The 98,690-nt window shown below is 49.4% G+C and carries 75 protein-coding genes (1 of these 75 cut by a window edge); 22 read left to right on the top strand and 53 right to left on the bottom strand.

Annotated elements, in window-relative coordinates:
* Window positions 1-446: 446 nt before the first annotated feature.
* Entirely contained in the window at window positions 447-1,394 is a 948-nt protein-coding gene (locus ADU23_RS12695) for a helix-turn-helix transcriptional regulator (RefSeq protein WP_053374076.1), read from the bottom strand.
* A 119-nt stretch (window positions 1,395-1,513) separates the two neighbouring features.
* Here ADU23_RS12695 and ADU23_RS12690 point away from each other — a divergent pair, with 119 nt between their 5' ends.
* Window positions 1,514-1,999 carry a DinB family protein gene (locus ADU23_RS12690; RefSeq protein WP_053374075.1) on the top strand — a complete coding sequence of 162 codons (486 nt, stop codon included), beginning with the start codon at window positions 1,514-1,516 and terminating at the stop codon, window positions 1,997-1,999.
* Window positions 2,000-2,055: 56 nt separating this feature from the next.
* On the opposite strand, the gene ADU23_RS12685 is transcribed toward ADU23_RS12690, so the two are convergent.
* The 4 genes from ADU23_RS12685 to ADU23_RS12670 are packed head-to-tail and all read right to left on the bottom strand — an operon-like array spanning window position 2,056 to window position 4,625.
* On the bottom strand, window positions 2,056-2,820 hold the full coding sequence (locus ADU23_RS12685) for a spermidine synthase (protein WP_082311076.1): 765 nt from the start codon (window positions 2,818-2,820) through the stop codon (window positions 2,056-2,058).
* A 12-nt stretch (window positions 2,821-2,832) separates the two neighbouring features.
* Window positions 2,833-3,294 (bottom strand): GNAT family N-acetyltransferase, encoded by a 462-nt coding sequence (locus tag ADU23_RS12680; RefSeq protein ID WP_053374073.1) that lies wholly within the window; start codon window positions 3,292-3,294, stop codon window positions 2,833-2,835.
* A gap of 21 nt (window positions 3,295-3,315) precedes the next feature.
* Entirely contained in the window at window positions 3,316-3,699 is a 384-nt protein-coding gene (locus ADU23_RS12675) for a VOC family protein (protein WP_053374072.1), read from the bottom strand.
* A 35-nt stretch (window positions 3,700-3,734) separates the two neighbouring features.
* A complete protein-coding gene (locus ADU23_RS12670) occupies window positions 3,735-4,625 on the bottom strand; it encodes a copper amine oxidase N-terminal domain-containing protein (protein WP_053374071.1) in 891 nt (296 codons plus the stop codon).
* 239 nt (window positions 4,626-4,864) lie between these two features.
* Here ADU23_RS12670 and ADU23_RS12665 point away from each other — a divergent pair, with 239 nt between their 5' ends.
* Together ADU23_RS12665 and ADU23_RS12660 are read left to right on the top strand one after the other, a co-directional pair.
* The gene (locus ADU23_RS12665) at window positions 4,865-5,404 is read left to right on the top strand and encodes an MFS transporter (protein WP_053374070.1); all 540 of its coding nucleotides are present in this window, start codon (window positions 4,865-4,867) and stop codon (window positions 5,402-5,404) included.
* A 95-nt stretch (window positions 5,405-5,499) separates the two neighbouring features.
* Window positions 5,500-6,168, top strand: coding sequence for an AlkZ-related protein (locus ADU23_RS12660; protein WP_053374069.1), 669 nt, complete (start codon window positions 5,500-5,502; stop codon window positions 6,166-6,168).
* Between the two features lie 128 nt (window positions 6,169-6,296).
* Here the strand turns inward: ADU23_RS12660 and ADU23_RS12655 are convergent, their stop codons facing one another.
* The 3 genes from ADU23_RS12655 to ADU23_RS12645 all read right to left on the bottom strand — a co-directional run bounded on the left by ADU23_RS12655 (window position 6,297) and on the right by ADU23_RS12645 (window position 9,758).
* Entirely contained in the window at window positions 6,297-8,054 is a 1,758-nt protein-coding gene (locus ADU23_RS12655) for a methyl-accepting chemotaxis protein (RefSeq protein ID WP_053374068.1), read from the bottom strand.
* Window positions 8,055-8,254: 200 nt separating this feature from the next.
* Window positions 8,255-9,061, bottom strand: a complete 807-nt coding sequence (locus ADU23_RS12650; protein ID WP_053377607.1) for an aminoglycoside N(3)-acetyltransferase — start codon at window positions 9,059-9,061, stop codon at window positions 8,255-8,257.
* Window positions 9,042-9,758 (bottom strand): hypothetical protein, encoded by a 717-nt coding sequence (locus ADU23_RS12645; RefSeq protein WP_053374067.1) that lies wholly within the window; start codon window positions 9,756-9,758, stop codon window positions 9,042-9,044. Before ADU23_RS12645 ends, ADU23_RS12650 begins: the two co-directional genes overlap by 20 nt.
* A 261-nt stretch (window positions 9,759-10,019) precedes the next feature.
* Between ADU23_RS12645 and ADU23_RS12640 the strand changes: the two genes are divergently transcribed.
* Window positions 10,020-11,084, top strand: coding sequence for a ParB/RepB/Spo0J family partition protein (locus ADU23_RS12640; RefSeq protein WP_053374066.1), 1,065 nt, complete (start codon window positions 10,020-10,022; stop codon window positions 11,082-11,084).
* Window positions 11,085-11,144: 60 nt separating this feature from the next.
* Here the strand turns inward: ADU23_RS12640 and ADU23_RS12635 are convergent, their stop codons facing one another.
* From ADU23_RS12635 to ADU23_RS12595, 9 genes are all read right to left on the bottom strand, one after another.
* On the bottom strand, window positions 11,145-13,289 hold the full coding sequence (locus ADU23_RS12635; RefSeq protein ID WP_053374065.1) for an MMPL family transporter: 2,145 nt from the start codon (window positions 13,287-13,289) through the stop codon (window positions 11,145-11,147).
* Between the two features lie 32 nt (window positions 13,290-13,321).
* A complete protein-coding gene (locus ADU23_RS12630) occupies window positions 13,322-14,467 on the bottom strand; it encodes an NAD(P)/FAD-dependent oxidoreductase (protein ID WP_053374064.1) in 1,146 nt (381 codons plus the stop codon).
* Window positions 14,464-15,204, bottom strand: a complete 741-nt coding sequence (locus ADU23_RS12625; protein ID WP_053374063.1) for a methyltransferase domain-containing protein — start codon at window positions 15,202-15,204, stop codon at window positions 14,464-14,466. The genes ADU23_RS12630 and ADU23_RS12625 overlap by 4 nt, the downstream gene beginning before the upstream one ends.
* Window positions 15,197-16,354, bottom strand: coding sequence for a type III polyketide synthase (locus tag ADU23_RS12620; protein WP_053377606.1), 1,158 nt, complete (start codon window positions 16,352-16,354; stop codon window positions 15,197-15,199). The genes ADU23_RS12625 and ADU23_RS12620 overlap by 8 nt, the downstream gene beginning before the upstream one ends.
* Window positions 16,355-16,697: 343 nt before the next feature.
* Window positions 16,698-24,851, bottom strand: a complete 8,154-nt coding sequence (locus ADU23_RS12615; protein ID WP_157265755.1) for a chitobiase/beta-hexosaminidase C-terminal domain-containing protein — start codon at window positions 24,849-24,851, stop codon at window positions 16,698-16,700.
* Between the two features lie 263 nt (window positions 24,852-25,114).
* A complete protein-coding gene (locus ADU23_RS12610) occupies window positions 25,115-25,975 on the bottom strand; it encodes a metallophosphoesterase (protein WP_053374061.1) in 861 nt (286 codons plus the stop codon).
* Window positions 25,976-25,989: 14 nt separating this feature from the next.
* Complete coding sequence (locus ADU23_RS12605) at window positions 25,990-26,652, bottom strand: alpha/beta hydrolase (RefSeq protein ID WP_053374060.1); 663 nt, start codon at window positions 26,650-26,652, stop codon at window positions 25,990-25,992.
* Window positions 26,618-26,959 (bottom strand): hypothetical protein, encoded by a 342-nt coding sequence (locus ADU23_RS33555; protein ID WP_053374059.1) that lies wholly within the window; start codon window positions 26,957-26,959, stop codon window positions 26,618-26,620. The genes ADU23_RS12605 and ADU23_RS33555 overlap by 35 nt, the downstream gene beginning before the upstream one ends.
* Window positions 26,960-26,980: 21 nt before the next feature.
* Window positions 26,981-28,513: a DUF4153 domain-containing protein gene (locus ADU23_RS12595; RefSeq protein WP_053374058.1), complete on the bottom strand. Its 1,533-nt coding sequence runs from the start codon at window positions 28,511-28,513 to the stop codon at window positions 26,981-26,983.
* 97 nt (window positions 28,514-28,610) lie between these two features.
* On the opposite strand from ADU23_RS12595, the gene ADU23_RS12590 reads away from it, so the two are divergent.
* The 3 genes from ADU23_RS12590 to ADU23_RS12580 all read left to right on the top strand — a co-directional run bounded on the left by ADU23_RS12590 (window position 28,611) and on the right by ADU23_RS12580 (window position 31,755).
* Window positions 28,611-30,395, top strand: a complete 1,785-nt coding sequence (locus ADU23_RS12590) for an ABC transporter substrate-binding protein (protein WP_053374057.1) — start codon at window positions 28,611-28,613, stop codon at window positions 30,393-30,395.
* A gap of 25 nt (window positions 30,396-30,420) precedes the next feature.
* The gene (gene thpR / locus ADU23_RS12585; RefSeq protein WP_053374056.1) at window positions 30,421-30,984 is read left to right on the top strand and encodes an RNA 2',3'-cyclic phosphodiesterase; all 564 of its coding nucleotides are present in this window, start codon (window positions 30,421-30,423) and stop codon (window positions 30,982-30,984) included.
* Between the two features lie 246 nt (window positions 30,985-31,230).
* Window positions 31,231-31,755: a C40 family peptidase gene (locus ADU23_RS12580; protein WP_053374055.1), complete on the top strand. Its 525-nt coding sequence runs from the start codon at window positions 31,231-31,233 to the stop codon at window positions 31,753-31,755.
* A gap of 138 nt (window positions 31,756-31,893) precedes the next feature.
* On the opposite strand, the gene ADU23_RS12575 is transcribed toward ADU23_RS12580, so the two are convergent.
* From ADU23_RS12575 to ADU23_RS12565, 3 genes are all read right to left on the bottom strand, one after another.
* Window positions 31,894-32,982: a CapA family protein gene (locus tag ADU23_RS12575; RefSeq protein WP_053374054.1), complete on the bottom strand. Its 1,089-nt coding sequence runs from the start codon at window positions 32,980-32,982 to the stop codon at window positions 31,894-31,896.
* A gap of 223 nt (window positions 32,983-33,205) precedes the next feature.
* Complete coding sequence (locus tag ADU23_RS12570) at window positions 33,206-34,255, bottom strand: NlpC/P60 family protein (protein WP_063845992.1); 1,050 nt, start codon at window positions 34,253-34,255, stop codon at window positions 33,206-33,208.
* Window positions 34,256-34,412: 157 nt separating this feature from the next.
* A complete protein-coding gene (locus ADU23_RS12565) occupies window positions 34,413-35,576 on the bottom strand; it encodes a YheC/YheD family endospore coat-associated protein (RefSeq protein WP_053374053.1) in 1,164 nt (387 codons plus the stop codon).
* Between the two features lie 101 nt (window positions 35,577-35,677).
* Between ADU23_RS12565 and ADU23_RS12560 the strand changes: the two genes are divergently transcribed.
* Entirely contained in the window at window positions 35,678-36,430 is a 753-nt protein-coding gene (locus ADU23_RS12560; protein ID WP_053374052.1) for a YheC/YheD family protein, read from the top strand.
* A gap of 114 nt (window positions 36,431-36,544) precedes the next feature.
* Complete coding sequence (locus ADU23_RS12555; RefSeq protein ID WP_053374051.1) at window positions 36,545-37,918, top strand: YheC/YheD family endospore coat-associated protein; 1,374 nt, start codon at window positions 36,545-36,547, stop codon at window positions 37,916-37,918.
* A gap of 112 nt (window positions 37,919-38,030) precedes the next feature.
* Here ADU23_RS12555 and ADU23_RS12550 read toward each other — a convergent pair whose 3' ends face one another.
* Window positions 38,031-39,005, bottom strand: coding sequence for an aldo/keto reductase (locus ADU23_RS12550; RefSeq protein ID WP_053374050.1), 975 nt, complete (start codon window positions 39,003-39,005; stop codon window positions 38,031-38,033).
* 169 nt (window positions 39,006-39,174) lie between these two features.
* On the opposite strand from ADU23_RS12550, the gene ADU23_RS12545 reads away from it, so the two are divergent.
* Entirely contained in the window at window positions 39,175-42,510 is a 3,336-nt protein-coding gene (locus tag ADU23_RS12545) for a DEAD/DEAH box helicase (protein WP_053374049.1), read from the top strand.
* Between the two features lie 66 nt (window positions 42,511-42,576).
* Here ADU23_RS12545 and ADU23_RS12540 read toward each other — a convergent pair whose 3' ends face one another.
* Complete coding sequence (locus ADU23_RS12540) at window positions 42,577-42,969, bottom strand: winged helix-turn-helix transcriptional regulator (RefSeq protein ID WP_053374048.1); 393 nt, start codon at window positions 42,967-42,969, stop codon at window positions 42,577-42,579.
* Between the two features lie 114 nt (window positions 42,970-43,083).
* Between ADU23_RS12540 and ADU23_RS12535 the strand changes: the two genes are divergently transcribed.
* Window positions 43,084-44,097, top strand: a complete 1,014-nt coding sequence (locus ADU23_RS12535; RefSeq protein WP_053374047.1) for a zinc-dependent alcohol dehydrogenase family protein — start codon at window positions 43,084-43,086, stop codon at window positions 44,095-44,097.
* 151 nt (window positions 44,098-44,248) lie between these two features.
* Here the strand turns inward: ADU23_RS12535 and ADU23_RS12530 are convergent, their stop codons facing one another.
* Window positions 44,249-44,806 carry an NUDIX hydrolase gene (locus ADU23_RS12530; RefSeq protein WP_053377605.1) on the bottom strand — a complete coding sequence of 186 codons (558 nt, stop codon included), beginning with the start codon at window positions 44,804-44,806 and terminating at the stop codon, window positions 44,249-44,251.
* Window positions 44,807-45,064: 258 nt separating this feature from the next.
* Between ADU23_RS12530 and ADU23_RS12525 the strand changes: the two genes are divergently transcribed.
* The 3 genes from ADU23_RS12525 to ADU23_RS12515 all read left to right on the top strand — a co-directional run bounded on the left by ADU23_RS12525 (window position 45,065) and on the right by ADU23_RS12515 (window position 47,568).
* Window positions 45,065-46,042 carry a M23 family metallopeptidase gene (locus ADU23_RS12525; RefSeq protein WP_053374046.1) on the top strand — a complete coding sequence of 326 codons (978 nt, stop codon included), beginning with the start codon at window positions 45,065-45,067 and terminating at the stop codon, window positions 46,040-46,042.
* 1 nt (window position 46,043) lies between these two features.
* Window positions 46,044-46,448, top strand: a complete 405-nt coding sequence (locus ADU23_RS12520) for a bactofilin family protein (RefSeq protein ID WP_053374045.1) — start codon at window positions 46,044-46,046, stop codon at window positions 46,446-46,448.
* Between the two features lie 127 nt (window positions 46,449-46,575).
* Window positions 46,576-47,568 (top strand): lipoate--protein ligase, encoded by a 993-nt coding sequence (locus tag ADU23_RS12515; protein ID WP_053374044.1) that lies wholly within the window; start codon window positions 46,576-46,578, stop codon window positions 47,566-47,568.
* 52 nt (window positions 47,569-47,620) lie between these two features.
* Here ADU23_RS12515 and ADU23_RS12510 read toward each other — a convergent pair whose 3' ends face one another.
* The 6 genes from ADU23_RS12510 to ADU23_RS12490 all read right to left on the bottom strand — a co-directional run bounded on the left by ADU23_RS12510 (window position 47,621) and on the right by ADU23_RS12490 (window position 56,834).
* Complete coding sequence (locus ADU23_RS12510) at window positions 47,621-47,803, bottom strand: hypothetical protein (RefSeq protein ID WP_053374043.1); 183 nt, start codon at window positions 47,801-47,803, stop codon at window positions 47,621-47,623.
* 59 nt (window positions 47,804-47,862) lie between these two features.
* Window positions 47,863-48,012, bottom strand: a complete 150-nt coding sequence (locus tag ADU23_RS32755; RefSeq protein ID WP_157265752.1) for a hypothetical protein — start codon at window positions 48,010-48,012, stop codon at window positions 47,863-47,865.
* Between the two features lie 596 nt (window positions 48,013-48,608).
* The gene (locus tag ADU23_RS31790) at window positions 48,609-53,255 is read right to left on the bottom strand and encodes an endo-beta-N-acetylglucosaminidase (protein ID WP_063845989.1); all 4,647 of its coding nucleotides are present in this window, start codon (window positions 53,253-53,255) and stop codon (window positions 48,609-48,611) included.
* Between the two features lie 57 nt (window positions 53,256-53,312).
* A complete protein-coding gene (locus ADU23_RS12500) occupies window positions 53,313-54,818 on the bottom strand; it encodes an ABC transporter substrate-binding protein (RefSeq protein ID WP_053374042.1) in 1,506 nt (501 codons plus the stop codon).
* A 100-nt stretch (window positions 54,819-54,918) separates the two neighbouring features.
* The gene (locus tag ADU23_RS12495; protein WP_442950606.1) at window positions 54,919-55,875 is read right to left on the bottom strand and encodes a carbohydrate ABC transporter permease; all 957 of its coding nucleotides are present in this window, start codon (window positions 55,873-55,875) and stop codon (window positions 54,919-54,921) included.
* A 20-nt stretch (window positions 55,876-55,895) separates the two neighbouring features.
* Window positions 55,896-56,834: an ABC transporter permease gene (locus ADU23_RS12490; protein WP_053374041.1), complete on the bottom strand. Its 939-nt coding sequence runs from the start codon at window positions 56,832-56,834 to the stop codon at window positions 55,896-55,898.
* A 230-nt stretch (window positions 56,835-57,064) separates the two neighbouring features.
* Between ADU23_RS12490 and ADU23_RS12485 the strand changes: the two genes are divergently transcribed.
* Window positions 57,065-58,843 (top strand): sensor histidine kinase, encoded by a 1,779-nt coding sequence (locus ADU23_RS12485; protein ID WP_053374040.1) that lies wholly within the window; start codon window positions 57,065-57,067, stop codon window positions 58,841-58,843.
* Window position 58,844: 1 nt separating this feature from the next.
* On the top strand, window positions 58,845-60,422 hold the full coding sequence (locus ADU23_RS12480) for a response regulator transcription factor (RefSeq protein ID WP_231637596.1): 1,578 nt from the start codon (window positions 58,845-58,847) through the stop codon (window positions 60,420-60,422).
* A gap of 29 nt (window positions 60,423-60,451) precedes the next feature.
* Here the strand turns inward: ADU23_RS12480 and ADU23_RS12475 are convergent, their stop codons facing one another.
* Together ADU23_RS12475 and ADU23_RS12470 are read right to left on the bottom strand one after the other, a co-directional pair.
* A complete protein-coding gene (locus tag ADU23_RS12475; RefSeq protein WP_053374038.1) occupies window positions 60,452-62,827 on the bottom strand; it encodes a sensor domain-containing protein in 2,376 nt (791 codons plus the stop codon).
* A gap of 258 nt (window positions 62,828-63,085) precedes the next feature.
* The gene (locus ADU23_RS12470) at window positions 63,086-63,844 is read right to left on the bottom strand and encodes an SDR family oxidoreductase (RefSeq protein WP_053374037.1); all 759 of its coding nucleotides are present in this window, start codon (window positions 63,842-63,844) and stop codon (window positions 63,086-63,088) included.
* Between the two features lie 196 nt (window positions 63,845-64,040).
* Between ADU23_RS12470 and ADU23_RS12465 the strand changes: the two genes are divergently transcribed.
* On the top strand, window positions 64,041-64,661 hold the full coding sequence (locus ADU23_RS12465) for a TetR/AcrR family transcriptional regulator (RefSeq protein WP_053374036.1): 621 nt from the start codon (window positions 64,041-64,043) through the stop codon (window positions 64,659-64,661).
* Window positions 64,662-64,711: 50 nt separating this feature from the next.
* Here the strand turns inward: ADU23_RS12465 and ADU23_RS34215 are convergent, their stop codons facing one another.
* The 4 genes from ADU23_RS34215 to ADU23_RS12445 all read right to left on the bottom strand — a co-directional run bounded on the left by ADU23_RS34215 (window position 64,712) and on the right by ADU23_RS12445 (window position 67,425).
* Window positions 64,712-64,969: a DUF3934 family protein gene (locus ADU23_RS34215; protein WP_053374035.1), complete on the bottom strand. Its 258-nt coding sequence runs from the start codon at window positions 64,967-64,969 to the stop codon at window positions 64,712-64,714.
* Between the two features lie 166 nt (window positions 64,970-65,135).
* The gene (gene cysC, locus ADU23_RS12455) at window positions 65,136-65,750 is read right to left on the bottom strand and encodes an adenylyl-sulfate kinase (protein WP_053374034.1); all 615 of its coding nucleotides are present in this window, start codon (window positions 65,748-65,750) and stop codon (window positions 65,136-65,138) included.
* Between the two features lie 146 nt (window positions 65,751-65,896).
* On the bottom strand, window positions 65,897-66,949 hold the full coding sequence (locus ADU23_RS12450) for an LLM class flavin-dependent oxidoreductase (RefSeq protein WP_053374033.1): 1,053 nt from the start codon (window positions 66,947-66,949) through the stop codon (window positions 65,897-65,899).
* Between the two features lie 281 nt (window positions 66,950-67,230).
* Window positions 67,231-67,425, bottom strand: coding sequence for a hypothetical protein (locus tag ADU23_RS12445; RefSeq protein ID WP_053374032.1), 195 nt, complete (start codon window positions 67,423-67,425; stop codon window positions 67,231-67,233).
* A gap of 431 nt (window positions 67,426-67,856) precedes the next feature.
* Between ADU23_RS12445 and ADU23_RS12440 the strand changes: the two genes are divergently transcribed.
* Window positions 67,857-68,483, top strand: coding sequence for an SGNH/GDSL hydrolase family protein (locus tag ADU23_RS12440; RefSeq protein ID WP_053374031.1), 627 nt, complete (start codon window positions 67,857-67,859; stop codon window positions 68,481-68,483).
* 52 nt (window positions 68,484-68,535) lie between these two features.
* Here the strand turns inward: ADU23_RS12440 and ADU23_RS12435 are convergent, their stop codons facing one another.
* The 10 genes from ADU23_RS12435 to ADU23_RS12390 all read right to left on the bottom strand — a co-directional run bounded on the left by ADU23_RS12435 (window position 68,536) and on the right by ADU23_RS12390 (window position 80,690).
* Window positions 68,536-69,525 (bottom strand): Gfo/Idh/MocA family protein, encoded by a 990-nt coding sequence (locus ADU23_RS12435; protein ID WP_053374030.1) that lies wholly within the window; start codon window positions 69,523-69,525, stop codon window positions 68,536-68,538.
* A gap of 20 nt (window positions 69,526-69,545) precedes the next feature.
* Window positions 69,546-70,205, bottom strand: a complete 660-nt coding sequence (locus tag ADU23_RS12430) for a ThuA domain-containing protein (RefSeq protein ID WP_053374029.1) — start codon at window positions 70,203-70,205, stop codon at window positions 69,546-69,548.
* 113 nt (window positions 70,206-70,318) lie between these two features.
* Window positions 70,319-71,407 carry a low temperature requirement protein A gene (locus ADU23_RS12425; RefSeq protein WP_053374028.1) on the bottom strand — a complete coding sequence of 363 codons (1,089 nt, stop codon included), beginning with the start codon at window positions 71,405-71,407 and terminating at the stop codon, window positions 70,319-70,321.
* A gap of 160 nt (window positions 71,408-71,567) precedes the next feature.
* Window positions 71,568-72,329, bottom strand: a complete 762-nt coding sequence (locus tag ADU23_RS12420) for a sugar phosphate isomerase/epimerase family protein (protein WP_053374027.1) — start codon at window positions 72,327-72,329, stop codon at window positions 71,568-71,570.
* A gap of 211 nt (window positions 72,330-72,540) precedes the next feature.
* Window positions 72,541-74,145, bottom strand: a complete 1,605-nt coding sequence (locus ADU23_RS12415) for a DUF3502 domain-containing protein (RefSeq protein ID WP_053374026.1) — start codon at window positions 74,143-74,145, stop codon at window positions 72,541-72,543.
* A gap of 77 nt (window positions 74,146-74,222) precedes the next feature.
* Window positions 74,223-75,134: a carbohydrate ABC transporter permease gene (locus tag ADU23_RS12410; protein ID WP_053374025.1), complete on the bottom strand. Its 912-nt coding sequence runs from the start codon at window positions 75,132-75,134 to the stop codon at window positions 74,223-74,225.
* Between the two features lie 12 nt (window positions 75,135-75,146).
* Window positions 75,147-76,091: an ABC transporter permease gene (locus ADU23_RS12405; protein ID WP_053377603.1), complete on the bottom strand. Its 945-nt coding sequence runs from the start codon at window positions 76,089-76,091 to the stop codon at window positions 75,147-75,149.
* Window positions 76,092-76,146: 55 nt separating this feature from the next.
* The gene (locus ADU23_RS12400) at window positions 76,147-78,957 is read right to left on the bottom strand and encodes a beta-galactosidase (RefSeq protein WP_053374024.1); all 2,811 of its coding nucleotides are present in this window, start codon (window positions 78,955-78,957) and stop codon (window positions 76,147-76,149) included.
* 285 nt (window positions 78,958-79,242) lie between these two features.
* Window positions 79,243-80,304: a LacI family DNA-binding transcriptional regulator gene (locus tag ADU23_RS12395; RefSeq protein ID WP_053374023.1), complete on the bottom strand. Its 1,062-nt coding sequence runs from the start codon at window positions 80,302-80,304 to the stop codon at window positions 79,243-79,245.
* Between the two features lie 200 nt (window positions 80,305-80,504).
* Entirely contained in the window at window positions 80,505-80,690 is a 186-nt protein-coding gene (locus ADU23_RS12390; protein ID WP_053374022.1) for a twin-arginine translocase TatA/TatE family subunit, read from the bottom strand.
* A gap of 318 nt (window positions 80,691-81,008) precedes the next feature.
* On the opposite strand from ADU23_RS12390, the gene ADU23_RS12385 reads away from it, so the two are divergent.
* The 4 genes from ADU23_RS12385 to ADU23_RS12370 all read left to right on the top strand — a co-directional run bounded on the left by ADU23_RS12385 (window position 81,009) and on the right by ADU23_RS12370 (window position 84,366).
* Window positions 81,009-81,266, top strand: coding sequence for a MerR family transcriptional regulator (locus tag ADU23_RS12385; protein WP_053374021.1), 258 nt, complete (start codon window positions 81,009-81,011; stop codon window positions 81,264-81,266).
* A 12-nt stretch (window positions 81,267-81,278) separates the two neighbouring features.
* A complete protein-coding gene (gene tatC, locus ADU23_RS12380) occupies window positions 81,279-81,995 on the top strand; it encodes a twin-arginine translocase subunit TatC (RefSeq protein WP_053374020.1) in 717 nt (238 codons plus the stop codon).
* A gap of 200 nt (window positions 81,996-82,195) precedes the next feature.
* A complete protein-coding gene (locus ADU23_RS12375) occupies window positions 82,196-83,425 on the top strand; it encodes an amidohydrolase family protein (RefSeq protein ID WP_231637595.1) in 1,230 nt (409 codons plus the stop codon).
* A 173-nt stretch (window positions 83,426-83,598) separates the two neighbouring features.
* Entirely contained in the window at window positions 83,599-84,366 is a 768-nt protein-coding gene (locus tag ADU23_RS12370) for a hypothetical protein (RefSeq protein ID WP_053374018.1), read from the top strand.
* 57 nt (window positions 84,367-84,423) lie between these two features.
* Here ADU23_RS12370 and ADU23_RS12365 read toward each other — a convergent pair whose 3' ends face one another.
* The 8 genes from ADU23_RS12365 to ADU23_RS12330 form a co-directional block, all read right to left on the bottom strand.
* Window positions 84,424-85,644 (bottom strand): MFS transporter, encoded by a 1,221-nt coding sequence (locus ADU23_RS12365; protein WP_053374017.1) that lies wholly within the window; start codon window positions 85,642-85,644, stop codon window positions 84,424-84,426.
* Window positions 85,645-85,903: 259 nt separating this feature from the next.
* Complete coding sequence (locus ADU23_RS12360) at window positions 85,904-87,040, bottom strand: SGNH/GDSL hydrolase family protein (RefSeq protein WP_053374016.1); 1,137 nt, start codon at window positions 87,038-87,040, stop codon at window positions 85,904-85,906.
* 52 nt (window positions 87,041-87,092) lie between these two features.
* Window positions 87,093-91,955: a X2-like carbohydrate binding domain-containing protein gene (locus ADU23_RS12355; protein ID WP_053374015.1), complete on the bottom strand. Its 4,863-nt coding sequence runs from the start codon at window positions 91,953-91,955 to the stop codon at window positions 87,093-87,095.
* Between the two features lie 74 nt (window positions 91,956-92,029).
* On the bottom strand, window positions 92,030-93,700 hold the full coding sequence (locus tag ADU23_RS12350) for an extracellular solute-binding protein (RefSeq protein WP_053374014.1): 1,671 nt from the start codon (window positions 93,698-93,700) through the stop codon (window positions 92,030-92,032).
* Window positions 93,701-93,816: 116 nt separating this feature from the next.
* Entirely contained in the window at window positions 93,817-94,737 is a 921-nt protein-coding gene (locus ADU23_RS12345; RefSeq protein ID WP_053374013.1) for a carbohydrate ABC transporter permease, read from the bottom strand.
* Between the two features lie 15 nt (window positions 94,738-94,752).
* A complete protein-coding gene (locus ADU23_RS12340) occupies window positions 94,753-95,706 on the bottom strand; it encodes an ABC transporter permease (protein WP_082311072.1) in 954 nt (317 codons plus the stop codon).
* A gap of 241 nt (window positions 95,707-95,947) precedes the next feature.
* Window positions 95,948-97,603: an extracellular solute-binding protein gene (locus ADU23_RS12335; RefSeq protein WP_053374012.1), complete on the bottom strand. Its 1,656-nt coding sequence runs from the start codon at window positions 97,601-97,603 to the stop codon at window positions 95,948-95,950.
* Between the two features lie 38 nt (window positions 97,604-97,641).
* Window positions 97,642-98,690 carry the 3' portion of a helix-turn-helix domain-containing protein gene (locus tag ADU23_RS12330; protein WP_053377601.1) on the bottom strand. The gene runs 1,252 nt beyond the window's last position, so the window shows 1,049 of its 2,301 coding nt (coding positions 1,253-2,301); its start codon lies beyond the right edge, outside the window — the gene reads right to left on this strand; its stop codon occupies window positions 97,642-97,644.

Here is a 98,690-nt window from a genome sequence, read left to right as displayed (position 1 = left end):
GTCCGCCGCTAATCTTATCCCGAAGGACAAGATCCGCTCGACTTGCATGTATTAGGCACGCCGCCAGCGTTCGTCCTGAGCCAGGATCAAACTCTCCAAATTGGTGTTTGAAATGCTCATTACTTTTTTATCGCTTTTTYYKMYSATYCSKWAGRATYWKMRRGGCAGTTATTACTCGTTGTTCAGTTTTCAAAGAGCAATCTTTTTTCTTTCGTTCCGGTGTATTTCTTGGCCGGAATAAGAATATACCATGTACTTGCCCACTATTGCAAGTGTTTTTCAAAATTAATTTCATTTTCTTTTCTTGGCCTCGCCTCAATCAATGAATCCGCTACCCTGCCACACAAAGCCTTTATTTAGAAGAAACACATTCGCGGACGCAAATAACGCAGTAGAATGACCTGGATAACTACGATTATTCCCATCCGCCAAACCAGCAAAAAACCTTATTCATATTTCGCCATGATCTCCGAAAGAATCCCTTTCATACGCTCCACGAGCTCTGCCGGTTCTTTTACCGTCGCCTCGTTCCCTAAACCAATAAAGAAATTCGCAAAAAACGATAGATCAACCTTTCGAATGCTGCCATCTAACCTGCCGCTGCCATCCTCATTTTTATAAAGCTTTGGAGAAGGCCATAATTCAGACTCGCAGCGCCGAACCCCTTCCTTGCTTAGTTCAACATAAACAGGGATATACGCTTGCTCATTCTGAAAGAACGCATCTTGGTTGCCCAGGTGAACATGGCGAAAATCCATTGGCTGCAATCCCGAAGTGTCAAACACAGCTGTATGAATTCTGTCGCATCGGAACAACCGGGATTCCTCGCGAAGAAAACAATAGGCAGAACAGTACCACAGACCGATGCTTGCATACACGCCAATCGGCTGTATTTGCCGGCTCGAGCGCCCTTCCCGCGATTCATATTCGATGAGAACTATTTTTTGCTGAATAGCTCCTTCAAGCAAAATCGACAAACAGGGAGACTTCACTTGCCTTGCAGGCGTAAAAAAATCAAAGCGGTTTTTTAATTGATCGATACGATCCCGCACGTCGCCAGGCATATAAAAGTAAAATTTGTTCAATGCCGATAAAGCCTCTGACTCAAAGGGAAGGTAGGAATAGTGGCGCAAAGCATGGCTTGCAAAAAAGATAGCAACCGCCTCTTCCTCCGTAAACGCGATGGGAGGCAAAATTCTTTCATTGAGCACCTGATAGCCGCCATGAGGCCCCACCTCTGAATAAAGGGGCACGCCCAGCTCGCTCAGTTCCTGCAAGTCTCTTAAAATAGTCCGGGTTGACACTTCAAATTCATCGGCTAGCTCTTTCACCGTAAACTTGCGCTTCCGGTTAACGGTCATCATCAATTCGATCAGTCGTTTCGATTTGGACATTATCGTACTCCGTTATTTTTATATTTATGACAATCCCTGTCACTATTATAAGCTACAATAAAAAACGAGCCTAGTCGAATTACTTCGTTATGCCCATTTCAAATGAGGAGTGAAAGCACATGCAAGCCGTTAACGAAATCAAAGCACTATTGCTCGAGGAATTGGACCATATCGTAAAAACGTCCGCTCATTTAATCCGCAAAATCTCGCCTGATCACTGGGATTACAGACCGCAGCCATCTATGAGATCACTGCTGGAATTGGTGGAGCATCTCGTATCTGTCCCTTCATCCGACCTACTGATTCTTCAGGAGAGCAGTGAACCGGCCATTCGCAAGCTGGAAGCGGATATTGCTGAAGATAATGACAAGGAAGCATTGATTGCTTGGATGGTTTCTGGCATGGATCAGGTCAGAAAATATATGGAAGAGCTTCCCGAAGAGGAATTCCTCCATAAAAAAACAAAGCCGTTTTATTTGGAGCATGGCTCGGTTCAAGCCAAATGGTTGATCGAGATTACAACCCACGCACAGCATCACCGCGCACAGATGTTCACCTATATGAAAACATTGGGCTACGAAATCAACATGTTTGATTTGTACTAAGCAAAACCCCTCACACCATAAAGGCTCTGCTCGCAGTCTATGCGGCAGAGCTTTTGTCATCCTATCGTTCCCTGCTTATCCACCATCACATGTCCTCTTCCCAGCTCGGTTTCAACAAAACCTGCCATTGCTTGCTGCTGATAATCGATGGCTTTATTACTCCCGATCACAATGATATTTCGCATAGCTGACGTATCCTTGCCGGGCAGCGAAAAAGCTTTGGCATAAGGATAAGTTTCTACTAAGGTAGAATAAATGGCATTCATTAATCTATCATTCTTGATTTTCCCCATTAGATTCAAAATAATAGATCCTCTGGCATCGAGCTTTTTTTGCGTCATACCGAAAAATTCCGCCGTTGTTAAATGAAAGGGAGTGCCTTCCTTGGTGAAGGCGTCCACAATAATATAATCGAGCGAATCCGGCTCTTCCCCGCTAAGAATCTGGCGGCCATCCCCGATTACGACATTGTCGCGGCGATAATCAAAATACGCTCTGCTTAGCTCCACTACTTTTTCATCGATTTCCGCTACTTTAACTTGTTTGTCAGCGTAATGTCCGGCGATCGTCCCGATGCCATGCCCAATCATAAACAAGCTTTTGAACGACGGATGATTGCACTCCATCAAATGGATAATCGCTCGCGGATATTCAAGCACGATTCGCTTCGGATCCTTCAGATCGATTGCCCCTTGCACCGCATCGTCCGAAAATTGCAAAAAACGAAATTTGCCTGTCTCCCCATACAGAGAGTTAGCGTCATAAACCGAAATCTCTTGCGTTAATGTCTTTTCCGTTGCTAAGCGATACAATCGATCGATCTCCTTCTGTTATTATTCACGCCGTATCTTTTTCTGGAAGCTAGTGAGCGACAAACGTTCTTCTACTTCTATTACACCGGTCTCGAAAAAGCCGTTTGACGTGTATAAATGGATGGCTGGCGCGTTTTTGGAACCTGTTGAAACGATGAGGGTATGATAATCCCCTTCGAGATTTTCGACGTAACGAAGCAGCTTCTGGGCAATTCCCTTCCTAAAATGATCGGGATGCACGAGCAATCGATGAATATCGATCTCGCTGCCCTCAGCCTTTATAGCAATTGCCCCGCACAATTCATCTTCTATGTAATAGCCATAAAAGGTTTCTCCGCATGCGAGCAAAGTATCCACTGTGTCCTTTAAGGGCGGTATTTCATCAAAATCAATTAACGCCGCCTCTACCTTATAGGCTGGGATTTGAATGTTTAACATTTTCTCTGCAAGAGCTCGGTTTGTAATATCGATTTCTTTAATCAAGGCTGATCCTCCCATTTTCGATTATTCCACATCGTTGGACACTTCCAGTAAATTCATATCCGGATCGCGAAAATAAACGGACTCGATCTTGCCGATCGCTCCCGTCCTAAAAACCGGGCCTTCCTCCACTGCTACGCCGCATTCGGCTAAATGCCGAATCACTTCAGGCAGCGGCAGCGCTGTAATAAAGCATAGGTCCGCTGATCCCGCAGCCGGCGTTGCTGCTTTCGGTTCAAATTCTTCTCCCAATTGATGCAGGTTGATTTTTTGATTTCCGAATTGCAGCGCCTTTCTTCCTTCCCCAAAAGTAATCACCTTCATGCCCATCACCTTGCTGTAAAAATCACAAGACGCCGCAACACTCTGAACCGTGAGAACAAGATGATCCAATCGATCCATAATCATAAAAAATCCTCCTCGCTAGCGCGCCGCTATTCCCATCACTTTGCATCCGTACGTACTTCTCCGTCAATCGGCATAATGACCACATTCGCATATTGTTTATCCGTATAACGATTAATGACTCCTAGCTCCGTATATTTACCCGTGCTATCCACTGAACCATAGGTCAGCATATCAGCCATAAAGTTATCCGTGAACGTGACCGACTCGCCAAACGGCTTCGGTTCCTCTCCGGCTTGGCCGTTTTTGCCTAACGTATCCTTCTGCCACTTTATTTCAGCAATACCTTTAGCGTTGATTTCCACATACGTTTCTAAACCTTTATACGAAATAAAATAGCGGAGCGCTTCCCCCTTAGGGAATGTGTAGGTCGTTGAAAATCCTTCGCCATAAGGCTCGATCTCTTTGCCATTATTTATCCGAGTCAATTTAATGGCAAGCGCCCGCGCTTTCGCAAGGTCGCCGCTTTTCAAAGTATTAAACTGCTCATCGCCGGTTGGGGTCCGGACAATGATATATTTTGCGCTGCTGTCGTAATCAACTTTACCGCCGAGCGTCTCGGTTACGAAACGAACGGGAATGTAAGTACGCCCTGCCTTCACGGTGACAGGTGCATCCAGCTTCACATCTTTGCCGTTTACTTCCGCTGTTTTCAAACCATTTTTTAGAAGCACCGTCATTTTCTTGACCGGATTGTTGATGATAATGGTCTTTGTTGCTGTCTCATAGGAATAAATAAATGATTTAGGGTCGTTAAAAGCCCGAAGCTGAACCATCGTTCTGTCGTTTACAATCAACATGTCTTCTTGGTAAACGCCGTTAATGAACATTTTTGACGGCTTCGCTGGCGCTGCCATGCCGGTGGCGCCCGCTGACAAAACGCCTGCTACCGTTAATGCGGCAGCTGCCGTTTTCAGAAACTTTTTCACTATAATCGCCTCCTCATTTGCAGATATAACATAGACGCTTGTTACTAACACAAAGTTACTCTTCCGCCATAATTAAGAATTAGCTTTCTGTTTCTCGCAGATATTGACCATTCAGTGTCCTTGATGAATAAGATGGACGAAGAGCAAGCTTTCTTTTTTTGTATTTTCCGGACTAATCAGTCCGATATTTTTTTTGACTTTTCCAGACCAGTTAGTCTAGAATAGACAACCCTTTTTATATGCAGCAGGCGCTTCATTATACGGCAGTTCAGTCCGGTCTTGGATTTTTGCCGCTCACTTTAAGCGCACTCTTAGGAGCAAAGCTAGTCAATCGTGTGCTAAGCGCATTTGGAATAGCGGGAACGCTTGGCAGCGGCATGGCGCTCGGGGCAGCTGGTTTTATGCTCCTTACCCAGCTTTCGCATCATGGAACGTTCTTTGGATTTCTCCCCGGCATATTAATTGCTGGACTTGGCCAGGCAATCGTATTCACAACAATGTTTATTGCAGCCGGAACAGGCATTGAGCCAAAGGATCAAGGGGTATCCTCTGCTATCGTTTCAACAGGCCAGCAAATAGGCAGCGCGGTTGGGCTTGCCATCATCATGGCTATCGTTACGGCGGCAGCAACAGCAGATTCCGCACTGGAAGCTCAAACGCCAGAGATGCTGACCCATTCTATTCAGCTCGCCTTTTACACGAGTGCGGCGTTTGCTTTAATTGGCGTGATCGTCGCATTCATTATGCTTCGGAACAAAAAAACGTCAGCAAAGCAATAAATGTCTAGTGAAACGAAAAGAGAATGGAGGTTGTGAGAGGATATTTATGGATACTACTAGAATAGATTCAGTAGACCATATCTAGGAGTGAACCTATGAGTATCTCTACTTATCCGGAGTTCGTAAAGCTTGTTGGCGAATATAAGATTTTCCCTTTTTCCGATCTGATTCCTGACCATCCCTCCCTATCCGCACTCGTTCCGAGCGACAGCTGGCATACCGAAACGGAGTTTGACCCATGGCCATGGCGCGTCAAAATCGTAAAGGATGAGCATGCGGCATACGGCAAGTTTTTTGGCAGCAAAGCATCCTTTATTCATATTGACCTGTTTCCATACATCCAGCCGCTGCTGACGCTTGGAAAAAGCGTGGATGAGCGATATAACAACGGTCTTATGTCGCAGCACGCCAAAAACATCTATCATATCGTCAAGGAAGCCGGCAATATCGATTCGCGTCTACTGCGCAAAGAGAGCCAGCTTACGGCCAAGGAGCAGAAAAAAGATTACGACCGGGCGCTGGTCGAGCTTCAGAACTTCGCGGATATTGTCATTACCGGTGCGCAGGAAAGTGATTTTGAAGGCGGCTGGAGCAGCATGTGCTTTGAAAGCTCCGGCCACTGGCTGCAAGCCACACTCGGCAAAGAGCTGCCCGCGACCGACGATTTATCAGAGGTCAGAGGGATCGTCAAAGCGGAGCTGAGCGAGGTTTGTTCAGAGAAAGCGTTAAAATATTTGGATAAAAAGCTGCGTCTAAGCGTATAGCGAAAAACAAAGGGAGGTGCTTGCCATTAGCAAAAACTAATGAGCCGAGCATTTCCCTTTGTTTGATTCAGCCTAATCTTTTTCGATAGCCGGCCGTAACCTTTCTTGAGCCGTTTGTAAAACTCGATTCAAACATTTACCTGTGCGATAGCTTGTCTCATATCCTCCGTGTTGGCGCTGAGCACGGCAGACGCTTCATGCACCTGCTTCATCATACCGAGCTGCCTGGCGGTCAGATCTTGAATGCGCTCAGTCATTTCGGATACTCCGCTAGCGATGTAAGCAATGTTGCTTACGGTAGCGGCGACCTCCTCGGACCCGGCGGTTAATTGCTCGGTTGTTGCGGAGACCTCCATAATTTGCTCGCTTACGAGGCGGAACGACTCCACGGTATGCTCGAACGATTCCGCGGTTTCGCCCGATAAGGAGACACCTTCGCCAATATCCTTCGAGACTTTCTCCATCTCATCGCTAATTTTACTTGAAAAAGCTTCAATATGGCTTAGCAGCTCGGTTATCTGCTCGACGGAGGAAGCGGATGCGTCCGCCAGCTTGCGCACCTCATTGGCTACAACCATAAAACCCGAACCATGCTCTCCCGCCCTTGCGGCTTCGATGGATGCATTTAAAGCAAGGAGCTTCGTCTGATCGGCAAACTCGCGAACCGAACCGATGACAAGTCCAATCTCCCCTGTATAGCCATTTAGCTTTCTTGCAATATCAAGCGTCTGATCGGTAGACTCGGAGATGCTTCTAATCTGATTATTGAGCTGCTTCATAGCAAATTCGCCTGACTGCGCGATTTCCAGTGACTGAACCGCAGCGCTGGAGACGGTTGAAGAAGATTCGGCAATTCTTACGATGCCCTGTGCGATTTCCTCCATCGCTTGCGCGCTGTCATCCGCACTCGTCTTCTGGATATGTGCGCCTTCATAGATTTGCTGAACCGATCCATTCATCGTCTCGCCCATGGTCAACATCTGATCGGCACTGCTGGCAAAAGATTGCGAGGACGTCACAAGCTGCTCCGATGTTTTCTCGACGTTGACGACCACTCCGCGCACTCTTTCCGTTAAATGCTCGGACATCATGAGCATGGCCTTGTACACGGTTCCGATTTCATCGATGGACTTTACAGGCTTTGCCCGCAAAATCGCATTCGCCTCCGCCAAATCTCCGACAGCCATCTTCTCCGCGCTAGCCTTGACGGTTTGCAGGGGCAGCAGCGAGCGTCGAACAAACCATACGATCGCTCCGATCAAAACGATGGTGACAACGAGCATCATCATATAGAGAGGCATGCTCTCCCATATCACATTTGTCGCAAGCTGCTCAAATACAGCCGCATCCGTGTCGATGCCTATTGCGCCTACAACGGCGCCGCTTGCATCTTTTAGCGGTACGTAAGCCGATAGATAAGAGCCGTATACCGGGTTTTTAATAAGCGGCGAGCTTGCGTTTTTGCCGGCAAAAACGAGCTCGGCAGCCGCAGCAGGCATATCCGTCACCTCATCAATGGGCGATGCGGAATCATCATCTTTAGGAAGTCCGTCGATCATAATTCTCGGCTCCCGATTTTCATCCAGACGGACAAAATATACATACCGGGCGCCTATCTTCGTACGGAACTGAGCAAGCTCTTGGCGCAGCGACCAATATAGCTCCGTCTCCTGCGGCTGCTTAAGGAATTCGGCAAACCGATCCGCTTGCAGCGTAACGGCATAGCTCTCCGCGATCCGTATATTATAGCTGTTAATCGCCTCTTCAACAGCAGACTTCGTTTGTGTAACTTGAGTGCCAATATAGCCTCCCGCAATCAAAACCATGACTACGATCATCGCACATAAAATACGTACAATCAGATGCTTTCTCAATATTGTTACCATACGCTGGCTTCTCCTCTGCGCCCTTCCCATGCGGGCTGATGATATTTTGCTATAATTTTCATCATACCACCATTTTTCGACATAAGGGAGAAATATACCAAACTTTATACGCTATCAAAATAGTTCTTTAGCATCGTGAAATAGTCCATTGGAATGAGTTTCTCTCATCATTAAACGAAGAGGCCGCCAGCCTCTTACGGCTAACGGCCTCTATTTTCTTCCATCCATTTTACGCCAAAATCGACTAGTTCCTTCATCGGCATGAGCAGAGCGTCGGCGTTGCCCACCTTTCCTCTCCGAACATAACCCGTTTCCCGCTCAAAAGCTTCGCCAATCTGATCGAAATCATCCGAATCAAAATCGATATCTTGAAAATCAACCCACTGCTTCTCTCCATCTGCCAAAACCGGCGCTTTACTGATGATCTCCGTTTTGCCCTTGTAATTCGCACGATACTCAGCCAAATGCAAGGAGGTATTCCGATTATGGGTTACGCCTAGCAGCAGCACCCAGCCATTCGCCTCATAAAGCCTTGCTAAAGGGGATTGTTCGCTCAGGCTGTATGCCAAGCTATGATTGGCTGTCATGCTGTCTTTCTTAGAGCCCCATGCGGCAAAGGAGACTTGGGGATGGTTGCTCCGCATGACGCCGTTTTGTTTGCGGAAGCATTCGTTTATCGCCCCCATGCCTCTGCAAGGGGTTAGATCCGCCTCAAAAGCGGGCATCGATTGCTTGATCGGCTCCCACCATGATTCTCTAACGGGAGGGTATCGCCAGTTCGTAGGGTCAGATAGGTCACCCGTATGCGTAGGCATGACAAGTGTGCCACTGCTGCCCAGTAATTCCTCGATCGCCAAAATAACGGCAACCGGCCCGCCATTTACATATCCGCCTAACGCCTTCATGGAGGAGTGCATCATAAGCGACATCTCCGATGTGACGCCCAGCTTGGCAAAATCCGATTTTAATGTCTCTACCGTTAATAAATCACCTTGAATTTCTTCCATATGGATCACGACCAATCTTCTTCTTCGCTGCGTTCATAAACGTTACGACTTCATCCAACTGGTCCGTCTGCAGAGCCAGCTTCTCTGTATCAAATACTAGAAAAACGGGAAACGCCTTGATCCCGAATGCCCTTTTCACATCCAGCACGTGGTTCGGGTCGTACTCCTTAGCGCTGTACCCGCCTTGAAGAACGATGCCCGCTTCCTTCTCGATCTGCTCCACTTCAAACGGTTCAGCTTGACCGCTCTCGTAGACCAGAGTCGTTCGGTAGCTTCCCTTTTTGCTGGCAAGAAAGCCTGCTCGCTTCAATAGCTCTTCATTTGGCATCGTCAAAATAATGAGCTCATCCGGCGTATCCGTCACCTTCTCTGTTGAAGGCGGATTAATTTGCACCTTCTGCCCCTGCTTCAAATCGCTCCATCCTAGCTGCTCGCCCGCTTCATTGGTAATGCGGGTGCCTGGAACAACATGCGCTTCATAGCTTGCCCCCCAATCTTCTATTGCCGGCCCTGGCTCATCGCGCTTCATCCACTCCGAGATATCAAATTCGATGGTCTTGCCCTGCTCATCTACGCCGCTTACAAAACCTATCATTTGGCCGTCCTTGTATTCGCCATACGGCTTGGAGCTGCAGCCGGTTAATGCTATGCAGATGATCAAATAGACAATGACACCAGCTCTCTTTAATCGCCTCACGATTTGCCCACCCCCTTAACAACTGTTGACGTTCACCGCTAGCGATTTGTTTCAACATTTTCCATTTAGACGATTGCGCTAAACATGCCTATCGTTTCCTCATTTCCGTCCTTGATATATAATAGACTAGATTAAGATCAGACCTCGGACTTTCAAAAATATTTAAAACATATACGAAGACTAAGCTAATGCTTGCTCACCAAACTAAGCGTATGCTTTCGAAGTAAGATTTGCTTCACAAAACTTTTAAGGAGACCACCCATGGATATCATTGAAATTGTTACCGATTTAATTGACGAGGATACCGATCAGCCCAGGTATCAGTTCGACGAGGAAGCGCTGCAGGAATTGATGAAAAGCATCGATGAGATCGGCCTGCTCTCGCCGATTAAAGTGCGAACGACCGGCAATGGGCGTTATAAAATCATCTACGGCAACCGCCGTTACAAAGCTAGCAAAATGCTCGGACGGCCTACGATTCCGTGTATCGTATCTACCGTTACAGACGAGATGGAAATTTATTTGGAGCAAATCGCGGAAAATTTGACGCGTGAAGGCTTCTCTCCGATCGAGGAGGCAGAGGCGTTCAACAAGCTGCTGAACGATCCGAAGTTCAGAAGCTCGACCAAGTTTTTGTCCGGCAAGCTCGGCAAACCCGAGTCCTACATCAAAAACAAATGCGAGCTGCTAAAGTTCGGCAATGCCGTGAAGAAGCTGATCGTCGGCGGAACTGAGATCAAGAAGGACAAGCTGACCGAGGATCAGCTGCTCCCGCTTAAGGATTTGCCTATCGAGCATCGTGATCCTCTTGCCCTTATAGTCGCTAGGGACGAGCTTCCGGTGAGCGATGTGAAAAAAATCGCGAAGCTGTTCAAAGATAAAACGATTTCGGACAGCACGAAGGATAAGCTGCTGTTCAAAACCGGCAGCGGCCTGATCGAAACTTGGTCGACCCATGAGCAGAACAAGGCAGAGCGCGCGAAACCAGCGCAGGCCCCAGCGCCTAAAGCGAGCGCACCTAAAGCAGAGAAGCAGGCTGCGCAAGAGCCGCTTGAGCAGGCAGAAGCAAACAAGGGAGCTCTTCAAGCTGCCCCCGCCGCTTCCATCGAGCTTGTCCTTCAACAGCTGGCAGCCGCTCTTTCCGCTCCGAGCGCTTTGTCCGCGGACATGGTCCAGTCCATTGAAGCGATCCAAGCAAGCGGACAAGCCCCGTTCATCCAAGGCGTTGACGCGCTGATCGGCCATTTGGAGCAGCATTTGGCGGAATGGAAAACGGTCCGCGAGCTCGCGAACTCAAAATGGCAGGCTGCTGCCTCAGCAGAATAATACGTTCACAAAGGCTGCTTTCCACGTCATGCGACGGGGTGGGCAGCCTTTTTTTTGACGCTATTTCAGCCAGCGCGGCGCCCACCAGTTCCATTTTCCGAGCAGGCTCATTAAGGAGGGAACCAGCAGCATTCGAATAATCGTTGCGTCTATGAAAATAGCTGCCGCGATGCCGATGCCAAGCTGCTTCACTCCCGCTACCTCGCCAAACGCGAACGGAGCCGTGACCGCAATCATGATGGCTGCTGCCGAGGTAATGATTTTGCTGACCGAGGTTAAGCCCGTTATAACTGACTGCTCATTATCGCCTGTCCTGCGATATTCCTCGTAGATGCGCGATACGAGAAACACGCCGTAATCCATGCTTATTCCGAACACAAGGCCGCAAATGAAGACGGGTATCATGACCGCGATGCTGCTCGGCTCCATCCCTAGTCGGCCTTCCTCGAAGATCCATGCCAAAATGCCAAAGGCGGCTCCAATGCTCAACAGGTTCAATAGAATCGTCTTAATCGCAATGAGAACGGAGCGGAAGGCGACAAAAAGGACGATGAAATTCGAGGCAAATAAAAAGAGCAAAACATAGCACAAGCTGCCAAAAATAAGATCAAACACTTCCTGCTCATATTTGGCTTCTCCCCCGAGCGAGAAGGCAAGCGTCGATATTTCCCCGCGCTTCTCCCAATTCCTTAACCAGCTCATCGCTTCGTTCGAAGAAGGCTCGCCTGTTATCGTCACCTGCAGCAGCATACGGTTATCTTTGAGAAACGGCTTCAGCACCGACTCGTATTTCTTTTTTTGCAGCGGCTTACCGGCTATTGCCAGCAATTGCTCGGGTGACAGCCGCAGCTCTGAAAATACCGAGTCAACCCGTATGACACTTGGATCACGCTCCAGTGACTTCGCAAGCGCGTAAGCACTTGTCCAATCCTTTTGCTTCCGAAAGCCCGTTTGTCCCTCTGCGATCACCCAAACCTTGGATGTGGACGGCAGCTCAAAATGTGTGCGGTACGTCTCGGCGGCCATGCGGGAATCGTAGCTTTGCGGCAGCGATGACGCATCTGGAATGGCGACCTTCATGCTGCTAAGCGGCAGCAAGCAAACGATCAACACTCCCCCTGCAAGCAAGCCTATGGCTGCCGGGCGCCGCATTACGAAGTGAACAACGCCGTTCCAAACGGCTGTGCGGCTGTCCGCTTTCGCTTTATTGCTCCACAATGCAGGCAAGCAAAGCGCAAGAAGAGCGGGCAGCAGCGTGAACGAAAGCAGCAAGGAGACCGCAACTACCGTCATCGCGCCAAGCGCAATGGAGGAGAACATGGGCAGCGGAATCCAGACGAAGCTTAGCAAGCCTAAGAAGACGCTGGCAGCAGATACAAAAACAGCCCTGCCCGCTGTCCTCATCGTCTGGGCAAGCGCCGCGGCAGGCGGCGTGCCTTCGCTAAGCTCCTCCCGAAACCGGCTGATCACCATAAGCGCAAAATCAATGCTAAGAGCAAGTCCCACCATCGGAACGACATTCAAAACAAAATTGGATAACTCGAGCTGCGTACCTAACCTGTACATGATGCCCATCGCAGTCGTCACCCCTGCGACTCCGATCACAATGGGGATGAGCGCGGCAGCGATGCTGCGAAATACGAGCCATAGAATAAGAAAGGCAAGCGGTATCCCGATAAGCTCCGCTCTTGCTAAATCATAATGGCTCGCCTGGTTTACATCCGCTTGCACGGCAGATTTGCCAGTGACCTTAACAGAAATGCCGTTATACGTTGGCAGCTTCTGGTCAAGCTGCTCAAGCGTTGTCAGCATCCGATAAGGCGGATAGCTGAACGATAGCAGCGCATAGGCGTTGTTGCCCTTCATCATCCCTTGCTGCTCAAGCGGAGAGAAGATACCGGTTAGTCCCTCAAGCCCTTTTGCCTGAACGAGCGCCTGCTCGATAAACGAGCGAAAGCGAGCTTTGGAAATGCCGTCCGCTTTCTCGAAAACCAGCATTACCGGCGAGTCCGGCACCGCAAAATCGGAAGCCAGCATTTGCTGCACCTTCGCATATTGCCCATCCTTGGGATACAAGCCATGATCTTGAAGGACCGAATCCAGCTTGAACGCCTGCGAGCCTATAACAAGCAGCACAATTGCCCATAAGAGGATCATTCCTCGCGGAAATCGGAAGGATTGCTGCGCGAGCCAAAGTCTACTCATGAGCGTTCTCCTCCAGACTCCAAATGGGCTTGTTAGCTGCTGAATGGCTTTAATCTTGTCGCATGTACGAGCTCTTGCGCTAGGCTTGGCGCCAGTCTGGCAGCATTCGGCAGCCAATTGGATAGCATGGGCGAACCGAACAGCCATTGCAGGAGGCTTCCCCATTGCAGCGGCCGCTTAAACTCCCTATTAATCGACCCCGTAAAGGATTGCTGCCAGCCAGCCAGCGATAGTTCCTCTCGCAAAAAACGGTCTGCGAGCGGCGCACATAGCGCTGCCGAGCGCAAAGCCATTGACATGCCGTCTCCGCAAAGCGGCGGAATCATCGTTGCCGCGTCGCCAAGAAGCGGCAGCCCATCCCAAGCCAGCGGCTTGCGGTTTAGAAATACAGGCGCAACTGCGGCCTGCGTGCCGAGGACGGGCTCGGCAAACCGCAGCCTCTCGTGCAGCCTCGCATTTCGCTTCGCAACCCCGCTTATGATAGCGAGTATCGTTTTCCCCGCATCTACCGCAGCCTCCCGCGCAAGCAGTGCCGACGCGTTTACAAGACCGCCCTCAATGGGGCACAAACCCAAATAGCCGCCGCGAAAAAAATAAAGCTCAATGACCGGCTCCATAGCGATGCCGCGGAAATGTGATTTGACCCCTATGTATGAGCTCTTAATGGACGCTGGCCTTCGATAGCCCGGCAACCCGGAGCGCTGGCTCGCGCCCCATGCCGCAATAACGGTTCTCGCTTCCATAACGCTAATATCGCTGCCTCGCTTCGTATGAATGAGATAGCCGCGATTCGCCTTCTGAACATCTGTCACGGTTACTCCCGTTTGCAGCTTTGCCCCTGCATCCACCGCGGCTAGATGAAGAGCGGAATCAAGCGTATATCGGCTGAGTCCCCAAGCATGGCCGGGAAGCGGCAGCTCCATCTCGGACCCTTTTTCAAAAATGATCCGTACCCGCTCCACTTCACAGTGACCAAGCCCTGCAATGGAATCGGCAATGCCCAGCGCATGCAGCGTGCTCTGCGACTCCGGCGAGAGAAACTCCCCGCATACCTTATGCCTTGGAAAGGATTGGCGATCGAGCAGCAGCGTATCCCATCCCTTATCCGCAAGCGCTTTGGCAATACTGCTCCCGGCAATACCCGCGCCTAACACTGCCGCATCGAGAATACGAGTCATACGAGCCCTCTTTCGTCGGATGAATTTATTTGCGCCTTATCAATGACAACCGCGTATCGGAATAAAGGCCTCCACTTATAATAAATGGCGGGAAGCCCCAGCATTTGCCCAAGCTTCCTCCAATCGCCGGCGCGGAATCCCTTAGCTACAGACAGCGGCCCATCGTTCAAAATATACCGATTGGTCGAAATCATTCTAGTCGTCAGCCATACAGCCGCCCAAGCGATCCAGTGGCGATGGATATCGTTAATGACGACCCCAAGCCTGGACACGCTCAGCATGCTGCCGACTGTATGGGGCAGCTCTTCTTCATCAAAATGATGCAGAAACTGAGTCCCCGTCACGATATCCGCGCTTCCTTCTGGAAGTGCAAATAAATCGCCTTGCTTCACCTGAACCCTAGACTCATTTTGGAAAAAGAGCCTCGCCTCCTCGCAAGCCTCCTCCGTCAAATCCACCAGCCGAATCGTAAGCTCGATCCCCTGTATGTCCGCCCATCTCAGCAGCTGTCGGTTCACATCGCCCGAACCCGCTCCAACATCCAAAATAGACAAGCTTCTTGGCTTGTTCGCTTTCTCCCAAAGACGCTTCACCCCATACAGCGTAGGGGCTGATGCGACAAATATCCGGTTCAGGAGGCGAAGCTGCCTTAGCGCTTCCCGCAGCTCGGAGCCTCCGATGGAGAAATCGTCCATCAATTCCGCCGCCTCGGCGCGCATGCGAAGTCCCTTAGACATATGCCCCGTCCGCCTGCTGCTGCCCACGCTCTCTTGCGATGGTTGCAGGAACATATGCAATCTTGATCATTTCGGCTGTAAGGCCGGGTCCGAATGCAAGCGCAATGCCGCTGACCGCGTCTGACCCGCTCTCCTGCAAATGCATTCGCATGGCATCCAGCACAAAAAGAATCGTAGCGGAGGATACGTTGCCGTAATCGCGCAAGACGCCTAGGCTATGTGCGGTTTGCTCATCGGTTAGCTCGAACTTATTTTGCAAAATATCGATAATCCCCTTACCGCCCGGATGAATCGCCCATAGCGCAAGCTCTTCCTCGCCGCACAGCCGCTCTACCTCTGCCGGGATAAATTCGCCGATCAGCTTCGGAATATGCGGGGATAAGTACAGGTCAAAGCCGTGGTTGCCTACCTCCCATACCATTTCCTCGGCGCAATCAGGCAGCAGGACGGAGCGCTCCTTGCCAAGCTCGAATAGAGGTTGGTAAGGAGGCTTCGCCGCCCCAATGACGCAGGCCGACGCCCCATCCCCGAAGAACGATGCGGCAAATAGAGATTCCCTGTCGCCAGATGGCTGAATATGCAGCGTGCAAAGCTCAACGCACACGACTAATACATGCGCGTTATTATCGCTTGCTACGATTTGACGCGACAATCCAATTGCCTTGAGGCCGGCCGCGCATCCTAAAAAATTAAGCGGGATGCGGGTTATCGTAGGAGCCAGCCCCAATTGCTGCACGATAGCCGCATCCATGCCCGGCAGGAATTGTCCGGTACAGCTGACGGTGATCAGATGCGTAATGGCAGCAGGCTCAACATCACCATCGGCTAGTGCTTGTCTTGCCGCATGAAGCCCGAGCGGAACCGATTCCCGCTTGTAAATGCCCATCCGCTCCGAAGTCGATGGCGCTAGCTCTGGAGTCGCACTTGGCAAGTAACGGCATTCAGCCGCTTCCGCAAGTAAATTCGGCTCGCAGGTATAACGGCTTTCCACTCCGCATTGCTTGAAGATTCTTCTCCCCCAGCGGGCGGAATCCGGCTTGTCGCTCAGCGCATCCACTAGTCTTCTTGCCGTATCGGCTTGATCAATTAAATAGGGCGGCACGGCTGTTCCAATGCCCAATATGGCAATATTCGAATTGGCCTTCGTCATATCAATAAATCCCATCCTCTCTGGATAAACCTAAACGGACAAGTTTTCTGCTTAAAACAAGTCTATTCCGCTCATCTCCCTAATATGTACATAGAAATTACAGTCTTTCCCATTCATTTGTAATAAACTTGAAATCTAATCTTCATCTCGTTTTAATGAAAACAACCTATACTATAAACAACCCCCTTTTGTAATATATATATTTAAGACCCACAGCACCGAATGCTGTGGGTCTCTTTTTGCGTACATATGAGGGCATGCTTTCAGAAAAATCCCCTCATACGGAACATACAGCTTAAGCTGCATGCTTCCACATAGGGGGATTTTCTTTTATTTCTTGGTATTAGTTCACCAGCAAATACAACCGGTGAATAATAGTTGCTGCTTGCGCACGGGTAGAATTAGACAATGGAGCGTATTTGTTGTCCTCCATTCCTTTAATCAAGCCCTCGTGCTGCATGGCGGATACCGCATCCAAAGCATACGCAGCGATTTCATTCCGGTCGCTGAAGCCTCCCGATGCCGGATCGGATGTTAACGGCTTGCCTATAAGGCTGGCTGCTCTATACACCATGACCGCCATTTCCTGGCGGGTGATTCGGTCGTTAATACCGAAGCTTTCATCCGCTTTGCCCTTCACGATGCCAAGCATCTGTGCGGAAGCTACTGCGTCATAATACCAAGCTCCTGCAACAACATCCTTCAGGCTGGTGGCCGGATTGTCAGACTGTAGATCGAATGTCCGAACCAGCATAGCGATAAATTCTGCACGAGTCACTTGACCATTCGGATTAAACTTGCCTTCGCCAATACCGTTAATCGCTTGTCTTGCAGCAAGCGCTTCGATCGCATCTTTTGCCCAAGCGACGCTGCCGATATCAGTGAATGTTAATTTGACCGTGGCAATTGCATATTTGCTAAAGTGCTTGGCAGTAAACTCAACATTGCCCGTTGCCGGACTAAATCTGCCGTTTTTAACGATTTCAAGCTCGCCATTGTCATTAATGTAGTAAACGACAATTTGATTGGCATTTTCTCCGTCTTTTAGTTTGTACGGCATGGCAACATCAATGCGATGGGTTCCAAAATGACTTTGTTTCTTGCCATCGATAGTCAGATTGAAATCAAATACTTCATTATTTCCAAAAATGCTTTGCACAGAAGCTGGAAGCGTTGCTTTGTCAACCAGCGATACGGAAAGTTCTAGTGCCGCTGCCGCCTTTCCATCTTCATGCACCAGCAATTCAGGCGCAATGGAGACACTCGCAAAGCCCGTATCGATCGCTAAAGTCGTTCCCGACTGAAGCTTCGCAACCGGAACAGAGATCGCGATATCCTTGGTGCCCGCTTCCGTTTTAACCTCAATACTAATTGTTCGGTTTACGGAATGGTTTCCTGCGGCTAAAATATCTTTTTCATTCAGCACGACATTCGCTTTGCCATTTGCATCTGTCTTAGGCTCCAGCTTAATGCTGCCTTTCGGGTCAACAACAGATGGTTCTACAGGCTTCACAGGCTCGTTAGGTCCGCTTGGACCAGGTCCCGATGTACTTGGCGCGGTTACCGTAACGGTCGTCGTTGCTGTATAGCCGCCATCCTTCGTTGTCACTGTAATTGTCGCTGTACCTGCTGATACAGCAGTAACCTCGCCTGTGCTGCTTACTGTTGCAACAGCCGCGTTGCTTGTGCTCCACTCTACATCCTTATTTGTTGCATCCACAGGTGCAAGCGTCGCTGTCAGCGTCGATTTCGCTCCAGTTGTTAGATCAAGTGTGTTCTCGCTTACGGTCACGCCCGTTACCGCAACTTGCTGCGCCGTTACCGTAACGGTCGTCGTTGCTGTAAAACCACCATCCTTCGTAGTAACTGTAATTGTCGCTGTACCTGCTGATACTGCAGTTACCTCGCCTGTGCTGCTTACTGTTGCAACAGCCGCGTTGCTCGTGCTCCACTCTACATCCTTATTTGTTGCATCCACAGGTGCAATCGTCGCTGTCAGCGTCGATTTCGCCCCAGTTGTTAGATTAAGTGTGTTCTCGCTTACGGTCATGCCCGTTACCGCAACTTGCTGCGCCGCTACCGTAACGGTCGTCGTTGCTGTATAGCCGCCGTCCTTTGTTGTCACCGTAATCGTCGCTGTACCTGCTGATACTGCAGTTACCTCGCCTGTGCTGCTTACTGTTGCAACAGCCGCGTTGCTCGTGCTCCACTCTACAGCAGGATTCGTCGCATTCGCAGGCAGAATTGTCGCTGCCAGCGTTGACTTCACTCCAGTCGCTAAGCCAAGTGACGGTTCACTTACTGTTACGCCTGTCACCGCTATTTCTTTTACAACATCAACACGCGGGATGAGCAGCGCGTCAGCCCAGTCAGCATGGTCGCTGTTCGTTGGATTAGACACAGGCGAGCCTGCATCGCTCACATAAAGCGTAAGCTCGTATACTCCCGTTACGTCCACTTCAATCGGAATGCCTTGTGCTGGAACTCCGTTTACGGCTTGCAAAGTCGGGCTCTTATAAAGGGATACGCCATCCCCTAGAACCTCAAACCATATGCTGCTTGGTGAGGTCGACGTATTTTTCACATCGTCTATCCCAATGACAGCTTTAAATTTACCGTATCCTCCGCCAATGTTATAGATTATGGTTGAAATCGCATGCGTTCCGATACCTTTAGCATACGTCTTGCCATTGATCTTAATCGGTGTGGAAGCGCTGTTGATGGCACGATCCTTGAGCGGCGGATGCCCTGCCCAACCACTAATTGCGCTTTCCCAATCGAGGTCAGAAAGATAGACTTCTTTGCTTGCCGGTTCTGGAAGCGTGCCATTGAAGTGATAAACAAACGATGTAATATCACTATCGTAATACTCATCCTTAATAGCAATCGTCTTCAGTATTGTCGATTTGGCGATGTCGATTGCACCTGTATAAAGCGTGCTGTCCTTCGTTGGCTTATCGCCGTTTGTTGTGTAGTAGATGGCTGCGCCTGCTGTTGCTGTTTCAAGTGTAATTTGGAACGGATCATCGTAGCGCCCTCCTGGCTTGCTGGCTGTTGGATTAGCGGCCTTAGGCAGCACAATCTCATAAGCAAAGGTCGCTAATTCACTATCCGTCCATTGCTCCTTAAACGCAATGGCTTTTACTGTCGTTGTTTTCGTAATCTTGATCGGATTGACGTACTTTGTGCTGTTCTTTGTTGGGGTTTTGCCGTCAATCGTGTAATAAATATCTGCACCTGCCGAAGCCGTGCTTAATTCGATTGATAAAAACTTATCGTGCAATCCCGCCTCTACATTCGCAGTAGGGATCGCTACAATCGGCGCGTTAATCGTGTAATCGTAAGAAGCGATATCGCTGTCCAAAAGCGTCTCACTGGCTGCAATCGCCTTTAACGTTGCCGTTTTTTGAATGATGAATGGACCCGTATAAAGCTTGGAGTCTCTTGTCGGCGTCGTGCCATCCAACGTGTAATATACTTTTGTATCTGCCGTTGGCGACGTTAACGCGACAGAAATCGTTGTAACATAGGTGTCAGACGCTTTATCGCTGGATGGGGCTGCTGCTTTATTCGCTGTCCCCGTTGCGACTGCCTCTGCTTCAACACTAGAGCCTACCGCAACCAATGTCGTAATATAGCTTACTTTCACGCCATTTACGGTTTTATAAAGTGCCGGCGTATCTGTACCGTTAAGCTTGATCGTTGGGAAGTTTCCGTAAAAACGCGCTTCCCATGTAATCGGCTCTGTGCCGGTTTTATTTTCAAACACGGTTTTGGTGTTGCTTGTATGGGCAACGCTTGTTTCATTTTCGCCGATTCTCAAGTAATTAACTTTAACGTCCGGAACTTCGCTTGAAAGCCTTGGCGCTGTTGCAACCGCATGCTTAGGTGCATTCGGCTCAATGCCCATCAGCCCTTCAACCACGTTGCCGATGATGGTGTACGAAATTTCCGGATATTCGCCGTTTGTCAATGTACCGGAGTTAAACTGCTCATGTTTGTTCGGTCTCGTTTCCATGATGAATTTAAGCCATTTCCAGCCCTCATTCACACGGTTATACGGATAGAACGTATCTGGCAAATACGTATAGGCCTCAACGTTTGCTGGAGAATTCGGTTTATCCAGCTTTGCTTTTGCAGTTGGGCTGTCATAGAGCAAACCATTGCCGATTTGGCCCGAAATATAGTCCAGGTACTTGCTGTTTCTTTGTCCTGGCTCGGTAATAAGCTTCATCGGCATAAACCAACTGTTCTCTTTACCGAAATTCGTATATTTCGTAACTCCGTTCTTATTCAAAGCTCTAGCATAATTGCCCTCTGTATCACCCTCGTAGACGCTCCACTCATTGTTGAAATAATCTTTCAGTTGTTTTGCTTTAGCGAAGTACTTAGCTGCTTCAACGCTATTGCCTTTCGCCTCCAGCATATTCGCATAAGCAAGGAATGCTTGATACTGCGAGCCAATCGCGTCGCCGGCTTCGATAATAACCTCGTCGCTTCTCTCATTGTAGCTTACTGCGCCTGAGAAAATACCGGCACCCGTGCCCTCTGCAACACCATTGCTGTTCGTATCATGCAAAGTAATGAAATCGGTAACGACCTTCGTATAGAAATCCCATAAGAACGGATCATTTAGGTAGTCTTCGTTGCCTGTCCATAGATATTGCTTATACGCCTTCTCGACTAGCTCAAACTGTGCAGGCACCTCACGGACAAAGTTGGTGTCGCTCTTCCAGTCGATCGTATAGTTGGAAGCGTCAAAGTTATACGCCCATAAAGTGTACCATTTTCTTGCTTCCGTCATCCCTTTGGCAAAGGTTTGGAACATGCTGAAGTTCTCGTTGTTAAGTCTGAGTATGCTCGCTCCTGGTGCCTGATGGACAAAGTCTCTGCTATAAAAAGCAGTGCGATGCTTATAACCCGCCCAATAAGATGGGATATATTCAAATGGACCTGGCTGGCCGCCGCCTTTGTTCCAGTTAACCGGTCCAGATTTACCCGTTTGTACAAACGAGAGCGCCTGACCGATTGCCCATTCGAAATTATCTTTAAGCAGCGTGTTTGAAGATTGAAGACTAACTTGCGGTACCTTTACCGTGACAGTCGTCGTGGCTTTCAATCCGCCATCTTTCGTTGTCGCCGTAATCGTCGCTGTACCAAGCGCTACCGCGGTTACCTCGCCAGTGCTGCTTACTGTCGCAATCGCCGAATCGCTCGTGCTCCACTCTACGCCCTTATTCGTCGCATCCGCAGGCGCAATTGTCGCTGTCAGCTTTGATTTCTCACCCTTAGCAAGACTCAATGATGATTCGCTCAATGTCACTCCCGTTACCGGCTGCGTAACCGTAACAGTCGAAGTTGCCGTAGAACCGCCATCTTGTGTGGTTACTGTTATAGTCGCCGTACCTAGCGCTACTGCCGTAACTTTTCCTTCCGCATCTACTGACGCAACTGATGGATTGCTTGAAGTCCATGTTACCGCTTTATTAGTCGCATCTGATGGAGAAACGGCAGAAGTAAGCTGCTCTGTACCGTAGACAGACAATCCTACTGTCGATTTGTTAAGTGCAACGCTTGCAACCGCACCTCGCGGGAAAATTTTTGCGTCAGCCCAGTCACCATGATCGCTGTTTGAAGGATTGTTTGCTGGCGTGCCAGCATCATTCAATACAAGCGTAAGCTCATTTACACCTACGATATCCAATTCGATTGGAATGCCAGCTGCTGGACCGGTCACTGTGTTCATTGTCGGGCTCTTATAAAGAGAGAAACCATCCCCCAGCACCTCGAACCAAATGGTAGTAGCCGTGCCCTTCTTGTTTTGAACGTCGTCTATGCCGATTACGGCTTTAAGTGTGCCGTATCCGCCGCCAATATTATATTTAATAATAGAAGTGGCGTTAGCTCCGATCCCTTTCGCATAAGTCTTGCCGTTAATTTTAATCGGCGTATTCGCATTATTAATGGCACGATCCTTTAGCGGCGGATGCCCCGCCCAACCTGTAGTTGCGCTAACCCAGTTCATGTCGGATAAATATACGGTTGCACTTGCAGGATCAGCAAGCGGACCTTTGACGATTCGATAGGAATAGGATGAAACATTACTGTTCGTGTAAAAGTCTTTCATAGCAATTGCCCTTACCGTAGTTGATTGGGTAATGTCAATTGCACCTGTATAGAGTGTACTGTTAATCGTTGGTGTATCTCCGTTTGTTGTGTAGTAGACGGAAGCGCCTGCCGTTTCTGTTCCAAGCGTTAATTGGAACGGCTCAGTGTAACGACCTGTCGCCTTATTCGCTGTTGGTGTGCTTGCAACAGGCAAGACGATTGCATAGTCAAACACGACTACGTCACTATCTACAAGCTCATTTTTATAGGCAATTGCTTTTACTGTTGTTGTTTTATCAATTGCGATTGGATTGACGTACTTTGTGCTATTTCTAGTCGGCGTTTTGCCATCTGTGGTGTAATAAATATCTGCTCCTGCTGTGCCTGTGCTTAGTGTAATCGAGAAAGGAGCACTGTACGTTGCTGCCTCTTTCGATGAAGCTGGTTTTTCTACAATCGGAGCGTTAATCGTATAACTATAAGAAACAACATCGCTGTCGAGTAGTGTTTCGCTTGCTGTAAACAGCTTTAACGTAGCCGATTTTTGAATGATGAATGGGCTCGTATAAAGGTTTGAGTCTCTTGTTGGCGTTGAGCCGTCCAATGTGTAATAGATTTTTGCATTGGCTGTTGGTGTCGTTAATGCCGTAGCAATCGTCGTTTCATAAGTGCCAGTTGCCCGATCACTGGAAGGGACGTCTGCCTTATCCGCGACTCCAACTGTACTTGCCTCTGCTTGCGCGGTGTCGCCTACAGCAACCGATGTCGTAATGTAGCTTACCTTCACGCCATTCACTGTTTTATGAAGGGCAGGCAGATCGGTTCCGTTTAAATTAATCGTCGGAAATTCACCGTAAAAACGAGCTTCCCACGTCAGCGGCTCCGTGCCTTTTTTGTTTCCAAGCTCTGTTTTGGTGTTGCCTGTATGAGCAACGCTAAGCTCATTGGCTCCGATCTTCAGGAAATCAACCTTCACGTCGGGAACCTCGCTTGCAAGCCTTGGCGCAGTTACAACTGCATGCTTAGGTGCGTTAGGCTCAATCCCCATAAGCCCTTCAATAACGTTGCCGATAATCGTGTAAGAAATTTCCGGATATTCGCCGTTGGTCAGTGTGCCCGAGGCAAATTGCTCATGTCTGTTAGGTCTCGTCTCCATGAGGAATTTAAGCCATTTCCAGCCTTCATTCACCCGGTTATACGGATAAAACGTGTCGGGCAAATAAGTATACGCCTCCACATTGGTCGGAGAATTCGGTTTGTCTATTTGGTATTTCGAGGTCGGCGTTGCATATAGCAAGCCATTGCCAATTTGGCCCGAAATGTAGTCCAGATAGTTGCTGTTTCTTTGACCAGGCTCGGTGATGAGCTTCATTGGCATAAACCAGCTGTTCTCTTTGCCGAAGCCGGAATATTTCGTATGGCCGTCAATTCCGAGCGCTCTGGCATAAATGCCTGCTTTGTCGTCGTCCTTGATGCTCCACTCGTTGTTGAAATAATCTTTCAACTGCTGTGCTTTGGCAAAGTAATTTGCTGCTTCAGCGCTGTTGCCTTTCGCTTCCAGCATATTGGCATACGCAAGAAATGCTTGATACTGCGATCCAATCGCATCGCCGGCTTCAATGATCTTCTCGTCGCTTCTTTCATTGTAGCTTACTGCGCCGGAGAAAATGCCGCCGCCCGTTCCTTCGGCAACTCCATTGCCGTTCGTGTCATGCAAGGTGATGAAATCGGTTACCGTCTTGGTGTAAAAATTCCATAGGTCAGGGTCGTTAATATAGTCGTCATTTCCTGACCAAAGATATTGCTTATACGCCTTCTCGACAAGCTCAAATTGCGCGGGCACCTCACGTACGAAGTTAGTATCGCTCTTATAGTCGACAGTATAATTGGAAGCGTCAAAGTTATACGCCCAGAGGGTGTACCATTTTCTTGCCACCGTCATCCCCTTGGCAAAAGTTTGGAACATGCTGAAATTTTCATTGTTCAAGCCAAGTATGCTCGCACCTGATGATTGATGGACGAAGTCTCTGCTGTAAAAAGCAGTACGATGCTTATATCCCGCCCAATAAGATGGGATATATGTATACGGCCCGGGTTGGCCTCCTCCCTTGTTTCCATTAATGACTCCTGACTTGCCCGTCTGGACAAACTCAAGCGCCTGGCCGGTTGCCCATTTAAAGTTATCCTCTAACAGCGTATTAGATGATTCCAATGTGACTAGCCCATCATAAACGGACTCATAAACGGAAGTGGTAACGGTTTCAGAACCTGGCTCGTCAGATTGGGCATGAACGGTTGCTGCTGGCCAAACGGCTGCTGGAAAAAGCGTTGTCGTCAACATGAAAAACAACAAACCCATACTTACAATCCTTTTTCTCGATCTTGACAAATTGAACCCTCCTTTTGTTTTTTTCAGAGTACGGACGTATCTCTATAAAAATCATACTTGCTTTGAAAGCGTTTCGAAACGCTACTAAACTACGATGTAAGCGCTCTTTTCTACGCTGGAAAAACACTTCCGCCATGATTCTCCTAATAACTAGGAGAGTCATGGCGGAGGACTGATAGGCATCATGTATGATCCGTCTCTATGCCAAAAAAACCCAGACCTCCTTCGGTCTGGGTTTTGACACAAGCGTATATTCAACTGCTCTATTCATTTGCTCTCTTCAATTCAACCAACACAACCTCCGGCCGATTAAACAGCCGCTGCGGAATAATGCTGTTGCCGAGCCCGCGGCTAACGATCATCGTGGAGCCGCCCTCCGTATATTTGCCTCCGTCGTATTTTGGCAAGAAGCCTTGCCCTGGAGCAACCAGCCCTCCGAGGAATGGCAGCCGAACCTGTCCGCCATGCGCATGGCCGGAGAACGTTACATCGATTTGGTTTTGCGCATAGACAGAGAATAACTCCGGCCGATGCGACAGTAGAATCGTATAAACGTCCTTTGATCGGTCGACGCCTTTAAAGGCGGCGCCAAGATGCGCGTTCATCTTGTCGACGTCGCCATCCGCCTCGTGATTAAAGGTCGGATCATCTACGCCGGCAATCCGAATCTCGCCTTTGCCGAGCTTAACGAGCTCGCTTTCATTGCGCATGACATGAACGCCCAGCTCCCTAAGCCCCTTCGCTAAGGAAGGAAATCTCGATCCCCATTCATGATTGCCCGTTACGTAATAGACGGGAGCAATCTCGGTCATTTTGCGCATCAGCATCAGGCTGATTGCCTCATTGTACCGTCTGCTGTCAACTAGGTCGCCTGTCATTACAATAAGATCGGGCTTCAGCTTTTTTACCTTGCGGGTAATCGTGCTCTGATCCTTGCCAAACGATGTGCTATGCAGATCCGTCAGGTGGACGATGCGATAGGACTCAAAGCCTTCAGGCAGCTTAGCCGAGCTGAGCTGGTACTTCGTGATACCGATGGCATTGTTCTCAAAGTAAAGAAATACGATGATAGCTATAATGGCCAAAGGAATGATCGTGAACAACCGTTTTTTCGTCATTCGCATAACAGCAAATCTCCTTACCCTTCATTAAGATAATAAGGCTTTTCTAATTCATCCAATAAACGAATAGCGGCGTTAATGACTGCCTCCGGCTTATGGATTGGAATGGAATGCCAGCTATCCTCGACTATAACCTGCTTCGTATATCGGGTCAAATGAACAAGCTTTCCCTGATCCCGCAGCCATTCCTCATTCTGTTTGCCCGCGCTTAATACGATAACCGGCAAGTCCTGCCGCAGCGGCTTGGCAGCCTTTAACTCAAGGCTGCTTTCCGCCGTGCTGAGCAGCTCGGCATACGCCGCCCTATAGGCGCCTGCCCGATAGCCTAATGCACGAACCGGCGCCAGCCACTGCTCCGGCAGCCTTTTGCTCCCGATATGCTGCTTCATTAGCCTTGGAATGCCAAGCGGGGCAAGCAGATAACCTAACTTATACCGTTTGCGGCTGCTTTGCAGCTCTTTTTGCCGCTGAACTGATGTCTGATTAGGCACGAACCTGCTCTCATGAGTGGCATCAACCAGCACGAGTCCGCATACCTCATCCGGAAAACGTGAGGCAAACAGCCTCATGATCATGCCTCCATAGGAATGGCCAATAAGCAAATACGGCGGCGCGGCGCCAAGCGTCCTAAGCAAGGATCTCAGATCATCGACATAAGCGTTGCAGGTTGGAGCATCCACCACCCATGCTCCAGCCAAAGCCTGCCCGGTCGTATGCGATGACGCTCGATCTTTTGGCAAGCTCAGGCATAACAAGCGCCCAGTCCAAGGAGCACCCGCCCATTCCCGCTTCCAAAATAATCGTTGGAGAACCATGTCCCTCAACGGTTACGTGCAGCTTCCGCGTGCCGATGTCAGCCAGCCAGCCTGCCGGACTATGCTTCTTCATCTGATACGCAGCAACCAGACAATGGACAAGCGAAAGCGGGAAGCCGATTAGCGAAAGAATCAAACGAATACTGCGCTCCAATCGTGATATTTGCGGCATAAGGCTATCCTCTCCCTGCTCTTATTCCTTCGCCCTCTGCTGCGATAAGTTCCAGGACTGCCATTTGCTGCGGTGATGGGCCTGAAGCTCCAGCCTATCAACGACTTCATTGATCCCAATCAGCGTTGGATGCTTCTTTTGCAGCTTTCGCAGCTCTGGCGCGGCATCCGTTGATAACGTACCTAGATAAGCGACATCGATATTTCCGGTACGCTCGAAGCGATCAATATTATTTGAAGCGATACGCGCATCCAAATTGGCATAGTTCATAACGACAAAAGCGATGATCGATACGCAAATATAAGCTTTGCCCATCGAGAAACGCTCCCCCCAAATGCGAAGCAAGGCTATCACAAGCAGCACCCCCAAATACAGCATAAAGCCATGCACCAGCAATCTCGTTTGCGTGAAGCCGTATGCTTCCTCATATAACGACAAGCGGCTATAAGCAGATACAAGCATGACGATCGTACAGCCGATTAGCACCGTAAGCGCCAGCTTGCGAATCCACTCCGCCGCCGCACTCGTCCGCCGAATCAAATGAAGCCCGCACATGAGCAGCAATACGTTGATCAACGCGACCATAATTAATTCCGTGAAGCCTCTGCGCGCATACTCGGCATAAGCCGAGCCCTCGGGCAGCAAACCGTTCGCAGCACCGAATAAATAAGAAAACTGAATGACGACAAACAGCACATAAACGATGTTGATGCTGATAAGAAGCGTGCCTGCCGTAATCGGATCAAACTCAATCCGCCCGTTCTGCTTAAGGGCAGCTGCCTGCGGATCTGCAGCCATTCCGCTCGTTGTATCCTTTAATTTATTGAAAAGCAAACCCCACAAGTAACAAAAAACATAAAAAGCAAAAAATGCGGCAACAATGATCCGCCAAATGCCGTCTCCTATAGAGAAGCGGCCGAATACGTCTGGAATTTCAATCAGCCACGACAAAAATATTTCATCAGCCGATGCCAGCAAAGAGACAACCACGATAAGAATTGGTGCAGCGAGGAGCAGGCCAAACGATATTTTGCCGAACTTGCTCTTCGTAAACGATATGTTCTCTTTCCCTCTTAAGCGCTCGTTGATCAAGCTGAACGGTACGCCGATGAATGCAAATGGCTTCACAAGCGCCAAAAACAAAAGTTCCGTATAAAAGATTCCTCGATACCAAGGTTTCGTGCTGCTGCTCGTCATGAGCACGGTCTGTGACACGATAAGCGCAAATAACGCAAACAGATTCAGCTGCCGAAATAAATGATTGGCATAAAGGGCATAGGTTATCGTAAGCAAAAAAATCGGAATGAACAGCAGCCAGCCTGATCTGGCCTGGCCCTGCCATTTCTCGAATCCGCCCATTCTTCCCTTAATGGAATAGAAGAACAGCCCATAGAATCCAATAACGAACACTACGGCTGATAGGCCGGCAGGCGCTCCTACGAACAAATATTGACTGCCGAGACCAAACAAAATGGAAAGAACAAACATTCTTTCATACCTTTTTTGCCATGGTGCCGGATCTCTCATGTCACTCACTCCATCTCCATGCTCCATTTGTTAATTTCCTCCTTTTATTGTAACCTAGAAAACAAGAACAAAAAGTGTAAGTTATAACTGGAAAATTTCATATTTTAAACAAGGAGTATTTTGCATGAAAATACGTCGGCATTACTTAGCGCTAAGGCGCTCATATCCTAGTATTCAAGAGAATATCTCCTTTGAAGTGACTACACAGGAGCTTGCAAATTTGCTGGATTGCACACATCGAAATATGGTTCTTTTATTGAAGCGAATGCAGCAGGAGGAATGGCTCACTTGGGAGCCTAAGCGAGGGCGCGGCAACCGTTCGGCGCTTTCCTTTCTTGTCAGCAAGGAGCAAGTCGCCCTGCAGGAAGCGCAGGAAATGATGCAAAAGCAAGACCTGCATGCAGCGCTTCAGCTTCTGCAGCAAGTCGAGGAGTCACCTGCGCTGCGCGATCAATTCCAAGAGTGGCTGTCCGGGCAATTCGGCTTTCATTCCGAGGTACAAGGCAAGCGGCGTACCGATATATTGCGCTTTCCTCTGCCGCAAACGATCTATTCGCTCGATCCGGCGGCCATCCATTATACGGGCGAGTCCCATCTCGTCAACCAAATTTTCGACGGCCTCGTTCGCATCGATCCGAAGGGCGAGCATATTTTGCCGCAGCTTGCGCATGCTTGGGATGTGGATGATACACGTACAAGGTGGACGTTTTATTTGCGCAAAGGGGTTCTGTTCCACCATGGTCGCGAGCTGGATTCCTCCGATGTCAAGTATTCGCTGGAGCGGCTCAAACGGCTTGCCCCGCTCGGGCTCTACAGCTGGGTCTACTCCGGCATCGTCTCGATGGACACGCCGGATGACACTACGATTCGCATTCAATTATCCGAGCGCAACGAAGCTTTTCTTGCTTTTCTCACGACCAATCGCGCATCGATCGTCCCTCAGGACGCTTGTATAGCCGCAGGTGAGCAATTCGGCGAGAAACCAATCGGCACCGGTCCCTTTAGATTTGTTGGCAATGAGCAGGGCGTTTGGATTTTGGAGGCTTTTGCCCCTTATTTTCAAGGAAGGGCATTTCTTGATCGGGTCGAGGTGTGGACCATTGCCGAGGAGGAAGCACGCGAGAAACATGCCGAGCTGCAATCATTCCAGGTGATGCACAATGCGAGACTATCCGGCCATGCAGCAGAACGGTGGCAGCAGGTCAGGCAATCCGGGATGACTTGCAAGTTCATTACCGTAAATGAACAGAAGGACGGCTTATTGGCTAGCCCTGCCATTCGTGCGGCAATTGACCTCGCTACCCAGCGTACCGAGCTATTGAAGCTGCTTTCGGGAGATGTTATTGAAGGCGTTAACAGCTTTTGGCCCGATAAAACAAAACATTTGCCGGAAGATGCCGACTGTGACTGGGATATGATTAAGCAGGAGCTTGCACGCTCAGGCTATAACGGAGAAACGCTTGAGCTGGCGACCATTCCGCAATATGCGGCAGATGCGGAAATCATTCGGCAGGTATGTGCGAAGTCAGGCATTCCGCTTCATATAAATCTCATTCCTGCGGAACAATTTAAAGGTACGGCGCGTATGTCCGCGGATCTGCTGCTCTTCGCCATCATGCTGGACGAGCACCGCGAACTCAGGCTTATTGATTTGTACAAAAGCATGCAGCAGCATGCGCTGCCGGAGATTCACGATATGCTGGAGCGCAGCATCCGCTTGCTGCTGAGCGAGCAAGACCGGACGCGGCGGGAGGCGATTTTTCTAAACATCGAAGCCCAGCTTAAAGAGAGGCACAGCCTGCTGTTTCTTTACTGCAAGCATTTAAAAACCGCGTTCCACCCGTCCGTTCGCGGCATTTCACTCGAATCGCTGGGTTGGGTGCGGTTCCGGGATATATGGTTTACATAAAAACAAACATGAAGGAGTTTTCAAAATGGGACAAGGGAACGTGAACGGCCAAAAGCAGCGCTTATTTATTGCCATACCGGTGCCGGAGCCAATCGCTAAATTGCTCGCTGACTGGACGCTTGTCCATAAAGAGAAGCTTCCTTTTCGAAAATGGACCCATCCGCGCGATTATCATATTACGCTTCAATTTCTTGGCGATACGACGGCTGCCCAGCATGAAATGCTGCTCTATTCCCTTCGCGAAGTAAAGGGAAATCCGCTTACGCTAGCATTGAACGGAGCAGGCACCTTCGGCAAACCGGAATCACCGCGCGTGCTTTGGGCAGCAGTTGGCGGAGACGTGGAGCCGTTAACCGCACTTCAAGCGGAGGTGGTCAAGGCTACCCGTACCGCTAACTTCGAACCGGAGGAACGTACCTTTCGGCCTCATCTAACGCTTGCCAAAGGATTTGCGGGAGGTTTGCTTCTATCCAATGAGACTCTATCCTCCATACCTTCTTTTGAATGGGAAGCAGACCGTTTTGTGCTAATGCGAACCCATATGAACGCTTCGCCGATGTATGAGGTTATCTCTGATTTTCCGCTCTAAATCACGAAAAAACAGCTATTTCCCCGAAATGGCTGAACATTGTAACATACCGATTACTGCACAACAAGAAAAAAATTATTCATACGTTTCGCTCAGCTCCGCAAAATAGGAATAAAAACCGCTTTGCAGCTAGCTTTTACCAGCCTTTTAGATTTCTAATAATCTTTTTGTTCCAATTTTTTCAGGTTTTTTCCCCTCTCTAGTAATCTTATAATACGGATGAGACTAACACAGAGGAGAGATCACATGAAAAAAGGAATCAAAAGAAAAATCGCAATCTTGATGTTAGCCATCAGCTTGCCTGCAACATCATTATTACAAGTACATGATGTCGATGCTGCATCCGCATCCGTAGTTGCTAAGAGAAACAAGGTCGTACAAACTGCAATTGGTTTAACCAATAAGGTAGATTATGTACACTGGACAAAGAGACAAGAAACAAAAGCACCTTATAAAACGGACTGCTCGGGATTCACATACCTTGCTTATAGACTTGCAAACGTCGGAGTCAAGCTTGTCAACAAAGATGATGACGCGCAAGCAAAAGTTGGACAAAAAGTAGCCTGGGGAAAATTTGAAAAAGGCGATCTGATATTCACTTGGAACAGCGGTTCGAAGAACAAAAGCGATGTCGGCCACGTAGGGATCTATATTGGCAATGGCAAAATGATTCATAACGCAGGCGCCAAAAACGATGTTATCGTATCCAACATCTATAAGGGCAGCTATTACAAGGATAGATTTATTGTAGCTAGACGTGTAATCAAGTAGCTGAACGTTAGCGTTCGTAAGCGCTATCAAAAAAACACACACTTCGACTTAACCAAAGTCTATCGTTAAATGATCACCCTACTAACCCCGCATGGCGGGACGAAGGGTGATCTTTTTCTTTTTGCCTTTCATTTTGGATCACAACACTTTTAGTTCGGGCGCATCGGAGCTGCGTTTAATATGCTGCTTCACATGCTCATACATCTTCTTCATCCTTACAAGCTCGCTGTTATTTCCGTTTGCCTGTTTTTTCAATTCGTCTTTCAAATTCAGCACTCGAAATACGCTCCTGCCTCCTGCTTTGGTGATCCTCACCCAAGTAGGAATGAACTCCGCATTCATGATTTCCGTAGTGCCATCATCATGTTTCCTTATTTTGAGCCTTGTAATGAGGCCCGTTAGTGTGTGATCATTCCTATATAAACGTGTAGAAATAAAATTGCCTAAGGAATAGATTGCAAATCTTTGCTTGTTCTCGCCGGTATGATCTTTTGTCTTATAAAATAAAGCGGGCTGAATAACATGTGAATGCGCCCCAAGAATAATATCTGCCCCATTTTTGAATAATAACGGAACGAGGGTTTTTTGCTGGTCATTCGGGAACATGCCATATTCCCTTCCGAAATGCATACATACAATAACAAGATCGACCGCTCGCGCCTTCAGCTTCTTGATATCCGCAATAATCTTACTTGGTGAAATCAGATTAACTGCCCAAGAATGGTCTGAGGGTACCGGAATTTGGTTCGTTGTTTTCGTATAGGCCAAGACGCCGATCTTAATTCCTTTCACATCTTTAATTAAATATTGCTGCGAATCGCTCTGTGATCGGAACGTTCCTGTATGAGCAAGGTCATGAGAATCCAGCACCTTTAATGTTCGTTTGAGACCGTTAATGCCGCAATCCATACAATGGTTGTTTGCAGTGGAAAGCACGTCAAAGCCAAGATTTTTTAGCGTGCCTGCGAATTGATCGGGACAATTGAACATTGGCCAATTCGTTTTCGGATGCCTTTTCACTACGGAATATACGTTATCGCTCGTTTTTCCGCCAAAATTCGTTTCAAGATTGCCAATCGTAAAATCTGCGCTGCGCAGATGAGGGGCAACTGCTTCAAATAGCTTATCAAAATCGTAGCCCTTCTCACCGGAAACTTTAACGGAGTTAATAATCCTAGTCTTAATTAGGAAGTCTCCGACCGCGGCGATCGTAATGTCGGTACTCATGATTCATCTCCGTTCTCTAAATCATTAATGAACTCTCGATTAGCGCGGAGCCACACCATATCATATGATCCGGGCACTAGTCCCGCATTGGATATTCGCCTATATTCCAGATTCAATTGTAAAAATAGAAAAAAGGCATGAACGCCCGTTACAAGCCAGACTGTTGTAACTGCACAGCCTGCCTCTAACATGACGCCCATACCTATAGGATTAAATCGGTCGACTATTTAGTAACTACTTTGGTGTAAGTACTGTTTGTCGTTATGTATGCGGTCTTGCCATTTACTTTCACTTGATACCAATAACTATTAACTTCCTTAACGAGTTCCGCTTGCTCTCCAAGCTCCAGCCTTCCAACCGTGCTCGAGCTCTGTTTGGCCGACGCTTTGAGAGAGACCCAGCCTTTTTTCGTAACCACATACTTTTTCTGTGATTGCTGATCATCCGGCTTTGGCGTAACCGGCGGTTTTGGCGTCGGCTGCGGCGTTGGTTGCGGTGTCGGTTGTGGTGTCGGCTGCCCTGAGCTGCCATTTCTCCAATCAGCTAGCTTCTTCTGCGGCGGAAGCACATAGGATTGCGGGATGACTGGCGCCTTTTCCGTTTTCCCTGCCATTCCGCTTAAAGCTGAATCCGGCAATACCCGTCTCGCGGAATGGAATTTCTCGCCCCACCAATAGGACCAGCTATCTACCGTTCCGAGTGCAGTAGGATTGCCGTCTCCTCTTGTTCCGATGACGACAGGCTGGCCTTCTCGGTTCGTCCCCATATAAATGGCAACATGTGAGATGTGATCAGTCTCCTGCCAAGTCAGGATATCTCCGATCCGCAGGTTTTGAATGCCTGTAAGCTGCCATTTCCCATTTACCTGCTTCTTGCCCACGCCTGCAACCTTAGTTCCTACGGTATCATAGCTTTTTGAAGTTTCAGTAATGTTGTAGCCAAAGTCACCATAAACAAGGCTGGTAAAGCCTGAACAATCCTCGTAGCCATACTTCCCGTAGGCTTTGGAGCCATGTCCGTAAATAAAGTATCCGTTCTCCATATACCATATCGCACGCTCTACGACCTGATAGGCCAGCGTTCCTTTGAGACTAGCGTAATTGCTGCGGAAATCCGCTACATTATACAATTCGTCTTTTACGTAGCTGTCCGCATTTATATATTTATTATACTTCGCCACCGCTTCGGATGTAGAAAAATCAGCAGCAGCGAAAGCCATTCCCGTCGTGCTTAAAGACAAAGCCAAGGTCAAGCCAATAATCTTTTTCTTCATAGATCTACCAACTCCTTATATGTGATTATTCCTATAATAGCAAGTTTTACTAGTCTATTTCGCTGGTATTTATATCCAAGCATGGTTCCGCTTCAATCTTTTTCCATATGTAAAACACCCTTCAACCTGCATAAATGCAGGTGAAGGGTGCTTGGTTTTACTTCTTCGCAAGCAAATTCCGCGCATAATGAAATGGAATATGAAGGCATTGCTCCCAGGCCTTTTTCCCGTATAATCGCTTAATAATCATCTTCCCCGGCTTAATGTTGATCTCGATGAGCCAGAGATTTCCGCTCCTGTCTACAGCGAGATCAATGCCAAGCTCGGACAAACGGGATTTGTATGATTTTTCCACAAACTCCGGTATATATTCAGCTACCTCAACGATCGATTTCGTGAGCGCTGCTCCATTTTCACTGCCTTGCTCTTTCTCCAGATAATCCTCTACTTTAAAGGCGTCGCCGCCGCTCTTAATGTTTGAGGTAATTTTATCCTTCATGCCTTCGCGGACGGCCATTCCCGTCATGACCCAATCGCCGTCATCTTTCTTTTGCATAAGCGCGCGAATGTCGAACACTTTCCCGTTTTTGTTTCGTATGTCAATCCACTTTTGCATCAAATGTCTGCCGCTCTTCAACACGCCCCGAATGTAGGAGTCTAATCTAGAGCTTGGCAGGCTCAGCTTAGCCTTCCCGTCCCTTTGGACCACAAAATGTTCATTCTCGAGCGTAACCCGTATAATCCCACGCCCGCCCCACCCATTGATCGGCTTCAGCATGATGCTTTTATGCTTTCTCAGAAATTGAATGAACTGCTGAGCACTGTTTACCTTCTCTGTTGGCAATAAGTACGGCTGGAGAACCGAGGAGCCTATCAAATGACTTTGAATTTTGCATTTGTTGCCTAAGCCGTAACCGGTAAAACGAAGCTGCTTGCTCTTCTTCACACGGCTGGCTCTTCCCTCCAGCGCCGGAGGATAAAAACCGATATCCATATTGATTTTGGGATAAGGGACCTTTTTCCAAGCCCAGCTTCCGCTTTTATACACGCAGCCGCGGATCTCCCGCTTCTCCAGGTTCACATCCTTCGGCGTGTAAATAATGACGCCTTCGAATTTCTCGGCCAGCGCGGACCGAGCATGCCTAGTAAAGCTTTCCGGGCGCGTAATTCGGTGTGTCATAATGCCTAAAATATTATCCATAATCGCTTCTCCGATCTTTTTCGTCTGCAAGGCTCTCGCAAGCGTGGAACCGTTTGATATCTTATGCAGAAAGGCATTTGTCCCGCCTTGGATATTCGCCCAAATCATGAATAATGACATGGTTAGGTACTCTTTGTAAGAGGCTGGAATAACATGAATAACGTCGATCGCAGCTTATTTCATGACGTGAATTGCTGTTAACAAGCGGAGGAGATTCCAAAGTGAAAGCTAGATTGATTAAATATCCCGGAAGGAAATGGTTGAAGCATGAATCGCTCTGGAGCGAGCCGGAACTCCGTAAGTATTTGCCCGAAACAGAGCTGTTCACCACACAGGCCTTTATTCAATTGATTGAGCGTCATGCTGTCCTCTTCGTTAAACCCGATGTAGGCATGCAGGGACAAGGCATTATGAAGATTACGCGCGACGGAGACAAATATGTCATTCGGACGGCTTCTCAACGGTTTGTTTATCGTGATGTCAATAAAGCCGCTCTAAAGCTGAAGCAAATCATCGGATCTGAGCGGTATCTCGTGCAGCAGGGGATCGATTTAATTAAAATCGACGGCAATCCGATTGATTTTCGTGCCCTTCTGCATCTTAAACCAAACGGAAAGTGGAAGTTTTTTGGCATTATGGGGAAGATTGCGGCTCCTAACCGCTTTGTAACCAATCACAGCAGCGGGGGTCGGGCGATACGGCTGTACCAAGCCCTTCGAGTGACGAAAGAGGACGGAGCAGAATGGGATGAGCGGATCAAAAAATTGTCCGGCCTGATCGCTCACGCGATGAAGCGGCATTTTCCAAAAATTACAGAGCTCGGCTTAGATATCGCTATCGATACCAATCACCAAATTTGGCTGCTTGAGGCGAACACGAGACCTCAATTTCAATTGTTCAGATATCACTCAGACCCGCGTTTGTTTGCCAGAATCGCCTCTTCTGTTCGCATGATTAGAAAACATTCTGTTTAGGATAAGGGGCGGCATGCAGAGGCGGCTTTTATCAGACTGGGCAGCGGTTTGCAGGATATTGCATTTATAGGTCCAAACCGTTTTACGACAAGTCAGTGCTGGGAAGGAGTTCGCATGAATCTAACAAAGGTAACGCTGCAGATACAGAGCTCCAGCAACGTTTCAAATGAATCGATCCTCTTGCTTAGCGAAGCAATCGGTAAAAAATGGGCGATTCCCTATGATCGGCATTTGAATCTAAGCTTCGGATCTGGCAGCCATCAAGTAGTAGTCGAGCCCTCGTCACAGGAAAGCATATTGCTCGTCAGCTCAGTGCTTGCTTCCAAATGGGGACTCGCTCATGGCGACGAGCTGCGCATTCAGTACCATGCGAGTTCGGAAACGATTCAGATCGGTCCGCTCATCGGCGTATTGGTTAGTCGTATCAATCGGCATACCCCTAATAAGCCATTCGGCGTCAATACGTCATTTTGCCGGGAGCTGAGCGATGCATGCAAGCTTGAAAATTCTGTAATCTTTTTTTTCACACAAGAGGATGTTCAGAAAAAGTCCGATAGCATCAAAGGCTGGATTTATACGACCAAGTGGGTACCCCGGCGCTTTCCCATTCCCAAGGTCATCTATAACCGTATCACTTCCCGCAAGCTAGAGGGCAAGGCAAGCTTCCAGCAGTTTATAAAATACGCTAAGAGCCGCCATCATGTAGTATTTTTCAACGAAAAATACTTAAACAAAATAGAAGTTTTCCGAGCTCTAAGAAAAGAGCCTGAGCTGCATGTCTATCTTCCGGAATCCCATTTGCTCCGCAATGTTCGGGTTTTGAAATCGATGTGCAAAAAGTACGATGTCGTCTTTCTGAAACCGACCAACGGCAGCTTGGGCAATGGCATTATCCGTATACACCGAAATGCGAATCAAACGTACACCTGCCATTTTAATCATATGAACGGCATCCGGACGCAGACGTACATGAGCATAGAGAAGCTGTTTAGCGCGCTCTCAAGCAAGGTGCGAAAAAGCCGCTATCAAATTCAGAGGGGACTTAGGCTTCTGACTGTAGGAGGCAGGCCAGTGGACTTCCGGGCAGTCGTCCAGCGCGGTGAAACCGGGCAGTGGAGCATTACCTCTATCGTCGCTAGAATCGCCGGAAATGAGCAATTCGTATCCAATGTCGCCCGCGGAGGAATGATAACGACCGTTAAAGCCGCTCTCGCAAGGACCGGAGCCAGCGCAGCGGCCGGCGGATTGTCGAGGCTGAGGCGCGCCGCGCTGCAAATAGCCAAAGGCATCGAAAGCCGAATGACGGGACACTTTGCAGAGCTGGGCATTGATTTGGCTATCGATTCTAGAGGCCAGGTGTGGCTGATCGAGGTAAACTCCAAACCGTCGAAGGACGATAATGCGCCGCTGTCGACAGAAAACAAAATCCGGCCATCCGTGAAAAAGTTTGTGCAATATGCTTATTTTGCCTCCAGCCTCAAAGACTAGCTTCCACGCACAAAAAAGCCCTATTGCTCCACCAAGATGGACGCCCATACCATTATGGCGCCTATCTTGGCAGAGCAGAGCTATTCGGCGGACTTTGAGCAGCCGCTGCCGGTTAAGGCAAACGGTATAACGCAAAAGGATCACCATAGCGGAACGGCTTGCTAAGCGTGTCCAGCCTCGCCAGCGTTGCCGCATCCAGCTGAAGAGCGACGCTCTTGCTATTTTCCACAAGCTGCTCGGCTCGCGCAGCCCCAACGATTACCGTCGAAATGACAGGCTGATGCATCAGCCAAGCAAGTGACAATACGCTAGGCGTACAGCCCAGCTCCTCGCTAAGCTTGTTTACCTCTTCGCCGAGCGTTAACGTCTTGTCGTTCAGAAACCGGCCGAAGCTCGGGTCGGTCTGTGCCCTCGAGCCTTCCGGCGCTTGGTTGGATGAGCTGTACTTGCCGGACAAAATACCGCCTGCGAGCGGAAAATAAGGAATGATGCCGACTCCTTGGTCCAGGCACATCGGGACAAGCTCCGCCTCGGGCGTCCGATCAGCGAGCGAGTAGCTCACTTGTGTCGATACGAATCGGTTCAGCCCAAGCCGTTCGCTAATGCCGATAGCCTTCATCAGCTCCCAAGCGAAATAGTTGGATGCGCCGATATAGCGCACCTTCCCTGAACGAACCATATCCTCGAGCGTTCGCAGCGTTTCCTCAAGAGGCGTTGCCGGATCAAAGGTGTGGATCTGATAAAGATCAACATAATCAGTTTTTAGGCGCTTTAGGCTGCCTTCCAGCTCCGCCATCAAATGATGCCTGGACGAGCCCCGTTCATTCACGCCCGCTCCGCGGACTAACCCCGCTTTGGTTGCCAGCACGACATTGTGGCGGCTTCCCTCTAGCACCTGCCCAATAATTTTCTCGGACTCGGTACCTGCGTATATATTAGCGGTGTCTATGAAATTGATTCCTTGATCCAATGCATGATGGATGATCTGCTTCGAAGTCTCATAATCAGCCCGTTTGCCAAAGGCGTTTGTTCCAAGGCCCAGAATGGACACGTGAAGGCCGCTTTGGCCCAGACGTCTGTATTGCATGGCGGTCAGCTCCTTTTTTTTTCATATATAAACGCTCTAATCTCTCCATTATAACCTAGTTGGATAGCATTTCAGTATGGGGTTATGACCTGGCCCCTAAATTCTGATATGATAAGAGCTAGCTTATAAATCGGAACAAACGTTTCCGTTTACGGAAAGGAACGAGGCGATGAGCGTTCTACTCACCCAGCGTATCATTAAATTGCTTTGCGGCGACACGTTCTATGAGCGCGGCGAAGCTTACTATAAAGATGGAAATGTAACCATTACGAGCTCTGATCCGGAGGCGTCCAGCTACGAAGCTACCGTAAGTGGCGAAGGGCGCTACGAGATTACGGTCGATATCGACGGCGATGGGGACGTCGATGCGACCTGCACCTGTCTCGCATTCAGCACCTACGACAAATATTGCAAGCATGTGGCTGCTGCGCTCCTTCAGATTCTGGACCTCCAAAAGCAAGACAACAAACCCGCACGTACCTACCCCTCCCTTCTGCATCCCGAGAACCGTCCTTATGACGATGAAGAGGAAGAGGAAGAAGCGTATCTTCAGCCCCGGTATGCTAGGCATGCGGGATTGGAATTGGCGGACACCAAGCTTGCCATCGGCATGCTGGGCTTGTTCGGCGGACGGCCCCTGCGGGCAAGCCGCAGCCAGGCGCTCTTGGATACGAGGACGCAGCTCGATGTCGAGATCACCTGCAAGCTCTACCCCTATGGATACCGAAAAAATAAGTTCGGCATCGAGCTGAAGGTTGGCCCGAAGCGGCTTTATATCGTTCAGCGCATACGAGAATTTCTTGAAAAGATAGAGCATCGGGAGGCATTCGTATTCTCGAAGCATTTTACGTATGACCCAGCCATCCACAGCATCCAGCCGGAGAACGATGCGGTACTCAGGCAGCTCTATCAAATCTTTCGAAATGAAACCTTCATCCGTGAAACGTCATCTCGTTCGTTCATTAAAGAGGCTCCAGCCGGCGGTGATCGGATGCTGCTCGTGCCTCCCTTCTCTTGGGGCGCGCTGCTTCCGCTGCTCATAGCCGCTCCAAACGTGCAGCTAGCCTACGGAAGTCGAACGGTCGCTGGCATTTCGCTAAGCGACGAGGCGCTTCCGCTTCACTTTGCATTCGATCAAGCGTCGAGCGACGGTTATCAGCTAGATATTCAAGGCTTGGACCAAATTGTTTTAATGGAAGAGTATGGGCTGGCTATTGCCGATGGCAAGCTGCTCAAGCTGCAGCCGGATTCCTGCAAGCGTCTGGCGGAGCTTAAGCATCTGCTCGACAGCTCCCGCAAGCCAAAAATCCATATTGCTCCCGAGCAGATGGAGCCTTTTATGGAGAGGGTCGTTCCCGGCTTGATGAAGCTTGGCAGCGTCAAAATCGCGGAGACCATCTCCGACCGTATCCTGCAAACGCAGCTTAAAGCGAAGCTGTATTTAGACAGGGTTAGAGATCGGTTAGTCGCTGGGCTTGAGTTCCAATACGGCGACATCGTTATTAATCCGCTGGAGGGCAGCGATAAAAGTCGCGGCACCGACCGTATTCTCATGCGGGACGGCGAGCAGGAGCGCAGCATTCTGGAGCTCATGGAGGTTGTCCCCTTCGCCAAAACCGAAGGCGGTTATTTCATGGAGGACGAGGATGCGGAATTCGGATTTCTGCACAACGTCATCCCGCAGCTGGAGAAGCTGCTTGCTGTGTATGCGACCTCCGCCGTGAAGGTGCGCATCGTAACCAAGCATGCGCCGCCAAAAGTGACCGTTAACGTGGACGAGCGCACCGACTGGCTTGAATTTAAGTTTAATATGGACGGCATTCCTGATTCAGAAATACGCAGCCTGCTGAAATCGCTTGAAGTGAAACGCAAATATCACCGCCTGCCGGACGGCTCGTTATTGCCGCTTGATGGCGCCGAGTTCCAAGAAATTATTCGCTTCTTGAACGAAGTCGGTCTCCGCAAAGGGGATATACAAGGGTCTGAATTCCGCATTCCTGCGGCGCGCGGTCTGCATCTCATCGACTCGCTTGAGAAAGGGAAAGCCGTGAAGCTCGGCAAATCGTTCCGCCGGCTGCTCGAGAATATGCGAAATCCTGACAATCTGGATTTCCCTGTTCCTGATAGCCTAGCGCCCGTGCTTCGTGATTATCAGAAGTATGGCTACCAATGGATGAAGACGCTGGCTCACTATCATTTTGGCGGCATTCTTGCCGATGATATGGGCCTAGGCAAAACGGTACAAGCAATCGCCTTTATCGTCTCCATCCTGCCAGACATTCACGAGCGGGAGCAGCCTGTCTTAATCGTCTCCCCGGCTTCGCTCGTATACAACTGGCTTAATGAGCTGGGAAAATTCGCCCCCGAGATTCGGGCGGTCATTGCCGACGGCAGCAAAGCGGAACGCAGCGGCGTACTGAAGGACCATGCAGAGGCGGATGTGATCATCACCTCGTATCCCCTGCTTCGCAGAGACATCGTTCAGTATGCGAAGCAAAGCTTCCATACGCTCATTTTGGATGAGGCACAATATTTCAAAAACCATACGACCCAAACCGCGCAGGCGGTTAAAGCCATTGAAGCCAGCTTCCGCTTCGCATTGACCGGGACGCCGGTGGAAAACACGCTGGAGGAGCTATGGTCGATCTTCGGTGCTGTGTTCCCTGAGCTTTTCCCAAGCAGGCAAGCCTTTAATGAGCTATCCCGCGAGGCGGTTGCGAAGCGGGTTCGCCCTTTCCTGCTGCGCAGGCTGAAGACCGATGTGCTTCAGGAGCTGCCTGAGAAAATCGAATCGATTCAGGCATCCGAGCTGCTGCCGGAGCAGAAGCAGCTGTACGTAGCCTTCCTCGCCAAGCTTCAGCAGGAAACGGTGAAGCATTTGAACGAGGAAGGTTTCCAAAAAAATCGGATTCGGATTTTGGCGGGCATAACGAGGCTGCGCCAGCTCTGCTGCCACCCTGCGCTGTTCGTCGAGGATTACAAGGGCAGCTCCGCCAAATTCGAGCAGCTTCTCGAAATTATCCAGGAATGCCAAAGCGCCGGCAAACGGCTTCTCATCTTCTCGCAGTTCACCGAGATGCTTGGCCTAATCGGGAGGGAGCTTGGTTACCAAGGCGTGCCTTATTTCTACTTGGACGGGCAAACGCCTGCCTCTGAGCGCGTTGCACTTTGCAACCGATTCAATGACGGCGAGCGCGATGTCTTCCTGCTGTCGCTCAAAGCCGGCGGTACCGGACTGAACCTCACAGGAGCAGATACCGTTATTTTGTACGATCTATGGTGGAATCCTGCTGTCGAGCAGCAGGCAGCCGACCGCGCGCACCGCATCGGGCAGAAAAACGTCGTCCAAGTGATCCGCCTCGTCACGCAAGGAACGGTTGAGGACAAGATGTACGATCTGCAGCAGAAGAAAAAAAATCTGATCGACGAGGTCATCCAGCCAGGGCAGGAGTCATTGTCCTCCTTATCGGAGCAGGAGATTCGTGAGATTCTGATGATTGAATAACGCAAGAATAACATGTAAATAAAAGACGGAGGAATCGAATCGATTCCTCCGTTTTTATTTGCGCGCTTATCGCGCATCCTCGCCGTTAATCCGGTCGTATTGCTCTCTTGCCTGCTGGACAAGCGGATAATATTCAGCCGTCCACAGCTTTAAATGCGTCATCGTATTTATTAAAGTGTCGCCAAGCGGGGTCAATGAATAGTCGACAATCGGCGGCACAGACGGCGTTACATCACGTCCAATTAGGCCGTCTCTCTCCAGCTGCCGCAGCGTTTGGGTCAGCATCTTTTGCGAGATGCCCTCGATTCGCCTTCTTACTTCTCCGTAACGCAAGGTACCGTCCGCCAAAGCATAAAGAACCAGCGCCGACCACTTATTCGAAATGATTTCGAGCACCCTGCTGTAGCTGCATGCCGTAATCGATAGATCAGGCTGTTTGACTTGAGCCGTATTTGCCATAACTCTCCTCCTTGCGCACCTGAAGGTTCGCAGCGAACGTTAAAGTGCCTACTTACTAAATATTAGTATATGTATTAATGTATGTCTACACCTACAAAAAAGGAGAGATCATCCATGAACGTATTTGAAATACAAGATGGCTTCGGGCTTGATCATGTGAGGAAAGCAGAGCGCAGCATTCCTGTTCCCGGCACTGGCGAGGTGCTTATCAAAATGCGCGCGGCTTCGCTCAATTACCGTGATCTTGGGGTCATCAGCGGCTTCTATAATCCGAACCTGCGGCTGCCCCTTATCCCCGTCTCGGACGGAGTTGGCGAGGTGGTCGGCCTTGGGGAACAGGCAGGCCGCTTCAAGCTGGGCGATCGGGTTAGCGGCATTTTCACGCAGAGCTGGCTGTCCGGCGAACCGACGCAGGAGGGCCTGGCCAGCACGCTGGGCAATCCGCTGGACGGGCTGCTTGCCGAATATGCTGTGTTGAACGAGCAGGGCCTTGTTCGCGTGCCGGCTCATTTAACCGACGAGGAAGCCGCTTCGCTTGCTTGCGCGGGAGTGACCGCATGGCATGCCATAGTAGAGGAAGGCAAGGTTAAATCCGGCGACACGGTGCTCATTCAGGGTACGGGCGGCGTTTCCTTGTTCGCGCTCCAATTCGCGAAGCTTCACGGCGCAACCGTCATCGTGACTTCGAGCAGCGACGATAAGCTCGGGCGTGCCAAATCGCTAGGAGCGGACCATGGCATCAACTACAGAAGCACGCCGGAATGGGCTCCAGCGGTGCTTGAGCTGACGCATGGCAGAGGCGCTGATCTTGTTGTTGATGTTGGCGGCGCCGCTACGCTGAATCAATCGCTCGGCGCCCTGCGCCTGGGCGGGCAAATTAGTTTGGTCGGCATTTTATCGGGGGCAAGCGTGGAGGGATTTAATATTATCGCCGCGATACAAAAGAAGGCTCGCCTGCAAGCCATTAATGTCGGCAGCAGGGCTATGTTCGAGTCGATGAACCGTGCCATCGAGCAAAATAAGCTCCGTCCCGTCATTGACCGTATATTTCCGTTTGAACAATCCGTTGATGCGTTCCTCCATCTTGCTAAGGGCACGCACTTTGGGAAAGTATGCATCACTTTCTAATCCTTCCCCCTTTAAATAAAACAGACAAGCGGGCTGCCCAAACAGCTCGCTTGTCTCTTGTTCCGGTATTCCGGTACGCTATGCCAATCAAGTAACGCTGCCTTTTGTCCCGCTCAATAACCTCCTGGGAAGCAGCAGGAGAAGTAGCTAATTAAGCCCGGAACAGCCCATAACCGCTAAGCGGAACGACAGGCTCCGAATCTACTCTTAAACCCTCCGAACGCGCATGAAACGCAACATCAACAAGCCACTGCGTAAAGCCTGCAACGTCCATCGACTCCAGCTCCTGCAGGGTGAAGAAGCCCGCAGCGTCAACCTCCACAAAGTCGGGGGTAGGCTCGCCGCTCACATATTCCATATCGAACGCGACGTAGAGATTATGTATGCTCCTCGGCTGGTCGCGCAGCGCCAGGACGTTTTTAACGCTGGCTTTCACGCCGCACTCCTCTAGCACTTCTCGCTCGATCGTATCTTGAATCGCTTCCAGCTGCTCAATGTATCCGCCCGGATTCGTCCACTTCCCTTTACCCGGCTCCTGCGCCCTGCGAACGAGCAATATTTTATTATCCTTAACGACAAGCGCACCTACGCCAATGCTATAGTTGCCCCAATGCACAAAGCTGCAGCTCGTACATGCCCTTCTCATCGTCCCGTCAACATCGCGTGTTTCAAGCTCATGCCCGCATGCCATACAAAATTTAGCTTCCACTAGTCTCACCTCTGTTTTAAGCTTTGATCTCATCAGATTATACGAATTATTGGCGCCTCTGCATAGCCCGCCTTCCCAGCCACCAGCCCGCTGTTTTTTTCCTATTGGCTCTTTCTGCGAGTTTTTCGACATCTTTCTACATTATCGCAGGACGAACTATTAATATTTTCCAAATTTTCGCTCAAAAATAGAGGACTTTAGTAGGAGGGTGTCGAATGACTCATGTTGGTAAGCTATGGGAAATATAGGAGGAACGTCATGAATTGGCTGTCAAAAAGATTTACGTTTGTCATCATTCCGGATGCGAATCAAACGGTTCAGCGGTTCCGGTTATCCGGTCTCGTTATCATTTTATTACCGATTGTTGTCTTATTGCTTACGCTTTGCGCCATTTTATTCTTTCTATTATTATCGCGGCACGCCTCGGTAACCGACACGCTAAAAAACCAGCTCGCGGCATCGGCTCTCCAATATGAGCAGCAGCTGTCCGACAATGAAAATCATATATCCGAGCTTCAGACCAATCTCGTCCGGCTTTCGGAGCAAGCCCAAGCAATGGAAAACAAAATGGTGGAAATCAACGCACTCGGGTCCCAGCTGAAGCAGCTAGCCGGCATCGATACCAAATCGCCTGTCTCCATCTCCAGCCTCCATACTGTGGAAGGCGGACAAGGCGGCGAGGAGCTGCCGCTGCAGGAAGAGGCCGGGGACGATCTCTATATGCAGACAAGCAAGCATTACGCGGAAGTATTGCAGCAAATGGACGCGATGATTCCGCAGCTGCAGGACACCAAAAAAGCGGTTGTTGCCTATCAGAAAATTTTGCAAATCACGCCTACGATCTGGCCGACCGATTCACGCAAGGTGACGTCCTTGTTCGGCATACGCAAAGATCCCTTTACGGGACGAGCGACCTATCATTCCGGCTTCGATATCGGCGGAAATACCGGAGATCCTATTTATGCGGCAGCAGATGGCATTGTGACGATATCAGAAAGAGACCGGGTCCATGGCATAAATGTCATGATTGATCACGGCAGAGGCGTCAGCACTCGTTATCTCCACTTGCATAAAAACATCGCGGAGGTTGGCGACAAGGTGCAGAAAGGCGAGGTCATCGGCGAACTAGGCAGCACGGGCCGAAGCACCGGACCGCATCTGCATTACGAGGTATCCATCAACGGCAAAAACGTAGATCCCGTTCCTTACATTAAAGCAGACAGGAAGGAGCCCTAATATGTTTAAAAATAAAAACGTGAAGCTAAATCCGGACACGACCGATACGCTTGTCGGAGAAGGCTCAACCTTCGAAGGTAAAATCAAATCCGAAGCCAGCATCCGCGTCGACGGCCATGTCATTGGCGATATTGAATCGGCAGGCCATGTCACGATCGGTGAGAACGGCAGCGCCCGCTCAACGATTGTCGCCCGCGACCTCATCCTCGCAGGCAAAGTATACGGCAACGTGGAGGTAAAAGGAACGCTAACAATACGCGCGACCGGCTCCCTCATCGGCAATCTATCCGCGGAAAATCTCCTCATTGAAGCCGGCGGCGTTTTCCAAGGAACAAGCAAGATGGCTGTTAAGGAAACTAGCGCTGACGCAGCCTCAGTAAAAGCCGCAAAAACGAACTCAGCATAATCTACAAAGCGATGAAGCATTCCATGGGACTCCCTCCTGTGGAATGCTTTTTTGGACTGGTTTGATAACTGGCTCTTTATGCAGGTATAATTGCCCTTAAGAGCTACTACATAGGAGGAGAATAACGATGCGCTTTGTAAGCAACAACGGCATTACCGACCCCACGCTAAATTTGGCGTTAGAGGAATATATATTGCGTTCATTGCCAGACAATGACGATTATCTGCTTTTCTACATGAATGAGCCTTCGATCATCATCGGCAAAAACCAGAATACGGTCGAAGAAATCAACGCGGAGTATGTAGAGACAAACGGCATTCATGTGGTCCGCAGACTGTCTGGAGGCGGCGCTGTCTACCATGATCTCGGCAATTTAAATTTCAGCTTCATCATGAAGGATGACGGCCAATCCTTCCATAACTTCAAGAAGTTCACAGAGCCCGTCGTTCGCGCGCTCCAACGCCTCGGCGTAGATGCGGAAATGACCGGACGAAATGATCTTCAAGTCGGCGAGCGTAAAATATCCGGCAATGCTCAGTTCTCTACAAAGGGAAAAATGTTCAGCCACGGAACGCTTTTATTTGATTCCGAAATCGAAAATGTCGTATCGGCGCTCAAGATCAATGCGGAGAAGTACGTGTCAAAATCAACCAAATCGATTCGCAGCCGCGTTGCTAATATTTCAGAATTTTTGAAGGAGCCGCTGACGGTCGAGCAGTTCCGGCAAAGCTTGCTGCAATCGATTTTCGAAGGCTTCGAGGAAATTCCGTTCTACGAGCTAACGGAGCAGGACTGGGAGAGCGTTCACAAGCTTGCTGACGAGCGCTATCGCAGCTGGGAATGGAACTACGGCCGCTCTCCTGCCTTCAACGTGCAGCAGAAGAAACGGATAGAGGGTGCCGGGACGTTTGACGTACGCCTTCAGGTAGAAGAAGGCGTAATCGTAGGCGCTGCCATTTACGGCGATTTCTTCGGTCGCGGCGACAGAAATGAAGTGGCTGAGAAGCTGATCGGCACTCGGTATGAAGCTTCTGCGCTCAAGCAGCTCATCGATGGCATCGATTTGCCGTTCTATTTTGGACCGGTAACGAATGAACAATGGCTGGAGCTTCTCTTATAAAATCACGATCAAATAGCCTCCAAGCTTGAAGCTCGGGGGCTGTTTGCTGCTTCTAACGGGAAAATCTTCTAACCATCCTATTGATTGCCGCCGTCATCCGCTCGTTATCCTTGCTCTTCTCTTCCTCTTCTTTCGCTCTTTCCAGCGCTAATAACCCTAAGCTATAACCAACAATTGAAAGGGACACTGAAATTTTAGCCAAATCATCAGCTGTAATTTCTTTTTTGGAAGTCATCTTATGCTCCTTTATTTGAAAATAGATTTAGCATGCTTATGATAATTAGAAAGAAATTATTATTTATTTGAGGACTCCGTTCTTTCTTTTATGATTGCGAACAATCCAAATAAATCGCCAATTATTAAAATAACTGCACCCCACAGGGCAAGATCGTCAGCTGATAGTTCGTTGACATCCGCTTCCGCTATAATAGCTCTTTTTGACATTTGGATTAAGCTCCTTGGTTTCATATGATGATAACAGCCTATGCCAAAGCGCAGCATGGGGTTTGGGCGTATGCCGCAGTGTCTAGAAATAATGTTGGACGAATGGCTATGCCAAAAGAAAAAGAGCCTTTAGAATCGCTTCTAAGGCTCGTTTGTCGTGTCGGGGGTACTACTTCAATCGCCAGCACCCCAGCTGCGTGCAACTAACAGGAATAACTCCATCTAATCTTTGGATTCAGAGGGCGTATGGAACGTTTAGCTGGAAAATCTCCCGTTAATCGGAGCACGTCCAGCCCATTTGGGCTAAAAAGAACAAATTAGCGGGAGGAAATCCAACTAATCATAAATTTCGCTCGATATCGGCTGATATAACGGGCGTTTTTCCCGTTAATCCTGATTCCGGCGGCTGAAGCCTCTTGCCTCAGCTTCAACTTCAGCGGCGCGCGGGGCAAAATGAGGGCTAGGACAACTTTTTCACGCAGGGAGATAAAAACGGAAAAGCAGCAGCGCCAAACCGTTCCTCCTCGGCATACGAAAGGGCACTGGAAAATACAGCTTTTCCAGTGCCTCTACTCGAGTATTGCTCGCTGACTGGCTTACTTCTTAAGAAGCTCCAGCATTTTCAGCAGAACGGTTACCGACTCCGCTCTCGTCGCTGAATCGTTAGGCGCAAAGCGCTTGCCCCCGCGTCCTTGGATAATGCCCTGCTGCACGGCGGTCATGACATAACCTTTCGCCCACGCGGCAATTGCTGCGTCGTCAGCAAAAGTGGTGCTGTCGATCTCGCTTACCGGCAAAGCGGCAGCCTTGACAATCATCGCCACCATTTGGGCGCGAGTAATGATTGCATCGGCGCGGAAAGTGCCATCCTCATAACCGCTGATAATGCCAGCCTCTGCAGCTAAAGAAATAGCATCCTTCGCCCAATCACGCACCATCTCGCTATCCTTGAAGGCGAGCGGCTTAGCTTCCCCTTTCAGCTGGAGAGCGTTAACCAGCATAACTGTAAACTCCGCGCGTGTAACCTGCGCATTCGGTTTAAAGCTGCCGTCTAAATAACCGCCAACTATACCTTTCGAAGCAGCATCCTTAATGTTAGTCTCTGCCCAGTGTCCAGCAATATCGTTGAACGATACGGGAGGTTTCGTCTCCGCTAATTCCTTCACATCAATGCTAAAGACAGCGAATTTGGTAAAATGATCAACCTCTGCCGTAATGATGTCCCCTGCTGCTTTTCCCCCGACTTTAATCCATTTCTTGCCAGCTTCATCGTAGTAGAAAATGACCGGCACACGGTTTGTTCCAACTTTCGATGAATCGAATTTAATCGACAGGCTCACTGGTTTCCCAAAGCTTCCGGTCATATTCTTTAATAGTTCAAAAACGGGACTAAGCAGAATGTCCGTATTGCTTATCAGTGGGGCCGCATTCGCTAGTTTCTCAATGCTGACGCGCAGCTCCTGTACCGATGCGCCGGCAGGAACGACCAACGTCAATTCATCGTTTAGCTTAACCGTTCCTGTGCCATTTGCCGCTATGGTCAGGTCTGCTTTAGTTGCGGGCGCAGGTGGCGTAACCGGTGGCGTGTAGCCGCCGTCAACAGGCGGGTTCCCACCGTTCCCCTCGCCATCGCCCGGCGACTCGCCGCCCTCATAGGTTAAGGCTTTCCGCAGCAACATAACGGCTTCTGCCAGCGTAACCTCGTTTTGCGGCGAGAGTGTCTGGCCTTCTGCAAACAGCGGCGCAAGTCCGTTTGCAAACAAAGCGTTAATATAAGCCTTAAATGGCTGATTCACGGATTCCACGTCCGCAAACTTGCTTAGCGCATCGGTGTCAACAGCCGTATTGAGCGCTAACGTTTTGGATATAATCGCCAATAGCTCCTCACGGCTTACAAGCAGCTCCGCATCCATGCTGTAATCTGCCGCAATTTGCGCCATAACGCCCTCGAACGTAAGCTCCTTATTCAGCGCTTTATTCATCAGGCTTACCAGCTCGGACCGTTTCATGGAGTGATTTGGATCAATATTTGCGGTATCATCCGCTTTAAGGATGCCTTTCTTGATCCAGTCCTTGAGCTCGCTTTCCGCCCAGTGCCCTCTTATGCCGCCAAACACCCGTGCTTCAAATGCTGCTCGTATGCTTTCTTGGTCCGCATAACCTTCAGCCGGACGGCTCGCTAACAGCTCCGAAGCGATATAAGACTTTTGTTTATCATCAAGCAGGCTGTACAGCTCCATCGACAAGCCAAGCCCGGACGCTTCCAACGCTGTCTTCATAGCAGCCGCATCCTGCGCGCCGTTAACCGCCGCAACGGCTGTCCTAATCATTTCTTCGACATACGCTTGAACAACCGCGTCGACGGCCGCTTGCAGCGATGTTTTGTCCATGAACCCGCCAACTGGTTTGTTCTCCCACACTTCATAGGAAACGACTCGTTTCGTATAGTCATCCAGCTTATTGTACAAGCTCAAATTCAGATTAAGCCCCGGCGACTCCAACGCAGCCTGCATATCCGCGGCGCTTTGAACGCTGTTCATCATTTCGACAAACCGGCTTTTGAAGCCGTACACTTCAAATTCATAGATCCGCGCAGTGTTATCCGTAGCCGTCGCTTTATCCAGCTGCAGCCTTACATACCTCACTTCCGTCAACGGTATGTTATGCTCGGTTACGCTATACGTATTTCCTACTACTGTCGTTACATCGCTCCAGGCCGCGTTATCGCTGCTGATCTGGATTTTATAGCTATCCGTATTCATGGCATCAGCTTCACCGCCATACGCGGCATGGCCGATTTTAAATTCGCTGATCAATGCTTTCTGCCCCAAATCAACCTTTACCCAGTGAGGATTAGTGGCTGAGTTGGCGCACCATTTGGTTTTGGCGTTGCCGTCAAAAGCGAACTTGGCTGCCTCGCCAGCCGCGCATTGCGAGTCGGCCGTATAAGCGCTGTCTGGCTTGCCCAACGCCATATTCAGCTTCCCGCCGATAATGTCGCTCGTTACGGTAACCTGCGCCGTTGCCGTATCCTCTCCAGCGCTATTGATAGCGGTTAGCTTCACCGTGTAGATGCCTTCCTGCGCATAGGTCACCTTCGGATTTCCCGAGCTGTAATCAACCGTACCGCCCGGAAATTCCCATACGACCTTCTCCTTCGTTTCAAACGACTGATCATAGAAGGTGACGGTATCGCCAGGCGCAGCGTACCAAGCATCAGCTGTAAACTTCGCTTCCGGCTTCGGATACTCCGGCCATTCCATAATCGCTTGCGTCCCCGCGCCTTGTCTGTAGTACGGATCAACAGGAACAACCTCGATGACGCTTGTCAGTTCCTTGCCGATGCGCTTAATGGCAGGTACGTAATAAGCCGTATTTGGCGTAGCGCCTTGGAACTCCCTGCTGCCGTCCGGCTTAATCAGATAAATCTCGTAATAAGCGGCATTTGAGCCCGACCCGTCCCATTTAATCCGGGCATCGGCGGTGATGTCCGTGATGAAGTCGTTTTCGACTGATAGATCACGAACGGCTTCCGCTTCATTCCCTTGTGCCGAAGAAGCAGTCACAGACAACCGACCAATATTGATCGAATAGTCAAGAACGGCTTTCTGGCTGGTGAAGTTTAAGGAAATGGCTGCGATCGTCTTGCCTTGGTACGCCGCTAGCGGAAGATTTTTCGTGCGCCAAGCGCCAGGTGTCGCTTCCCCTGCATCAAGAAATACAAATTGATCGGGTGCATCGGCAAACGCTAGCCCTACCTGCATATTGGAGTCCGTCATGCCCGGCGTATTCGTTTTGAACGTTAACGCAAGGCTCGTGTCAGCAGCTACCGGCAGCTCTGTTTTGTAGAGCTTAACCTGGGTAGCGTTTTTCGCATTCAAAAGATTTCCCGCCACCTTCAGCGAGCTGCCGCCATAGTAAGCGGAAGAGAAATCGATGCTAGGCTTCAACGCGGTTCCTTGGCTGAGCGTTATCCAGCGCCATGTCGGCATGACATCCTGCAAGCTGCGGTTGTTCCAAGGCTTCGTGCGCAGCACCTCGCCATCCACCGCGAAGAAATCGCCGTTGCCGGTATTAAAGTTAGTAATGAAAGGAAGCTTCGTTACCGGCGTTTTTTCCACGAAATAATTCGCTATGCCCTTCCAGCTTGCCGTCGTTGTCGTACGGCTAGGATCGCCGTTTTGGCCGACCCAGAACAGGTTTTCCTTGGCATATAAATCTTCTCTGCTCTTATGCACCTTGAACGCCCAATCCGGGCGGTAAATGCCGAGCGAGAGCGTTGCCGGCTGATTATTCGGGAAGATGGCTCCCCAATTCGGATTCGATCCCGTCCCGTTCGCCTCAACATCAATGCCGGCGTAGATGTCGTACGGGCTTCTGCCCAGACTCTCCGCTTTGGCTCTGGAATTGTTCAGTCCCGTCTGATTCCATGAGAAGTCAATAAACATGCTATCGGACACTCTGCCATTATCCTCGACAAACATGGCATTGTTATTGTTCAGCTGGCGCTGCCAGCCGACCGCGCCCGTGCTGTTCATCGCATCGTACCACTGCATTTGCATGCCGGGCTTTTTGTGCGCCTGCAAATACTTTAGAAACTCCTGCATCAAGCTTGCAGTAGCCGCATTTCCTCCGGCTGTCTCCTGATTGATAAACCAACCGTCGAAGCCGTAGTAATCGGCTGCTTCGATCAATTTATCGGCAAACGGAAAGGAGCCGTCGGCATTTTTTTGCAGCGAGGCCGTGACCCAGGAGAACTTTCCTCCATATGCCGTCGGCGGATAAAAAATATTGCCTAAAATCGGCACGCCGTTTTTGTGAGCCGCGTCGATCGCATCAGCGCTCGGCGGCACGATAATGCCCTCGCTGGAGGAGCCTGCCCAGTGCACCAGCAAATCAACGTACTGCCAGTATTGAAAAGCATATACGTCAAATTGCTCCGAGCCTTGGGAAGGCACCTTGCTGGTTGATTGATACATTGCGGAAAGAGCAGCCAGTTTAGGAGCTGTTGATGCATTCGGATTGACTTGATAACCTCCATTAGTCCGGCTAGCAAGCGGGATTGAAGCTCGATTGAATGCGGCATCCGGGTCTGTCTCCGGCGACCATTGCAGCAGATCATCAACGAACCAAGCGGATGCGGTCGGCTGCTTTGCGCTGGCCGTGCCGCTCCATGCCATACAGATCGAACAAGCTAAAAACAAACCCGCTATAAGCTTATACCCGTTTAACTTCGTGATCATTTCAATTCCCCATTTCTGTTTCCCTGCTCCCCTATCTGTATCCGATTCTGTATTTTTCTATTTACTTGCGCGCCATTCGTCAAGCTGCTTCTGTACTTCAGCCATAATCTTGTCAATTCCTTGCGCTTTCAGCTTCTCAACCGCTTTCGGCTGAATTTCATCCGGGTTAACCGAGCCTGTTTTGAGCGCATTGCCATACTCGTCAACAGCGTTTTTCACGTTGGCAATTTCCGACATTACGCTTGTAGGATCGAATTGGAATCCGAGCAGCGGCGCGTTCGTAGCGGAGCTGTTAAACGCTTTGTACTGCTCCCATTTATCAGCCGGATCATTGGCAAGCTTATCAAGAAGGAACATATTTCCGAGCGTAAATGCCGGCATCGAGTAGCCCGAATCTGGAATCGGCTCGAACGTGTCCTCCGTAAGCTTCTTGTAATGGACGCCTTCAATACCGTTGTTCAACAGGTTGCGAAGGTGTGCATCGGTATTAAGCAGATTTAGAAATTCCATCGCTTTTTCCGGATATTTAGTCTGTGCCGAGATCGCTTGAAGCGAGCCGGTAACCGACCAGTTAAATACCATTGGCTCATGGATTGGCGTGGACGCAATCGGATATTGCATGCTGTCCGTCCAGAGAATATCTGCAAAAGGTACCGTATGCTGCTTGTCTACAAGCCATTTGCCTGTTTTCTCATGTTCATTTCCTTGCTTAACTGCAACGTCTGGAGGCAAATAGCCTGCTTTATAATACTTGTGCATCGTGCCGAACATTTGCTTCGCTTCTGGCGTATCCCATACATTTACCACTTTAAAATCGGTCGTATTCAGCGGCACGCCAATTGGCAGCCCTTCAAGCGCATAGTCGAACGGCAGGAATGGATCGATGTTGCTTGGGATCGGATAAACATCCGGCTCGCCTGCTTTAACCGCTTTCAGCATCGGCTCCAGGCTCTCCAGCGTTGTCGCCTTCGTAATATCCAGGTTGTATTTATCGGCTAAATTTTTGTTGAAGCGCCATACCGCTTGTGCGGGCAGCTCCTTGTTCGTCGGGATCGCATAATTATGGCCGCTTACTTTGGAGCCCTCTAGGAAAGCTGGATCAAGCACTTCCTTGATGCCCTTGCCATACTCGTCTAGCAGCGCATCCAGCTCGTAGAAATAACCTTTTCTTGCGCTTTCTACGTAGTTGAACGCCCAAGAAGAAGTAAATGCGATGTCGAACGGCTCGCCTGACGCTGCAATAACTTGCATTTTTTGCGTGTAATCGCCCCAGTCGAGCACTTTCATTTCAATCGTTGCGTTTATTTTCTCTGTCAGGTACTTATTCACTTCAGCGATTACTTTATCTTGATCAGCCTGCACGCCGCCAATCGTGTACCAGATCAAGTTAACTGGCTTTTCTTTTTTCTCTGCTGCCGGCTTCTCTCCCGCATTGTTCGTTGGCTCCGGCTTTTCGCCGCTGCCGCTATTCTCTTTTCCGCTGGAACAGCCCGCGAGCGCTGCGACAGCAATCATAATGAAAACAAGTACAGTAAGCATACTTTTTCTGCTTTTGGCTACCATTCTTTGTTCCTCCCTTTATTGGTGAAAATATATATTAACACGTCGATGCCGGTTGCCGGCTCGTGCGCCTTAATAACGCCTTTTAATTATGCTTGTCGTGCTATTCTTTGACAGCCCCGATCGTCAGGCCTTGTACAAAATACTTTTGGAAAAAAGGATAAGCGAACACGATCGGCACCGTTGCCAGTACAACCATTGCCATTCTCGTCGTCTCCATCGGCAGCGTTCTGATAAGCTCCGAGCGTTCTGTGCCGGCAACGCTGGTTGAGTTTTGTACAATAAACTGGATGTTGTTCTCGATCTTCATCAGCAGCGACTGCAAAGGCACGAGACTCGCATTGTCTATGTAGAGCAGCGCATTAAACCAATCATTCCAGTAGCCTAAAGCGCTGAACAAGCCGATCGTAGCGAGGCCCGGAAGAGAAATAGGCAGCACTAAATAAAAGAACACGCGAAACTCGCTGGCGCCGTCGATTTTTCCCGACTCAATAATGGCGTCAGGAACCATCGTTTTAAAAAAGGTGCGCATAATGAGAATCGAGAACGCGCTAACGCACATCGGAAGAACCAAAGCCCACACCGTGTCTTTCAAATGCAAAACCTGCGTCATTACGATGTAGGAGGGAACTAGTCCCCCGCCGAACAGCATCGTGAAAAAGGCGATAAAGGAAAATATGCCGCGATACCTGAAATAGTTGCGCGAGATTGCGTAGGAATAAAGCGAGACGATCGCGATCGTCAGAAGCGTCCCCACAATGGTGACAAACAGCGTTACCCCATAGGAGCGCAGCAGCTGGTCGCCCGTCTTGAACATGTATACGTAAGCGGACGCGGACCATTTTTCCGGAAAAATACTGTAGCCATTGACCGCGAGCGATTGCTCATCCGTAAAGGAAATAACGATAATGAACAGGAACGGATATACGCACATGAATGAGAATAAGCCCATAGCCAGATGCGCCAGCCCGTTCCAAAACGGAGGCAGCTTATGAATATCCCTCGTCTTCTTTGTTCTAACCGGTTTGCTCTGCTGTTTGACGATTATGTTTTCAGCCAAGTTGAACGTCCCCCTTTCCTTTAAAACAAAGCTTGCTCTTTGTTTATTTTTCTAACGATCATATTCGTTACGATAACAAGCACGAAGCCTACTACAGCTTGATACAAGCCTGCTGCGGTACTCATTCCGATGTTCCCCGTTACCTTCAGCCCCCGGTAGACAAACGTATCAATCACGTTCGTTACAGGATATAACGCGCCGGTATCCCGAGGCACCTGGTAAAACAAGCCGAAATCCGCTCTGAATATGCCGCCGATTGCGAGAATAAATAGAATAACGATAATTGGCGTAATCATAGGTATCGTTATTTTCCTAATCTGCTGCCACTTGCTCGCCCCGTCGATCATCGCCGCTTCGAAATAGGATTTGTCGATGCCAACAATCGCCGCCAGGTAGATGACGCTTCCAAAACCAACGCCCTTCCACAAATTCACGAACACCAGAATATAAGGCCAGTACGCCTTCTCCGAATACCAATAAATCGGCTTCATTCCTAGGAAATCAAGCATTTGGTTCAGTGCGCCTCTGTCAACGCTTAGAAAGCTGTAGACAAAATAGCTCACGATTACCCAAGATAGAAAATGCGGCAAAAACATGCCGGTCTGATAAATTTTCGCCATCTTCTTATTCGTAATCTCGTGAATGACGATTGCCACAAATACGGACAAGGCCGTTCCGAGCACGATAAATACGGCGTTATAGAGAATGGTATTGCGAAAAATGATAAAGGCATCCTGCGTCGTGAACAGAAACTCGAAGTTTTTAAAGCCTGACCATTCGCTGTTGAGAAGGCTTGCAAGAAAGCCGTCCCTGCTAAATTTATAATTTTTGAAAGCGATGATAGCCCCCGGCATCGGAAGATAGCAAAAAAGAAAAAACCAGATGGCACCAGGAAGCACCATCAGCAATAAAGCTTTATTTCGGCCTATCATTCGAAGCTCGCGCATTAGACTCGTCATGTTGTCCCTCCCAAATCCTTGTCTTTGTTGACCTAAATTTAGCATAATGAAAGCGTTTGCCAAAGTGAACAAATCAATAAAAAAGTGGATAAAACAAAGAAACAAATTCGGAGGCTCCCCTATTTTTAGGAAATTGTGATACTCTAGTTTTTAGAGAAAAGCCGTGCAATTTCAAATTGAAAGCGTATACTTAATAACGTTAATGACACCGGCAGGGGGTGCTCTATTTCATGAAGAGAGTCATTGATTTCTATAGAAAGCATTACAAGCAAAAGCTGTTCAACAAAATATTAACGATGTATGCCATCATAACGATCGTATCGCTAGCGACGCTCTCTGCCTTTGTCTATACCTATTTAAATAATTCGCAGGTGCAAAAGGAATTGGATTTGAACAAGCAAATATTGGCGGGCGTAGGCAGCCATTTGGATATCAAGCATGCGACCTCGCAGCAAATTATTCAACAAATCTATCGGGATGGACCTTCGGCTTCCTCGGCCTTGCTGAGCGATGTCCTCTCTTTCTTGCAAAACAATTTCTCTGATTATTTGAACAAACGGCTGCTGCAATACAGCGCAACGGGCGTCCGGACGCCCGACATCAACTCTTTCCTGCGCCTGCTGCTCGCCAATAACCCGGATATACGTACGGTCGCGCTGTACAGCAAGGACAAAAAATTTCTTTTCACGCTGACGAAGGATACGCAAAACTATTATTACGTGGATGGCGATCTGCAAGCCGTGATTGGCAAATACATCGCTACCGGCAAAAGCTATACGACCGTTAGCAACATTAATAATATGACGACGCAAGAGAGCATCGGCAACTTGATCATCGATTACGACTCCACGGCGATTTACAGAACCTTTCAAAACAAAACCGATGAAATGAAAGGGTATATCGTCGTGCTGACGCCGGCCGGGGACGTTATTTATGATTCGTCTAACCGCTATTACGGAAAGCCGTATCCTTATACCTCCTTACTGAATAACCCCTCTTCGATTCAGCGGTTTGAAGAGGAATCATACATTAACATGCAAACGACGAATAAGTTTGGTTATTGGATCGTAGGCGTAATCCCCAAATCAGCGATTAACGGCAACATGAAGGGACTCAAAAACACGCTTATTTTAGTGACGGTAATTTGTATTGTAGCGGCCATTACCCTCACCTATTTCACGATCGTCAATTTCTCCCGCAGGACAAAGGTCATCGTGCAAGCGATGAAAAAAGTACAGGACGGCGACTTGAGCGTCCGAATTCCGCGGGAGAAGGAGGACGAATTATTTCAAATATCAAGCCGCTTCAATCAAATGTGCGAGGATTTGACGCAATATATCGATCGGGTATACAAATCGGAGATTCGCGAGAAGCACGCTGAGCTCGTCGCCTTTCAAGCGCAAATCAAGCCTCATTTTCTATACAACACGCTTGAGGCGATCCGGATGCGGGCATTGTCCAAAAAAGCGGATGACGTCGGCGAGATGATCTATATTTTGGCAACCTTGTTCAGGTACTCCGTCAAGAGCGAGACGATCGTCAAACTATCGGATGAAATCGAATATTGCCGCTTGTATCTCGATTTGTTCCGCATTCGGCTATTGCAGAAATTCACCTATGAAATTAATATCGAGCCCGAATGGATGAGCATTCCGATTCTAAAGCTCTCGATTCAGCCGATCATCGAAAACTACATCATACATGGGTTGAATATGTCGCAAAGCGACAATCACCTAACCATTTCCGCCGAATGGGATGGCCGCGATTTGCAACTGGTCATCAGTGACAACGGCAACGGCATTGAGCCTTTGCGGCTGATGCAGCTGCGGAGCAGCCTAGAGCAGCATCCGCCGCAAGCTTCCAATTCCATCGGACTTATTAACGTAAATGAACGGTTAAAGATATGCTTTGGCAGCAGCTACGGGCTGCAAATGAACAGCGAGGCTGTGAAAGGCACCGACATCACCGTAAAAATACCGGCAGGTCAAGGGGGACAACAATTTGCGTAAGGTGTTTATAGTAGACGATGAACCATTTATTTTGGAAGGATTAGCTTCCATTATCGATTGGGAGGAATATGGCCTTACGTTAGCCGGCCAAGCCTCGAACGGTCTGGAGGCGCTGGAGGCGCTTCAAAAATCGGCTGCCGATATTCTCGTCACCGATATTATGATGCCTCATATGAACGGCCTTGAATTAATCAAACAGCTCAAGCCCATTCATCCGAATATGAAGTTTATCGTGCTTAGCGGCTACCATGAGTTTGATTATATTAGGGAAGGCATGCGGCTTGGCATCGAAAATTATTTGCTGAAGCCCATCAATATCTGCGAGTTAAGGGAGACGATCGAGAACACGGTAGCCAAAATACATGTGGCTGCGGGATCCGCGTTAACGAGCTCCTATCAGCTTGATATTTTGCGCGACAATGTCGTTAACCGCTGGGTGAGCGGGAAGATCGATCAAACGGAGCTTAAAAATAGGCTGCAGCTGCTCGGCATCCCGACGGAAAACTGCTGCTATGCGGCAGCGTCCATTAAGACGGTGCAGGACTTGCCTAATTATTCAGGCGGGGACTTCTGGCTGCCAGGACACTGGGATAACGAGGTTTACAGCATAAGCAGGAAACAATCGGACTGGGCGGGCAATGCGATTTGCTTCAGCGACCGGGACGGCGATATCGTTATTATTTGTACAGGAGTCAGCTCCGAGCAGGTTCAAGAGACGGCGCTTTCCTTGCTTTTGGCCATTCGGAAAGAGCTGAAGCAGCGGCTTGGGATACAGGTGCTTATCACGCTTGGCAGCGTGGAGTGTGATTATTCGGGCGTGTCCCAAAGCTATGACCATTCGAAGCGGCTTCAAGAGTATTTTCTGACCAATTCGGAGGATGAAATTATTCGTTATGAAAAATTGGCTGCGGCAAACCGCCTTTCGACTAAATCGGTCGACGTGAACACGCTTGAATATGAGCGGCTTCTGCTTGGTCAGAACAAGGCGGCGCTGAATGCTTTTATCGACGAGCAATTTACGATGCTGCAAGCGCAGGAGTCGCTCTCGCCTGCCCATATACATAACTGCGCCATTGAACTCATACTGCTTACGAAACAGACCGTAAAGGAAAACAAGCTCAATCATGAGCTCGCGACGAGTGACTATAAACAGCTGTTTGCCGCTTTATTTAAAGCGCAGACCATCTCGCAGCTGACTGAGCACGTCAAGTTTATAGCCGGCTCCGCGATGGATTATTTATCGGTCGAGGTCGACGACTTCAGCCCAGTCGTCAAGCAGGTCATACACCAGATCCAGACACGTTATTCGGAGGAGCTGTCGCTCAAGACGCTCAGTCAGACGCTAAACATTCATCCGTTTTATCTGGGGCAGCTGTTCCAGAAAGAAACAGGCGAGAGCTTCTCCGACTACGTGAATACGTACCGGATCAGCAGAGCGCAGAAGCTGCTTAAAACAACCGCCATGAAAACAAGCGATATTTCCAAAAATATCGGCTATTTGGAGCCTGGCTATTTTTATAAACAATTCAAAAAGTACACCGGCGTTTCACCCAAGGAGTATCGGGGCAGCCAGCTTTGAGCTGACGGCCTCTTCCTTATTCCTGTGCGTTAAGCAAAGCATTTGTCTGCCAGCAGCTTATTAAATTCAACGAGCGGAAGCGGCTTGTGGTAGTAGTAGCCTTGCGCCTTGTCGCAGCCAAGCTGCTTTAACTGCTTTAATTGGTCTAACGTCTCTACGCCCTCGGCTACGACCTGCTTTTGCAGGTCATGCCCCATGGACACGATGGTTTTCACAATGGATAGTCCGCCTTGATAGGCGTCCATATCGGTAATAAAGGAGCGGTCAATTTTTATAATTGCGATAGGCAGCTGCCTCAGTACGCTTAAAGAGGAATAACCTGTACCGAAGTCGTCAATCGCGATATGAATGCCAAGCGCGACAAGCTCATCGAGCATTTTCCGAGCCACATTCAAATTGTTGACCACCATGCTCTCCGTTATTTCCAAGCACAGCCGGGCCGGCTCCAAGCTGCTGGAACGCAAAATCTCCTGCACCTTGTTCACGAAATCCGGCTGCATGAATTGTCTCGATGAGACATTGACCGACAGCATAAAATCGACCCAGCCCTGCTCCTGCCAAAGCCTGCCCTGCTGGCATGCCTCGGCGATGACCCACTGTCCGATTTCATTGATTAAGCCGGTCTGCTCCGCAAGCGTAATAAATTCCCCCGGATGAACCATCCCAAGCTCCCTCGATTGCCAGCGAATAAGCGCCTCTGCCCCGATTAACCGCCCGCTCATCAAATCAACCTGCGGCTGATAATGAAGCACAAATTCGTTGCGCGCAAGCGCTTTGCGAAGATGCTTCTCCAGCCTGACATCACGCTGGACGAGCACAATCATATCACTCGTATACAGCCGGTACTGATTGCCGCCGCTGTGCTTCGCATTGTACATCGCAATATCAGCCCGCTTGATCAATCCATCCGAGCTGTTATCATCAAACGGATGGACACTGATGCCAATGCTGCCGCCTAAGTAAAAATCCTGTCCTTGCAGCGTAATCGGAAGCTGAAACGCTTGATGGATATTTTCGGCAAACGATACGATTTCGTCATACTCCTTAGCATCCCTAATCAAAATAATAAACTCATCGCCGCCAAGCCGGGCAAGCAGATGCTGATCACTCACATTGTTCAGCAGCCGCCTGGCAATTTCGTTGAGCGCTTCGTCCCCGTATCGATGCCCAAGCGTGTCGTTAATGAGCTTGAAGCGGTCCAGATCGATAAGCATAACGCCTAGCAGCGCCTTTGACGATTTTACTGATTCAAGAGAGGCTTCGAGCTCTCTATTGAAATGGTAGCGGTTGGGCAGCTTAGTGAGCGCATCATGATGTGCCAAAAAATGAACAAGACGCGCCTCCTCCTTCTGCTGCGTGATGTCGCGAATAACGGCGAGGATAAATCCGTCCTCATATTCAGACATCCACTCGGTGTCTACGAGAATGGACCTCTTCTGTCCCAGCCGATCCACGATGGTGAGCTCGCGATTTCGCCAAGCCTCACATGGGGTAGGCGCCGCATGCGCTTCCTCCACGCCCGTCCATTCAGGCTCTACAATAAATCTCGATAGGGACAGGCCCTTGAGCTCATTCTCGTTAGTGAAGCCCAGCAGTCGAAGCGCCCCGGGATTCGCCTCCTTCATCGTCATTTTATGGTCCAGCATAACGATAGCCGTTGGAGATAAATGATAGAGCAGCTCGTACTTTTTTTCGGCTGAAGGCACAAAATCATATTTCATAAATACGCGAAGCGAGATGCTCCAGGTGATCATGGATAAAAAAAGGATCGTATCCGGTATAAAGAGGTACGGAGAGAGCCCAAAAAAGAGCAGCGTTGCGATAATCGCCGCCACCAGGTAAAACAGGTTCGCCTTAATAAGCACCCTGTATCGTTTGCGCTCGGCACTATTGATTGCTTTAGCTTTGGCTTTTAGGCTGACCGCCAAATTAAATAATGAAAATAAAAAGATCATGCCCAAAATGATATGCATAGCTGGAGCAAACAGCGCCTGCTTCCAAAATGCTTCCGTTCGGATTCCCGTAAATAAGAAAGGTTCCCCTTTTATTAATAGCATTAGATAATAAAGGATAAGCGGGGCAAATGCGACGCCTGTGCTGCTTAAGCGTGGAAAACGAAGATATTTATTCGCCGCTCGAATATGAAATAATACGCTTGTGCTAGAAGAAGCGATGCCGACCGGATAGACCAAATATACAGCTATCGCCAGCGTCCTATCGGCGGGTAACAGCTGCTGAATATATTGAAAGAAAATGAGGAGCGCGAGCAAGCTTGTCGTGATGGCAGCGAGTCGATTTTCGATATGGCGGGGGGTTCGTCTTATAATGACCAATGACGTATCAATCATGAAAATGACAGGCAGCATGAATAATAGCAAAAGCAGAACGGATTGGTACTCATTCATAACATGATGTCTCCTCGCTTAGTATAAATAGAATGGGATATGCGATGCTTCATCAGGTAATGCTATTTTCCCTGCTACGCTCTAGCGCCCTATCATCTTTTCACATATTTATCCAACCTTCTACTCCTATTATAGAACTTAACGCTCGACAGGACAATCAATATTCCGACAATCGCAGCGGTTTATAAAAAGCAAAAAGAAGCCGCAATCATGCGGCTTCTAAAGAATATTACATATGCCGTTGCCCTGCGGCAAAGATTAATAGGCTGTCCAACCTGCGTCCGCGGTAATAACCGTACCGTTTACAAAGCTGGAGTCATCCGAAGCCAAGAATAGAGCTACTTTTGCGATGTCTGACGGCTCACCCGTGCGCGGATTTAAACCTATGCCTGCCATCGCCCGCGACATGCCGAATTCATTCGGCGTGCTGATCGAGGTGCCGATATTTGTAGCTACTCCGCCTGGCGCAATCGCGTTGCAGCGAATGCCCAGATTGGCATATTGGAACCCTACGTTTTTCGTGAAGCCTACAACCGCATGCTTGGAAGCCGTATAAGCCGCTCCTGCTCGGGAGCCGTATAAACCTCCTGCGGAGGCAATGTTTACGATAACGCCGCTCTTCTTCTCCGTGAAAATAGGAAGTGCTTTCCGTGTAGTTCGCATTGGGCCAGTCGTATTAATCGCAAATACGCGATCCCAAAGCTCATCAGTCAAATCTCCCGCAGGCACAAAGTTATCCATAATGCCCGCATTGTTTACCAGTATATCCAAAGTTCCGTAAGTCGCTACGGCTGTACCAATAAGTTGAACCACGTCTTCTTCTTTCGCAACGTTAGCCACGACAGCTATTGCAGAGCCGCCCTTTGACTCGATCTCGGCAACTACCGCATTTGCAGCATCTGCGTTAATATCGGATACGACAACCTTGGCGCCTTCAGCCGCGTATAGCTCAGCAATGGCCTTGCCCATCCCCGATGCCCCGCCTGTAACTATTGCTACTTTTCCAGAGAGTTTCATATTCATTCCTCCTGTAGTGTTGGTTCGTATATTACCCATAGAAATTATATTTACTGAACACTCGTATGTTACACAACGTGTGCGATTTAAAGTATAATGATTTATTGCAACCCGAACAATCAGTAAAAACCTCGCGTTTGTACGATAACGTACAGTTTCAAGCCTATTGTTGAATATAAACAGAGGAATGATTACGATGCCAATAGATAATCCCAAAACAGATCGGCGAATCATACGCAGCAAGGAAGCATTAAAGCAAGCTTTACTGGCGCTTATGTCCCAAAAGCCCTTCTCGTCGATATCCATTACCGAAATCGTTGAGCATGCCAATTATAATCGAGGAACTTTTTATTCCCATTACGAAAATAAAGAAGGTCTGCTCGACGATATTTTAAATCAGTTGATATCGGAGCTTATAAAATCGTTTCGCGCTCCTTATGAGAACACCGAGTTATTTCGGATTGATGAGCTGTCGGCTAACGCTGTCATGATATTTGAGCATATTTTTCAAAACGCTTCTATATATACTGTACTTTTAAGCTCGGAAGTATTACCGGATATAAGGGAAAAAATGTTTCTAGCCTTGAAGCAGATACTGATCGAGGACCTGGACAATGCTGACACGACGCTCAACCGCGAATTTCACGTCATCTATTCGATCCATGCCTTGCTCGGCCTCGTATTCCACTGGATCGAAGGCGGGTTTAAATATTCGCCGGAGTATATGCAGGAACAGCTCGTGCGCATTATCCACTGGCACCCGTCAACCGTCATCAACAAGCATAACGCTGCCAAGCGAAACTTGAATCATCAATAAAAAAAGGAAGCGCAGCTCTAATCGAGAGCTGCACTTCCTTTTTCATTATCCTATTTAACCGTATTTTTGCCTCTAGCCGCAGCGCTTCCGCCTTTAAAAGCGGTGCTGCCCTTAGGCATATTAGCGCTTTTCGCATTGGCTGTGCCGCTTGCGCCTGTTGCATCTTTCTCGCCCTCGGCACCTTTAGCGCCTTTGTTTCTGCCGAACACCTTTTTGGCTAGTTTCTTTTTTTCCCCTGCCTGCCAGCGATTCCAGCCCTTCTTGTCCGTGCCTCTGCCGGTTCCGCCCTTGCCCTTTGCGCTACTCATAACATCACTCCATCATATCTTCTATGCCGAGTTAAATTTCATAAAATGCAGCCACAGCATCTATCCGAACCTTGATCCTCGTTATCTTCTTATTCATTATACCATTAATTTCGCTTATAAAATCTTAATGATCATATCCAATCCAGCCCACAGCGCATATGGGTGTCTACTCTTCCCATGAGAAATGATGATGCTCATCCAAATAAGCAATGATTTGCCTCGCTGATTCAATAATCGATTGTTTGTCGGAGATTACCCTGATCTCAGGGTTTTCCGGATGCTCATACGGCGAGGTAATACCGGTGAATTCAGGTATTTTGCCTTCTCTCACTTTTTTATATAAGCCCTTCGGATCTCTTTCCTCACATATCTTCAAGGGACAATCGACGAACACCTCCACGAACTCATCTTGTTCGAAAATAGCCCTTGCCTTCTCGCGGTCGCTCCTTAGCGGCGAAACTAACGAAACAATGGCGATCAAACCGGCATCAACTAGCAGCTTTGCGGCTTGGGAGGTGCGCCTGACGTTCTCGCTTCGATCCTCCATGCTGAAGCCTAGATCATTATTTAAACCATAGCGCAAATTGTCGCCGTCCAGAATGGCCGTACGAATATGGCGGGCGTACAGCTGCTTCTCCACTTCATTCGCGATTGAAGACTTCCCCGAGGCGGATAAGCCTGTAACCCATAATACGAAGCTTCGATGCTTATTCCGTTCCATGCGATGCCGCTTCGTTATTTCAAATTGTTGGAAGCTTATGTTTTTTGCTTTTCCCTCCATCATTAGGTACTCCTTAGCGATATATTTAAGCGGGCAGATTCCACCTTACCATTTTATACGGTTGGGCAGAACAAAAAAACCGAAATCGCACGGGCCATTTCCCGCTGCTCTTTCGGTTTCATTTTATAATAGATTTATGACAGCAATCACACGGTAACCGTACCGCGATCCCATACCGCATTTGGAATTTCCCGGCGCAGCACAGGCGCTACTTCCTCGGCAAACCGCTCAACCTGCTCGCGCTGCTCCGCCTCGGTCAAGCCGTCGACGCTAATGCTCAGCACTTGGTTGCCGAAGGCCTGATGGTAATTCAATATTTTTTCGATGACTTGATCAACGCTGCCGACGAGCGAGGGACCATTCTTAATGGTATCTTCAAGGTCCTTAAAAGGCGATTTGTTATGCTGCGCTGCGCTTGTAGCTTGAAACGCGTCATAATAAGGGCGATAGCGCTTAATCGCTTCTTCCGACGTATTCGCTAAATATAAGCTGCCTGCTCCCGAGCCAACAACAGCTTGCTTCGGATCATGCCCGTAATAGGCAAGCCGCTCACGGTAATGATCGATGAGCTCCTTGTACTTCGCCTGCGGGTGGAAGCTGTTGGAGGAGAAGATCGGTTCGCCGTACTTCGCAGCCAGCTCTGTCGAAAGCGTGCTTGATGCGCTCCCATGCCAGATCGGAATCGAAGCTTGGAACGGTCTAGGCTGCGTGGTCACGCTATCCAGCGCCGGGCGGTACCTTCCTTCCCACGTCACGTCCTCCTCGTTCCACAGCCTTTTTAGCAGCGCATACCGCTCAGCTAACGACTCCCACTGCTCCTCCTCGGTTATGCCGAAGAGCGGATAGTGGCGCGGGTCGTTTCCTTTGCCGATAATTAGCTCCAGCCGACCTTCGGACAAATGGTCCAGCGTTGCATAGTCCTCTGCCACCCGAACGGGATCAAGCACGCTCAGAACCGTTACGGTTGTCAGCAGCCGAATGCGCGTCGTTCGGGCTGCGATAGCCGTCAATAGCACCGGCGGCGACGAGGACAGAAACGGAGCGCCATGCCTCTCCCCAATTCCATAAGCCTCAAAGCCAAGCTCCTCCGCCAAAATCGCCTGCTTCAATATATTTTGAAATTTTTGCTGAGGCGTTAACACTTCCCCAGTCACTGCATTCGGAATATTCATCACTAGACTAAACAAAGCGAACTTCATCGTGCGTCTCCTCCTTCGATCGCTCCATTAGCCAAGTTCGACATAGCGGGCTCAATATTTCAGCTATTTAATGAAGCTATAGTAGCATAGCGCGAATCCGCCCGACAACCTTTTTCATACTATTCCGATTATCATACTATTCTATATGTATATAAAAAAATTCAATGCGTATTACGAGCAACAAAAAAAGGATTCTAAACGGCATTAAAACTAAACCAGCATTAGTTTTATTGCCCTTAGAATCCTATTTCATCCGTTGCTCGTATCGACTGACTCACCCCTTAATAAGCATGGACCTTCTTGCTCATGATTTTCCAAACGATGCTTTTATGGCGCTCGGCTCTTGCAACCATTGCCTTCAAAGCGTTTAACGCTTCATCGGCCTGAGCCTTATAGTACTCGTCACCAAATAACACGAACAATCTCATATAATCATTATATTCATCCAGCCATTCATTGAAGTAAGAAGAGGTCATGTCCATCACTCCCTTATTTCGATTATAGATCAAGAACATTAAGCTTTTATTAGAATAATCTAAAGACAAGCTAAATTATTCTAGCAATCCCTTGTTTCTATTATAGTCTATTATTTTAATTTTCAGAATATTCCTGATATATTTATACAGATTTAACATTGCCAACTCTCCTTCCGAACATTCCTCTATCTTCTATTAAATAGGAAAAAGCATCAGAATAAAATAGAAACTTCTTGAGCTAATGTTTCCTATTTTATTGGATTCCGGCATAAACCCGATAAACTCCCATTCTTTCATATTGACCGCGGCATTATTTGGTAGGTATTATGAATTTGCTGACGAAGTGATGGCTCTCGCAGACATCACGCTTCAGGATATTTATGAACCTTATCTTATGAAGACCATCATTAGAAATTATTGGAGGTTTAAAGATGACATTAATCGAACAAAACGCAGTTGTGTTATTTCAAGGCGACAGTATTACCGATGCGGGCCGCCACCGGCCGGATGGCGCTAACCTTGGTTCTGGCTATGCAAACCTTGCAACAGCTTTGTTTACGAGTAAATATCCTGAGAAGCAAGCAACGTTCCTGAACAGAGGGATTTCGGGCGACCGTGTCGTTGATTTGGAGCGGAGATGGGAAGAGGATTGCCTTGATTTGAAGCCGACTTGGCTATCGGTCTATGTTGGCATTAATGATACATGGCGCCGTTATGACAGCAACAATCCGCTAAGTACAGAGGAGTATTATACCACTTACCGCAGATTGCTTAGCCGGGCAAAAGAGCAGCTTAACGCTAACCTTATTCTAATTGAACCGTTTGTGCTGCCTGTGAACGAGAGCCAGAAGCAGTGGCGCGAGGATCTTGATCCGAAAATCCAAGCCGTTCGCGAGCTGGCAGGCGAATTCAAAACGCTGTACGTTCCGCTAGACGGCTTATTCGCTCAAGCCGCTGCTCAGACAGGCCCTGCTTATTGGGCGCCTGATGGCGTTCACCCGTCGCATGCCGGTGCCGCGCTTATCGCAAACGCATGGCTGCAAGCGGTTAAAGCATAAATATAACGAAAGAGGAGCGGGACGCCTAGGCATCCCGCTCCTCATCTTTATCTTATACGTCAGCCGGATACCGTAGGCCCCATTGTTTCCTAATCGTATCTAAAGTGGTCATAATCGCCAGCGTCTCTTCGAGCGGAATGACAGAGCTCTCCAGCCTGCCCTCGCGAAGCGCGTTCATCGCTTCCTCCGCTTCGAACTTGTAGCCCTCGGCAATACGGTCATCCACAAAAGATTCAGGCTCCGCATTTTTCGCATGAAGGGTAGCCGACTCGCCAAATAAAAAGTTTGGCACATGAATGTAGCCTTTCGTGCCATAAATATAAGCATCGTTAACCATGCCGAGCTGAACCGCTCCGTTTAGCGCTGCGGCGCCCCCGCCCTCATATTCGAACAACAGCGAAAACTGCTCGTCTACGCCTGTCTCGCCGATTCTTGCGGTGCTCATAATTTTGGTAGGCTCTGACCCATAAATCAAGGAAGCAAACGAAACCGGATAAATGCCGGCATCCAGAAGAGCTCCCCCGCCAAGCGCAGGATCAAGCAGGCGGCTCTCCGGCGCCCAGCCGATATCAAAGCCAAAGTCGGCTTTCAGAAGACGCACCTCGCCGATTTTACCGTCAGCAAGCCATTCCATTACTTTACGGATTGGCGGCAAGAAACGTGTCCACATCGCTTCCATGAGAAATACGCCTTTTTCCCTTGCCAGCTCGATCATTTCCTTCGCTTCCGCCGCATTCATTGTAAAGGGCTTCTCGCATATTACCGCTTTGCCCCCGCGCAAGAGCGCAAGCACATTCTCCTTATGTACCGGATGCAAGGTTCCTACATAAACGATGTCCACATCGGGGTCATGAGCAAGCTCATCCACGCTGCCATACGCCCGGGGAATGTTATATTCCTTCGCGAAGCTCTGCGCCTTCTCTTTATTTCTTCCGCCCACCGCGACGAGCTCTGCGCCTTCCGCATAAGCCAAGTCTTTGACAAACTTAGAAGAAATCCATCCTGGACCAAAAATCCCCCATTTAATCGGTTGAATCGACATGCATTCATTCACTCCTCGAATTAGAATGATTGTATCCGGTCCTGCTGCCCGCCTCCGGCACACCACTGCAAAGCTTGCCCGATCATCTTCTGATATTCAGGCTGCTCGAACACCTGCAAAAAATGTCCCGGCGTAAGCACGCATACGCGCCCTGTGCCTTGCTCCCTTAACCAGCCGGCAGGCTGCGTGCCATGCTCCGACTTCGAAGTCATAAAGATTTGGATGCGCCCCTCCATGACCTCCATATGATAATGCTCGTCATGAACCGCAAATACGTCAGTATCCGGGCTGCCCCATAACACCTTGTCTGTATAAGCAAAAGAAACGGGACCCGACTCGGGATGATGCTGGAACACGCCGCCAACAAGCCCGTAGAAAACAGGCTCATTGCGGTAGCCCACCGTACCTGCGTGAAGAACTAGAAGCCCTTTCCCCTCTTCAACGTAGCTCTGGAACCGCTGCTGGATCTCCTCCGTAAGCCATGGCGTCTTATCGGATGACGAGATTTGATTTGCTTTTGCAAGAATGACAGCATCCTGCTGATCCATCCACTTGGAGGACCACTCCGATGCATGCTGAATATAATCGAACTCGATGCCTTGTTTGCTTAGCGGCTCCAAGCCTTCCATTATCGTTTTGCCTGGGTGCCAGCAATCATCGCAAATAACGCCAACCTTCATCTTCACATCTCCTTTGACTCTATTAAGTGCCTTAATAGAATTATAAACCTTTCCGCAGCGCATGGCTTACTAAAAATAGCGATGAATAAAGGCCCTTAGCTGGGACCTCAAGCTTAAGCTGTTGTTTTGGCGAAAAGAATAAAGAAGATCATGATTTCACCCAAAATAATATGAGGGGATGCGACCATAAATAAATTCAAGACGAACATAACGCCGAGCAAGCCCGTTAACAGAAGCATCGCTTTAAACGTTGGTTTTAGATGCTTGAATCGATACCGATACAAGACAAACATGACTGACCAGAAATATAGCAGCACCGAGCCAAAAGTAAAGCCTAACATAAACAAGTAGTTTAACTGGTCAAGGAAGAGCAGCTGAATCGAAGCCGCAATCATGCTAAGCGAAAAATAGATGAACAAATGCCCGTAAATAATGGTTTGCCCCGCTGTCCGCCTCGTTTTATCGACTCGCTTCTCCACATTCTCAAAGTACTGCCACCATATCCCGATGACCAATACAAACGCTAATGCGGCAAAAAGGATGGAAGAGCCCGTTAATTCATCCGCTTGCAGCACAGAAAGCATGCTTACAACGGATTCTCCTAGCAGAATCAACGTAAAAAGAGCAAATCGCTCCAACAGATGCGCGGTGTGTATAGGCGTTTTGACTAATTGCTTGCGCCCAATTAGCGGCACGAGGATATCAAGGGCAATACCTGCATACAAGATGGCATAACGTACCCATGAGTCAAAAAAGACAGAGAAACAAGATACGATGATGCCGAGCCAGAAGTAGGTTCCGAAAAAACGAGCCGTTCCCCGCTTGTCAGCAACCTCCGACTTTTGCGTGATTACATATTGAATGGCAGTCAATATTCTTGAGCCGATATAACCTACGAAAAAAGGCACATAATAAGCGTCAAAATCCACGTTTAGACTAGCCGTCATAATTAAAACAAAAAACAGCTGCAAAATCATAAAAATCCGATGCGTCGTAATGTCGCGCCCAAACCGATTGTTGTATACCGTCTGGCCGACCCAAGCCCACCAGATCGGAATGAAAATAAGCACGAATTTAGAGAGATGCTCAAACGAAATGATCCCGTGCTCGACATGCAATAAAACATGGGTAGCTTTTGAGATCGCCGCCACAAACAATAAATCATAAAACAGCTCCAGCCACGTAACCTTTTTTTCATGCATCGGTAGGAAGGCCCCTCTCCAAAATTAAATCTCAAATTGTATTATCTTAAATTAAAGATATATTTTTTTGTTAGAGCTGTCAATGGGTTTTTATAAAAAAAAGCCAGATGCTTGACCGCATCTGGCTCGCTGTTTCACGGAAGGAGTGCTTCCGACTCTATTATATATATTGCTTTAAATTTTGAAAGCTGATAGCCAAGCTCTCGAACGGATCACGTCTGCAAACATCCTGCTCCACAACGAACCATTCGACTCCCGTTTCCCGGCATGCATCAATAATCGCTTTGAAATTCAAGTTGCCTTGCCCGATTTCCGCAAACACCTGCTTATGGTCAATAATCTCCAAGTCCTTCAAATGAACGACGCCCATGCGGCCCTTCACCTGATGGATCGCCTCTACCGGATTGACTCCGCCTACATGCACCCAATACGTATCCAGCTCGAAACCGAACGCGGAAGGATCGCTCTCTTCGCGCAAAATATCCATTCCCGTTCTGCCGTCATACTTTTGGTACTCAAATTGGTGATTATGATAGATGAACTGCAAATCATGCTCCTTCAGCTTTTTCCCGATTTCAGAAGCCTTCTTGGCAAAGGCGGCATACCCCTCCGCGCTAGTCCGATACTCTTCCGGGATCGAGCCTAGTCCAACATATTTGCAGTTCCATAGCTTATGCTTCTGAACCGTGTTATCGAAGTCGTCCGCCAAGGCATCAAAGCCAACATGCGTAGCACAAATGCGCAAGCCCGCAGCATCTGCAAGCTCCTTTACCTTCTCCGGCGCAATCGGGCCGATGCCGGATACCTGAACGGCTTCATACCCAATTTCCTTCACCTTGCGCAGCGTCTGCTCCAAATCAGCTTCCGTTTTGCAATAGTCCCGTAACGTATAGAGCTGCGCTGCAATCGTAGATAAATTCATATATTCGCCGCCTTCTTATTTTAATGGGTTTGGTTTACCGCTGTCTTAGCTTAATTGTAGCATCTTATATGAAAGCGCTACTTTACTGAGGTTAACGAACCATAGGCCGCCATTTGATTATGATTGATCAATTTGAAGCAAAAACAGCGCAAGAGGAGTCACGCGCTTATGTGCGTGTTGACTCTCCTCTTGCGCTGCATCCTCTAGCTCGTTAGCCTTCGATCAGCTTCTTATATGCATCCATTTGGCGCTGAAGCTCAGCCAGCACCTTGTCGTAACCAGCCGTTTTCAGCTTGCTCCGGAATTGCTCGACAGCCTGCGCCGGGTCTCCTGCTTTGCCGTACGTAATGGCAGGCCCCATCTCGCCCGTAACCTGCGTGATCGCCGTTAGCTCCGCTTCAACCGGCGTCTTGTCGAATACGAATTGGCCGTAAGGATACGGCTTTTTGATTTTGTCGTATTCCGCGTAGAGCGTTTCCTCCAGCTGATCCCATGTCGTTACGCTTGGAATTTCGAATTTATCGACGCGGCCGCCCCAGAAATCAGCGTAGAACGCATCTTTTGCTTCGTCGTAGCCCTCAGGCTGCGTGCGCTTGCCGTCTTTGACTTCATATTGAACGCCTTCCAATCCGTAGTTGATCAGGTGATAGATTTGCTCGTCATTGCGAATCAAATCGTATGCCATAAGCGCCCGCTCAGGGTTTTTGCTGTGCGCGCCAAGCGATGTTCCGCCGTGCGTAATCGACAGCTCCGTCAAGTTATTGCCGCCCGTGCGGGCAAAAGGGAACATTTGCAGCTCAGAGCCCGGCTGATCTTTGTCCATCGTCACGCGAAGGCCGCCAAAGGTTTGCGTATGATGCTGGTCAAGCCCGGACAATCCAGCCCGCAAAGCAGAGCGGTTGTCGTTTTTGTTGTTCAATACATCCTCGCGCCAGTAGCCTTTATCTGCCCAATCCTTCATCATCGTAGCGAATTTGAGGAATGTGTCCTCGAATACGGGACTTACTACCGTAAATTTCTCATCAAACGACTTGGTCGTAAATACAGGCAAATAACCAGTCGAGATCGGCAGCTCTAAATTATCGGTATAGGACTGATCATAGCCGCCCCATATGCTGGTTGAAGCCACTGCATCCCAAGGAACGACGCCCTCTTTGTTATCTTTGATGTATTGCAAATATTGGCCGATGCCTTCCCAGTCCTTGATCGGTTCCGTAATGCCTGCTTCCTTCGCCCAATCTCCGCGGTAGAAGAAGCCGTGGTTTACCCATTGCGTATAATCATTTTCTGGAATCAGCACGATATCGCCGTTGTATTTGCTCTCTGCCCAGTCCTCTTCTGGAATGGAGCCCCAAGTTTGCGGCGCATATTCCGGCAGCAAGTCATCCAGCTTCATAAAGGCGCCGCGCTGCGCGTTGCCCCAAGTATCGAGCCAATCCGTACCGATCGTAATCAAATCGATCGCTTCGCCGGATGCAAGCAGCAGGTTGTATTTCGTTTGCCAATCTGCCCACTCGACCCATTTCCACTCCAGCTCGGCATTGATTTTTTCCTTCATCAGCTTATTTACTTCCGCCAGCACCTTCTCGAACTGGCCGTTCTTCGGCTTGTCGCCGAGGACAACATAGCTGATTTTAACGAATTTGGACGTATCGCTCGCCTTATTGCCGTCCGCCGTATTCGTGGCTGCCTTATTGCCGTTGCCCTCGCTTTTGTTAACTTCACTTTTATTTCCGTTGCTGCCGGAACAAGCTGCCAGGCTAATGATCATGATCATGGCGATCAGCAAAGCAGATACCTTCTTGAAGTTTGACATAAGCACTTCTCCCCTTTGTTTTCATGAATCGGGCATTGCCCGTTATGTGAAGAGGCCGTTTGAAGGCCCGCGGCACATCAGCCTTTTACAGCGCCAACTGTAATCCCCTTGATGAAATACCGTTGCACAAATGGGTAGAACAAAATAACAGGGCCGGTAGCAACCACCGCCGTAGCCATCTTCATCGATTCCAGCGGCATATCCCGAAGCTGCACGTTAGATGCCGCGGACGAGTTGCGGATAAAGTCCGCGCTGGTGACGACGTTGTACAAGAACAGCTGGAGCGGACGGTATTTCATATCCGGCGAGAGGAACAGCATCGAGTTGTACCACTCATTCCAGTAGCCTAGCGCGATGAACAGGCCAATCGTCGCTAAAGCGGGCGTCGTCATCGGCAAGATCAGCTTCAAAAATATTTTGAAGTCGCCGGCTCCATCAATCTTGGCAGATTCGGTAATCGCATGCGGGATGGAGCGAACGAAGCTTTTCATCATGATGATGAGAAAAGGACTAAGCAGCCCCGGCAGCAGAACAGCCAAGTAATTGTCCTTTAGAGACAAATACTGCGTCATTAAGAGATAGAACGGAACAAGCCCGCCGGAGAACAAAGTCGTAAAGTAAATGAAAAACGAGATGCCGTTGCGGTAGCCGAAGTCGGGACGCTGCAGCGCATAGCCGGTCATCGCGACGAGGAAGAGGCCGCATACCGTCCCTGCAATCGTGATCCCCATCGTAACGAGATAAGAGCCGATAATGAGATCCGGATTTTCAAATACGATTTTGTAGGCAAAGGTGCTGAAGTCGCGCGGCCAAAAGTTGAACCCATACTTTTTGATCGTGCCCTCCGCCGTCAGCGAGGTACCGAGGACGAGTAAAAAGGGCAATAGACAGCATAGCGCAAAAAACGAGATGAAAAGATATCCGAACGCTTTAACGACGATTCCGCTGACGTCCGTCCGAATGCTGCGTGATTCTTCCGAGTTTTCCATAGTCGACACCTCCTAAAATAACGAGTTTTCGGGTGAAGCCTTCTTCACGAGCCAGTTCGCGGTCAAGACGACGACAAAGCCGAATACCGACTGATAGAGACTTACGGCACTGCCGATCGAGAAGTTGAAGTTCGTCATAAGCGAGCGGAACACATACGTCTCGATAATATCCGTCGTCGGATACAAGGCCGTATTGTTAGCGCCCACTAGGTTGAAGAACAGCCCGAAGTTCCCTTTGAGAATGCCGCCGAGCGAGAACAGCATCAGGATGATGAAGGTAGGCTTCAGCCAAGGAAGCACGATATAAATAATGCGTTGGAAGGCATTGGCCCCGTCGATTTCCGAGGCTTCAATAATTTCATTGTCAAGTCCCATAATGGCGGCAAAATAGATGATGGAGCCGTATCCGGTCGACTGCCACAGGAATGTGAGCACGATGATGAACGGCCATATTTTCGGATCGGAATAGGTTTTCACCGGCTCCATGCCAAGCGATTCCAATAAGCTGTTCAATATGCCGTAATCGTAGCTGAGCACGTTGTAGGCGATCAGCCCGATAAGCACGGCGGATATGAAGTGAGGCAGGAACATTAACGTTTGCGTTACTTTTTTGAACCATTTTCGGCGAATTTCGTTCAGCAGGATCGCTACGAAAATTTGCAGCACGTTCCCCAGTACGATAAATACCAGGTTGTAGGCAACCGTGTTGAACGAAAGCCGCCATAGGTCGCCGTTAATGACGAGAAAACGAAAGTTATCGAATGCGACAAACGGGCTTTTGAAGATGCCGTCGGAGTAGTTGTAGTTGATAAAAGCCAGATACAAGCCGGGCATCGGCAAATAAGCAAAAATAATAAAAAAGGCAATGGCAGGCAAGCACATGAGCAGAAGCGTTTTGTTGTTCCAAAATCGTCTTAGCTTGCCGCCGCTCATTCGCTGCAGCTTTCTCTGGGGCATCCTCTCGGTTGTAGTCGCGGTCGTGTCCATCCTAATTCCCCCTCGTAGTCCTGTGCTAGACGGATATGAATTGAATCGATTCCAAGCGTCCCTGCTTCCCCCGGTCAACCGCCTCTAACAAAATCGCCACTTTTCCCTTACCCGCCTCATACCAAGCACCCGGCAAATAAAAGGAATCGGGGCTCCCGCCCGAGAAAACCGGCCGGTTCTCGCCGCTTGGCAGCCAAAGCCGCCCAACGATCCGTCCCTCCAGCAAGACGGTCAGCTTAACGCCCGACCCGGCAACCTTCGCCCGCCAGCCTGCTCCCGCCTCCGAATTGACTGTAGAAGCATATAGCCATGCGGTTTCGCCGGGCTCTAGGTAGATAGGAAACGTCTGGCTTGCCTCGCGTACCCTTGCACTCTCTGCATGCTCATGCAGCTCCGCCTCCTCAGCCGCGCTGACCGACCATCCGGCAGCCTCAACGCCCTCGTACAAATGCACCTGTCCAGACGGCAAGCCAAGCACTCTCTCGACATAGACCGTAATCGTCACCGTTTCTCCAGCCGTTACATGCTCAGAGATATCGACGAATGGATCAAACGGATGGACCGCGCCAACCTCCTTGCCGTCCACGAACAGCCGCGCCAGCGACTGAATGCCCTTGAACTGCAGCGTCCATGAGTTCGCTCCTTCGGAGGCAACGAACGCTTTGCGGTAATATTCGAATGCCGGGTGATCCGGCGACAGCCAGCCGCCAAAATTGACGATGGGCCACAGACTGCTATCAGAATTATCAATCAGCTCCGTACGCAAGGTCCGATCCGCTGCCCGATAGACGCTCCAATTGCGGCTAAGATCACGCGTCTCCGTTATCGCCGCCAGTCCTTTGATTCCTTTCATCGCGTGCAGCCGAAGACCGGGAAGCCTCGCATCGTCAAAGTTTGAATGCCCCCAAATCTCCACTCTGGCAAGCAGCCTGCCGTCTTGCCTATTGCTGCTCAGAGGGAGATAGGCGCTGCCCCCGCCCGGCGTAACGGTTCCGGCATACTCCCCTCCTGCGTATAGCGATATGACATCGCTGCCCTGCCGGATCAGCACTCCCTTCGGCGCCTTGCCTTGCGTCGACTGAACAGCCGCCTCGTACCAAGCATATCCGCGGTAAATGCCGTGCTGCTCTAAGTAATCCGCCTTCGCTGTGGTCAGCTGCGCACCCTCATCCGCTGCGGATAATGGCGCTGCTGCATCGAAGACGCTCAGGCGCCAATCGGTCGCAGCCTCCTCAGGGCTATCTGAGTAACGCTCCAGCTCTCCAAACTGAGTGACGCCATTACCGTCTACCCCCTCGAAATAAAGCGCTTTCTTTCTATCGGTTATAAAAAGCTTCAGCTCTCGTCCATCATTCGTGGTGATCAAGCAGAAGCTATCTTCTTTTCCATCAAAAGTTATCGCAAGCCGGTCCTCCGATGATTCGGCTGACGCATTCTCCGGCACGACCTCAAGCGGTGCTTGAAGCTTAAGGCTGATTTCGCCGCTACCTTCGGTATGGAAGGCTAGACTTACTCCGCTGCTCGTCGTTTCCGCCATATATAGCTCCGCGGTGGAGCTTTCAAGCACGCCTTCCAACCCCCAAAGCGTAAGCGGAATGCCGAAGGGAAGCGCCAGCGACCGTCCTGCGTTAATGGTGAAGCTGCTTCCCGCAGTCGCCGATGCGTCGGTCTCGCCGGCTTTCTCGATTGTTATCTCTTTATCCCGGTCATCCAAGTTCGTAACGAATAGAAGGCTTCCGCCGCCAGCCAGCTGCAGGGCGTAAGGACCGACAACCCGCTCGTTGTCTCCGGCAATCGTCCAAGTGTCAGATGACGCTTCTCCCAGCGGAGCTGCTTGTGCTAGCGGTGCGCCATAAGCGGCAATTAACCTGCTCAGCAGCCTGCCTTCATAGGCTTCTTCACGGATATGCCCTTCGGGTGAGATCATCCCGCCAAAATCATAATCCGAGGTCATGAATGCGAGCGGCTTGCCCCAGTTGTTCGTCGCATTCGTAAAGCCAAAATCGGTACCCGATACTTGCAGATAAGGACCAAGCAGCTTAGCGCCGCAAGAGAGCAATCTGCGCAGCAGATAATGCGCCCGATTCGTCTCGGTTACGAGCAGCGGGTACGCTAGCTCTGCCAAAGCGTCGCTATAGTGAAGCACCTTCTGCTCAAATTCGGCCTCGCGGTTGTCCGGATAGAAATTGCAGGTTGGAACGACCTTTTCCACTAGCCCAGACGCTTGCTGCAAGCCGCCTTGGCCTGCGCAGGCAAAGAGCGGAACCGTAATGCCGTGTTGAAGCGCCATATCGCGAAGCGCCGTTATATATCCTTTTGGATCATGGCAATCATAGAAATCAAGCTCATTATCCAGCTGGACGCCGATTACCGTCCCGCCCTCTCCCGCTTGATACGCCTTCAGCAAAGGCAAAATCCGGTCAAACCATTTTGATACATAACGCAAGAAGCCAGCGTCATTGTCTCGGAGCTTCAGCCCTTTGGTCAGCAGATACGCTGGCAGCGCGCCTCCATCCCATTCCGAGCAAATGTACGGGCCTGGTCTTGCGACGACGTATAAGCCTACCTCCGCCGCCGTTTCCAGAAATGCACCCGCATCACGTTCTCCGCTAAAATCCCATTCCCCTTCGGCCATTTCATGATAGTTCCAAGGAAAATAAACATCGATGCTGTTGTAGCCGAATGCCTGGAGCTGCTCCATCCGCTCCTTCCATAGCGCTCTTGGAATTCGGAAATAAAACAACGAGGCGCATAACAAAATTTGCGGGGTTTCATGAATCCTTACGGCATCCGCATCAAACCGCACAGCCGACCTAGCTCCAATTTCCATGACCATGTCATAACCTCCAACAAAATAGTTGATAAGCACAAATAATGTAACCCGTTTCATGAAACCCGTTACATTTTTAGAAAAAAATAAATACACTCCATGACCGATATAAAACAGAACTGAATTCCTGCACGGTACGCTGATGTGTATTGTGGTATGACTCGTTTGTATATTGGTGCTCAATGGTTATGTAACGGGTTACATTTATAGCGGTGACACGCCGTTATCGTTTGACATCTTGATTTTATTCACAAATGTAAGCGTTGTCAATCATTATTTTTAAACGAACTTTTAGTGTTCGTTCATCTTGCGCGGCGCGGCCGTAGACTCTCTTACAATCAGCTCAGGCCTTAGCTTCGTGCTCTTGTTTACCTTGTTTTTCGTGATCATCTGGTGGAGCAGCTCGGCTGCATTCCGTCCAACGTCATAACATTTTAAAGAAATCGTAGTCAGCTCCGGTATGCTGTTGGAGGCGTATGGAATATCGTCAAAACCTACTAGCGACAGATCCTGCGGCACACTTAACCCCGCTTTGTGGGCTGCCTTCATCACACCAATCGCAACTAGGTCGTTGGCGCAAAAAATAGCGCTCGGCCGCTCGGCCAGCTCCATCAGCTGGTTCATGAACGCTTTGCCGCTGTCGACAGAAAAACCGCCGTTGCGTATCCATTCCTTGCGTGTGGGCAGGCCGTTTTTCTCCATCGTCTTCACAAACCCATTTACGCGCTGCATCGTATTGGACATATGCTTATACCCGCCGACAAAAGCGATATCGCGATGGCCTAAATCAATCAAATGCTGTGTTGCCAGCTCCGCGCCCTCTCGCTCATCCGCATAAACACGAGTCAACCCCTCGCCCGGAATATTGCCGTTTATGAGCAGCAGCGGCACGCGCTTGCTCGCTTCGACAACCTCGCTAACCAACTCCTTGCTTGGCTTTGCCAGGTTAATGCGGCCGCCGATCATGACGATGCCATCTACCTGCTTTTCCATCAAAATGCTTAAATATTGCGACTCGCGCACATACTGCTCTTCCGAATCGCCATTTGTCGAAACGGTATCGCACAGAAAAAACGTATACCCTTTGCTGCGCGCCTCCTGGTCAAGCCCGGCCAGCACCTCAGGGAAAAACGGATTGGTAATGTCAGGCAAGATGACGCCAATCATGCCCGTTTCCTTCTTGAACAGGCTCCTGGCAAGCGCGTTCGGTTGAAATTGGTGTTTCGTAATCAGCTCCATTACGCGATCTCTCGTCGACTTTTTTACCGGAGCCGTGTTGTTGATTACGCGCGACACAGTGGCTACTGAGACGTTGGCTTCCCTCGCAATATCATATACAGTAACCGGCTTAATAACGGCTCACTCCTTAGTCCAAAATTCGATTCCTCAGTAGAATAACAGACTTTTGGACAAATAGAAATGAGTGTATTCCAATATTTTCAATTGTGCGCTTGACCGTATTTTTTACTAAACAAAAGGCCAGCCCATATGGTCATGCCAGACCATACAAGCCAGCCCAAATCAAACACACGGCTGCCGCCGCTTCTGCTCGCTTATGCGCTACCCTTTGTTTCCTGCTCATCCTTACTCTCGGCTACCAGCTCGCGGGCGGAGCTCTTAAACTCATGAAGCGTCCGTCCGACCGCTCTTCCGAGCTCGGGCAGCTTGGATGGTCCAAATACGATTAAAATGACGACTAAAATCATGATCAATCCCGGTAATCCAATACTTTGCAGCATGAATCATCACCTCATTCTCAATTGTGTAAATCGGCTAGCTTTGCTTCCACAATAGCAGATGCCCCGGCGGCTGTCTCGAAGTATGTCATATAATATGACACAGTTTTTCCGTGGACTAATTTCCTTTTATTAGAAGCAAACTAGCTGTTGTACGATCCGTCTAATTACGTCTCAAATTGTTAGGTTCATCATCTAATGACAGCACAACTCTCCGTAATTATCATTAGGTACACATCCAGTTTGCGTGAGTTTATATTCCATAGTGGTGAAGGGAGTGGCTTTTGTAACGCCAAAATAGGGGCAAAAGGAGCTGTCATCATGTCGTTTATGGATAAGCAGGTCATGAATATCGGAACGGTAAGCGAGCTTACCGGATTGTCGGAGAGACGGATTCGTTATTATGAAAATCGCAAGCTTATTACGCCAAAACGAACCGTGGGAGGCACTCGCAAATATTCCTTCCGCGATATTGAGAAGTTGGTCGAAATCGGCAAGCAAATCGAAGTAGGCTGGATGACAGCGGAAATTAGGCATAGCGCTAAGAAGCGCGGTATCGATTCCGCTGCGCACGGTTAGGAGGCGAACCCGATGCTTGCACAACCAACCCTAATGGATCATTTAACGGAGCTCCGCAAAAGAATCATTTATGTGCTCATCCAATTCGCCGTTTGTCTATGCGGCGGCATTGCGCTCGTTCGTCCGGTGTTAGCGTATTTGCAGCAGTCGTATTCGCCTGATCAGCCGATTTTGTGGAACGCCTTCTCCCCTTTTGACGCCCTGCAATTATACGTGCAGACTGGAGTTGCGATCGGCATTGGGGCGTCGGTCCCTTTTGCCCTGCTGCAGGTATGGCTGTTCGTAAAACCAGCTTTGACCCAGCAGGAGCGCAAATCGGTCCCTTGGCTCATTCCGTTCGCGCTGCTCCTTTTTCTAATCGGGCTGGCCTTCAGCTGGTTTGTCGTCTTTCCGATGGCCGTGCAATTCGCCTCCTCCGTCACACAGTCCATGGGTCTTGTGGAAACGTATGGCGCAGCACAATACATCCAGTTTCTGATGCGAATCGTACTGCCGTTGTCCCTTGTATTCGAGTATCCGATCGTGCTGATTTTTCTAGCCAGAATCGGTCTTGTCACTCCTGAGCGGCTGCGAAAAAGCAGAAGGTTTGCTTATGTGATTTTAGTTACCGCATCTACCATACTGACGCCGCCCGACTTTATTTCAGCATTCATTGTTTTGATACCGCTCGTCGTCTTGTTTGAAGCAAGCTTTCCTATCGCCAAATGGGCTAGTAAAATAAGAGATTAGAGGAGGAGTTTTATATGGATCAACAAAAAAACGGCTTATCCCGCAGAGAATTTATAGGTAATGTTAGCAAAATAGGCGGCGCTTCAGCCGTTCTTGGCGTCATGGGCTCCATGGGCCTCTTCTCGCCTGAGCAGGCTAACGCGGACAGCGCAAAAAAGGACGACCACAAAACGAAAAAGCCAGGCAAAAACAACTCCTACATGCTGCTAAACGTTCGGCTCGAAAGCGGATATAAATACGAGAACGGGCAGGTCGTAGCAACTGAAACCGTCCTTCGCAACCTTCAAATCGATAAAGGCACCATTACCAAAATACTCGAGCCGAAAGCGGCATATCCAAAGGGCATTGACTGCTATGACGCCAAAAACATGCTGCTTCTGCCTTCGTTTCGAGATATGCATATTCATTTGGACAAAACCTTTTACGGCGGCCCGTGGCGTGCGGTCCGACCGACGAAAAACGGTATTTTCGACCGTATTGTCGAGGAACAAACGCTGCTTCCGCAGCTGCTGCCAACCGCTCAAGCAAGAGCTGAGAAGCTCATTGAGCTCATCCTTGGCTACGGCTCCACCTATGTGCGAAGCCACTGCAATATCGACCAAACCGTCGGCCTCAAAAATCTGGAGAAGCTAAAGCTCGCCTTGGCTAACTACTCGGATAAAATCACGCATGAAATCGTCGCATTTCCGCAGCATGGCCTGCTTCGCTCCAACGTAGAGGGACTAATTCGCGAAGCGATGCAGCTTGGCGTGACGCATGTTGGCGGACTTGACCCCACGCTCGTAGACGTCGATATGGAAAAATCGCTGAATACGATGGTGCAAATTGCGGTGGACTACAAAGCGGGCATCGATATTCACCTTCACGAGGGCGGCGAAACGGGCATCAAAGCAATCCGCAGATTGGCTGATCTCACGGAGGAAGCTGGCCTTCAAGGCAAGGTTACCGTCAGTCACGCCTTCTCGCTCGCTTCATTAACGGCAGGCGCCGACGTAGAAATGGCTGACCGACTCGCCTCGCTCGGCATCTCCATCGCATCATCCGTGCCGATTGGCAAGAGCGTTATGCCGATTCCGCTGCTTCAAAAGCAAAAAGTGAACGTGCTGCTCGGCAACGACAGCATTACGGATCACTGGTCGCCATTTGGCATCGGCGACACGCTGCAAAAGGCACATCTCGCCGCTCAGCTGTACGGCTGGTCAAGCGAGTACAACCTGTCCCGTGCACTCGCCTTAGCTACTGGCGGCGTTATGCCATTAGATGAAGCAGGCAAGCAAACTTGGCCAAAGGTCGGCGACGCGGCAACCGCCGTGCTCGTTCCGGCAAGCTGCTCGGCAGAAACGGTTGCCCGCCTGCCAGAACGTACTGCCGTTTTGCATAAAGGGACTTTAGCCTCCGGCACGCTTGAGGTAGCGAAAGCGAAAAAATAGCTGCTGGATTTTGAATAAATAAAATGAGCCGCATATCTCAAAAGGGCGCCTTCTATGAAGGTGCCTTTTTTTATTAGCTTTTCTAGATTCCAGTCTATAAAACTAGTTCATTGTCTATCACAGCCTTTAATGAAAAACATATGATAAGACAGCTAACGCAGGAGGTGTACTCATTGGATTGTCCCATCCGTTATCGATTCAAAAAAAGAAAAAGAAAATGCTCAAAAGGCTGCAATAAAAAATGGAACATTACTAGAATCCGCCGCAAGCCAAAAATGAATATTATCGCCCATCAGGGAAAACGAGGGCTTGCAGGACCTCCCGGGCCACAAGGCCTTCCCGGAACGCAAGGGCTGCCTGGCCCATCGGGATCCAGGCTGCTGACATCGTATCAATTCGTTGAAATTCCTGATCCTATGGTCGCTGGAGGCCCAGCAATCACCACGCTTACTCAGCCGATAGCGCCCGCTACAATTGGCCCAGAAGTACAAATTAGCAATCCATTTGTTACTTTAAGCAGCGTCAGTGCCAGCAGTCGGGTCGTGCTAAGAGCGACCATCGTATGGAGCTTCAGCTTTGTAAGCCTGGCTGCCCCTGAACTCTCGATCGCCAGTCAGGCTATGCGCTTTAGCATTTTCCGCGATGCGCCATTAGTGGGTGTACGGGTAGGTACAGTTAGTGACACTGGAAGCGTCACTCAAATCAATCTGGAGGGCAGCGGTACCATGCTGGTTAATGGGGTTTTTACGACGACCTTTGAAATCACCGATACAGGAGCGACAGGCCCTAGCACGAATTATTTTTTGACGGGAGCAGCAGGCGCAGCCTCGGGCTTTAACGTTAGTATGGATGGCGCGCCTAGCATCATTACTAATTTTAATAGCCCTACTGTCAATGAGATTCATTTCAGTGGCGAGGTTATTGGTCCTAACGTCCTCTAAACACAGAAATAGGCTGATCTCTCCCTAGGGGTGAGATCAGCCTATTTCGATTTTTATTTATCGGCTCGATGAAATACGCGCTTGCCCCAGCTCGCTCCGCCGCTTTATCCATACGCTCACCCCAGCGGCAGCCATCATCATGCCCGTGGCGACAAAAATCCAATGAATGCCGACAGCTAGTCCGAGCAAGCCGCCGATAAGCGGCCCAAGCATGGAGCCGAACTGATTCGCGCTCGTCGTAAGCCCAAACGATCTGCCTCTAAACTGCTCATCCGTGCTTTGGACGACAAGCGTATTTACAATTGGTCCGATGCCCGCCATGAACAAGCCGAAAATAAATTGCACGACTGCGAATAGCCATAAATCCTGAACGAAGTACTGCATACTGATAACCATTCCTGCAGTAATCAAACATATGACGAGAATCCGGTAGTACCCTTTCCGCTCGCCAAGCCTCCCCCAAACCGGGGATGCGAGAATACCGGCGATTCCAATCAGCGAAAGAACAAAACCCGCCGACAGCACAGCGCCTTGCAATCCGCCCTGCAATTTAGCAATGTGCAGCGTGAGCAGCGGCTGAATCATATTGACTGAAAGCTGGAAGAGAACGAGCAGCAGCAGCATGCTCATCAGCCCGCGGTTGCGAAACGCCATCCGGTAAGTGACTGGCTTCGCCTGCTTCTTCTCTGCTGAAGCACCTGCCGGCGCCTCTGCTTTTCCTTCTCTTACCCATAAAACGACCGCAACTGTCGCTGCCAGAATGATGATAGCTGCTGCAACGAACGACCGGCGCAGGCCAAACGCTTCTGCCAGCAGTCCCCCGAACAGGGGGCCGAGAATGCCGCCCGTCATCGTCCCCGCTTGCATCACCCCAAGGCTCCAGCCCAGCTTCTCCTTGGGCGCGACCGATGCCACGATCGACATGGACGCCGGAACGAATCCGCCGACAAAGCCATGCAGCATTCGTACGCCCACAAGCTGCCAAGGCGTCTGCACGAAGGCGATTAATGAATAAATAACCGCTAGACTGAGTCCTGCTCGGATGACCATCTTACGCTTTCCGTATTTGTCCGCGAGCAAGCCCCATAAGGGAGCCATCACGGCGCCGACGAGAAACGCCGAGGAATGCACGATTCCGGCCCATAAATTTACGGAGCTTTCCTTTACCCCCAAATCAAAGAGGAACAACGGCAGGAAGGGAACAGACATCGTATAGCTTGAGCTGCAAAACAAAACGCCGAACCATAAGATCCACATCGTACGTTTCCATGATTCCATGCAAGGTAACCCCCTGTGCCTTGTTCGTCCATTTCCGACCCATTTTCACTAATACCCACTATACGCCTCCTTTACCATTTGTTCAAAAACCATAATAAGGAGCAATAATAAGGAAAACCCTTACAAACCTCGTCTAATGAACCTTAACGGGGTTATTTGCGGTTAGAGCGGCCATAACAAAAAGACGAACGTTTAGGGCATGCCTAAACATCCGTCTTCTTGCCTAAAGCTTTATCCATTGCACTCCCTATGTACACGGCTATGCGTTGCTAAGCACCTTCAAAATCCGCAGCCCCGTCCCCGTGCTGCGTTCATCTTTCCGATCCGTATTTCGGACAGTGATCTGAAGCGTTTGCCCATGTGGCGAGAGAGGAAACATCGCAATGACGGGCCTGAACGCTCCCAAGCACCATTCATCAAACAATTGAACCTCATTAAAGGTTAATCCATCTAATGAATATTCAAAAATGCCTGTATCAGGGCCGCACAATAGCAAAAGCCCGGCACTCCGTCCACTAACGGCAAAAGAAAAAGAAGCACCCTTTCTATCCGCATACAGATGCTCGCCTTGATATCGCCAGTTAATGAGCGGCTCCGGCGCCTCCTTCATCAGCATAAAGCCTCCTTGCTGAACACCTTGATAAAAATCCAGCATCACGGCATGTTCATAGCTTTTGTCGTCCAAAGGCGACGGCAAAGCTGGATTTTCCCAACCCTCCTCATGGCCTGCATCATTAATAAAAGCATACTCCAAAAAGTGCCGCACAGCCTGCGCATACCGCGCATATCCCGCATCGTTCGGATGTACAAGATCTGGTGCAAGCTCCTCCCAGCGCGCCTGCCCCTCCCCTATCAAATCATAGATGCTCGCTGCGAAGTTAACCGATGGTATATGATAATGGGCTGCAACTTCCTCATGTACGGCTATGTTAAAGGGCATTCTAGCCGTCAAATTCTTCTCTGCCGCTGTATAGAGAAAACAAATATCCGCCTCCGGCGATAGCCGCCAGCATTGCCGTACAATCCCTTCCATGCCTCTAATCGATTCTTCGCGATCCTCGCCATCATTGACGCTGAATTCAACGAATAATAGATCAATCTCGCTGTTTGGCAGCGCATGCTCTCTCAAACGATGAACGCCGAAGGTGGAATTTGTGCCCCCAACCCCCGCATTCACACAAGTCACCCTATCTTCCGAAAATCGTTCTCTCAAATAGCTTTCCGTCAACGCGCGCCAGCTCGCCTTATCGGGATCGGACGCTCCGTAGCCCTCGGTAATGGAGCCTCCAAGAAAAGCAACGACAATAGGTTCGTTATGGCGCAGCCTTTTACTCAGGTTAGGCAACCCTCTGCGCAGATTTACATAGCTGCTGGCTGACTGATCAATCATGCTCATCTTTAATCCTCCTAAATAGAGCCCTCCTATGGAGTTAGGAGGGCTCTATCTGCTATTTAACCGATGCTGCTAAAATATCTCCGAATGCCCAGTGCGTGCTTGGCACATCCTTCCAAGGAGACTGCACCGAGCCGCTTGGTTTGTCTCTGCCGAGCAATTTGTTGATCATGACCGATGCTTCGGCCCTTGTCAGCGGATGGTTCGGCTTAAAGGTTCCGTCCTGATAGCCATTGATGATTCCGGCAGCCTGCGCTTTCAGAATATCGGCATTTGCCCAATGGCCCGCAATGTCCTTAAAGCCTGCTCCTGCTTTCTGCGTGTCGCCTATCAGCGACGAAACAAGCTTAGCCATCTCAGCCCGCGTAATTTGTTTTCCCGCGCCGAACGTACCGTCTTCGTAACCCTTCATCAAGCCCATTTTGGTCACTTTCAAAATAGCTTCATTCGCCCAATCGGTTGAATGAACGTCGCTGTAGGTGACGTCCTTCCCCGCTGCTTCGCGCGTAACGATTCTCGACAAGATTGCCGCGATCTCAGCGCGGGTCATTTTCACATCCGGTCTGAAGGTACCGTCTTCATAGCCGTTCATGTAGGCGATATCAAGCAGTTCCGGCTTTGCGGTCGGCACAGCCGTTGGTGTCGCTGTTGGCGTTGATGCCGGTGTTGTGACCGGTGTTGATACTGGTGTCGACACCGGTGTTGATTCAGGTGTCGTTACCGGCGTTGGTGTTGGTGTCGGCGTTGCCGTCGGTGGCGTTGCCGATGGCACTGTCGCCGCGTTCACGCTGAAGCTCACGCCATCCACTACCATATAATCGCCTGATTTTTTCACAGCCTTAATCGTATGCGGTCCGTTTGCCAATCCGGCAATGCTGTATACCGCCTGCTGTGTCAGCCTGCTCGCGTTATTTGCGCTTACCGTTTCCTTAAATACGTTGTCGACATAGATATCGATGTCGCCTTGAGCAGCCGACTTCGGCGCAAGGAGCGTGACGCCCGTTCCCGTGAATGAGAATTCTACATCATCCCCATTCGTCTCCGTGGCATGGATGTCATTTTGGAAATCGCCTTTATAGGAAATAGCCAAGCTGACCGATCCGTCCGGCTGTGCAGACAGGTACTCTTTCTTAATCGTGATTACGTTGCCCGAAATCGTGTAATCGACGTCCGCCGCAAGAGCCGCATTGCCATTCATAATGCCAAGCAGATTGCTGCCGTCAATGCTTAGCGTGGTCGTCACATCGGCCTGCGCCGTCTTGTCAAAGCTTGCTGAATCCGGACTGATCATATCCGCTATTTTGAATTTCAATTGATCCAGCAGCAAGTAGTAGCCTGATTTCTTAACGCCCTTAATCGTATGCGCTCCCTCAGCAAGCCCTTCAATGCTGAACAGCGTTTGCTTAACTTGCCTGCTTGGATGGTACGCACTGACCGTTTGCTTAAACACGCCATCCACGTAGATGTCGATATCCCCCTGCGAGGAATCCTTTTCCGTAATGAACGCCAAGCCTGTTCCCTTGAACGTAAACTCAAAATAATCGTTGTTCGCTTCCGTGAAATGCACATCGTCCTTATAGTTGCCAAATCCCCTGTTTCTGCTGTGCTGCCATGCGCCCTTATAGGAAATTTCGCTGTCGTCATCGTTAATCGATACATAGCGGCCTCTTGCTGTGTCGCTAATCGCAATTGCCAGAATCCGATCTGCTCCGCCGCTAAAGGACAATGTTAGATTCGTCATGCCATTTGGCTTAGCCGCAAGGTATTCCTTCTTAATCGTAAGCTGACTGCCCGATACTTGGTAGTCAACGCCAGCTTGCAGAGCCTCCGACGCATCAGTAATGCCGATCAGGCTGTTGCCGTTTAGCGTGATATTAGTCGTAACATCGGCCTGTGCAGCTGCTTTTTTGTCAAAGCTTAACGCGCTTGGGCTGATCGTGCTGTTCTGGCCTGTCGTATCGCTAACCGCAATCGATAACGCCTGTGCCATTCCTTGGTCAAAAATAAAGCTCAAATTCGCTGTTCCCACTGGCAAAGTTGCCAGATACGCCTTCGTAATCGTAACCTCATCATTTGAAAGCGTGTAATCGCTGCCTGGCACTAAGGTTGCTGAGCCATTAGAAATGCCAACCAGCGCGTTCCCATTAAGCGACATCGTCGTTGTGACATCTGCCTGCAAGTCCGCTTTTTTATCAAAGCTGCCTGTGGCTGGATTTATTGCGCTGTTCGTTGCCGATGAATCATTAACCGCAATCGATAACGTCTGAGCCGCTCCGCCATTAAAGGCGAAGGTCAGGCTGGTTGTTCCGAGCGGCTGCGCTGCCACATATTCCTTCTTGATCGTTACCACGTTGCCTGCCACCGTATAATCCGTATCCAAAACCAAGGCTGCCGCGCCGCTTGTGATGCTGCTCAAGCTGCTGCCTTCGCCCGTAGTTGTGATCGCAATATCCGCCTGTTGTCCGTCAGCTTTATCAAATGCTGCCGTGCTTGCGCTAATCAGATCCGGTACGCTGATTCTTAATTTATCCAGCAGCATAAAATACCCGGATTTCTTCACCGCTTTAAGCGTGTGAGGGCCATCCGCAAGTCCCGTGATGTTGAACACAGGCTGCTGCGCCATTCTGCCGATGTTATAGGTGCTCACGGTTTGCTGGAACTGATTGTCCACATAGATGTCCATTTCACCCTGAGACGGATCAAGCTCTGTAATAAATTCAATCCCCGTGCCCGTAAACGCATATTCAAAGAAATCATTGTTGTTGGCCTCCGCATAATGGACATCATCCATATAATCGCCTAGACCACGGTTATAGCTGCGGTTCCAGCCTCCCGTATATGCGATGGAAGCATGGTCGTCGTTAATCGAGTATGAGCCGCCAATGGACGTATCCCTTACAACTAGAGATACCTTTTGCTCCGAACCTCCGCTAAAGGAGAAGGCCATAGCCGTCGTACCTGTCGGAAGCGCCGCAAGATACGATTTCTTAATGGTAAGCTGATCGCCTGAGACGGTGTAGTCTGTCCCCGCCGCCAAAGCGTTACCATCCTGCTCAGCGCCCAGCAAGTCATTTCCGTTTAGCGAAAGCGTCAGCGCAACGTCATTCTGAGCTGATGGTTTCTTATCAAAGCTAACCGTTGCAGGAGTCACACGGCTATCCCTTATCGTTGTATCGCTTATGGTGACGGCAAGCGTCTGCGAAGCTCCGCCGCTGAAGGTAAACGTTAGATTCGTGATGCCAACTGGTTTTGCCGCCAAATATTCCTTCTTAATCGTCACTTCATTACCCGATACGGTGTAGTCCGTACCTGCAACTAGCGTTGTTCCATTGCTCGAAATACTATTCAGCGTATTTCCGTTCAGCGTCATAACCGTCGCAACATCAGCTTGCGCCGATGTCTTCTTATCGAAGCTTGCGGCTGCTGGGCTGATCACGCTATTTTGCGCAGTGGTATCGCTTACATCAATAACCAGATTTTGTTTGTCGCCAACCAGCTCTTGCCCGCCGTTTCGAGCCCAAGCACCCGTATACTTCATGCCGGTATCGTCATCATTTGCCGTTACCGTTCCATTCTGCGCCACTACCTTGAACAAGCGCGAACCATGCGAAGCCAAATCTACAGAGCTGAAGCCGGTATCGAAAGAACCCAAGTCCTCATGGCTCCAAAGGTCGCGAACAGTCGCAGGACCAGTTAGTCCGATATCGCTCCAATTGACGTTCACGGTCGCAGCCGAGCTGCCAAGGTTGAAGAGTCCAACCGTGTAGCTGCCATCGCCATTATTGGCATACCACACCTGCTGCTCGGTAGCTGTCGATACAGGATGCCCTGGACGGCCAGCCTGATTGACGGCGATAACCTCTTCATTCGTTAACAGCTTGGTGCCGTAATCGTCCAGCTTGGTCATGTCATTGCCAATATACAGCTGTGCGGATGAAATCGCCCAGAAAGACATCGCCGTTTGACGCTCGTCCTCCGTAATGCCATCCATCGCTCCATTTCCGATATTCAGCGAGTCAAAATCGTTCCAGCCGCCCGGACCTGCATGGCGCCAGAACTGCTCCGCCTTCGGGAAAAGTCTAGCGATGCTCGGCCACGTCGTTAAGCCGCCGCTGCCGCAGTAGCACTCGATATCCCAGTCTACGCGCCACCCGTTCGCGTATTGCTTCCAATGATCGATGTACTTAATATCAAGCGCCCATGAAAGCTCCAGCCAAATATTGTGCGGTGCAAGCGCCTCCGACCATGCCTTAACGTCATCCCGCGCATCAAGGGACAGGTCGGAGATGCCCGATCCAGGCGTCACGCTGTCAAACTTCAAAAAGTCGATTCCCCACTCGCCATACAAATCAGCTATCGAATCGATATACTTTTGAGCGCAGGGCTTCGAGAAATCAATCTTGTAGCCAAGACCCCAATAGTCCGATTGCTTGATCGGCTGAGCCGCGATGTCCTGCATCGAGCAGCCGGGAGCGCCATAGATCGGCAAATCCTGATCATACGCTTGCGGCGATAAGCCCGGAATGCCGTACAGACCGATCTTCTGTCCGTTCGCATGGACATAATCGATGACGGCTTGGAAGCCGTTCGGATATAAAGTCGTGCTCGGAATAGGCCGTCCATACCCGTCCATTCCACCGTTCCAAGCCGCGTCTATGTTGATATATTCGTAGCCATACGGCTGAAGCTTCTCATGCATCGCATCCGATTGCGCTTTAATGTTATCTTCGGTAATCCACTGTCCGTTGCCTGTATACACCTGCAAGCTGTAGCTGCTCCAGCCCATATAAGGCTTTGCGGCCAAGCCGTTATTAGCCGCTTCCGCGACATTTGCTTGCGGTACCACTATTCCCAGCTGCGTCGTGATCATCACGACGATAAGCAGCCACAAGCGCGATTTCCTCATCATCTGCGTCATTATTAATCTCCTTTTTTTATCAAATAGGATCAGGCTTTTATTTCGCAATAAAGAACCTGATCCTGTGGAATTTTTTATGATTTAAACGATGCGTCGTACGCTTTTTGCAAAATTTCCAGGTAACGATCGATTTTCAGATCCTTAAGCCCCTTCACATAAGCGTCCCAATCCTTCTCTAGACTTTTATTGCCTGTTACGAATTGAAGCGCGCTTTGCTCGATATACGACTTGATGTTCGTTTGCAAAATGCTCGCTTCGTCGACTTCCGCCGAATCGATCCAAATCGACCAAAGCGGGAACAGTTCCTTCGGCTCGTGGCCTTGGTACAGAAGCGTCGCTTGGTACAATCTACGCTCGTAGTTCGCAGAATCATAAATATCCGTACCTTGAACCCAGCTGTCCCGGTATTCCCTTGGCATGTAGAAGTGAGCGGTACCGCTCCAGCCCGCGTTGCGAGGCGCTTCGCCTTCAACGGCAGGAATCGTTGCAACCTTCGGCGTTACGCCTTCTCCTAGCGCAACTTCGCCTTCCTTCGGCTTTCTCCAGTCGATGCCTTCCATACCGGAAGCGCCGTTCGTTTGTCCTTCTTCTGTGAACATGTAATCCACCAATTTAATAAGGGCAATTTGTTGTTCTTCTGACGCTTTGTTCGTAATTGCAAATTTTGCTCCCGGTGCCACGCCGCCGCCGTCATGAGTCGCGAATGAACCATGCGGTCCCGTAAGCGGAGGCACTGGATTATAAGAAGCCGAGTTTTTGTTGCCTACATCGATGTTTACGAAAATTGCAGGGTGCATCCCGGCGCCCGCGCCCAAAATTTGAGCGTCGCCGTTTTCGCCGATTTTTTTGAACGCTTCCGCGTTTTGCGCGAATGCGCCTGGATCGATCAAGCCTTCGTCATACAAGGATTTGATATACGTTAAGCCTTCTTTCCATTCCGGCTTAAGCGCTGCCGATTCTACCTTCCCATTTGTCAGGTTCAAGTAGTTACGGTCGTCGTCATAGACGAAGCCGTTCATGAGGAATGGAATGACGCGTACGCCAAAATCCTCCTTCGATCCGCTGAGCGGCACTTCATCGGCAATTCCGTTGCCGTTTGGATCTTTTGTTTTGAACGCTGTCAGGACAGCTTTGAACTCTTCAGGCGTTTTTGGCATTTCGAGCTGCAATTTTGTAAGCCAATCCGTATTGATCCACATTTTGTTCGGGTACGAACAGTGGAAGCACTGGCTGTATGCGACAAGCCCGTAAATATTGCCGTCCGGCGCCGTGTTAAACGCTTTCAAATCGGCGTTGCTTTCCATCGCCGCTTTAATGTTAGGCGCATACTTCTCGATTAGGTCATTCAGAGGCAGCAGCACCCCTTGTTTGCCGTACTTCACGACATCCGCTTGCGTGAATTGGTCGATATAGCCTGGAAGCATGTAAGCATCAGGGTAATCGCCGCTAGCGAGTGAAATTTGGCGTTTTTCCTGCGCTCCATCGGGTGGAGTCGTTTCGAATTTAAGCTTGATGTTGAACTTGTCTTCTACAAATTTAGTAAATTTATTCGTTGCCAAATCAATATTCGTTTCCTGTACGGCAAATATGGAAATCTCAACCGGTGCGGTTGCTCCCGTCTCTTCCGATTGTGCAGTCGGTGCGTTTGAGGCCGTATTGGCAGGCCCGTTATTGCTTGAGCATGCAGCAAGCGTCATGCTGGCCATTAGGATCGTTGCCAACAAACTTACAAGTCTCTTTTTCAATTGTTATCGCTCCCTTTTCAATTTATGAAGTGTTTGCCTTTGTCTTCTTGTGCCTGCTTGCTACATGCCCACCACCTCCTTAAGTTACGAAGCTGCCGTACACGTGCTTTACATGACTACCCTTTTACGGAACCGACCAGCATCCCCTGCACGAAATACCGCTGTACGAACGGGTAAATGATGAGAACCGGCAAAGTCGCTACCACGATGAGCGAATATTTGAGCAGCTCGGACAGCTGCTGTCTCTCCACTTGCTTCAGCGCATCCGTTACGCTGGCGCTGTTGTTCATAATGATGATGCTTCTCAAAACGAGCTGCAGCGGGAACAAGTTCGCGGATTTGAGATAGATCAAAGCATCGAAGTATGCGTTCCACTGGCCTACGCCATACATCAGAAAGAGTACGGCAAGGATGGGCTTCGATAATGGAATAACGACGCTTCGCATGAACCGGATATCGCTGCAGCCGTCAATTTCACTCGCTTCAAACAGCTCATCCGGAATGGAAGACTGGAAGAAGGAGCGCGCAATGATGACCTGCCATACCCAAACGGCATTCGGAATGAGCAGCGCCCACCGTGTATCGATCATGCCAAACTCTCTCACGACCATGTACGTCGGAATCAAGCCGCCGCTAAAGAGCATCGTGAACGTAATGAGCATCATAATGACGCTGCGGCCAAAAAATGATTTGCGCGACATCGGGTACGCGATCATGACCGTAAGCCCAACGCTGATCAGCGTTCCTACCGATGTATAGAATAGTGAATTGCCGTAGCCCTGCATAATTTGCGGCGTAGAGAACAAGACCTTAAAGCCCTTAAAAGAAATGTCGACGGGCCACAGCCAGACGCGGCCGGACGTTACGGCAGCCGGGCTGCTGATGGAGCTGCTGACAATATAAATGAGCGGATAAATGACCGCGATCAGAACAATCGCCAGTACGGTATACACGATAAACATAAAAACTTTATCGCCTGTCGAATCCTTAATCGTTTGTCTGATTGGTGCCTGCGATGCTATTTTTGCCGATGCCATAGGCGCACTCCCCTTTTACCAAATGCTCGATTTCGTAAATCGTTTTGCCAAGCCGTTAACGGTAAACAATAACGCAAGATTAATGACTGAATTAAATAAGCCGACTGCCGTTGCGAAGCTGTAGTTGGCGTTTAAAAGTCCAATCCTATACACGTAAGTAGCAATAATTTCGGAATTGACGAGGTTGAGCGGATTTTGCAGCAGGTAAATTTTCTCGAAGCCAATCGCCATCACGCTGCCCACATTCAAGATGAGAATAATGGTGATCGTCGGCAAAATGCCCGGCAAATCAACATGGATGATTTTTTGAAAGCGCGAAGCGCCATCCACCTTTGCAGCCTCATAAAGAGTAGGATCGATGCCCGCCAGCGCCGCCAAATATATGACCGCGGAGTAACCTGCCGTCTGCCAAATATCCGACCAAACATAGATGGAGCGGAACATGCTGGCTTCCCCAAGAAAATTGATCGAGTCGAGTCCAAAATAATTTAAAGCCACGTTTGCAAAGCCGAGCCTTGGCGCGAGAAACAACATAATGATCGATACCATGACGACCGTCGATATAAAATACGGCGCGAACGTCACCAGCTGGACAAGCCGTTTGAAGCGGCCGTTACGTATTTCATTAAGCATCAACGCAAGTATGATCGGAATAGGAAAACCCGCGAGCAATAAATAACCGCTGACGTAAATCGTGTTCTTGACCAGCGACCAGAACATCGGATTCTCAAAGAAGAGCCTAAAGTTTTTGAGCCCGACCCATTCGCTTCCCCAAATGCCCTTGATGACGTTGTAATCTTTAAAAGCGAGCACCGCGTTCAGCATCGGATAGTATTTAAAGATAAGAAAAAACAACACGGGCGGTATGACGATAAGGTAAAGCTGCCAATGCTTCTTGAAGCTTCTGCTCGCTTCATCCGCAAGACTCCGCTTGCCCTTTTGCTTTAACAATTTGTTATTCAGTACCATTTCTTTTTCCAGAACAATCCCCCCTAGGTAGCTAGCTGCCGATGTATGATAGCGCTTTCTATACGCTGATCATAGTAGAAATCCACCATCCCCAAACAGGTACATTTGCGTCGTTTTACGTACAAAAACCCGTATTTCCGGGGGGCAAATGGCCGTACGGACGTACATTTCCGCTAGCGGCTGCCGTACAACGCCAAAAAATCCCGACTGCATCAGCAGCCGGGATTACATGCATCATTCGTTATGGTTTGGAGATCGAAAGATCATACGCTTTTTGCATCATTTGAACATAACGATTAACCTGCATATTCGCGAGCCCGTTTACGAAGCTGTCCCAATCTTTATCGAGGTCTAGGTCACCCGTAATAAATTGGAGCGTGCTTTGATCGATATAATGGACAAGATTGGATTGCAATATGCCTGCTTCATCAGCCTCGGCCGGATCGATCCAAATGGACCAGTCCATGAACAGCTCGGAGGGTGCATGGCCTTCATAGAGCAATGTCGCTTCAGAGAGCCTGCGCTCGTAGCCATCCTGCGAGTAGATGTCTGTGCTGGCCACCCAGCTGTCGCGGTATTCCTTCGGCATATAAAAATGCGCCATCCCGCTCCAGCCGGAATTTTTCGCCAGCGGCTTCTCGATCGGCGAGAGATTCGCGAACATCGGCTTGGTCCCCTCGCTCATCGCTTCTTCGCCCGCTTTTGCCTTCCTCCATCCCTTGCCTTCGAGCCCGGATTGCGCATTCGTTTGTCCCTCTGGCGTATACATGTAATCCACCATTTGGATTAACGCGATTTGCGCTTCCTTGCTCGCTTTATTCGTGATCACGAATTTTGCTCCCGGCGGTATTCCCCCGCCATCATATGTCGCATAGGAAGCATACGGTCCCGTGAGCGGCGGCAGCGGCGCGTAATCCTGCGTACGCTCGCTTACGAAAATAGCGGGATGCATCGCTGTAGCGGCACCGAGAATTTCCACATCCGCATTATCGCCCACCCGTTTGAGCGCTTCCGCATTTTGAATAAAGGCTCCCGGATCAATCAAGCCCTCGTCGTAAAGCGATTTAATAAAAGCGATGCCTTCCTTCCACTGCGGCTTATTCGCCACCGTATCCACCTTGCCGTCCTTCATAAACAAATAATTGCGGTCATCGTCATAAATAAACCCGTTCATAAGGTAAGGCACGATATGGACGCCAAAATCCTCCGTCGAGCCGCTAAGCGGTATCTCATCCGCCACACCATTGCCGTTGGGATCGTTATTTTTGAACGCCGCCAGCATTTGTTTGAACTCGGCAGTCGTTTTAGGCATTTCCAGCTTCAAGCGCTCCAGCCACTTCGTATTGACCCACATCTTGTTCGGGTATGAGCAGTGGAAGCATTCGCTATAAGCGACGAGACCATAAATATTGCCGTCAGGCGCCGTATTAAACGCCCTTAAGGAAGGGTCCTCTTCCATAGCCGCTTTAATATTCGGCGCGTATTGATCAATTAGATCGTTTAATGGGACAAAAACGCCTTGCTTCCCATATTTCAAAACGTCCGATTGCGAAAATTGATCCACATAGGCGGTTAAAATATAAGCCTCGGGATAGTCGCCGCTGGCAAGCGAGATTTGCCGTTTTTCCTTGGCGCCGTCCATCGAGATGATTTCCCAATTAAATTTGGCATTAAATTTTTGCTCCAGCAGCTTGGAAAAATCATTCGTTCTCAGATCGATACCCGTCTCCTGCTGGGCGAATACGCTGATCTCGACCGGCGCTGCCGAAGAACCCCCTGACCCGTCAAGCGTTGCTGATGGGTCCGTTTCATTCGGAGCATCGCTTTGTGTACATGCTGCAAGCAGCATACATACGGCTATTAAGGTCGCTAATAAACCCGCAAAGCTTTTTCTCAAGTCCAACCCTCTCCTTGTACGCCGCATCCGCCGATGGTTCATATTTGTATCGATTGCCTATAGGCGCTCGGCGCAATGCCCATTACTCGCTTGAAGGCTCTGCGGAAGGAATGCGAGCTATTGTACCCAACGCGAACCGCGATCTCATCAACCGTACATGCATTCGACCTTAGGAGCGCAGAGGCTTGCTCGATTCGAATCATCTCCAAGTAGTCGGACACGTTAATATCCGTTACTTCTTTGAACAGCTGCGAAATATATTTTTCGGGACGCTCCACCTTCTCGGCAATCCGGTATAACGTCAGCTCGGAATCGCCGTAGGCTTCGGAGATGAAATGTTTGATCTCTTCGACGGTTTGGAAATGGGCATGATTTTTTTTGCTGTTGATGACGCTGCATAAGGAATCGACAATTTCGATGATTTCATCCTGAATGACGCTTATTGCATTTGACGCTTGGATGCTGATCATTTGATTTTTCAGCGTATGCAGCAGCTCCGATTCCATAAACGCCTTCTGATCGAGCAATTTCAGCAGCGTCCCCTTCAGCTCGCCCACCAGCTGCTGCTTCATCTCGATAGATAGCTGCTGGTTTTCCGTGTTTTTCTCCATAACGGTTATAATCATGCGCTTCGCTTCATCCGGCTCGCCCGCGCGGATCGTACTAATCAAGCGCTGCTCGATATCCATCGGATAATAATACGTCGCTGTCTCCAGCCTGGAATCCGTAAACCAGATTATGCTCTTTTTGCTCTCATAATCGGTATACTCCATCATTTGCTTCGCTTGCTCGTAGGAATGGCTCACGTCGATCATCGCCGAGAAGGAGTCGCCAAAAGCCGCGTTGAACGAAATCTTGTAATCGCTGTACGCGATATCGGCCAGCTTGCCAAGCGCAGCCTGAATTCTCTCTCTTGACGCCTCGCTCCCCGCCTCTCCATCTTGCCCCGTGAAGATCATCACCACTTTGTCCGAACCAAGATCCGTCATATGGAGATGGCTGTCCAGCGTGGTTAAAGTCTGCTTTAGAATCAGCCTTGCCGCATAAAGCTCATTCAATATTTCGACGCTGTCCATGCCGGAATATC

Source organism: Paenibacillus sp. FJAT-27812, from assembly GCF_001273905.1.
Lineage (GTDB): Bacteria > Bacillota > Bacilli > Paenibacillales > Paenibacillaceae > Pristimantibacillus.
The sequence above is the reverse complement of the archived record's forward strand: the minus strand, read 5'-3'. Positions and strand labels throughout refer to the sequence as shown.

What these genes read in the sequence shown, in the direction of transcription:
- ADU23_RS12695 (WP_053374076.1), bottom strand. Translation starts at nt 1,394, where the DNA reads ATGTCCAAATCGAAACGACTGATCGAATTGATGATGACCGTTAACCGG.
- ADU23_RS12690 (WP_053374075.1), top strand. Translation starts at nt 1,514, where the DNA reads ATGCAAGCCGTTAACGAAATCAAAGCACTATTGCTCGAGGAATTGGAC.
- ADU23_RS12675 (WP_053374072.1), bottom strand. Translation starts at nt 3,699, where the DNA reads ATGATTATGGATCGATTGGATCATCTTGTTCTCACGGTTCAGAGTGTT.
- ADU23_RS12665 (WP_053374070.1), top strand. Translation starts at nt 4,865, where the DNA reads ATGCAGCAGGCGCTTCATTATACGGCAGTTCAGTCCGGTCTTGGATTT.
- ADU23_RS12660 (WP_053374069.1), top strand. Translation starts at nt 5,500, where the DNA reads ATGAGTATCTCTACTTATCCGGAGTTCGTAAAGCTTGTTGGCGAATAT.
- ADU23_RS12655 (WP_053374068.1), bottom strand. Translation starts at nt 8,054, where the DNA reads ATGGTAACAATATTGAGAAAGCATCTGATTGTACGTATTTTATGTGCG.
- ADU23_RS12650 (WP_053377607.1), bottom strand. Translation starts at nt 9,061, where the DNA reads ATGGAAGAAATTCAAGGTGATTTATTAACGGTAGAGACATTAAAATCG.
- ADU23_RS12640 (WP_053374066.1), top strand. Translation starts at nt 10,020, where the DNA reads ATGGATATCATTGAAATTGTTACCGATTTAATTGACGAGGATACCGAT.
- ADU23_RS12635 (WP_053374065.1), bottom strand. Translation starts at nt 13,289, where the DNA reads ATGAGTAGACTTTGGCTCGCGCAGCAATCCTTCCGATTTCCGCGAGGA.
- ADU23_RS12630 (WP_053374064.1), bottom strand. Translation starts at nt 14,467, where the DNA reads ATGACTCGTATTCTCGATGCGGCAGTGTTAGGCGCGGGTATTGCCGGG.
- ADU23_RS12625 (WP_053374063.1), bottom strand. Translation starts at nt 15,204, where the DNA reads ATGTCTAAGGGACTTCGCATGCGCGCCGAGGCGGCGGAATTGATGGAC.
- ADU23_RS12620 (WP_053377606.1), bottom strand. Translation starts at nt 16,354, where the DNA reads ATGACGAAGGCCAATTCGAATATTGCCATATTGGGCATTGGAACAGCC.
- ADU23_RS12610 (WP_053374061.1), bottom strand. Translation starts at nt 25,975, where the DNA reads ATGCGAATGACGAAAAAACGGTTGTTCACGATCATTCCTTTGGCCATT.
- ADU23_RS33555 (WP_053374059.1), bottom strand. Translation starts at nt 26,959, where the DNA reads ATGCCGCAAATATCACGATTGGAGCGCAGTATTCGTTTGATTCTTTCG.
- ADU23_RS12595 (WP_053374058.1), bottom strand. Translation starts at nt 28,513, where the DNA reads ATGGAGCATGGAGATGGAGTGAGTGACATGAGAGATCCGGCACCATGG.
- ADU23_RS12590 (WP_053374057.1), top strand. Translation starts at nt 28,611, where the DNA reads ATGAAAATACGTCGGCATTACTTAGCGCTAAGGCGCTCATATCCTAGT.
- thpR (WP_053374056.1), top strand. Translation starts at nt 30,421, where the DNA reads ATGGGACAAGGGAACGTGAACGGCCAAAAGCAGCGCTTATTTATTGCC.
- ADU23_RS12580 (WP_053374055.1), top strand. Translation starts at nt 31,231, where the DNA reads ATGAAAAAAGGAATCAAAAGAAAAATCGCAATCTTGATGTTAGCCATC.
- ADU23_RS12575 (WP_053374054.1), bottom strand. Translation starts at nt 32,982, where the DNA reads ATGAGTACCGACATTACGATCGCCGCGGTCGGAGACTTCCTAATTAAG.
- ADU23_RS12570 (WP_063845992.1), bottom strand. Translation starts at nt 34,255, where the DNA reads ATGAAGAAAAAGATTATTGGCTTGACCTTGGCTTTGTCTTTAAGCACG.
- ADU23_RS12565 (WP_053374053.1), bottom strand. Translation starts at nt 35,576, where the DNA reads ATGTCATTATTCATGATTTGGGCGAATATCCAAGGCGGGACAAATGCC.
- ADU23_RS12555 (WP_053374051.1), top strand. Translation starts at nt 36,545, where the DNA reads ATGAATCTAACAAAGGTAACGCTGCAGATACAGAGCTCCAGCAACGTT.
- ADU23_RS12550 (WP_053374050.1), bottom strand. Translation starts at nt 39,005, where the DNA reads ATGCAATACAGACGTCTGGGCCAAAGCGGCCTTCACGTGTCCATTCTG.
- ADU23_RS12545 (WP_053374049.1), top strand. Translation starts at nt 39,175, where the DNA reads ATGAGCGTTCTACTCACCCAGCGTATCATTAAATTGCTTTGCGGCGAC.
- ADU23_RS12540 (WP_053374048.1), bottom strand. Translation starts at nt 42,969, where the DNA reads ATGGCAAATACGGCTCAAGTCAAACAGCCTGATCTATCGATTACGGCA.
- ADU23_RS12535 (WP_053374047.1), top strand. Translation starts at nt 43,084, where the DNA reads ATGAACGTATTTGAAATACAAGATGGCTTCGGGCTTGATCATGTGAGG.
- ADU23_RS12525 (WP_053374046.1), top strand. Translation starts at nt 45,065, where the DNA reads ATGAATTGGCTGTCAAAAAGATTTACGTTTGTCATCATTCCGGATGCG.
- ADU23_RS12520 (WP_053374045.1), top strand. Translation starts at nt 46,044, where the DNA reads ATGTTTAAAAATAAAAACGTGAAGCTAAATCCGGACACGACCGATACG.
- ADU23_RS12515 (WP_053374044.1), top strand. Translation starts at nt 46,576, where the DNA reads ATGCGCTTTGTAAGCAACAACGGCATTACCGACCCCACGCTAAATTTG.
- ADU23_RS12510 (WP_053374043.1), bottom strand. Translation starts at nt 47,803, where the DNA reads ATGACTTCCAAAAAAGAAATTACAGCTGATGATTTGGCTAAAATTTCA.
- ADU23_RS32755 (WP_157265752.1), bottom strand. Translation starts at nt 48,012, where the DNA reads ATGTCAAAAAGAGCTATTATAGCGGAAGCGGATGTCAACGAACTATCA.
- ADU23_RS31790 (WP_063845989.1), bottom strand. Translation starts at nt 53,255, where the DNA reads ATGATCACGAAGTTAAACGGGTATAAGCTTATAGCGGGTTTGTTTTTA.
- ADU23_RS12500 (WP_053374042.1), bottom strand. Translation starts at nt 54,818, where the DNA reads ATGGTAGCCAAAAGCAGAAAAAGTATGCTTACTGTACTTGTTTTCATT.
- ADU23_RS12490 (WP_053374041.1), bottom strand. Translation starts at nt 56,834, where the DNA reads ATGACGAGTCTAATGCGCGAGCTTCGAATGATAGGCCGAAATAAAGCT.
- ADU23_RS12485 (WP_053374040.1), top strand. Translation starts at nt 57,065, where the DNA reads ATGAAGAGAGTCATTGATTTCTATAGAAAGCATTACAAGCAAAAGCTG.
- ADU23_RS12475 (WP_053374038.1), bottom strand. Translation starts at nt 62,827, where the DNA reads ATGAATGAGTACCAATCCGTTCTGCTTTTGCTATTATTCATGCTGCCT.
- ADU23_RS12470 (WP_053374037.1), bottom strand. Translation starts at nt 63,844, where the DNA reads ATGAAACTCTCTGGAAAAGTAGCAATAGTTACAGGCGGGGCATCGGGG.
- ADU23_RS12465 (WP_053374036.1), top strand. Translation starts at nt 64,041, where the DNA reads ATGCCAATAGATAATCCCAAAACAGATCGGCGAATCATACGCAGCAAG.
- ADU23_RS34215 (WP_053374035.1), bottom strand. Translation starts at nt 64,969, where the DNA reads ATGAGTAGCGCAAAGGGCAAGGGCGGAACCGGCAGAGGCACGGACAAG.
- cysC (WP_053374034.1), bottom strand. Translation starts at nt 65,750, where the DNA reads ATGGAGGGAAAAGCAAAAAACATAAGCTTCCAACAATTTGAAATAACG.
- ADU23_RS12450 (WP_053374033.1), bottom strand. Translation starts at nt 66,949, where the DNA reads ATGAAGTTCGCTTTGTTTAGTCTAGTGATGAATATTCCGAATGCAGTG.
- ADU23_RS12445 (WP_053374032.1), bottom strand. Translation starts at nt 67,425, where the DNA reads ATGACCTCTTCTTACTTCAATGAATGGCTGGATGAATATAATGATTAT.
- ADU23_RS12440 (WP_053374031.1), top strand. Translation starts at nt 67,857, where the DNA reads ATGACATTAATCGAACAAAACGCAGTTGTGTTATTTCAAGGCGACAGT.
- ADU23_RS12435 (WP_053374030.1), bottom strand. Translation starts at nt 69,525, where the DNA reads ATGTCGATTCAACCGATTAAATGGGGGATTTTTGGTCCAGGATGGATT.
- ADU23_RS12430 (WP_053374029.1), bottom strand. Translation starts at nt 70,205, where the DNA reads ATGAAGGTTGGCGTTATTTGCGATGATTGCTGGCACCCAGGCAAAACG.
- ADU23_RS12425 (WP_053374028.1), bottom strand. Translation starts at nt 71,407, where the DNA reads ATGCATGAAAAAAAGGTTACGTGGCTGGAGCTGTTTTATGATTTATTG.
- ADU23_RS12420 (WP_053374027.1), bottom strand. Translation starts at nt 72,329, where the DNA reads ATGAATTTATCTACGATTGCAGCGCAGCTCTATACGTTACGGGACTAT.
- ADU23_RS12415 (WP_053374026.1), bottom strand. Translation starts at nt 74,145, where the DNA reads ATGTCAAACTTCAAGAAGGTATCTGCTTTGCTGATCGCCATGATCATG.
- ADU23_RS12410 (WP_053374025.1), bottom strand. Translation starts at nt 75,134, where the DNA reads ATGGAAAACTCGGAAGAATCACGCAGCATTCGGACGGACGTCAGCGGA.
- ADU23_RS12405 (WP_053377603.1), bottom strand. Translation starts at nt 76,091, where the DNA reads ATGCCCCAGAGAAAGCTGCAGCGAATGAGCGGCGGCAAGCTAAGACGA.
- ADU23_RS12400 (WP_053374024.1), bottom strand. Translation starts at nt 78,957, where the DNA reads ATGGTCATGGAAATTGGAGCTAGGTCGGCTGTGCGGTTTGATGCGGAT.
- ADU23_RS12390 (WP_053374022.1), bottom strand. Translation starts at nt 80,690, where the DNA reads ATGCTGCAAAGTATTGGATTACCGGGATTGATCATGATTTTAGTCGTC.
- ADU23_RS12385 (WP_053374021.1), top strand. Translation starts at nt 81,009, where the DNA reads ATGTCGTTTATGGATAAGCAGGTCATGAATATCGGAACGGTAAGCGAG.
- tatC (WP_053374020.1), top strand. Translation starts at nt 81,279, where the DNA reads ATGCTTGCACAACCAACCCTAATGGATCATTTAACGGAGCTCCGCAAA.
- ADU23_RS12375 (WP_231637595.1), top strand. Translation starts at nt 82,196, where the DNA reads ATGCTGCTAAACGTTCGGCTCGAAAGCGGATATAAATACGAGAACGGG.
- ADU23_RS12365 (WP_053374017.1), bottom strand. Translation starts at nt 85,644, where the DNA reads ATGGAATCATGGAAACGTACGATGTGGATCTTATGGTTCGGCGTTTTG.
- ADU23_RS12360 (WP_053374016.1), bottom strand. Translation starts at nt 87,040, where the DNA reads ATGAGCATGATTGATCAGTCAGCCAGCAGCTATGTAAATCTGCGCAGA.
- ADU23_RS12355 (WP_053374015.1), bottom strand. Translation starts at nt 91,955, where the DNA reads ATGACGCAGATGATGAGGAAATCGCGCTTGTGGCTGCTTATCGTCGTG.
- ADU23_RS12345 (WP_053374013.1), bottom strand. Translation starts at nt 94,737, where the DNA reads ATGGCATCGGCAAAAATAGCATCGCAGGCACCAATCAGACAAACGATT.
- ADU23_RS12340 (WP_082311072.1), bottom strand. Translation starts at nt 95,706, where the DNA reads ATGGTACTGAATAACAAATTGTTAAAGCAAAAGGGCAAGCGGAGTCTT.